This window comes from Metallibacterium scheffleri (assembly GCF_002077135.1).
GTDB classification, from domain to species: Bacteria; Pseudomonadota; Gammaproteobacteria; order Xanthomonadales; family Rhodanobacteraceae; genus Metallibacterium; species Metallibacterium scheffleri.
In genome coordinates this window covers 790001-902540 of sequence record NZ_LDOS01000001.1, presented here as the reverse complement: position 1 = coordinate 902540, position 112540 = coordinate 790001, and the positions used below count along the sequence as shown (strand labels likewise).

The following is a 112540-nucleotide window of genomic DNA, read 5'->3' as shown; positions in this document are numbered from 1 at the left end:
CGGCTACATGGCCAACCTTGGCGTGCTCGATGCGCTGCTGCAATCCGGCGATGTGTGCGTGCAGGACAAACTCAACCACGCCAGCCTGCTCGATGGCGCGCGCCTGTGCGGCGCCGAGCTGCGCCGCTATCCGCATGGCGATGTCGATGCCGCCGCGCGCCAGCTCGCGGCGTGCCCGCACGCCGCCGCGCTGCTGGCCAGCGACGGTGTATTCAGCATGGACGGCGACGTGGCGCCGCTGGCGCGACTCGCGGCGCTGGCGCAGCAGCAAAACGCCACGCTGCTGATCGACGACGCGCACGGTCTGGGCGTGCGCGGCGCACAGGGTGCCGGCAGCGTGGCGCAGGCCGGGCTGGATGCACGCCAGGTACCGATTCTGATGGCGACCCTGGGCAAGGCGCTGGGCACGCAGGGCGCCTTCGTCGCCGGCGACGCTGTGCTGATCGATGCGCTGACGCAATTCGCGCGCGCGCATGTGTATTCCACCGCGCCACCGCCGGCACTGGCCGCGGCGACGCTGGCCGCGTTGCGCCTGGCGCAACAGGGCGAGCACCTGCGCGCGCGGTTGCAGGCGCGGATCGCGCAACTGCGCAGCGGCGCGGCCGCGCTGGGTCTGCATCTGCTGCCATCGGACACGCCGATCCAGCCGCTGTGGCTGGGCAGCGCCGTGACCGCGCAGGACTGGTCGAGCGCGCTCGAAGCGCGGGGATTCCACGTGCCGGCGATCCGCCCGCCGACCGTGGCGCAAGGTCAGGCGCGGCTGCGCATCGCGTTGTCGGCGGCGCACGGCGAAAGCGATGTCGAACGTCTGCTGGATGCACTCGGCGCGTTGCGGCAGCATCATGCGCAACCCGCGCCGGATGCCGGCGCATGAGCCGTACTTTCCCGCATGAGTGATATGTCCATCGCCACCAGCGGCCGGGGTCCGACACCGCTGGTGCTGATCCACGGCTGGGCCATGCACGGCGGCATCTTCGCGCCGCTGCTCGATGCACTGGCCGACGACTTCACCGCGTACGCGGTGGACCTGCCCGGCCACGGCCACGCGCGCGACAGCACGCTGCCACTGCAGCCGGATGCGGTGTGCACCGCGCTGCGCACGCGCGTGCCGACCGGTGCGGTCTGGCTGGGCTGGTCGCTGGGCGGCCTGTTCGCGCTGGCCGCGGCGCGCGATGCCGTGCTGGCCCCGCGCGCGCTGGCGCTGCTGTCGTCCACGCCGCGTTTCGTGCAGGCGCCGGACTGGCCGCAGGCCATGCCGCTGGCCGAATTCGACGCCTTCGCGCTGGCGCTGGTCGCCGACTACCGCGCCACGGTCAACCGCTTCCTGACATTGGAAGTGCTGGGCGATGTCGGCGCGCAAGCCGATCTGCGCAGCCTGCGCCAAAGCGTGTTCGCGCGCGGCGAACCCGACCCCGCGCACTTGCGCGCAGGGCTGGATCTGCTGGCGCGCAGCGACCTGCGCGGCGCGCTGCCCGCGCTGGCGCAGCCGGCGCTGTGGCTGGCCGGGCGCCGTGATCGGCTGGTGCCGCCGGGCGCGCAGCGCGCGGCGGCGGCATTGATGCCGCACGCCACGTTCGTGGAACTGGCGCACGCCGCGCACGCCGGCTTCATCGGCCACGCGGGTGAAGTCGCGGCGGCGCTGCGCGCGCTGGCGGAGCGCGCCGCATGAGCGAACGCTTCGATCTGGATGCGCGCCAGGTACGCCGCGCGTTCGCGCGCGCGGCTTCGATCTACGAGCAGCACGACGCGCTGCAGCGCGAAGTGGGTGCGCGACTGCGCGAACAATTGGGCCTTCTCGATGCGTCGCCACGGCGCATCCTCGATCTCGGCGCCGGCACGGGTCTCGGTGCCGCGGCGCTGGCGCGGCATTATCCCGGCGCGCACGTCGTCGCGCTGGACCTGGCCCTGCCCATGCTGCGCGCCGCGCGCCGTCATGCCGGGTTGCGCGGCCGTCGCTATGCGCGCGTGGCCGGTGATGCGCTGCAGCTTCCATTCGCCGATGGCGTGTTCGACTTGCTGTACTCGAACCTGTGCATCCAGTGGCTCGCCGATCCGCGTCCGCTGTTCCTCGAGCTGCTGCGCGTGCTGCGCCCCGGCGGATTGCTGCTGCTGTCCAGCTTCGGTCCGGACACGCTGCGTGAGCTGCGCGCCGCCTGGGCCGCGGCCGATGGCACGCACCCGCACGTCTCGCGCTTTCTGGACATGCACGACCTGGGCGACGCCGCGCTGGCCGCCGGCCTGCGCGATCCGGTGCTGGGCTGCGAACACCTGACGCTGACCTACGCCGATGTCGGCAGCCTGCTGCGCGAACTGAAAGGCCTCGGCGCCACCAACGCCGACGCCGGACGTGCGCGCGGCCTCACCGGCAAATCGCGCCTGGCGCGCATGCAGGCGGCCTATCCGCGGCAAGCGGACGGCCGCATCGCCTCGAGCTGGGAGATCGTGTACCTGCACGGCCACGCGCCGCGCGAAGGCGAACCGCGGCGCACGCCGCAAGGTCAGGAAGCCACGTTTTCGCTGGCCGCGCTACGCACGCTGCGCCAGGACAACACTGGCGGCATGCACCCTGCGGCCAGCCGGCATGAAGTGGCGCGCGACGCTGCTGCGTGGCGGCGCGATTTGCCGCCGCGCGCGCCCGCCAGATAGGCTTGCTGCACTGTGGCAGGGGCCACAAGGGGAAAGCTATGGACGATCGCAGCGCACTGGTTCGCGACCTCAGCCTGCCGCTGGCCAGCGGCAAGGGCTGGGTCAAGTTCGTGGGCATCATCAACATCATCGTCGGGGCGTTTTACGCACTCAGCATCATTGGCCTGATCTTTGCCTGGATTCCGATCTGGATGGGCGTGCTGCTGGTGCAATCCGGCAGCGCCATCGAGCGCGCGCAGATGGCCGGCGATGAGTCCGCGCTGCGCATGGCGCTGGACAAGCTGCGCGTGTATTTCATCATCCAGGGCGTGCTGTTCATCATCAGCCTGGCATTGATGGTGCTCGGCTTCGTGATGTTTTTCGGCGTGCTGATGGCGGCGATTGCCAACCACAACATCTACGGCATGTAGCATGCACTGCATGCCCCGGTGCCCCGCGCAACAGCTTGGAGCGGCGGGGCATGGTGCATCACACCATGCGCTTGAGCGTATCGTCACCGCGAAAGCTGTGGTGCCACAGCGCCGCGGCGATGTGCAGGCCGATCACCCAGTAGAAAATGTCGCCGAGATCCTCATGGATCTCCTTGATGCTGTGCCCCAGCGCCAGATGATCGGGCGCGATGAACAACGGAATCGCCAGGCCAAACGGCAGGTTGATCGCGTGACCACCCAGTTCGACAGCGGCGATGCCCAGCAGCGGCTGCACGATCAGGAACGCATACAGCAGCACGTGCGTGAGCTGCCCGGGCACATGCAGGTGACGCGGCAGCGCCGGCGTGATCGCGGGCGTGCCGCGGCGCACGCGCAGCATCAGCCGCGGCCAGATCAGCAGCAGTACCGCGAGACCCGCCGCGAAATGCGCTTGCAGCATCTGCGCACGCGCGGCATCGCCACGCGGCAGCCAGCCCTTGATGTTGATGAATGCGTAGGCCAGCGCCACGCAAGCGAACACCAGCCAGTGCAGTGTGCGCTGGGCACGCGAATAGCGCGCACGCGCTGCTTGTTCCGGCACAGGCTGTCCCGCCACGGGGTCCATCGATGCCATGCGCAAATGCTCCAGGTCGAAAGCGCGCCAGCGTAACAGCGCGCGCGCGCCGTCCGCACAGCCGCACGACTACCCGCGCCTTACCGTTTGGTAAGGCACCGGATCACGTCATTGCTGCGCGTAACGTTGCCATGCCGGCAGGCGCGCGGCGGCATCGCTGCTGCGCAGCGGATTGATGTCCAGCCCGCCGCGACGGGTGAAGCGCGCGAAGACCGTCAAGGCCACGCAAGCACCATGCTGCATCAGGTCCAGCCAGATGCGTTCGACGCACTGCTCGTGGAATGCCGCGTGCTCGCGGTAGCTGACCAGATACGCCAGCAGCGCCGCGTGATCGAGCGCGGGCCCGGCGTAGTCGACCACCACGGTGGCCCAATCCGGTTGCCCGGTGACCGGGCAATTGGAGCGGAACAGCGCGCTGTGCAGGGTTTCATGCACGCGCCCCGCCGACGCGCGGCGCAGCAGTTGCGGCTGCGGCGGACCATAACTCGCCGGCGCGATCTGCAACTCATCCAGCGCCTCGCCGGGCGCGGCATGCAGGCGCAACCGCCCCCACACCGCGGACTCCAGCAGCGCCACCTGGACCGTGTCGCCGGCCGCGACTGCGAGATCCTGCGCGATGCGCGCGCGCACCGCATCCGCGTCGGCCATGCGTTCGCCGGCATAACCGTTGAGGTACAGCTTCAGCGATTTCGATTCGATCAATCGCGCCGACGCCGCGGACACGCGCAACTCGGCCAGTGCCTGTACCGGCTTGCCGTGCACATCCAGCCACGACAATTCGTAGCAGCCCCACAAATCCTCGCCGTGAAACGGCAACGGCGCATGCGGCGCGAGGCCAAGGTCGGCGCGCATCGCGGCGCGCGGGATCGGCGCCAGCACGGCGGCATCGACACGGCGTGGCCAGGCGGCAACCGGCTTGCCCAGCGCGGTGGGTTCGTAGGGATTCATGACCAGCGACAGGTGCGGCGCCCGATTGCGCCCGCGCATTGTAGGTGACGCGCCGGCACGACGCGGAGCTCAGTCGTCGGCTTGCGCATCCGCGAACGGCACCGGGCGCGCGAAGTGATACCCCTGCATCTGCTCGCAACCGCGCGCGGCCAGCCAGCGCCACTGCGCCTCGGTTTCGACACCCTCGGCAACCACGCTCAGGCCAAGATTGTGGGCGAGCTGGATGATCGATGCGCAGATCAGCGCATCGTCGCGGTCAGTGAGCACGTCGCTGACGAATGAGCGGTCGATCTTGAGCTTGTCCACCGGAAACCGGTGCAGATAGCCGAGACTGGAATAGCCGGTGCCGAAGTCGTCGATGACGATGCCCAGGCCCAATTGCTTGAGTTGCTGCAGGGTCGCCTCGGCCTTGCCCGGATCGGCCATCAGCGCGCTCTCGGTGATTTCGAGTTCCAGCAATGCCGGTTCGGCGCCGCTGACCGCCAGCGCGTCGCGCACCTCGCCCACTAAATCGCCCAGCATCAATTGCTGCGTGGAGACATTCAGCGCCACCTTGCAGCCATGCGCCGCCATGCCCTGCAACTGATGCTGACGCCTGCAGGCCTCGTTCAATACCCAGCGCCCCACCGGCAGGATCAGACCAGACTCCTCCAGCAACGGCACCAGCACATCCGGGCTGCGCAGGCCATCGGGTCCGCGCGGCCAGCGCAGCAGCAGCTCGACGCCGACGATGGCGCCGCTGACGCCGTCGTGGATGGTCTGATAGTGCAGCGCCAGCTCGCGCCCGGGATCGCTGCCGCGCAAGCGCGAGATCACCGCCAGACGCTGCCGTGCCACGTCGTGCAAGTCCGCGCTGTAGGTCACGCTGCGGTTGCGACCCAGGCGTTTGGCCTCGTGCATGGCCGCGTCCGCCGAGCGCATCAGTGCTTCGCTGTTGTCGCCGTGCTCGGGCGCCAGCGCCACGCCGATGCTGCAATTGAGTTGCTGCAGCGTGCCCTGCACTTCGATGGGCTGGCGCACGCCATCGCTGATGCGCTCCAGCACATCCTGCAGTTGCGTGCTGGCCCGTGGCACCAGCGCCACGAACTCGTCGCCGCCCATGCGCGCCAGCAATATCGCATCGGGCAGCGCGCCGCGCAGGCGCGCGCCCAGCTTGCGCAGCAGCTCGTCGCCGCTGGCGTGACCCAGCGCGTCGTTGATCAACTTGAATTGATCCAGGCCCAGGTGCACCAGCGCCAGCGGCTCGCGCAGCAGCATTGCGTTGGCACCGAGCAGCAGCGCGCGGCGATTGGGCAAGCCGGTGAGCTCATCGCTCAGCGCCTGCTGCTGCAGGCGCTCCTCGGCGCGGCGCTCCTCGCTGATGTCCTGCTGAATGCCCACCCAGTGGCTGAGACCGTGCGCGTCGCGAACCGGCGCGATGCGCAGGCGATTCCAGAACAGGCTGCCGTCCTTGCGGTAATTGCGCACCACGACGCTGGCCGGATTGCCGTCGGCCAGTGCCTGATCCAGCTCGCGCAGCCCGGGCTGATCGGTGTCATCCCGATACAGGAAGCGCGCGTTGCGGCCGATGACGGTTTCCGCAGGATAACCGGTGATGCGCGTGAACGCGGGGTTGACGTAAACCAGCGGCAGGTCGGAACCGCGCGCATCGCTGATGACCACGCCATTCTCCGCGGCCTCGACCGCGCGCTGCAGCAACCGCGCCTCGGCTTCGGCGCGCACCTGGCGACTGATATCGCGCGCGACCATGTACCAGGTGTCGCTGCGCGCGCGCACGAACGCCAGCTCCAGCCAGATTTCCGGCATGCGCCCACGCAAGCGGCAATCGAACGCCTCGCTCGCGGCGCCCTGTGGCAGGTCCAGTACCGCCGCACGCATGCGCGTGCAGTGCGCATCCTCGATGTAGTCAGCCAGCGGCACGGTGGCGCTCTCCTCGGCAAGACCCAGCTGGCGGCGCAGCGCGGCATTGGCCTGGATGATGCTCATCCGCTCATCGAGGATGCCGAAGCCATCGGCGGACAGTCGGAAGAACGCCACGCGCTCCTGCTCGGCCGCGACCCGACGGCGCTCGGCACCCAGATCGCGCATCAGCACCTGCACGCCGCCGACCTCGCTGCCACGAAAATCGGCGATCTGCAGCTGCCCGTCGAATGTGCTGCCATCCAGGCGACGCACCCTGCATTCGAGTGTCTGGGTCGGCGTGACCGCAGGTGCCCGGCAAGCGGCTGCAGCGGCGGGCTCGAACAAGTCCTCCACGGTCATCGCGCCCAGGCTGTCGAGCGTATTGCCCTTCAACAGCAGTACTGCCGCGGTGTTGGCCATGCGCACGTGTCCATCCTGCAGCACCAGCAGCGGCACCGGCATCTGTTCGACCAGCACGCGATAGTTTTCCACGCGCTGTTGCAGCTCTCGCTGCGCGTTCGCCTCGCGGCTGCGGTCGTGCATGCCACCGACCATGCGCACGGCGTGGCCTGCCGCATCGCGCAGGATATAGCCGCGGTCGCGCACGTCGAGGAAACGGCCATCCATGTGCCGATAGCGATAATCCTCCTGCCACTGCTCCTGCTCGCCGCGCAGCGCCGCCGCGAAGCTGGACTCGACGCGGGCGCGGTCGTCGGCATGGATGCGCGCGGTCCAATCCGCGAGGTGCGGCGTGCCCATTGCGGCGTCGTAGCCGAACAAGGCGGTGTAGCCCTCGTTCCACCACAGCGTGCCGGCGACGATATCGAAGTCCCAGATGGCATCGTGCGATGCGCGCGCGACCAGGCGCAGGCGCGCTTCGCTGTACTCAAGCGCCGCGCGTGCCAGCTCGGCCGCGGTCACATCCAGCAGCATGACCATGCGCGCACTGTGGCCATCGAACAGGATGTCCTGGCCGAACACGCGACAGCGCAACGGCGCGGCGTCCTTGCGCTGCATGGCATACACGCCAACATCGGCGTGATCCGGACTGCTGCTGGCGATATGCCGCGCGAAGCGCGCGCGCTCTTCCATGGCCAGCATGTCGGAGGCGCGCAACGCCAGCATCTCGGTGCGCGTGTAGCCGGCCATTTCGATCGCCGCGTCATTGACCGCCAGGATGCTCAGCGTGTCGCGCGCATAAACCGCCATCGGCATCGGATTGCGATCGAACAGATAGCGGTATTGCGCCATCTGCTGCTGCTCGCGCCGACCCGCCTCGACCAGCGCGCTGACATCGCGCACGGTGCCGCGCATCACGCGCCGGCCATCGCTGCGCGTGTGCAGCTCGCCGTGCTCATCCAGGGTGCGTATGCCGCCATCGCCGCGCGCGATGCGATAGCGCACATCCAGCGCCGCTCCGGTGTGCAGGCTGTGCTCGCGCAGCGCGACCAGGCGCGGCTGGTCTTCGGGATGCACGCGGCGGATGAAATCGGCAAGGCTGCCGTCAAACGCGTCGCGATCGATGCCGAACAGCGCCAGGGTGGCGTCCGACCACACCAGATAGCCCAGCGCGATGTCGTATTCCCAGTAGCCGATGCCGGCCATCTTCTGCGCATCGACCAGGCGTTGCAGTTCGTGCGTCTGCGCGCGCAATCGCGCGCGTGCACGCAGCCACAGGCGCGACAGCCACAGGATCGCGAACGCGGCGAGCAGCAGTGCGCCGACGCTGGCAACGATGTCAGGCTTGGCCAGGTTCATGCGCGATGGCGTTGCCACGCGCCGCGCAGGTTCACGCCAATCGTCATGTGCAGGCCATGCGCGGACCGCAGCAAACGCACCGGCAGGCCATGATCGTGCATGCCATCTCCAGATCGCAGCGGCGGCGCATGCCGTCCCGATGGAATTTATACTCAATCAGTAGAAAACTGAACCCCTCGCCGCGACATGCGTTATTGCATCAACGCGCTGACAAGCACGATGTCGGCGAATGCAATGCCCATGCACGGCTACCCGCGCACCCAGCACGCAGGGCTTGCTGCATCGCATGCGGCGCGGCGATCACCGGCGCTGGCCGCAACGCTCCGCCAGGTCATCCATGACATTCATGTAGTTGATGTGGGCGTCGTAGGGTGATGCATAAGGGCTGAAGTATTGGTGCACATCGCCATCGCTGCGATGCTTGGTGGCCATGTAGTAGAAATGATCGCTGGTTTGCAGGCGCCGCCAGTCTTCCCGCAGCGTCGCCGCAACCGCGCCAGGCGCCTGTTGCAGCGCGCCGGCCATGGCATAGCAGCGCGCCAGCGCCACGCGCTGGATGGCATTGCCATTCCATGCGGAGGTATCGCGCTCCTGGTCGGCCCAGGACAACGGCTGTGGTACATCCAGACGTTCGGCATCCGCCGGCACGGCACACGCGGCCTGCGCTGGCGTGACGAAGCGAAAGCAGCCGCGCCGCAACAGCTCACCCGGCAGCGCATGCATGAAGTCGAAAATGCCGGTCGCGGCCCACTGGTGCTCACCGAAGGTTTCGTAATCCATGTACAGACCGAGGCAGCCGCCCGCCGCGACGTGCGCGTCGGCCTCGCCCTGCAGCCAGTCGGCATAACGCGCGGCGGTCAGTGGCCACGCGTTCCAGTGCCGGTCGGAAAACCGGAACGCGATGTCGTCGCTGAGCCGGTAGTGGCGCGGCAACGCCACCAGCCTGGGCGCGGTGGAAAATCGATACGCGCGCGTGGCGGCGCGTCCGTGCAGCACGCGCTCGGCACCTTCGATGCAGACGCTCTCGAAACCCATGCCCGCCACCTGCTCGAGCATGGCGTTGCAGGTGATCAGCTCGGTATTGCGAAAACCGCCGCCGCACGCGCCCAGCCAGCGCGCGCAGCTCGCCCGGTGCAGGCGCACCTGCGCGGCGAATTCATCGGCGTCATGCAGCGCGGCCAGACTGTGATGCGAGGTTTCGCCGAGCAGCTCGACCGCGCCGGTCGCCAGCAGCTCGCGAAACGACAGCAGCACGTGCGGCGCCCACAACGCCATCTGCTGCAGTGCCGTGGTGGTGATGGAAAAGCTCACGCGGAAATGCGGCGCATGCGTGCGGATCGCGTCCAGCAGCAGCGCGTTCATCGGCAGATAGCAGTGCTCGGCCACGCGGCGCAGGATGGCGGCATTGGCCGTATCGTCGAAGTAATCGTGCGCGCGGCCGATGTCCTTGTAGGTATAGCGGCGCAGGCGCCACGGCTGGTGCACCTGGAAGTAGATGCAGATGTCGAGGCTCATGGCCGCACGCCCGGCTGCGCCGCGAGGATCTCGGCGTAGGCCCTGCGGATGTTCCGCGCCGAGCGCGCCCACGACAGGCCCGCGAGCTGCGCGCGGCCATCATCGACCAGTTGCTGCGCCAGCTCGGGCCAGCGCAGCACGGCCAGCATCTGGTCGGCGAGCTTCTCGTGATCCCAGAAATCAGCCTGCAGACTGGGGCTGAGCACCTCGCGCACGCCCGATTGCCGCGACAGGATCACCGAGGTGCCGGCGCCCAGCGCCTCCAGCGCCACCAGTCCGAACGGCTCCGACACGCTGGGCATCACCAGCAGGCGCGCCTGGCCCAGCACGCGCGTGACTTCGCGGGCGCCCAGAAAGCCGCGAAATTCGACGTGTTCGCGCAGACCAAGATCCAGCGCCAGTTGCTGCAACTGCGCGCGCATGCCGCCATCACCGCACACCAGGAAGCGCGCATGCGGCGCATGCCGCGCCACTTCGGCAGCCGCGCGCAGGAAATGATCGGGGCCTTTCTGGAACGCCAGGCGCCCCAGAAACACCACCCACGGCGGCCGCTGCGCCATGGCCAGCGGCGCCCGCGCGAGCGGCGCGGGCACAGGCGCATCCGGCGCGTTGTAGATCACCTCGATCTTGTCGGCAGCGATGCCGTAGCGCTCGATCAGCACATCGCGCGTGTACTCGCTGACCGCGAACACGCGCGCGGCGCGCGTGCAGGCTTCACGCTCGATCGCCACGATGCGCGCATCGGCGCCAGCGCCGCTGCGATCGTATTCGGTGGAATGCAGGTGCACGCACAGCGGCCAGCCGCGCGCCGCGGCCAGCGCCAGCGCGGCGGGGAAACTCATCCAGTCGTGGGCATGGATCAGGTCCGCCTCGACAGCCATGCCCAGCGCGCGCACCCGCCGCGCATAGCGCTGCACCTCGCTGGCGAGGTCGCCGCCATACAGCGCTGCGTCGGCATCCACGCGATCGGCCGCCGCGGGCATGCGCGTGTGCGGCGCCGGCGCCAGCGCCGCATAGGGCCGCAGGCGCGCATCCACCGCCAGACGCTGCATGCGTGCCGGTGGCGGCATGGCCGCTGCACCTGGCGCGCGCGCGTGCCGCAACCATGCCGCGATACCCGCCACGCGCAAGCCCGGCGCCTGCACGGCACGGTCGTAGCGCGGCAGCACGAACAGCACCTGCACGCCGGCCTGCGCCAGACCACGCGCGATGCCCTGGCTGGCCTTGCCCAGACCCCCGGCGATGCGCGGCGGGTATTCCCAGCCGAGCATCAGTACCCGCAGCGGCGGGGCATGCAGCATCCTGTTCTCCATCCTCGTTGCGCCGCGGCGCCGGACGCCGTGGCACGGCCACGACCTGCGCGCTCAGCGCACCAGCGCGAGTTGCCAGTCGCGACCTTCCCAATCGCGCGCATCCAGGAAACGACGCGTGAATTCGATCGAGTCGTGCCCGCCCAGCGCCGCGCAATCCAGCAGCGCGCCGTGCATGCCAAGACCGCTGGGCGTGCTGGCGATATCGCGCACGTCCTGCCAGCCGTCGTGGCCGATGTGCAGCACGAACGACGCGTCACCTTCGATCAGGATCGGTCGCGCGGCGGCACATTGCGTGGCCGGCGCCTGCGGCCGCCACAGCTGCAGCTCGGGTTCGCGTGCGCGTGCGTAGCGCGCGACCACCGCGGCCAGCTGTTCGACGGGCGCGTGGTGCTGGATCGCCATGACCAGCTTGATCAGCTCGCCGTGCGCCCATACCAGCGGCATGGCGCTGCCCGTCGGGCGGCCTGGAAACAGCCCGCGCGCGGGAATGGCGTCGCTGTCCCAGACCTGCTCGGGCAGCATGCCGCCCAGGCTGGCCGAGGCGAGCATGGCATCGAGGTAGGGGCGCGCATCCGCGCCGGCCTGCGCGGCGAGCACGCCGCGCTCGCCGGCCAGCAACGGCCAGGCGCGGCCGACGCCGCTGCCGTCGAACGCGCGGCCATCGTGATGCTCGCCGTAACCGTCCTCGTTGTAGCGCCGGTAAAACGCGCCCGTGGGTGTTTGCACGCGCAGCAGCGCATCGACCAGGCGCGTGGTGTCGGCGATGCGCGGATCGTTGGCGGCGCGCAGGCCCAGGCGCACCAGGTACACGTATTCGAGGCCAAGCAGGTCGCGCGCAGCGACCACCACGCGGCCGCGATTCTTAAGTGCCACCTCGCTATGCTGCGCGTCCTGCCCGGGCGGCGCGATACGCACGTAGTGGCCGCGCGTGCCGTGTGCGCGGTCCAGCCCGGTGTCCTGCACGTAGACCCACGATTCCAGGCGCGTGTTCCAGTCGTCGGCCAGTTGCAGCGCGTAGCGCGCATCGCGCGCGTCGAGGAAACCGTGCGCGGCGCCGGCCACCAGCGCGGCGATGGCCGCGGCCAGGGTGAACGGATTGATGCCGGGATTTTCCTCCCAGCGGTCCTGCGGGCTGAACGGGCCGATGCGCGCGACGAAGCGCAGCGCGCGTCGCGCCATCGCCGTGGCCGCGGCGCGCTGGCCATCGAGCAATCCCAGCTCATCGAGCTTGGCCGCCAGCAGCACCGGCAGCGCAGCCTCGTCGAGCTGCACGCCGGTCCAGTACGCACGGCCATCGGTGTAGAAGTTCTGCGCCCAGTGGCCGTCGTCCTGCTGCGTGGCGATCAGGTAGGACAGCAGCGCGCGGGTTTCCTCGTGGTGCGCGCAGGCGAGCATGGCGAAACCGGCTTCGACCGCATCGCGCGCCCACACCAGGTGGTAGCCGCCCGGGTCATCGCGCGTATTGCCCCAGGGAATGCTGAGGCTGGCGATCAGCGCGCCAGGATGGTGACGGTCGTCGTGCACCTTGAGCACCATCGCCGCGCGGCGCACGGCAGCGCGCGCGGTCGCGTCCTTGATGTCGCATCGCAGGCCGCGTGACCACTGCTTCCAGCCTTCGATGAAACCATGCCGCGCCGACTCGTAGCCGTGCGCCAGCGACGCGCGCGCCAGCGTCTGCGCGCCTTCCAGCGTATTGGCGAAAGCCAGCGCCAATACGCCATGGCTGGCGTTCAACTCGCCCAGCAGCGCCACGTTGCCGTTGCTGGCGCTGGCATGTGTCCAGGTCATCGCAGCGTGCTGCTGGAAATCCTGCCAGCCGTCGGACACGCCCACGTAACCGGCACTGCCGCGCGCGAAGCCGGCGTCGGCCATCAGCATCAGCGCCTCGTTCTGCTTGAGCGCGGCCAGGCCCTGCGCCTGCACCAGCGCGGTGTTGTCGTGGCCGGAGCCACCCAGATGCGGCGCCAGCAGCGCGTACAGCCTGAGCCCCTCGCCGTGCAGGCGGTAGCGGATCAGCACCACGTCGCGCAGCGGATCGGCCAGCACCTCGAACTCGAGCTTGTAGCGCGCGTGCTCGTGTACCACTTTGGGCAACGGTACTTCCGGCTCCGGCGTGCTCAGCGTGTAGTGCTGCTCGCGCTTGACCTCGCTCCAGAAATCCGCGCCGGCAACGATGAAGCCGAGGTCGCGGATCTGCGGCTGGCTGCATGAAGGCCAGTACACCTCATCGAGGATGCCGTAGCCGAGCGTGAACCATACCCGCCCTGCGCCCAGCGCGGTGCCGACGATGTCCTTGGCGCTGCTGCTCCACGCCGGCGGCATACCCGGCCAGCCGGGCGCGTTCATGGCGTACCCGCGACGTCCGCCGTGGTCGCGGCGATGCTGCGCCAGCGCAGACCGGCGTCGAGCAGGCGCGCCTGCGTGGCCGGGCCTTCGCCTCCGGCGGGGTAGAAATCCGGGCTGCCGTGCTGCCAGGCACGCAGCACCGGATCGACGATGCGCCATGCCCATTCCACCTCGTCGAAGCGCAGGAAGTGCGCGCGTTCGCCGGCCAGCGCGTCGATCAGCAATTGCTCGTAGGCCGAAAAACCCGCATCGCCGGCATCCGCATACGGCGCGCTCAGCGTGACGCTGCGCCCTTCGAGCTTCAGCCCCGGGCGCTTGGCGGTCAGTTCCAGGTCCATGCGCTGCTCGGGCTTGATGCGCAGCACCAGCCAGTTCGAGTCGCCGGCCTGCACCAGCCCTGGCAACGGGCCGGCCGCGCGGCGGAATTGCACCGCGATCTCCGAGGTCTCGCCGGCCAGGCGCTTGCCGCTGCGCAGATAAAACGGCACGCCCTGCCAGCGCCAGTTGTCGATCTCGAGACGCAGCGCGGCGAAGGTTTCGGTGTTGGAAGCACGCGGGATGCCGGGCTCGCTGCGGTAGCCGGCCAGCTTGCTGCGCCCGCTGCGGCCGGCGCGGTACTGGCCGCGCACCGCGTGCGCGGCGAGATTGCGCGCGTCGATCGGCTTGACCGCGCGCAGCACCTCGACCTTGTGATCGCGCAGCACCTCGCCATCCCATGCCGACAACGGCTCCATCGCCGCCAGCGAGAACAACTGCATGAGGTGGTTCTGCAACATGTCACGCAGCGCGCCGGCCTTGTCGTAGTAGGCGGCACGGTGCTCGACGCCGAGGGTCTCGGCGTAGGTGATCTGCACCTGGGCGATGTGCTGCGCGTTCCACACCGGCTCCAGCAGGCGGTTGGCGAAACGCATCACCATGAGATTCTGCGTGGCCTCCTTGCCAAGGAAGTGGTCGATGCGCAGCACCTGCGCCTCGTCCCAGTGCGCGTGCATCTGCTTGCGCAGTTGCTCGGCGCTGGCCAGATCGGTGCCGAAGGGTTTCTCCACCACCAGCCGGCGCCAGCCGTTGCGCGGCGCCTGCGCGAAACCGGCCGCGCCCAGCGCCTGCGCGGCGGTGCCGAACAGCGGTGGTGGCAGCGCCAGGTAAAACAGCGTGCCGGGGCTGAGGTGTCCGGCGATGCGCGCCAGGTCCTCGGGCGTGAGCTGGCCGCTGATGTAGTCGAGCTGCCTGACGAACGCGGCGGCGCTGCGCGCGTCGTAGTCCTCGGAAAAATTGCGCAGGGCCTTGCCGATGTGGCTCTGGAAGCGCGCGCGCGACCACGGCTCCATGGCGTAACCGAGGATACGCAGATCCGCGGTCAGGTTCTCGCGGCGCAAGCGGTACAGCGCCGGCATCAGCAGGCGTTGGGTGAGATCGCCGGTGGCACCCAGAATCACCAGTGTCTGCGCGGCCATGGTCATTTGCCTCCGGCCGGTTTCTCCGCGTGACCGCCGAAGGCATGGCGCATCGCCGACATCACCTGGTTGGCGTACAGCGCGTTGCCGCGCGAGGAGAAGCGCGCGAACAGCGCCGCCGCCAGTTGCGTCGCCGGCACGCCCTCGTCGATGGCCGCCTGCAGCGTCCAGCGGCCCTCGCCGGAATCCGACACGCGCCCGGCGTAGGCTTTCAGCTCATCGTCCTGCAGCATTTCCTCGGCGGTGAGGTCGAGCAGCCACGAGCCGATCACCGTGCCACGGCGCCACAGCTCGGAGATTTCGCCAACCGGCAGGTCGTAACGGTAGTGCTCGGGATATTCCAGCGGCGTGGTTTCGGCATCGGATTCCTGCGCGGCGCGGCCGGCATTGGCGTGCTTGAGCACGTTGAAACCCTCGGCGTAGGCCGCCATGACCGCGTACTCGATGCCGTTGTGCACCATCTTCACGAAGTGCCCGGCGCCGTTGGGCCCGCAGTGCAGATAGCCCTGCTCGGCCATGTCCGGTTTGCCCTTGCGCCCGGCGGTGCGCGGCGCGGCGGCCACGCCTGGCGCCAGCGTGGCGAATACGGGTTCGAGCCGCTTGAAGGCGGGTTTGGGCCCGCCGATCATCAGGCAATAGCCGCGCTCGCGACCCCACACGCCGCCGCTGACGCCGACATCCATGGCATCGACGCCACGCTTGCGCAGGCGCTCGGCACGGCGCAGGTCCTCGGTGTAGTGCGAGTTGCCGCCGTCGATCACGCAATCACCCCTGGCCAGCAGCGGCAGCAACTCGTCGAGCACGCTGTCGACCACGCCGGCCGGCACCATCAGCCACACCGCGCGCGGCGTCGGCAGCGCGGTCACCAGTTCGCGCAGCGAAGCCGCGGCCGTGGCGCCCAGCTTGCGCAGCGCCGCGCGCGCCTTGGGGTTGGCGTCGTAGCCGACGCAGGAAATGCCGCCGTGATGCAGGCGCGCGGCCATGTTCAGGCCCATGCGGCCGAGGCCCACGAATCCCAGATGCAGCTTGCTGGTCCGTGCCGAAGTCTTGCTCATGCCAGATCCTCCCAGAGTCGGAAACCGCCGCTGAAGGCGTTGGCGTTGTCGCCGCGACGCACACCATCGGGCAGCTCATCCAGATGCTTGACGTTGCCGCCGCCGAGCACGATGTATTCGGGCCGCAGCCCCTTGCGCAGCAGCGCGATGATCTCGAACACGTTGTCGCGCCACTTCTTCCTGTGCTGCTCGCGGTACGCGTCGCTGACGTAGTACTCGTAGCTGCGCTTGCGATACGGCAGGTGCGCCAGCTCCATGGCCTCGACACGGCCATCGACGATCATCGCCGAACCGAGGCCGGTGCCCAGCCCGAGAAACAGCATGCGCCCGCCGGCGTAGCTGCCCAGCGCCTGCATGGCGGCGTCATTGAGCACGCGCACCGGGCAGGCAAAGGCCTGCTCGAAATCGAAATTCACCCAGCCCGTGCCGAGGTTGGCCGGCTCGTGCAGGATGCGCCCGTGCACCACCGGCGCCGGGAAGCCGACGCTGACGCGATCGAACGCCGCGCCGCGCAGCGCCTTGTGCAGATCCTTGAGCATCTGCTGCGGGGTCAGCGTGGGGCCGGAGACGATCTTGATCTCGCTGCGGTGCCCCTGGATCATGGCCTTGACGTGGCTGCCGCCGACATCCAGCACCAGGGTGTGATGGCCGTTGCGGCGCGGCGCAGCGTGACCGCGCGCCTGCCGGTACCACTGGATCGCCGCATTGGTGGAGGCATCGTGCTGCAGCCGCTTGCGCGGCGCTTCGATTTCGCCGGCCACGCGCAGCGCCAGCTGCTTGCCGAGTTCCACGCCCCACTGGTCGAATGGGTTGATGTCCCACACGCAGGCCTGGGTGAATACGCTGTGCTCGTACAACGCCACCAGGCTGCCCAGCGCAGCGGGGGTGAGCTTGTCGGCCAGCAACAGGCTGGAAGGACGATTGCCCTCGAACACCTTGTGCGGCACCAGCGCCGCCGGTGCGCCTTCGGCACGCACCTGCGCCGCGCTCTTGCCGAAAGCCAGCGCTTCGGCCTGTGCGATGACGTTGGCCAGCAGCAGATCCTGATGCCGGCCCAGCGGCTCCAGCGCGTGCGCGAATGCGATGAAGTCGCAGGGGATCAGGCGCGTGCCCTGGTGGATCAACTGGTAGAACGAATGCTGGCCATTGGTGCCGGGCTCGCCCCAGAACACGGCGCCGGTGGTGTAGTCCACGCGCTTGCCGTCGCGCCGCACCGACTTGCCGTTGGACTCCATGGTCAACTGCTGCAGGTAGGCCGGAAAGCGCTTGAGATATTGCGCGTAGGGCAGCACGGCCACGGTCTCGCTGCCGAAAAAATTGCCGTACCAGACGTTCAGCAGACCCATAATCACCGGCAGATTCTGCTCAAGCGGCGCCTGGCGGAAGTGTTCGTCCATGGCGTGGAAGCCGGCCAGCATGTCCATGAACGCCGGCGCGCCAATGGCGATCATCGTGGACAGGCCGATCGCGGAGTCCATCGAGTAGCGACCGCCCACCCAGTCCCAGAAGGCAAAGGCGTTCGCACGCGCGATGCCGAAGGCCTCGACCGCGTCGAGATTGGTGGACAGCGCCACGAAATGCCGCGCCACCGCGCGCTTGTCGCCACCGCATGAAGCCAGCAGCCAGTCGCGCGCGCTGTGCGCGTTGGTCATGGTCTCCAGCGTGGTGAAGGTCTTGGAAGCGACGATGAACAGCGTCTCGTCGGGGCGCAGGCCGCGCACGGCTTCCTGGAAATCGGTGCCGTCGATGTTGGACACGAAGCGCAGCGCTAGCCGACGATCGCCATACCAGCGCAGCGCCTCATGGGCCATCACCGGGCCCAGATCGGAGCCGCCGATGCCGATGTTGACGATGTTGCGGATCGGCCGGCCGCTGTGCCCGCGCCAGGCACCGCTGCGCACCGCGTCACTGAACGCGCGCATCTGCGCAAGCACGGCGTGCACCTCGGGCACCACGTTGACGCCATCGACCAGGATCACCGCGTCGGCCGGCGCGCGCAGCGCGGTGTGCAGCGCGGCGCGGTGTTCGGTGAAGTTGACCTTTTCGCCGCTGAACATGGCATCGCGGCGCGCTTCGAGCTGCACCGCGCGGGCCAGTTCAAACAAGGCGTCGAGGCTGGCCGCATCGATACGGTGCTTGGAGTAGTCCAGGCGCCAGCCGGCGGCTTCGCGCGTGTAGCGCTGCACGCGCCGCGGGTCCTGCTCGAACAGCGTGCGCAGATGCAGTTTGTCGAGGCGCGCGTGGTGTTTTTGCAGGGCTTGCCAGGGGTCGATGCGACGTGCGGTACTCATGCCGCCTTCCCCTTGCGCTGCGTGATGCTGTCCAGCAGCGAATGCCACGAGGCCACGAATGCGGCCGCACCCTCTTTTTGCAGGGTGTTCGCTACTGCTTCGACCTCGAAGCCCAGTTCGGCGAAGCGCGCCAGCAGCGGTGCGTACGCATCGCCGTGGGTGGCCATCGGGGTGTCGAGGCGACCGTGGTCGAGGGCGGCCCGCAGGGTTTTCTCCGGCATGGTGTTGATCGTCAGCGGGGCAACCAGGTTGTCCACGTACAGCGTGTCGCTGGCCTTGGGGTCCTTGCTGCCGGTGCTGGCCCACAGCAGCCGCTGCGGGCGCGCGCCGCGATTCATCAGGCGCTGCATGCGCGCCGAGGCCAGCACGTCCTGATAGTCGCGGTAGATCTGCGCGGCGACCGCCAGACCCAACTTGTTGCGCATCTCGGCAGGCACCTTGTCGGCCACCTTCACGTCCCAGCGGCTGATGAACACCGAGGCCACCGAGGCCACGTCCAGCGACAGGCCCGCGTCCATGCGGTGCTCGAGGCCGCGCAGGTAGGCAGCGGCGGCGGCGCGGTATTGGCGCGCGTCGAACAGCAGGGTGACGTTGACCGGCACGCCACGATGGATCAGCGTTTCGATGGCCTCGACACCGGCGTGCGTACCCGGAACCTTGATGAACAGATTGGGCCGCGCCGCGCGTTCGTGCAGTTGCACCGCTTGGGCGACGGTGGTGGCGGCATCGTCGGCGAGCAGCGGGGAAACCTCCAGCGACACCCAGCCGTCCGCGCCACTCGTGCGCGCATACACCGGCGCGAACACGTCGGCGGCGGCACGCAGGTCGTCGAGCGCCAGGTCGAAGAACACCGCTTCGGCGTTGCTGTCGCCAGCGGCGCGGATCGCCGCGTCGTAGTCGCTGCTGTTGCGGATGGCGTGCTCGAAGATGGTCGGATTGGAGGTGAGTCCGCTGATGCCGGCGTCCCTGAGATAGGCGGCGAGGCCACCCTGGCGCAGCAGCGCGCGGGTGATGTTGTCCAGCCAGAAACTCTGCCCGGCCTGGGCCAGTGCGGTACTGATCTCGTTCACGGCAATCTCTCCTGGATGATCGAATCGAATGGACCGCGTGGCGTTCAGCGACCGAGCAGGGCCAGCGCGCGCTGGCACACGTGGTCGACGGTGAAGCCGTATTCCTGCAGCAGCCGCGCCGCCGGCGCCGAGGCGCCGTAGCGATCCACCGCGAGCACCGCGCCGGCGTCGCCGACGTAGCGCGACCAGCCCTGCGCGACGCCCATTTCCACGGCCAGCCGCGCGCGCACGCCAGGCGGCAGCACCGCCGCGCGCACGGCTTGCGGCTGCGCCTCGAACAACTCCCAGCTGGGCATGGACACGCAGCGCGTGGCGATGCCTTGTGCTTCGAGGCGCTCGGCGGCGGCGACGATCAGGTGCACCTCGGAGCCGCTGGCGATGAGGATCAACTGCGGCGCGCCGGCGGTGGCCTCGCGCAGCACGTAGGCGCCCTGGCGCAGGCCGGCTGCACTCGCGTAGCGCGTGCGATCGAGCACCGGCAGATCCTGGCGTGTGAACACCAGCGCCACCGGCTGATCGCGCAGCGCCACGGCGGTGCGCCAGGCCTCGGCGCTTTCGTTGGCATCGCCGGGGCGGATCACGACCAGGCCCGGCACCGCGCGCAGGTTGGCCAGTTGTTCCACCGGCTCGTGCGTGGGCCCGTCCTCACCCACCGCGAGGCTGTCATGGGTGAACACGAACAGCGCGTGCAAGCGCATCAACGCGGCCAGGCGCAGCGGCGGACGCATGTAATCGGAGAAGATCAGGAAGGTCGCGGTGAACGGCAGCATCGCGCCATGCGCGGCCATGCCGTTGGCGATGGCGCCCATGGCATGCTCGCGCACGCCAAAGTGCAGATTGCGCCCGGCGTGGCTCCAGCCGGCCTTGTCCGAGCCTTGCAGGTCGGTGCCGGGATCGGCGGGCGGGTTGAAATCGCCCATGCCCAGCAGCGCGGTCTTGGTCGATGGATCCAGATCGGCGGAACCACCGAACAACTCGGGCAATTTCGCCGCCAGCGCGTTGAGCACCTTGCCCGAGGCGACACGCGTGGCGATGCCGCGCGCGTCCGCCGCGAACTGCGGCAGCGCGTCATCCCAGCCCGCCGGCAGCGTGCCGGCGATGCGGCGCTGGAGCTCGGCGCCCAGCTGCGGCTGCGCGGCGAGGTAAGCCGCGAAATCACGGTCCCACGCCACCTGTGACTCGCGACCGCGGGTCAGCGCCTGGCGCCAGGTCTGCAGCGCGACATCGGGAATCTCGAACGTCGGCTGCAGCGGCCAGCCCAGCGCCTGCTTGGTGCGGCGCACATCGTCCTCGCTCAGCGGCGCGCCATGCGCCTTGAAGCTGTCCTGCTCGGGCGAGCCGTAGCCAATATGCGTGCGCACCGCGATCAGCGAGGGCCGCGCGGTATCCGCATGCGCCGCCTGCAGCGCGGCGTCGATGGCGGCGAGGTCGTTGCCGTCCGCGACCTGCTGCACATGCCAGCCATAGGCCGCGAAGCGCGCCAGGCGATCCTCGCTGAAGCTGATGGCGGTGCCCGCTGCAAGCGTCACGTGGTTGTCGTCGTACAGGCAGATGAGCTTGCCCAGGCGCAGGTGTCCGGCCAGCGACGCGGCCTCGGCGGAGACGCCTTCCATCAGGTCGCCGTCACCGACGAGGGCATAGGTGTGGTGATCGATCGGCGTGTGTCCGTCGCGGTTGTAGCAGGCCGCCAGATGCGCCTCGGCGATGGCCATGCCGACAGCGTTGGCGATGCCCTGGCCGAGCGGTCCGGTGGTTACCTCGACACCGGGCGTGTGGCCGCGTTCGGGATGGCCTGGCGTCCTGCTGCCCCATTGCCGGAACTGCTTGAGATCCTCGAGACCGAGTGCGTAGCCGCTCAGATGCAGCAGGCCGTACAGCAGCGCCGAGCCATGGCCTGCCGAGAGCACGAAGCGGTCACGGTCGAACCAGTGCGGATCGGCAGGGTTGTGCTTGAGCCAGCGTGTCCACAGCACGTAAGCCATCGGTGCGGCGCCCAGCGGCATGCCGGGATGGCCGCTGTCGGCCTTTTGCACGGCATCGAGTGCCAGGAAACGCAGGGTGTTGATGCACAGTTGATCGATGACATCGGACATGGCGTACTCCATCACGCGCGACCGGATGCTGCGCTCGGAACGAGGCAATCAGGATCAATCGCAGGATCAATCGACAGTCGCAGAATTATTTTTGACACTCTGCGCACGCGATAGTTGCAAGCGCGTGACCGGCTCGTTCAGGCTCGCGTGTTGCGGGCGTGTCCATCACCCGCGCTCGATCCGAGGCTCTGTCCGACACACGGCGGCAATGCCGCGGCGTTGTCCATCCACGCTAACGCGTGGCCGCCGAACCGCGTGCCGGGGACGTTGGCGAGATGCGCCAAACCATCCCGGCGCGGGTCGCCTCAGAAGGCGGCATCGAAGACCACTTCGCCACTGACGCCGACCTGATACGAGGATACGCGGCGCTCGAAGAAATTGGTCAGCTCCTGCACGTCCTGCAGGTCCATGAAGGCGAACGGATTGGCGGTGCCGTATTGCGCCGCATAGCCCAGCTGGCGCAGGCGCTGGTCGGCCACATACTGCAGGTACTCGCGCATCTGCGCCGGCGCCAGACCCGCCACGCCGCCGGACAGCACATCGGCGGCGAACTGCGCTTCGCAGTCGATGGCCTCGGCCAGCATGGTGCGCACATCCGCTTCGAGTGTGGCATCGAACAGCTCGGGCTGCTCGCCGCGCACCGTGGCGATCACCTCGAAGGCGAAGGCCATGTGGCAGGACTCGTCGCGGAACACCCAGTTGGTGCCGCCGGCCAGGCCATGCAGCAGGCCGCGCGCGCGCAGGAAGTACACGTAGGCGAAAGCGGCGAAAAAAAACAGGCCCTCGATGCAGGTGGCGAAGCAGATCACGTTGAGCAGGAACTGGCGCCGCTGGGCCTGCGTATCCAGGCGCCGCAGGCCCTGCACCGAATCCATCCAGCGAAAGCAGAACGCGGCCTTGTGCGCGATCGAGGGAATGTTCTCGACCGCGGCAAAGGCGGCCTGGCGCGCCGGCGCATCGGGCAGATAGGTGTCCAGCAGGGTCAGGTAGAACTGCACGTGCAGCGCTTCCTCGTAGAGCTGGCGCGAGAGGTACATGCGCGCCTCGGGGGCGTTGATGTGCGTGTACAGATTCAGCACGAGGTTGTTGGAAACGATCGAGTCGCCGGTGGCGAAGAACGCCACCAGACGCTCGACCAGGTGGCGCTCGGCCGGGCTCATGCGCTGGCGCAGGTCGGTCACGTCGCTGGAAAAATCGACTTCCTCGACGCTCCAGGTGTTGCGGATCGCGGCGCGGTACATCTCGTAGAACGCCGGATAGCGCAGCGGCCGCAGGGTCAGCGCGAAGCCGGGATCGAGCAGGCGCGGCGCGGCGGCGGTGGCCGGCACGGACGTGATCGGCGACGTTGTCATCGGGACGGACTCATTGGCAGGCATCGCAGTGCTCCGGGTTTTCCAGCGAACAGGCCACGGCCTGGCTCGGCGCGTTGCTGCTCACCGTGGTCTGCGCGATGCGCGTGGCCGGGCGCGAACGCAGGTAGTAGGTGGTTTTGAGGCCGCGTTTCCACGCGTACATGTACATCGACGACATCTGCCCGAGGTTGGGCGTGGCCATGAACAGGTTGAGCGACTGGCTTTGGTCGACGTAAGCGCCACGCGCGGCGGCCAGCTCGATCAGCGCCTTCTGCGGCAGCTCCCACACCGTGCGGTAGACCTGCCGCAGCGGCTCGGGGATCTCGCCGATGGCCTGGATCGAACCCTCGGCGCGCTTGATCGCTTCGCGCATCGCCGGCGTCCACTGGCCAAGCTGCTTGAGCTCATCCACCAGGTAGCGGTTGATAACCAGGAAATCGCCGGACAGCGTCTCGCGCTTGAACAGGTTGCTCACCTGCGGCTCGATGCATTCGTAGCAGCCGGCGATCGAGGCGATGGTGGCGGTGGGTGCGATGGCGACGAGCAGGCTGTTGCGCAGACCGTGCGCGCGGATACGCGCGCGCAACGCGTCCCAGCGCGCGGGGTCGTGCGGCTGCGCCTCGGGCCAGTAGTCGAACTGCAGCTCGCCGCGTGCGGCCCGGGTGTCGGCGAAGGCCGCGTGCGCGCCAAGCTGCGCAGCCAGGTCGCACGACGTGTCCAGCGCATGGAAATAGATCTCCGCGCTGATGCGCATGGACAGCGCCAGCGCCGCGGCACTGTCGAACGGCAGGCGCAGCCTGAAAAAAACGTCCTGCAGACCCATCACGCCCAGGCCCACCGGACGCCAGCGCGCATTGCTGCGCTGGGTGCCGGGGATCGGGTAGTAGTTGAGATCGATCACGCGGTCGAGCTGACGCACCGCCAAACGCACGGTCACGGCCAACTTGTCGAAATCGAAACCATCCTCGCCCAGATGCCGGGCGAGGTTGATCGAGGCCAGGTTGCACACCGCGGTTTCGGCCTCGGTATTCACTTCGAGGATTTCGGTGCACAGGTTGGACAGATGCACCACGTTGCCGCTCACGGCGGTCTGGTTGCAGGTGGCGTTGCTGCGGTCCTTGAAGGTGAACCAGCCGTTGCCGGTCTCGGCCAAGGTCTTCAGCATGCGCGCGTACAGCGCGCGCGCCGGCAGGGTGCGCTTGGCCAGGCCACGCGCCTCGGCTTCCTCGTAGGCGCGGGTGAACGCCTCGCCCCACAGATCCACCAGTTGCGGTACCTGCTGCGGATCGAACAGCGACCACGCGGCGTCCTGTTCGACGCGCTGCATGAACAAGTCCGGGATCCAGTTGGCGAGGTTGAGGTTGTGCGTGCGCCGCGCCTCGTCGCCGGTGTTGTCGCGCAGCTCGAGGAAGTCCTCGATGTCGGCGTGCCACGGCTCCAGGTACACGCAGCACGCGCCCTTGCGGCGCCCGCCCTGATTGACCGCGGCCACCGAGGCATCCAGCGTCTTCAGCCACGGCACGATGCCGTTGGACTTGCCGTTGGTGCCGCGGATCAAGGATCCCTGCGCGCGCACGCGGCTGTAGCCGAGGCCGATGCCGCCGGCGAACTTGCTCAGCCGGGCGACGTCGCTGTAACGCGCGTAGATGCCTTCCAGCGAATCCTCGGGCGAGTCCAGCAGGTAGCACGAGGACATCTGCTCGTGCGTGGTGCCGGCGTTGAACAGGGTGGGCGAGCTGGGCAGGTAATCGAGATCAGCCAGCGCGCGATACAACTGCAGCGACTCGGCCATGTCGCCGCCACCCAGAGCGCAGGCGATGCGCATGAAAAAGTACTGCGGCGTCTCCAGCACCTGGCGCGTTTCCGGATGACGCAGCAGGTAACGGTCGTACAGCGTGCGCAGGCCGAAATACTCGAAGCGCGCGCTGGCGGCCACGTCGATGGCGTCGTCCAGCTTGCGCGCGTTGGCTGTGCTGAAGCCGCTCAACCGCGTGTTGATCAGGCCCAACTGCGCGCCGCGCGTGATGGCCTGCGAGAACGACTGGATGTCCTGCCCGCGCACCTCTTTCTCGATTACCTGCGCCAGCAGGCGTGCGGCAAGCTGGCCGTATTCAGGCTCCTCGGCGGTGAGCGCGGCGGCCGTGCGGATCGACAGTTCGTCCAGCTCGCGCGTGGTCGCGCCGTCGTACAAGCCGCCGATGGTCTTCAGCGCCACCTGCAGCGGCTCGACCGCGTGCAGGCCCTGCGCCGCGCGGGTTACCGCGCGCACGATCTTGCCGAGGTCTACAGCCTCGTGGGTGCCGTTGCGCTTGGTCACGCGCATGCCCGCCGGCGCGTGCGGCGGCGTGAGTGAAAATGTCTGAGCGGCCGTCTGCATGGCGGCGGTTTGCGTGTCCTGCAATTGCATGGGATTCCCCGACGGCAAAATGGGCATGACCTGCGCCCGCGCGCAGGGCCGTGGGTGGAACAACGGAGCACGATCGCAGCGGACGCTTGCGCGCCGCGTCTGCGACCGTCCTCCCCGCGGAGGCGGCCACCCGCACCGGCACCGCGAGCATCCCCGGTGGGCATCGCATAGCCTGCGACACGCACCGGGCCCGTGGCCCGATGTGTCGGCAGGTCTTCGGGCTCGCGGACGTGACGGCAGCGCCGTCGCCTACTGCCCGCCGCTTCCCGGGATGCGCATCCCAGTGCCTGGTGGCGGGGTTCGTTTCCGCTGACCGCTGCGGGGCAGCTCCGGAGTCGCACCGGATTCCCTTTTGAGCTGCGCTCCTGACGAGAGCGCAGACACCGACAACCGCAAGATAGTGTGCTTGAGTGACGCGGTCAACCCAACATCTTGGGTTTCTTGCCCGCGGCACTGCCAAGATTCCGCCAGTCCCGTCGCGGCGGCCAGCACCACCACAGCAGCGCTACGTACACGAACACCAGCACATACACCATAGTGAAAAACGCCATGGGCAGCGGCCAGTAGATCAGCGAGTCGACCCACTTCTGGATCAGTGGTGTATGCGCCGCGGCGTGTTGCAGATCGTCCTGCCACACCGTCAGGAAACACGCGCGCCCAAGCACCGCCTGCAGCGCCACAACGGCCAGCGCCAGCAGGTGCAAGCTGCGCCACAGCGGTTCGCGCACCCAGCGCCAGCCGCGCCAGATGCCCAGCGGCACCATAACCAGACCGGCGATGTTGAACGCAATGATCAGGATGTGCAGCCCGAGCACCCCCGCGGCGAGGCCAGCATCGAGCCGCGGGGGGATGCTGGTGATCAATGCCGACGCAAGGTGCAAGAAGGCCATGCACGCAAGCCTACGCGCCCCGGCACGGCACCGCGCAGCCGCGCGGATACCGGTTCAGGCGCGCTCGGCGCGGCGCCGTTTCAGGGGTTGTGCTCGCGCGCCAGGTAGTCCTCGCTCTGCATCTCGATCAGGCGGCTCTCGGTGCGCGCGAATTCGGCGCGCAGGCGCTCGCCTTCGTACAGCTCGATGATCGGCACGGCGGCACTGCACACCAGCTTGACCTGACGATCGTAGAACTCGTCGACCAACTGCACGAAGCGCAAGGCCGGATCCTCGTGATCGACATTGAATTGCGGCACCGCCGAGACCAGCACCGCATCATGTGCGCGGCCGATCTCGATGTAATCGGCCACCGCGCGTTGCTCGCCGCACAGCGCCTCGAAATCGAACCAGATCACCTGCGCGGCGCGGCGCTTGCATTCGATTTTGCGCCCCTGCACCTCGATCCAGCCGCCGCACTCGGCTTGCGCACCGTGCGCCAGGCGCTGGAAGACCTGCTCGAGATGCTGCTCGCTGCGCGCGTTCAGCGGCGTCAACCAGGCCGGCGCCTGCTTGAGCGCGCGCAAACGCCAGTCCTGTGCGCTGGCCAGTTCCACGACCACGCAATGCTGCTGCAGAAGTTCAATCGCCGGCACGAAGCGCGCGCGCTGCAAACCCTCGCGATACAACGCGGCGGGCGGCGCGTTGGACGTGGTCACCAGGGTCACGCCCGCGGCAAAGAGGCCGCGCAGCAGTTCAGCCAGAATCATGGCGTCACCGATGTCGCTGACCTGAAACTCGTCCAGGCACAGCACGCGGATGCGCAAACCGATGCGCGCGCCGATGTGCAGCAGTGGATCGGGCATGCCCTGCAGACGCGTCAATTCGTCGTGCACCATGCCCATGAAGCGGTGGAAATGCCAGCGCTCGGCCTTGCCCGCGGGCAAACCTTCGTAGAACAGATCCATCAGAAAGGTCTTGCCGCGCCCGACGCGCCCCCACAAATACAGACCGCGCAGCGGCGCCGGCGCCGACCCGACGCGCCAATGCTGGCCCAGGCGCTGCAGCAAACCCGGCGGCGTCGCGAACTGCAGGCTCAACTCCGCATGCAGGCGATCGAAAGCCAGCAGCACGGCGCGCTGCGCGGAGTCATCCTGCCAGTGCCCAGTGGCGACGCCCGCGGCGTAACCCGCGCTGGGCAGCACGAGATTCGGCGCTGCGCTCACGCCACCTCGCGCAACGGCGGCAGCCAGCCGCGAATCGCGTGGCGCACCGCACCGCGCAAGTCCATCAGGCGACGGTGAAAGAAATGTCCGGTTTCCGGCATGCGGATCAGCACTGGTTTGCTTTCCAGCTGCTCGACAAAATCGAATACGGCTTGCGGCTCGACCACCTCGTCATCCTCGCCCTGCACCACCAGCCACGGGCAGCCCGGCAGCGCCAGCGCATCGAAAGGCCAGTGTCCGACCGGCGGCGCCACGCTGATCAACGCTGCGGCATCGAGCTGGCGGGCGTGCGCGATGCTGATGTAGCTGCCGAACGAGAAGCCCGCCAGCCACAATGCATCGCCCGGTTGCGCCTGGCGCACCCAGTCGGCCACGGCGACCAGATCGGCGCCTTCTCCCTGGCCTTCGTCGTAACCGCCTTCCGATTCACCGACGCCGCGAAAGTTGAAACGCACCGTGGCCAAGCCGGATTCGCGCAGCGTGCGCGCCAGCATGGTCACCACCTTGTTGCTCATGCTGCCGCCCTGCAGCGGGTGCGGATGACAGATGATCGCCGTGCCGCGCCGCGCCAGTTCGGCTTCAGGCCGATCCACGGCCACCTCGATTCTGCCGGCCGGTCCGGCCAGCGCATGGCGGCCTGCGACATCAGGGAAATGCGCCGGCAGTGCTGCGAGAGGAGGTGCGTTCATGAGGCATGTCTCGACGGCGGGACGACTTGGCACGTGATGGGTCGTGCATGCGCCGCGGCGTGGTACGGCATGCAGCGTCGGGTGCGGCAGATGGCTTATTTGACCTGCGCCACCATCCACTTCACCGTGGCTTCGATCTGGGCATCGGTCAATGCAGGATTGCCGCCCTTGGGCGGCATGAAATTGCCATCCGGGCCGTGGTAACCGTGAATCGCGTGCTGCACCAGGACGTGGATGCCCTGCGCGATGCGCGGACCCCACATCGCCTTGTTGCCGATGACCGGCGCACCCGCTACGCCGGCGGTATGACAGGTCGTGCACAGATGGTTGAAGATGACATGGCCGTCGAGCGTGCCGCCATAAGCCACCTGGGACGCCGCAGCCTTGTTCGCCGCGGCCTGCGCCGCCTGCATCGCCGCCGCCCCGGCGGCGCCGGCATACACGGCGCCGACCGGCGCGATGCGCGCATCCACCTGTTGCTGCAACGCCGGATCGGTAGGCTGCGGCATGCGATCGTAGATGTATGCAGCCAGCGCAATCAGGCCGAGCGCTACCAGCAGGAGAATGGTGAGGACGGTCGAAAACTGCCGCAGAAAACGCTTGTCGGATGGGCTGATCGGTCCGCTCACGGGTATACCTCTGCTCAATCCTGAAGGGAGCCTGCCTGCCGGGGCAGCCAATCGGTGAAGTATAGCCAAGCTCCGTGCTCGCTCAAGCCAGTGGCGGTTTTCACCCACCGGCGCCATACGTGCGGCTCCCGGACCACGCGTCCGCACCCGATGTACACGGCATGCAACGGCACGCCACGACCTGCGCGATCCATGTCAAAATCCGCACTCGCGCGCCCGTAGCTCAGCTGGATAGAGTACTGCCCTCCGAAGGCAGTGGTCGGGGGTTCGAATCCCTCCGGGCGCGCCACATGACATTGGTCAAAGCGGGCTTCGGCCGGTCAGCCGGCCTGCTTTGACTTTAAAGGGGCTGAGATCTAGACCCCGCAACAATCGAGAGTCCTGCCGCCTGCCGCCTGCCGCTGTTGCTCTTTTGTTTGGACTTCTTTCAGGCCCGGTTGACCTATGGCCATGTGACAGATTTTCAGGCCAAGGGGTGGGCTGGGACACTTTTGGGACAGCGCTGGGACAGTCGATGGTTGCCCGACGCAAATTTGAGTAATGGTCACTGTGACACGGCACATCGATGGCCAGAGCTTGCTCATAGGCTTCCACTTTCCTGCGCACACCTAGAATCTGACCCGAGTTCTGGGATGCGAATACCCAGCGCAACCAGGAGCGCGATGCTGCTTCGATGCCGGGACTGATCCTCGCTTGTTGGCGGGTGACCCTCGAATGTGGGTGCGCTCCGCGAACGGATCCCGTCAGGGTCGGCGAAAGTGCTGCGGGTGGAGCAAGGCGGGTCAGGACATCGAGGTCACGGCGCGATTGTTTCAAACGCGCGGCAACAGTCACCTCAGTCGCTTGCTCGGCGACTTGGCGCCGGCGCCGATCAGCAGCATCTCCATCTGCGCTTCGAGGCGAATGACGCGCTCGGTGAGGGTCTCGATCCTGGCTTGTTGCGCGGTCAGTAACTGCGCCTGCTGCGTCACCCGCCCCTCCATCTGGATGATCGTGGTGAGCGCACTCCAGATCGTCTGTGCGCCGCCCATTACGGCGTGTGACTGCGACGGGATGCCGGTGCCTTGGCGGCCGCTTCCATCGCCTCGATGCGCGCGTTGCTCGCAGCAATGCGCGCAAATGCCTCATCCATCGCGGCCATGGAGCGCCGGGCGGAAGCCTGAGCCGCCCCGGCCAGGGCGACGAGGTCGGCGTCGGCCGGCAGGTACGCATGCGCACCGCTGCGCATCAGCTCCGAGACGGTCATGTCGAGCTTCTTGGCCTTGGCGACTATGGCGCGTTTTTCTTGTGTGGTGGCCTGCACCACGATGCGTTCGATGGCGGCGTTCACGGTCAACCTCATTTGGCTTGGCATGTCCATGGTATGTACATCCTGGCCATGGCACAAATCGAACGCCACGGCCGTCTACCCACAGGTGGCGTTTGCTCCCATTCACCCCCCGATCCGTCGGGTTCGGACCGACCGATTCCTGAGCCAGCGGCGCCTTCTTCATCGCGCCATCCACGCGCTGGCATCGCCACGCGATACCCTGCATCTCGTCGTATTCGGCCCGATCTGCTTCCCACAGCGCCTCGAAGAACCCTGCTTGCTCCCATTCCAGGTAGCGCTTGCGCACGACGTTGGCGCTTCCAAATCGCTCCTTGGGCAGGGCTTTCCACTGACAACCCGCGCGTAGCGCGTACACGGTGGCTTCGAACATCTGAGCGGCGGCTTCAGTGGCCGCCCAGCGCCAAGTCTGCGCTGATACACCTTGTCCGGCGACATCACCCGCTGCGGAACCAGCGGCTCAACCTGCTGCCAGAACGCATCCGTTACGACCCGGGGCCCAACTCGCCAGTTGCTCCGGTGCCGCGCAGCCTGCGGCTCGGAACAGGAGTTCACCTATTTACGGATACGTTCTAAGTCTTCGTCTTCGATGACGCCTGCCGCTTCCCGGCGCGGCGCGCGCCATGCTCGGATTCGGCAATGATCTGGCGCAGATATTCGATTCCATCTTCCTGCGGAAAGAAGGCGATGACGTCCGCGACCGACAGGTTGTAGCGCTTGCGCAGCAGTAGGAACTCCGACTTCGCACGTGACATTTCAGCCTCCTGGGAATTGGGGGCTGGATGCTGCTGGGCTGCGCGATCAAGCGCCGCGAGCTCCTCCTGAAAGCGGCGGAATGCATCAGTGTTGGCGGCCATGGCAAATCACGTTTCAAGCAAGATTCTGCGCGATTGTCGCACGGGACTCCGACCTGCATGGGCAGGTGTTGGTCATGGCTGCAAGGCAACAGCAACAGCTGCCGCGGTGGGCATCAAGTCGCCCGCTGACGAGTACATGCTGGCGAATGACCTGATCCCATCGGGTAGGGAGCCGGAATCCTCCGGTCCCCTCCCACACCACCGTACGTGCGGTTCCGCATACGGCGGTTCATGAGTGACGCTGAAGATACCGGCTGGTTTCGATCATTGAGACCAACTTCAGCCGGTCGAAGAAGGCTTTCGGAAACGCCTGATTCATGTGACTGGCACCACTGTTCCACCATGGGCCGTGCCCGTTGTGTCCCGAGTGCCAAGCCCGCGCCTCCGGCAGCCCTCGTTTGCGCAGCAGCGCGGTACGCCGCGGACGCGTCTTGGCTTGCCGCCATAGCAGGCAGCGCAGCCGACGCCGCAGCCATCCGTCGAGGTCCTTCCACACCGTCTTGCTCTCGCTGAGCTGGAAATAGCCGATCCATCCACGAAGCACCGGGTTCAGTGTCTCGATGGTGTGGGTCAGGCTACGTCCGCGCCCCTGACGCAGCAGTTCACGCACGCGGTCGGTCAGGCGGGCCACGCTGTGCGGCGCGACCTTGAGCCTGATATGACCACCGGCGTTCGTCAGGGTGTAGCCCAGAAACTTGCGTTTCCATGGCGTGGCGCATGCGCTCTTGGCTTCATTGACCTGCAACTTCAGGCGTTCGTCCAGGAACACCTTCATGGCGGCCATCACGCGCTGCCCTGCCGCTTCGCTTCGGACATAGATGTTGCAATCATCCGCATAACGACAGAACGCGTGTCCGCGCTTTCCCAGTTCGCAATCCCAATCCGTGAGCAGGATGTTGGACAGCAACGGCGACAACGGCCCGCCTTGCGGCGTGCCTTGGTCACGTGCTGTTTCCACCCCGTCACGCATCAAGCCCGCTTCCAGATAACGGCGGATCAGCTTGAGCACCCGCTCGTCGTCGACGTGCCGGGCGACCCGCGACATCAGGATGTCGTGGTTCACCCGGTCGAAGAACTTCTCCAAGTCCATATCCACCACCCACGCACGGCCCTCCTGCACATAGTGCTTGGCCGCACGCAGAGCTTGATGGGCACTGCGCCCCGGCCTGAAACCGTAGCTCGATGCGGAGAACGTCGGCTCGACGATCGGTTGAAGGACTTGCAGCAGCGCCTGCTGGATCAGCCGATCCAGCACCGTCGGGATGCCCAGTGTCCGCACCCCGCCCGAGGGCTTGGGAATGTCCACCGCGCGCACCTCCGACGGCAGGTAACTGCCGTCCAGCAAGGCTGCTCTCACGCAGGGCCAGTGTCTCTTCAGCCAGTCCTTGAACGATCCCACCGTCAGGCCATCGACCCCCGGTGCGCCACCGTTACGAACCACCTTCTGATACGCCGACCACACGTTGCTGCGTTCGATCACGGCCTCCATCAGCCGTGACACCTCCGCTTTCGTTTGCCCGGCTGCCGCCGTGATCGACTCGGCACCACACGGCCTACCCACGGGATACTGTCCCGCCTCTTGGCCCTTGGCCCCGGCTTCCCGGGCTTCTGCTTCGTCGTCGATCATCGAGGTTCAGTCGTCCTAATCGCGGTCTCTCATGTTCGGCCCTTCGGTCATAACGCACCTACTACGCCCCGCAGGAAGTCCCCTTGGGGGATGGCCTCTGCTGACTTCTCGCTCCGCCTTCCAGCGTCGCCCTTTCAGGCATGAGGCGAGATCTCCCCGGGTATGACGCACCTGCCTTCCCGCTTATGCCTGTCGGATATACGCCACGTCGTCTGTGCAAGTACCGGGCTTTGACCCCTTTTGCTGCCTCACCCCAACGTGTCGCCTCGTATCCGCTTCCTGTTCGTCAGGCCAGCGCTTTGCCTCGGGCTTCCTTCAGACGACCAGTCACCCGATTCGCCCTTGCCTCTGGCTAACTCTTCCCCTTGCCGGGTGAGTAGAGGACTTTCACCTCCAAGCAGGTGCGCCCTGCCGGGCGCACAAAAGAGAAGCCCCGCGGAGGCGGGGCCTTGAAGTCTGGCTGGGAGACTAGGATTCGAACCTAGATAAACGGAGTCAGAGTCCGTTGTCCTACCGTTGGACGATCTCCCAAAAGCGGGAAATCAGCGCTTGGAGAACTGCGTGGCGCGACGCGCCTTGTGCAGACCAACCTTCTTGCGCTCGACTTCGCGCGCGTCACGGGTCATGAACCCGGCCTTGCGCAGCGGCGTCTTCAGGGTTTCGTCGTACTCGACCAGTGCACGCGAAATGCCCAGGCGAATCGCACCTGCCTGACCGGTGATGCCACCGCCCTCTACCGTGACCATGATGTCGAATTTCTCGGTCATCTGGGTCAGTTCCAGCGGCTGACGCACGATCATGCGCGAGGTCTCGCGCCCGAAGAACGTATCCAGCGACTTGCCATTGACGGTGATTGCGCCGCTGCCCTTGCGCAGGAACACGCGGGCTGCTGAGCTCTTGCGACGGCCGGTGCCGTAGTTCTGTTGCAGGGTGGCCATGGGTGTCCTCAGAAGTTCAGCGGTTGCGGCTGCTGGGCGGCATGCGGGTGCTCGGCGCCGCTGTATACCTTGAGCTTGCGATACATCGCGCGGCCCAGCGGATTCTTGGGCAGCATGCCCTTGACGCCGATCTCGATCACGCGCTCGGGATGCTTGGCCAGCAAGTCCTTGAGCGGCGTGGTCTTGAGATTGCCGACATAGCCGGTAAAGCGGTGATAGTTCTTGTCCTCGAGCTTGTTGCCGGTGACGGCAATCTTCTCGGCGTTGACCACCACGATGTAATCGCCGGTGTCGACGTGCGGCGTGAAAACAGGTTTGTGCTTGCCACGCAGACGCGAGGCAATTTCGGAACAGAGGCGGCCGAGGGTCTTGTTGGTGGCGTCAACCACAAACCAGTCGCGCTGCACGCTCTCGGCTTTGGCGCTGAAAGTCTTCATGAAAAACCATCCCGTGAGGCACAGGTATCGACGAAATAAGAAGCGGAAGTCTAGCTGCGCGCACGGCTTCGGCGCAAGCCGAAGCCAACGGCTGGCTCCAACCGCCTAAGGTAGCACAGTCAAGCAGGGCGGCTCTTGCCGACGCAGGCCTGGATGATGCGCATGGGCTTATCATGCCGGGTTGAGGCGGCTTTGTTGCCCGAACTCAACCGAGACTTCAAGACCCACGCCATGCTCGAACCGCACTACACCTCGCTGGATCGCGCGCTGATCGTATTGAACAACGCGCTGGATACCCTGGGCGCCAGCGCTGCTGCACGACGCTCCAGCCCGGCCGCCGGGCTGGAGCCGGCCCCCATGAGCGAACCCGAGCGCCGCGATGTCGCCGGGCTGATGCGCATCAATCACACCGGCGAGGTATGCGCACAAGCGCTATATCTGGGCCAGGCCGCGCTGGCGCGCAACGCGACAACGCGCGCGCACCTGCTGCACGCAGCCGATGAAGAAGCCGATCACCTCGCCTGGTGCGGCGCACGTTTGCGCGAATTGCACAGCCGGCCGAGCCTGTTCAACCCGCTGTGGTACGCCGGCAGTTATGTGCTGGGCGCGCTGGCCGCGTGCGCAGGCGATGGTCCCAGCCTGGGTTTTGTCGCCGAAACCGAGCGTCAGGTCGAGGCGCATCTGCAGTCTCACCTGGAACGTCTGCCGGCCACGGACGACGCTTCGCGCGCCATCCTCGAGCAGATGAAACAGGATGAAGCGCGTCACGCCCGGCAGGCCAGTGCCGGCGGCGGCACACCCCTGCCGTGGCCAGTACCCCGTGTTATGCGCCTCAGCGCGACTTTGATGAAGGCCGTGGCTTACCGCATCTGAGCCGCGCTGCCTGCGCTGCTCACATCAGATTGCGGCCGTGGAACAGCTCCTCGATCTCGCGCTTGAGCAGCACTTCGATGCGCTGCCGGTCCTTGAAGGAAAGATCCGATGCGTTGGCCTCGAACAGATAGGTATCGAGATCGAAGTCCTTGATGTGCATCTTGGTGTGAAAAATATTTTCCTGGTACACGTTGACATCGAACATCTCGTACTTCTGCTGAATGTGCTTGGCGAGATAGTCCTGGATCGAGTTGATCTTGTGGTCGATGAAGTGCTTCTTGCCCCTCACGTCGCGGGTGAAACCACGCACGCGATAGTCCGTGGTGACAATATCCGACTCGAAGCTGTCGATCAGGAAATTGAGCGCCTTCAGCGGCGAGATCACACCACAGGTGGAAACATCGATATCCGCGCGAAAGGTCGCGATACCATTGTGCGGATGCGTTTCCGGATAGGTGTGCACGGTGATGTGGCTCTTGTCCATGTGCGCGACCACGGCGCCGGAGATCACGTCGCGACCCAGCTTCTCGACCACCGGATACTCGGAGATCAGCATGGTCACCGAGGCACCCTGCGGGTCGTAATCCTGGCGCGCGACATTGAGGATGTTGGCGCCAATGATCTCGGCAACGTCGCTGAGAATCTGGGTCAGGCGGTCGGCGTCGTACTGCTCATCGATGTACTCGATGTAGCGCTGGCGCTGTTCCTCGGACACCGCGTAGCAGATGTCGTAGATGTTGAAGCTCAGCGACTTGGTCAGATTGTTGAAACCTTGCAGGCGCAGACGCGGCAGCGGTATGACCACGGCGATTTCCTCGATGAAATGTTCTGCATGTGCCGCGCAACGCAGCAGCGAGCATGCCGCGCCACATCGGCCGCAGCGCTCGGTCAGCCTTATAGTATCGCCTTGGCTGGCAGGACTTGAATAGATGCCGGTTGCATTTCTTTGCTGTCAGAATGCGGTTCTGTGATGCGCAGCCGTGCGCCCAGTCAGGGAGGTCGCGTGAGCCTTAAATACCTGTTGCAGGAAAATTTTCGCCGCAGTCAGGCGCCGGCCGCGCTGGCACCCGATCCTGAATCGATGGAACGTTTCCTGGCGCAGTGCCATCTGCGGCGCTATCCGCCAAAGACCGCGATCATCCGCCCGGGCGATGCCCCTACCACACTGTTTTACGTGGTTGAGGGTTCGGTCACCGTGCTTACCGAAGACGATGAAGGACGCGAGTTGATCGTGGCTTACATCAATCGCGGCGAGTTCATCGGCGAGACCGGTTTGTTTTTCCAGCCCACCCAGCGCGAAACCACCGTGCGTACCCGCGCCAATTGCGAATTGGCAGAGATCAGCTACGAGCGCCTGTTCCAGCTGTTCGCCACCAGTCTGCACGAGGAATGCCCGAAGCTGCTGTTCCTGATCGGCACGCAACTCAGCTCACGCCTGCTGCGCGCGTCGCGTCAGGCCAGTCGCCTGGCTTTCATGGATGTATCCCACCGCATCAGTCGCACGCTGCTGGACCTGTGCCTGGAACCGGACGCGCTGACCCATCCCGATGGCACCCAGATCCGCATCTCGCGACAGGAACTGTCGCGCATCGTCGGCTGCTCGCGGGAGATGGCCGGGCGCGTGCTCAAGCAACTCGAAGAGCGCGGCATGATCCACGTCTCCGGCAAGACCGTGGTGGTGCTGGGTACGCGCTGAGCGCTGGCATCAACCCCAGTCGACTTCGGCATAACGATCACCCAGGCGCGCCTGCATGCGCATGCGCAGCGCTGCGTCGGGATTCACCAGCACGGCGGCCTCGGCCGCGGCAAGTATCGGCAGATCGACACCCGCATCGCTATACGCGCAGGCCCACGGCGGCGCGATGCCGTGGCGGGCGAGTTGCCGAACCTTCTCGGCGCCGACGTTGTGCACGTCGGATCTCATGCCAAGCACGCCCGGACGCAATTGCGAGGCGACCAGTTCAATGTCATCCAGCCCGACCGCATCGAGCAGCGCGCGCGCCAGATGCTCCTCGCAGCCGGTGACGATGACCACGCGATCACCACGCAGCAGGTGTCGGCGCAAACTGCTGACCGCGTCGCGCAGAAACGCACCGCGCCGCAATGCCTGCACGCGCGCGTGTGATTCAACGACCACGCGGTACTGCGCCTGATCCAGTCCCAGCAACGCGACACGCACCAGCCAGCGCACCAACCACCAGCGCCCGTGCCGGTTGAGCGCCACGGGCGCCAGCGGCAGCGTCGGCAGCAACAGCAGTGCGCGCCAGGGCTGAAGCCGAAAGCGCTTCCACAGGAAATGGCTGAAGCTGTCACCGCGCACCAGCACGCCGTCGAAATCAAACAGCACGGTGCACGGCGCGGATGCGGCCACGCCGGTCTCAGCCGGAATACTCATGCGCGCTCGACCGCGAACAGGCGCGCCAGTTCAGCGCCCGGATCGACGGCGCGCATGCAGGTCTCGCCGACCAGAAACGCCTGCACGCCGGCGGCGCGCAGCAAAGCCACGTCCGCACCCGTGCGAATGCCGCTCTCGCTGACCAGCAGGCGCTCGGCAGGCACGCGCGTGCGCAGCTGCAGAGTGGTGTCCAAATGCGTTTCGAAGCTACGCAGATCGCGGTTGTTGACGCCGATCAGACGCACCGGCAAATCCAGCGCGCACTCCAGTTCGGCGCCGTCATGCACCTCGACCAGCACATCCAGATCCAGCTCGCTGGCCAACAGGCTCAGCTCCAGCAGTGCGCCGTCACCCAGTGCGGCCACGATCAGCAGGATGCAATCGGCGCCCAGTGCGCGCGCCTCGTACACCTGCCACGGATCGATGACGAAATCCTTGCGCAACACCGGCAACGCACAGGCCGCGCATGCCTGCTGCAGATACGCATCGCTACCCTGGAAAAAATCAACATCGGTCAGCACCGACAGGCACGTGGCACCACCTGCCGCATAGCTGCGCGCGATCGCGGCAACATCGAAGTCGGCGCGGATCACGCCTGCGCTGGGGCTGGCTTTCTTGATCTCGGCGATGACCGCGGGCAAGCCCGCAGCCGCACGCGCGATCAGCGCATCGGCGAACGCGCGCGGCGCGGGCGCGGCGCGGGCGCGCGCTGCCAGCTCAGCCAGTGGCAGCGCGGCGCGGCGCGCATTTACCTCCTCGACCTTGCGCGCGAGGATGCGCCGCAGAACATCGTTCATGCCGCCACGCCTTTGAGCCGTTGTGTGGCGGCCACGAAATCATCCACGCGCGCACGTGCGTCACCGTTGTCGATGGCGGCGCGCGCGCGCGCGATGCCAGCACCAAGGTCCGCGGCAAGTCCGGCGACATACAGCGCGGCGCCGGCATTCAACAGCACCACGTCACGCGCGATGGCGTGGCGGTTTTCCAGCGCCGCCAGCAGCAGCCCGCGCGAGGCCTGCGCATCGTCCACGCGCAGGTTGCGGCTGGAGGCCATGCTGAAGCCGAAATCTTCCGGCTCCAGTTCGTACTCGTGCACCGCGCCCTCGCGCAGTTCACCCACCAAGGTGGCGCCACCGAGGGAAATCTCGTCCAGCCCATCCTTGCCGTACACCACCATGGCGCGCTGCACGCCAAGCTGCTGCAGCACGCGCACCTGGATGCCAACCAGGTCGGGATGGAACACGCCCATCAGGATGTTCGGCGCAGCCGCCGGATTGGTCAGCGGGCCGAGGATGTTGAAGATGGTGCGCACGCCCAGCTCGCGCCGCACCGGCGCGACCGCTTTCATCGCCGGATGATGGTTGGGCGCGAACATGAAACCGATACCGGTTTCGGCCAGGCATTGCGCGACCTGCTGCGGCGCCAGGTCGATGCGCGCACCCAGTGCCTCGAGCACATCGGCGCTGCCCGACTTCGAGGACACGCCGCGGTTGCCGTGCTTGGCCACGCGTGCACCCGCGGCCGCGGCCACGAACATGCTGGCGGTGGAGATGTTGAAGCTGTGCGCGCCATCGCCGCCGGTACCCACGATGTCGATGAAATGCGCATACGCCGGGGTCGGCACGCGTACCGCCAGCTCGCGCATCACGCGCGCCGCGCCGGTGATCTCGCCCACGGTTTCCTTCTTCACGCGCAAGCCGACGACGATGGCTGCGGTCAGCGCCGGCGGCACCTCGCCGCGCATGATCTGGCGCATCAGGTCGATCATCTCGTCGTGAAAGATCTCGCGGTGCTCGATCGTGCGTTGCAGCGCCTCGTGCGGCGTGATGGTGACGGATTTCATGGCCTTCAGGTATCCAGGAAATTGCGCAGCAGCGCGTGGCCGTGCTGCGTGGCGATGGATTCAGGGTGAAACTGCACGCCCTGGATCGGCAGCGTCTTGTGGCGCAGGCCCATGATCGCCTCGCGCGTGCCGTCGGGATATTCGCTCCACGCGCTGATCTGCAGACAGTCGGGCAGCGATTCCGGCGCCACCACCAGCGAGTGGTAGCGCGTCGCGGTAAACCCATCCGGCAAGCCGGCGAACACGCCCGTGCCGGCATGGCGGATACGCGAGGTCTTGCCGTGCATGATCTGCGGCGCGCGCACCACCGCAGCGCCAAACGCCTGGCCGATCGCCTGGTGCCCCAGGCATACGCCGAGGATCGGCACGCTGCCGCCGAGCTGGCGCAACAGCTGCAGCGACACACCCGCTTCGCCGGGTGTACCCGGCCCCGGCGAAATCACGATGTACCCGGGCCGCAACGCGCGCATGCCGGCAACGTCGATGGCGTCATTGCGCACCACCTTCACCTCCACGCCCAGCTCGCCGAAATACTGCGCCAGGTTCCAGGTGAAGCTGTCGTAATTGTCGATCAGCAGCAGCACGTCACAGCCCCTGCGCGGCTTGCGCCACGGCGCGGAACAGGGCACGGCCCTTGTTCATGGTTTCTTCCCACTCGGCGGCCGGGTCGGAGTCGTACACCACGCCACCGCCGGCCTGCACGTGCAACTGGCCGTCCTGGATCACCGCGGTACGGATGGCGATGGCCGTATCGCCATCGCCCCACCAGCCGATCCAGCCGACCGCGCCGGCGTACACATTGCGCCGGTGCGGCTCCAGCTCCTGGATGATCTCCAGCGCGCGGATCTTGGGCGCGCCCGAGACGGTGCCCGCCGGGAAGCTGGCCTTGAGCGCATCCATGTAACCCAGCCCCGGCGCCAGCGTGCCCTCGACCTGCGAAACGATGTGCATGACATGCGAATAGCGCTCGATGACGAAGGACTCGGTCACATGCACGCTGCCGGTGACGCTGACGCGACCCACATCGTTGCGGCCCAGATCGATCAGCATCAGATGCTCGGCACGCTCCTTGGGATCGGCCAACAGCTCTTCGGCCAACATCTGGTCTTCATCCGCCGTGGCGCCACGACGGCGCGTGCCGGCAATCGGGCGCAGCACCACCTTGCCGTCTTGCACACGCACCAGGATCTCGGGCGAGGAACCGACAATCTGGGTAGCACCAAGATCGATGAAATACATGTACGGCGAGGGATTGAGTGCGCGTAATGCCCGGTACACATCCACCGGGCGCCCATCGAACGGCACGCTGAGACGCTGCGAGGGCACCACCTGGAAAATATCGCCGGCACGGATGTACTCCCTGGCGCGCTCGACCAGCGCCTCGTAACCGGCGCGGCTGAAACCGGATTTGAAATCGGCCTCGGCCAGCGGCTTGGCACGCTGCGTTTCCGGATAGGCAGATCCCGCGTGGCGCAGACGAAACGCCAGCTCATCCAGGCGCCGCACGGCGCGGCGCCAGGCCTGCGGCAACGCCGGGTCGGCGTGCACGATCAGGAACAGGCGCCCGCGCAGATTGTCGAACACGGCCACTTCCTCGGCCAGCATCAACAGCGCGTCGGGCGTACCCAGCAAGTCGGGCATGTCGGTGCGCAGCAGGCGCGGCTCGATGTAGCCGATGCACTCGAAGCCGAAATACCCGACCAGTCCACCGGTGAACGCCGGCAGGCCCGGCAGGCGTGGCACCTTGAAGCCAGCGCGCAACTGCTCGATGGCGGCCAGCGGGTCGGCCGGCGTGTCGCGCGCGACTACCTCGCCCAGCTCGCTGGTTTCCAGCACACCCGCGCGCAGCGTGTACACGCGCCGCGCCGGCAGACCAATGATCGAATAGCGCCCCCAGGACTCGCCACCCTCGACCGACTCGAAGAGGAACGTGTGCGGCCCGTCGGCCAGCTTCAGATACACCGACAGCGGCGTATCCAGATCGGAAAACACCTCGCGCACCACGGGAATGCGGGTATGGCCCTGCGCGGCGAGGGCGTCGAACTCGGCTGAGGTGATCACGGCGTGCGATGGACCCGAAGCGAACGCAGCACGATAGCAGCGCCGTCGCGTGGCGTCAGCAGCAGCGCTTGGGCGATGACTCGCCCGCGGCACGCGCGAGCTGCACCGGCAGGCACGGCACCGAACCGTACGAGCAGAACACGCAGCAGTCGCCCGCCCTGGGGCGCAACAGGGCGTGGCAGTGCGGACACTCGAAGAAGAACTGGCAACGGTCGGTCGGCATGACCTGTGCGCTCTGTCCGGCGCACTGCGGGCAGGTGAGGACACTTTCCAGGGTGGGCGCGTTGTTCATGTGCGCTGCGTGACCGCCGCCGCGGCGCGCGCGCGCAAATCCCCGATGACGGCGCGGTAATCAGGCTTGCCGAACACGGCGCTGCCGGCGACGAAGGTGTCGGCGCCGGCGCCAGCGGCGGCGCCGATGGTGTCGTGGTTGATGCCGCCGTCCACCTCCAGCCGCACGTCGCGGCCACTGCTGTCGATGCGCGCGCGCACCACGCGCAGCTTGTCCAGCGTGGCGGGGATGAACGCCTGCCCGCCGAAGCCAGGGTTGACCGACATGAGCAGCACCAGGTCGAGTTGATGCAACGTCCAGTCCAGCCACTGCAGCGGCGTGGCCGGATTGAGCACCAGACCGGTCATGCAGCCATGACTGCGGATCAACTGCAGGGTGCGATCGACGTGCGCGCTGGCCTCGGGGTGAAAGCTGATGCGCGTGGCGCCGGCAGCGGCGAAATCGGGCACGATGCGATCCACCGGAGTCACCATCAGGTGCACGTCGATCGGCGCGCTGATGCCGTAGTCACGCAGCGCCTTGCACACCTGCGGACCGATGCTGAGGTTGGGCACGTAGTGGTTGTCCATGACATCGAAGTGCAACCAGTCGGCGCCGGCATCCAGCGCTTTCTGCGCATCTGCGCCGAGACGCGCGAAATCGGCGGACAGAATCGATGGTGCGATGACGATGGGCTGGCGCATGGCAGAACTCCACGAAAGTCGCATTGTCGGCCACACGCCGCGCGCGACCAAGCGTGCGCCGTCAGTCAGCGTGTTGCTGGTTGCCGGACCCGTCCGCGAGGGGCGCAAAGGAATTTGATCCCTAGGCCCTGGCGACCCTGGTTTCTGCGCGCACCCGCGCAGGGTTCACACAATCCCGCGCTCGCCCTTGATCGCTTCCCACGCGGTGTTGATTTCGCTCGCGCGGCGCTCGGCACGGCGGCGCAATTCTTCCGGCAGGTCGCCGAGGCGATCCGGGTGATATTGCGAGATCAGTTTGCGGTAAGCGCGCTTGATGCTGGCGTCATCGTTGCCGCGCTCCACGCCGAGCACGGCATACGGGTCGGGGCCGCTGCTGCGCGACGCCGGCGCCTGTCGCGAGCCGCGCTGGTAGGCCTGCTGGTAACCCTGCTGCTGCCACGCGCCCGCCGCGCCCTGCGGCATGGCGTAACCGCGCATCATCAACAGCGCCAGCAGTTGCATGTCGCCGAAGCCCAGCGCGTGCGCGGTCTGTTGCAGCAATTGAAACCCGGCCTGGCTGGCCGCGCCTTCGGCATAGGCGACCTCGGCCAGCACATCGAGCACGGCCCAGGCCAGTTGCGGCTGCGGCGCGCAGATCCGGCGCAGTTCGGCCAGCGCGGGCGCGAGTTGAAACCCGGCTTGCTTGCCGGCGTTGAAGCGCGCGATGGCCCCGGCGCGCTGCGTGGCATCGAGATTGAAACGCTGCATCATGCGCTCGGCGACACTGATTTCGGCTTGGCTGACGCGGCCGTCGGCCTTGGCCAGCGCACCCAGTACCGCAAACAGCGGCGCCACGAACTGGCGCTGCGCGCGCAGGCGCCGGCGCTGATGGCGCATGGTGTCCACCACCCAGCCGATCAGCGCGCCCAGGATCAGCGCACCGAGGCTGTGGCCAAAAGTCAGCCCGAAAGCCGCTCCCACCCAGGTCCACAGGAAACTCACGGGCGGCGCACCTGCGGCAGGCACACGGGTTGCGCGGCATACCAGTCGGCCAGCGCACGCATCTGCGCGGGGTCGATCGCGCCCAGTGCACCGCGCATCAGTGGCACGTTGCGCACACCGGAGGCGTAATCACGCATCGCCTTGTCAAGGTAATCCGCTTTCTGGCCGGCAAGGTCGGGAATATCCGGCTGCCGCGCATGGCCGTTGGCACCATGGCAGGCGGCGCACAGTCCCAACTGCGCAGGCGGTTGCATGCCGGCTGGCGCGAGCGTGGCGCGACCACTGCCGCGTGGCATGCGCTCACTGCACGCACCCAACAGCAGCATGAACAGGCCGGGCACGGCACACAGCAGGAAAAGACGCAGCAAGGACATGGCGCGATTCGCGGCAAAGCGCACAGTTTAACCGCGCCGCGCGCGGCTGCTGCGATGGCACGATTAGAATGCGCGATTCGCCCCACCCGCGAGTATGCCGTGAGCCTGCTGATCCAATCCGATTTGCCCGGTCTGCACCTGCTGCATCGGGGCAAGGTGCGCGATGTCTATGCTCTGGATGCCGAGCGTTTGCTGATCGTGGCCAGCGATCGCCTGTCAGCGTTCGACGTGGTGCTGCCCGATCCGATCCCCGGCAAGGGCGAGCTGCTCACGCAACTGTCCAATTTCTGGTTCGCGCGCACCGCATTCCTGATGCCCAATCACCTGACCGGCTTCAGCGTGGCCAGCGTGCTGCCCGCAGGCGTGGACGCCACGCTGTACGCGCAGCGCAGCGTGGTGGCCAGGCGTCTCAAGCCGGTGCCGATCGAAGCGGTGGCGCGCGGCTACCTGGCCGGCTCCGGCTGGAAGGATTACCAGGCCAGCGGCCGCATCAGCGGCATCGCGCTGCCGGCCGGATTGCAGCAGGCCGAACAACTGCCGCAACCGATCTTCACGCCCTCCACCAAGGCCGCCGCCGGCAGCCACGACGAAACGATCGATTTCGACCGGGTCGTGGCGACGCTCGGCGCCGATCTTGCCGAGCAGGTGCGCGCGGCGACGCTGGCGTTGTACCGCCACGCCGCCGCCTATGCCGCGCAGCGCGGAATTCTGATCGCCGACACCAAGTTCGAGTTCGGCCTCGATGCCGCCGGCAAGCTCTACGTGATGGACGAAATGCTGACGCCGGACTCCTCGCGCTTCTGGCCGGCCGCTGGGTATCGCATCGGCACCAGCCCGCCAAGCTACGACAAGCAGTTCGTGCGCGACTATTTGGAAACGCAGCACTGGAACAAGCAGGCACCCGGTCCGCACATTCCGCCCGAGGTCATCGCGAAAACACGCGCCAAATATGCGGAGGCCTTGCACAAGCTCACGGCCTAGCATGGCTTCGACGTGGACGGCAGCCTGCCCCTTCCCGTCGGCAACCGGCCACCGTGGTCGGCGGCTCGCAAGCTCGGCAACGTGTCTGCCCATCGCTTCTCGTATGATCTGGCGCCGTACCGGCTGTTCCGGGCGGCGTCGATCTCGTGGAGGGTGATGCCATGCGCGATGTGCAGCAGTGGTTCGAGAACTACGGCAACGATCATCGCGATGCGCGCAACTGCGCCATCCACTGGGTCTGCGTGCCGTTGATCCTGTGGTGCGTGATCGCCGCGCTGTGGGTGATCCCGGTACCCCGCGCCTTTGCGCAACCCGGCCTGTGGGCGGGCGTGGCGATGTTCCTGGCGTGGACGTTCTACTGGCGGCTGTCGCGCGTGATCGGCCTGGGCATGCTGGCCGTGTTCGTGGTGTTCGGCTTCATCGCGCACCTCGCTTATGCCGCGCTCGGCGCCATGCATCTGCTGGTGCTCGCCGGCGTGCTGTTCGTGATCGCATGGATCGGGCAATTTATCGGCCACACACTCGAAGGCCGTCGCCCTTCGTTTCTGACCGATCTGGCTTATCTGCTGATCGGCCCGGCCTGGCTGCTCGGCAAGCTGCTCGCGCGCGCGCGCATCGCCTACTGACACTGCGCGTCAGGGGCGCGGCACCGGCAGACCCAGCGCCAACCCCAGCGCCGAGATCGCCACGATCAGCAGCACCCAGAACAGCAGCACCACGCCAAGCATGCCCGGGACGCCGGGTGCGCGCGCCGAGGGCAGCACCAGCCAGTGGCTGAGTACCCACAACTGCGCCAGCAGCGCCAGCGCCAGCAACAGCACACTCAGCCCGACATGCCAATGCAGCGGATCGACGCTGCCCATCAGCGCCGTGCCCAGATTCCAGGCCAGCAGCAGCAGCGCGGTCAACCCCAGCGCCAGCAACACGATCAATGCACTGCGTCCCGGCGCTGCCCAGAACCCCAGCACCACGCGCACCGCCAGCATCAGCAACAGCGTGGCCAGCAGCCAGGCCAGCGCCGCGGCCAGCACGGCGCCGGCGGGACCCAGGCTCGCCCATGCACCCAGCCATGGCAGCAGCAGTGATTGCAACCTGATTCCAGTGTTCGTGGTGGCCGGACGGCGCGCCAGGCGCCGCCCGGCCACTGGCTGCAGCGTCAGTGCATCATTCCATGCATGAATGAGAAACCGATCACCATGCCGATGACCCACATCACAACGGCAATGGCCAGCCAGATCAACCAGTCGACCACCACCACGAGACACGCCTGACCGTAACTGATTTCACCACTCATGGGCGATTTCATCAGCTTCTGGATCAGCCAGGCAGTCACCAGGAAATCGGCGATGAAAATGATCAGGCCCGCCAGCATGCCAAGCCAGAACAGCACCAAGCCAAGAACGATGTGAATCACGATCGCGGCGCCGACCACGGCCAGCATCGTGATCACGGCCTGGCCATAACCCGGACTGGATTTCACCACCAGTTTGTAGGCGAACATGAGGATCAGCGCGCCAAGCAAGACCGTGATCACCAGCCCGACCAGCCCGCCGATCAGCGCGACCCCAAAACCCATGCCCGTCAGGGCACCGAAATCATTCATGTGCATCCCCTTGTCATTGGACGCCATGCCCCACGCATGGCCGGCACAGCATGCCCTCCGCCATGGACCCGGGCAAGCTGCATGGCGTCTTGGCCGCTGCGACTGCAGTAGGCTGTACTACCCGCCCCACGCGGAGGCCGCCGATGACGCTGCGCAGCCTGTTCGTCGATTTCAACAGCTACTTCGCCTCGGTCGAGCAGGAGGTGCGGCCGGAGTTGCGCGATCGCCCGGTGGCCGTGGTCCCGGTGCTGGCCGATTCGACCTGCTGCATCGCCGCCAGCTACAGCGCCAAGGCCTGTGGCATCCGCACCGGCACGCGCGTCAGCGATGCGCGCGCGTTGTGTCCCGGGCTGGTGCTGTGCCTGGCACGGCCGGCGCTCTATGTGGAATGGCATCACCGCCTGCTGGAAATCATCGGACGCGTGCTGCCGATCAGCCATATCGGCTCGATCGACGAGGTGGATTGCGAGCTGATCGGCAGCGAGCGGCGGCGTGACAAGGCCGAGGCAATGGCGCGCGCGATCAAGCGCGAAATCGCGGGCGCAGCCGAATTCATCCGCTGCTCGATCGGCATCGCGCCCAACGCCTTCCTGGCCAAGACCGCGGCCGACATGCGCAAGCCCGACGGCCTCACCGTGCTCGAGGCCGGCGACCTGCCGCAGGCGCTGCATGCGCTGGCGCTGCGCGATCTGTGCGGCATCGGCCCGGCGCTGGAGCGGCGTCTGCTGCGTCACGGCATCCGCAGCGTGGCGCAACTGACCGCCGCCGATGCCGCCGCGTTGCGCCGCGTCTGGGGCGGCGTCGAGGGTGAGCGCTTCCACGCGCTGCTGCACGGCGCCTGGCTGGGTGAGCGACCGAGCGTGCGCAGCTCGGTGGGCCATTCGCACGTGCTTGGCCCTGAGTTGCGCAACGCGCAAGGCGCACGCGCGGTGCTGCAAAAACTGCTGAGCAAGGCGGCGCTGCGCTTGCGCCGCCTGGGCCTGCACGCCGGCGCGCTGGCGGTGCGCGTGCGTTACACCGGCGCACGCCCGCGCTGGGAGCGCGATGCGCGCTTCGCGGACACGGCCTCCACGGCAACGCTGCTGCGCGAATTGCGTACGCTGCTCGATGATCCGGCGCAGCCCGCACTGCCCGGCCCGCGCGGCGCGCGACCGCTGGCACTGAGTGTGACCTTGCACCATCTCAGCGATCCGGCGGACGCCGCACCGGATCTCTTCGCGGCGCCGGCGAAGACCAATGCACTGGACACGACCATTGATCGCATCAACGCGCGCTTCGGCCACAACGCGGTGTACTTCGGCGGCCTCAGCGCGGCGATCCGCCACGACGCCGCACCGATGCGCATTCCGTTCAATCGCATCCCCGACAGCGCCAGCGAGGCCGCGCAGCACGAGCTGTGGCTGCAATCGCTCAATCGCTTCAAGGTCGCTGGCCAATTGGCGCACGCGGCAGCGGCACGCGAGCGGCCTGCTAAGCTGCGCACGTCGGCCGCAGGCGGGCCGGTTGCAACAGGGGACGAGACATGATCGCGCGCGTCTGGAGGGGCATCACGCACAAGGACACGGCCGATGCTTATCTCACATTCCTCAACAACGTGGCGCTGCCTGGCCTGGCCGGCAAGGCGGGCCAGCGTGGCGGCTGGGTGTTGCGCCGCTATCAGGGCGAGCATGCCGAGTTCGTGGTGCTGACCCTGTGGGAATCCATGGATGCCATCCGCGCCTGGGTGGGCGGCGATCCGCAGCAGGCCGTGTATACCGCCGAGGAAGCGCAATACCTGCTCGACCAAGAGGGCTTGGTGCGCCACTACGAAACCGTGGGCGCGGTGGCGCCACCCGCCGGCCAGGGCACCTGAGCGTCACCCGCCACGCCATCGCCATGACATGAGAAAAGCGACGCCCGCAGCGACGTCGCTTTCGTGTCGCCTTGATCGCGATACCGGCGCTCAGATCGCGCTGCTCAATTTTTCTTGGCCGCGCGCTCGGCGGCCAGCGTGGCCTTCACTGCAGGACGCGCCTCGACGCGTTTCATGAACGCCTGCAGGGCCGGGTACGGCGCCAGATCGACCCCGACGATCCCGGCCCAGGTCAGCACCGTGTACAGGTAGGCGTCGGCCACGGTGAACTGGTCGCCCAGCAGATACGGCGCGGCGCCCATGGCGGCGACGATCTCGCGGAAACGCTCGGCCAGACGCTCCTGCTGCGCCTGCTTCACGGCATCGGTCGAAGCTGGATTGAACAATGGGCTGAACTGCTTGTGCAGCTCGGTGGAGATGAAATTCAGCCATTCCTGCAGGCGATAGCGCGCGAAGGTGCCATTGGCGGGCGCGAGTCCGGCCGTGGGCTTCTGGTCGGCCAGATACTGCACGATCGCCGGACCCTCGGTGAGAATGGCGCCGTCGTCGAGCTGCAGCGTCGGCACGTAACCCTTGGGATTGATCTTCCAGAAGTCCGCGCCGTCCTTCAGTCGCTTGGACTTCAGATCGACCTGCACGGCCTCGAACGGCAGACCCAGCTCGTGCAACACGATATGCGGCGACAGCGAACAGGCGCCGGGGGAAAAGTAAAGTTTCATGGGATTTCCTTGTGCGGGAAGAGAGACAATCAAAAAGACTCAATGCGTATCGGACGCCTTGCCGGATGTGCGGGCAGCGCGTGCCGGCACCAGCGCCGGCGCGCAGACACACTGTTGCCGCAACCGCGCATTCAGCGCTTCCTGGACGGGATCAGATCGGTGATGCTGCCATCCATGATCTCGGCGGCCATGGCCACGGTTTCACTGAGCGTCGGGTGCGGATGGATGGTGTGGCCGATGTCGGCGGCCTCGGCGCCCATCTCGATCGCCAGCGCCACCTCGGCGATCAGATCGCCGGCATGCACGCCGACGATGCCGCCGCCGACCACGCGCCTGGTTTGCGCATCGAAGATCAGCTTGCTGAAGCCCTCGCTGCGATCCATGCCCAGCGCGCGCCCGGATGCCGCCCAGGGGAAGCGCGCCACTTCGATGGCCAAGCCCTTCTCCTTCGCCTCGCGCTCGCTCACGCCGACCCAGGCGATTTCCGGGTCGGTATAGGCCACCGAGGGGATCACCCGCGCCAGCCACTCGCGCTTCTCGCCGGCGGCGACCTCGGCGGCCAGCTTGGCTTCGTGCGTGGCCTTGTGCGCCAGCATCGGATTGCCGACGATGTCGCCGATGGCGAAGATGTGCGGCACGTTGCTGCGCATCTGCGCATCCACGGCGATATAGCCGCGCGCATCGACGGCGATGCCCGCCGCTTCGGCGCCGATGCGTTTGCCGTTGGGCACGCGACCCACCGCCACGAGCACGCGGTCGAACACGTCACGCGCCGGCTTCGATGCACCCTCGAACACGACGTGGATGCCATCCTTCTGCGCGGTGGCGCGCGCGACCTTGGTCTGCAGATGAATGCCGGCCAGACGCTTGCCCAGACGCTGCTGCAGCGGCTTGACCAGATCAGCATCGCAGCCCGGCATCAACTGCTCGGCCAGCTCGACCACGGTCACCGCGCTGCCCAGGGCGGCATACACGCAGGCCATTTCCAGGCCGATGATGCCGCCGCCGACCACCAGCAGCGATTTGGGCATATCGGCCAGCGCCAGCGCGTCGGTGGAGTCCATCACACGCGCATCGTCCCAGGGGAACCCCGGCAACTTCAGCGCCTGCGAACCCGCCGCAATGATGGCCTGGGCGAAGCGCACGCGCTTGACACCAGCGTCGGTTTGCACGTCCAGCTCGTGCGGCGCGACGAACATGCCGACGCCCTGCAACACACGCACCTTGCGCTGTTTGGCCATGCCGGCAAGCCCACCGGTGAGCTTGCCGACCACACCGTCCTTGAACGCGCGCAACTTGTCCAGATCGAGCCTGGGCGTGCCAAAACTGACGCCGTGCGCAGCCATGGCCTCGGCCTCGGCGATCACCTCGGCGGTGTGCAGCAGCGCCTTGGATGGAATGCAGCCCACGTTGAGGCACACGCCGCCCAGGCTCGCGTAGCGTTCGACCAGCACCACGTCCAAGCCCAGGTCGGCGGCACGGAACGCCGCGGTGTAGCCCCCCGGGCCAGCGCCCAGCACCAGCAGTGCGCACTCCATATCGGGCGTGCGGCCATCGACTGCGCCTGGCGCAGGCGCGATGGTGGCCGGTGCTGCAACCGCTGCGGGCCGGGTTGCAGGAGTACTGCCCGCCGCCTTGGGTGGCTCGGGCGGCGCAGCCACAGCGGCCACGCTGGCGGCGGCCTCGATCAGCGCGACCAACGTGCCTTCGGACACCGCATCGCCCAGCTTGACCTTCAGCTCCTTCACCACGCCCGCGGCCGGCGCCGGAACCTCCATCGTCGCCTTGTCGGACTCCAGTGTGACCAGGCCCTGATCCCGGGTCACCGTATCGCCGGGCTTGACCAGCAATTCGATCACCGGCACGTCGTGATAATTGCCGATGTCGGGAACTTTGATTTCGATCGTGCTGGCCATCGTGCGGCGTCCTCGGGTGCGGCCGCGCTCAGCGCGCGGCGTCGGAATGGTGATCGGGCGCGATGGCCGGCGGCGGCGCGGCGACGACCCGTGGTGTGGACTCGCGCAGCGCCTGCAGCGCCTCGGCGCCGGTCAGTCCAAACCAGCTGCGCAAGTGCAGGTCGCGCTGCGGGAACGGCAGCTCGATGCCGCGCCTGGCGAGCGCGCTGTGCAGCGCCCAGTTGTAGGCGGCGCTGACACCACCCGGATGCCGCGTGGCGTCGGCGTTGACCCACACCACCAGCTCGAAATCGAGTGAAGACGCGCCGAAGCCGCTCAGCCAGACCTGCGGCGCATGCGGGCCATCCTGCGCCAGCGTGTGCGGCACCTCGCGCGCCGCCTCGAGTCCGGCCTCGCGCACCTGCTCCTTGTCACTGCCGTAGGCGACGCCGAACGGTACCTTGATGCGCCGCGTGCCCGCCGTCAGGGTCCAGTTGACCAGGCGCCCGCTGACGAACTCGGAGTTCGGCACCAGGATGTCGACATCGTCGTTGGTGTTGATGCGGGTCGCGCGGATGTTGATGTCGCGCACCTCGCCGTGCACGCCCGAGGCCAGCTCGACGAAGTCGCCCACCTTGAGGCTGCGCTCGAACAGCAGGATCAGGCCGGAGATGAAATTGTTGAAGATCGCCTGCAAACCGAAACCGAGACCGACGCCGAGGGCGGCGAAGAACACCGCGAAACGGCTGACCGGAATCCCGGTCGCCGACAGAGCGAACATCACGCCCAGCAACAGCAGGGTGTAATGGCCCAGACGTGCCAGCGTGTACAGCGCCGAGCGATTGATGTTGTCCGGATAGCGGGTGGCGTAGTGCGTCAGCATGCGCCGCAGCAGATACGACAGCAGGATCGCGCCACCCAGGATCAGCAGCGCGGCCAGCAGCGCACCCACGCTCAGTCGCACCGTGCCAAAGTGGATCAGGCGCAGATCGAGCAGGTTGTCGATCTGCGCGAAGACTGCCTGCGCGCGCGCCGGCAGCCCCGTGGAGGCCGCGTGCAATCCGCTCGCGAGATGCGCGGCCATGCGCGGCTCAGAGCAGCAGCCGGCGCAGATCGCCCAGCGCGCGCGCCATGAATGCGGTGAAGCGCGCCGCGGCGGCGCCATCGATGACGCGATGGTCATAGCTCAGCGACAGCGGCAGCATCAGGCGTGGTTCAAACGCCGTACCGTTCCACACTGGCTGCAGGCTGCTCTTGCTGACGCCGAGGATGGCGACTTCGGGCGCGTTGATGATCGGCGTGAACGCGGTGCCGCCGATGCCGCCGAGCGAGGAGATCGAGAAGCAACCGCCGGACATGTCGGCCGGCGTCAGCTTCTTGTCGCGCGCCTTGGCCGAGATCGCGCCCAGTTCGCGCGCCAGATCCAGCAGGCCTTTCTGATCGCAGTCGCGCAGCACCGGCACCACCAGACCATCGGGCGTGTCCACGGCGATGCCGATATGGAAATATTTTTTCAGCGTCAGCGTATCGCCGCTCGCATTGAGCGAGGCGTTGAACGTGGGGAATGCCTGCAGCGCCGCCACCGCGGCCTTGATCAGGAACACCAGCGGGGTGATCTTCAGATCCTTCTGCTCGGCGCCGAGCTGCTTGCGGAAAGCTTCCATCGCGGTGATGTCGGCCAGATCGTGCTGGGTGACGTGTGGAATCAGCGCCCAGTTGCGCGCCAGATTGGCGCCGGTGGCGCGCTTGATCTTGCCCAGTGGCTGCGCCTCGATCGGCCCGAACTTGGCGAAATCGATCTCCGGCCAGGGCAGCAGGTTGAGTCCGTTGCCAGCCGCGCCGCTGCGTGCGCCACCGCCATCCAGGGCCTGCTTGACGAAAGCCTGCACATCTTCGCGCAGGATGCGCCCACCCTTGCCACTGCCCTTGACCTTCTTCAGGTCCACACCCAGCTCGCGCGCGAACAGACGCAGTGCCGGGCTGGCATACGGCACTTGATCCGGCATCACCGCGCTGCTGTCGAAGCGCACGGGCGACGGCGCAGCGACTGTCGCGACAGGACGCGGCGGCGGTGCGGCGGTGGCTGGCGTTGATGCTGGTGCTGGTGCCGACGCAGCGACGCTGGGCAGCGATGCAGCGATGGCTGGCTTGGGTGGCGCAGCCACAGCGACCGCGCTGGCGGCGGCCTCGATCAGCGCGACCAGCGTGCCTTCGGACACCGCATCGCCCAGCTTGACCTTCAGCTCCTTCACCACGCCCGCGGCCGGCGCCGGAACCTCCATCGTCGCCTTGTCCGATTCCAGCGTCACCAGGCCCTGATCCCGGGTCACCGTATCGCCGGGCTTGACCAGCAATTCGATCACCGGCACGTCGTGATAATTGCCGATGTCCGGCACCTGGGCTTCGATCAGCGAGGACATGCATGCTCCTGCATTCGGCAATATGCGAGCGCTGATTGTCGCGCAATGCGCCACGCGCGTCATGCTTCATGCGCTGGCTACGCAAGCATGTGGCGCCGGCGCCGGCAGCTGCGGTACCGGCCGATTCCGGCCAGACCCGAACGCAGGCGCTCGATGACAGCGTTGCGCGACATGGCGTTGCGCGACATCCAGCCGGATGCCTGCGATCGCCGCGGGCGACGGCAATCCACCGTGCGATCACGACACTGCGGACCGGCAGCCTGACCCTGACTGCGCGCGACAAGCTGACGCGCCGCGAATCCGTTCCCGGGAAATTGACTGTGCGCGACCGCACCGACAGCCCTCGCGCCGTTGCGGTAAAAGTCACATACTGATCGCGGTGGTTGTGCGCTTTGCAAAGCCACATAGGCAGCGGAGCAGGATGCATCGACGCCAAAGTGCCGCCGCGATGAGCACGCAAGTGCTCGTCCCGACACAAGCGACGCGGCTCCTCCGCGCCCGTTTGCTTGCACAGCGCGGCAGGCTGCCAGGTTTTGCAAACTGATCCATCGTTGCTTGGCTCGTTCCCCTAGGAGGACTCGTGATGAAACGTCTGTTCAAACTTGCCTTGCTCGCCGCCGCGGCATTGGCGCCACTCTCGGCCTTGGCCGCCGATGGTTACGTCAACGGTTACGTGAATCTGCGCGCCGGCCCGGATGTGCGCTATCCGCGCGTCACCACGTTGCCACCGGGTACGCCGATTGCCGTTTTTGGCTGCACCAGTGGCTGGAGCTGGTGTGATGTTCGGGGCGATGGTGCGCGCGGCTGGATCTCCGCGAATTTCGTCAGTTATCCCTATGACAACCAGCGCGTCATACTCTCGGCTTACGGCGGACGCATCGGCATTCCGATCCTCAATTTCGTGCTTGATGCGTACTGGGGCAGCCATTATCGCAACCGCTCCTGGTATCCGCAGCGCACCCAATGGGCGCGGCCTGATTACCGGCAGCAGCCATCGCGTTACCGCCCGCAACAGGGCCATTATCAGCAACAGGGCCGCTATCAGCCGCAGCGTCGTCCGCAGCCACAAGGCCATTACCAGCCACAAGGCCGCCCACAGCAGCCGCATCCGGGCCAGCGCCCAGGCGGCCCGTGGCATGGTCCTGGTGGTCCCGGGCATGGCGGCAAACCACCGCAAGGCCCGGCGCACGGCAAAGACCATGGCGGCCACAGGCCACCGCATGACGGTGGCGGTGGCGGTGGCGGTGGCGGCGGCGGCGGCGGTGGCGGTGGCGGTGGCGGCGGCTGAATCGCGCGATCAGCACCAAGACAGTTTGACGCCCGGTCGCGCCACGCATCGGCGCGACCGAGTGCTCATGATTCGATCAGCGCGCGGACCGATCCGCGCGCGCCGCCACGGGCATGCGCCTGATCAGCAGCTCGCGTTGCGGGAATGGAATCGAGATGCCAGCCGCGTCCAGGGTTTCCTTCACCCGACGCGGCAAGTCCTGTTGCAACGGCCACCAGTCGGCACGCTGCGCCCATGCCCACAAGGTGAGATTGACCGCGCTGTCGCCCAATGCGGCGACATAGACCGATGGCGCCGGATCGCTGAGCACGCGCGCATCCGCGACCAACATGTCATGCAGCACCTGCAGCGCACGCGCTAGATCTTCGCCATACCCGATCCCCACTTGCACCTGCGCACGACGTGTGCCACGGCGGTTGTAGTTGACGATGGCATCACCGCCAACCTTGGCGTTGGGGATCACCACCACGCGGTTATCTGCCAGCACCAATGTGGTGTGCATCAGGCTGATCGCCTCGACACTGCCGCTGTAGCCGCCGGCGTCCACCCAGTCGCCGGTGTGGAATGGCCGGAACAGAATCAGCAATACCCCCCAGGCAAGATTCGACAGCGAGCCCTGCAGGGCCAGGCCGATGGCCAGCCCCGCCGCGCCCACCGCCGCCACCAGCGAGGCCGTGGGCACGCCGAGGAAACCCAGCACCGATACCGCGACCAGCACGATCAGCGCGCCATACAGACTGTTGCGCAGAAATGGAATCAGCGTCGGCTCCACGCGAGCCCGCCTCAGCGCACGCCGCATCAGGTTGGCGACGCGCGCTGCCAGCCACAACCCCAGTGCGAACAGCACGATGCCCAGCAGTAGGCGCAAGCCCATGCGCACGCTGGCGTGCGAGAGATCGAGCAAGTCCAGTCGACGCATCCATACCTGCATCACGATCAGCCCCGGCAAAGGTCGAAAGCCTATCAGCAGCACACCGGCTGTCGCGATGTTGCGCGCACGGTCGGGCAGCTGCGCATGACCGGAACAATAGCGCTGCGCGCCCACCCCGACCGATGCCACGACGATGCCATCACCGATGCCATCACCGATGCCATCGCCTGCGCCCATGCGGTGCGAGTGTGTGCACGCGCACGCATGCAGCGTGCGCGCCATCACCCTGTTTCACCAATCTTTGCAAACCCGCGGCGGAAAGACCTTGCAGCGCACAGTTATCAATCTTGTGCGAGCGCAGCATGAATTCATGGAAACGATCGTTCACCACCGCGCAGGATTTTTCCGCCCTGTCATCATGGTCATGGTCCTGTTGCTGACCTTGGCTGCGGCGCCGGCGCCGCACGCCGCGGAAACGCAACTGAGCATCCGCATCACGCCACGCGCAGCGGCGCTGATCGCGGCCCTGCGGCGCGGTGTGGAGCCATCCGTCGCACTGTCCAGCCTGCCCGGGCGCGGCTCCGGCAAAGCCTTCGTGCAGTCCTGCAATGCGGCTGGCGGCGCCGCCAGCATCGCGCGCACGGCCGATTCGATGCAACGCGTCTGCACGTAAGCATCGCGTCGCGCGCACGGCACTGGTTAGGCGAATTGCGCTGCAGCGCAATAAACTGTGCGCTTCCCCGTTACCCGAGTACTGCCCATGGGCCTGGATCTGGTTCCCGCCGGTCGCGACGTGCCGCACGAAATCAACGTCATCATCGAAATTCCCAAGGACGCCGAGCCGGTGAAATACGAAGTGGACAAGGCCTCGGGCGCGATCTTCGTTGATCGCATCCTGTCCACGCCGATGCGCTATCCGTGCAATTACGGCTATGTGCCACATACGCTGTACGACGATGGCGACCCGGTCGATGCACTGGTCATCCTGCCGCTGCCACTGATACCGGGCTCAGTGGTGCGTTGCCGCCCGGTCGGCGTGTTGCGCATGACCGATGAAGCCGGCAAGGACTACAAGATCCTCGCGGTGCCGACGGCCAAGGTGTTCGCCGGCTACGCGCAAGTCGAGGACATCGCGCAGGTGTCCGCGCACTGGAAGGAGCGCATTGGCCATTTTTTCGAGCACTACAAGGATCTCGAAAAAGGCAAATGGGTGAAGCTCGACGGTTGGGACGGTGCCGAGGCCGCGCGTCACGAGGTGTTGAACTCGAAGCAACGCTACGACGCCCTGCACGCCAAGGGCTGAGATTGCGCGCGGACCGCTGCCGGCCCGCCCGCACTGGCGCCATTCACGCGGGACGATAGACCTCGCCACCCTGCTCGCGGAATTCGGCGGATTTCTCCTGCATGCCGGCATCCAGCGCCGCGGCGCTATCCATGCCATGTTCCCGGGCGTAATCGCGCACGTCCTGGGTGATCTTCATGGAGCAGAACTTGGGCCCGCACATGGAGCAGAAATGCGCGCTCTTGTGCGCGTCCTTGGGCAGGGTCTCGTCATGGAATTCCTTGGCCTTCTCGGGGTCGAGGCCGAGGTTGAACTGGTCGTCCCAGCGGAATTCGAAGCGCGCCTTGCTCAAGGCGTTGTCGCGCGCCTGCGCGCCGGGATGGCCCTTGGCCAAGTCAGCCGCATGCGCGGCGATCTTGTAGGTGACGATGCCGTCGCGCACGTCTTTCTTGTCGGGCAGGCCGAGGTGTTCCTTGGGCGTGACGTAGCAGAGCATCGCCGTGCCGTACCAGCCGATCATCGCCGCGCCGATGGCGCTGGTGATGTGGTCGTAGCCGGGTGCGATGTCAGTGGTCAGCGGCCCGAGGGTATAGAACGGCGCCTCGCCGCACTTCTCCAGCTGGCGGTCCATGTTCTCCTTGATCAAGTGCATGGGCACGTGGCCGGGGCCTTCGATCATCACCTGCACGTCGTGCTTCCAGGCAACCTGCGTGAGTTCGCCCAGGGTGTCGAGCTCGGCGAACTGGGCTTCGTCGTTGGCGTCGGCAATGCTGCCGGGGCGCAGGCCGTCGCCCAGCGAGAAGGCCACGTCGTAGGCCTTCATGATGTCGCAGATGTCCTCGAAGTGGGTGTAGAGGAAGCTCTCCCTGTGGTGCGCCAGGCACCATTTGGCCATGATCGATCCGCCGCGCGAGACGATGCCGGTGACGCGCTTTGCGCTCAGGGGAATGAAGGGCAGGCGCACGCCCGCGTGGATGGTGAAGTAGTCCACGCCCTGCTCGGCCTGCTCGATGAGGGTGTCGCGAAATAGCTCCCAGGTGAGGTCCTCGGCCACGCCGCCGACTTTCTCCAGTGCCTGGTAGATCGGCACGGTGCCGATGGGCACCGGCGAATTGCGCAGGATCCACTCGCGCGTCTCGTGGATGTGCTTGCCGGTGGAAAGATCCATCACCGTGTCCGCGCCCCAGCGGATCGCCCAGACCATCTTCTCCACTTCCTCCGCAATGGAGCTGGTGACCGCCGAGTTGCCGATGTTGGCGTTGATCTTCACCAGGAAGTTGCGGCCGATGATCATCGGCTCGCTCTCCGGGTGGTTGATGTTGCTGGGGATGATGGCGCGGCCGCGCGCCACCTCATCGCGCACGAATTCGGGGGTGATGCGCGACTGGATGCTGGCGCCGAAACCCTGGCCCGGGTGCTGCCGGAGCAGCCCCTGGTCGGCCAAGGATTCCAAGCGCTGGTTTTCACGAATCGCGATGAACTCCATTTCCGGCGTGATGAGGCCCTTGCGCGCATAGTGCATCTGGCTGACGTTGGCACCCGCCCTGGCGCGGCGCGGCAGCGGCAGCTTGGGAAAGCGCACCGCGGCAAGTTCGACGGCCTGGGCGTGGCGGCGTGCGAAATCGGAACTGCGCGTATCCAGCGATTCGCTGTCGCCGCGCGCGGCAATCCACACCGCCCGCAACGTCGGCAGGCCAGCGTTCAAATCAATGCGCGCGGCGGGGTCGGTATACGGTCCCGAGGTGTCATACAGCGCCAGCGGCGCATTGACCTCGGCGCCGAACAGCGCCGGTGTATCGGCCAGTTGCACTTCACGCATCGGCACGCGCAGATCGGCACGACTGCCTTGCACATGGATCTTGCGCGAGCCGGGGATCGGCGCGGTGACGGCGGTGGAGAGCGCGGCGCTGGCACTCAACAATTCTGAAACTTGCGCATTCATGGTTCGTCCTCGTGGGCTGGGACGAAGCGGCGGCACCGGCGTGGCCGGTGAAGCTCCCTACGCCGGTATGAGCCGGGTCAGGTTCGAAGGGTCTCTCTCAGCCGTGCGCTTCTGCGCGCGCGGCACCCCCGCTTCAACGATGTATTCAAGCACGAAGCGCCGTTCACTGCGCGCTTTCAGCGTGGCGTATAGGCCCGCAGAAACATTTCCACGGCGGCTTCGGCATTGCGGCGAATGTCGGCTTCCTCGCACACGTTGGCGCAGATGAACAGACGCCGCAACGGCAGGTCACCACGCAACAGTGCCAGGAACTGGCCGGCGGCCATGGGAATATCCTTGATCTCCAGCTTGCCGACCGCCACAGCCTGGGACAGGAAATGTTCGATCTTCTGCTGCGCGCGGCCCGGGCCCACCTCCCACACCAAGCGCCCCAGACGCGGGTCGCCATCGGCGCCGCAGTCACCGAGCACCGCGCGGAACAGCGCGGAAAGCTCGGCATTGGCGAGCACGCGCGAATGCGCCAGCGCGATCGCGCTCAACGCCACGCGCACGTCGCTGCCGGGCTGGAAATCGAACACCTGCTCGGGCATCAATTCGCCGCAGCAGGTCTGCGCGGCCTCGCGGAACAGACTGTCCTTGTCGCCGAAGTGGCTGTACACGGTGAGCTTGGAAACCCCAGCCGCCTGCGCGATGGCGTCCATGCTGGTGCCTTCGAATCCGGAACGCGTGAATAATTTCTGCGCCGCAGCCAGGATCGCACCCCGCTTCTCCATGTCCTTGGGCCGACCGGGACCCTGCGCCCGCGCATGCGGATGCCCCGTCGCGACGGCTGGTGCGGATGGCTTCACATCGTGGCTCATACGCTTTAATATACTCCAAGGTTTAGTATTAGGCCACCCGCCATGCCCATCGACAGCACCGCCCCATGGACCCACGCCTACCTGCGCGCGCAACGCGCGCTCAGCGCATGGATCGAGGCCGACGGCCGCGCCGCGCGGCGCCTGGCATTCGCGGCACGCAGCGCGGTGATGGCGCTGGCGGCGCGCGAGCGCGCGCAGCTGGCGCGTTGGGTCGCTTGGCTGTTGCGCAGTCGCGCGCTCGTGGCGCGCGGTCTCGAGCAGCGTCTGCTGCGCCTGGATACGCGCCTGGCGCGTGCGGTTGCCAACGCCGCCGCGCATCTGCCCGCGCTCCCCGCTGCCCCGACCGCACGCGGCGCGCGCCCGACACTTGTCAGCCACCTTGGATGACCTCCGGCACTGCCGGCCTGTGTCAGGCTGCCGCAGGCTCGCGATTGTCCCGCATCGACGCAATGCCTATGCTTGCGTGCTTGACCCTTGACCCTTCCCCGAGCCCGCCCTGATGACGCTGGATTTTGAATTGGCCCGCCAGAACATGGTCAGCAACCAGGTACGCACCTGGGAAGTGCTGGATGCGCGCGTGCTCGATGTGCTGACCGCGCTGCGTCGCGAAGACTTCGTACCCGCGGCGTATCGCGACGTGGCCTTTGCCGACCTCGAGCTGCCGCTGGGCCATGGCGAGATGATGATGAAACCCGTGGTCGAGGGCCGCATGCTGCAGGCACTCGAATTGACCGCCGACGACAGCGTGCTGGAAATCGGCACCGGCAGCGGCTTCATCAGCGCGTGCCTGTCGCGCCTGGCCGGGCACGTGACCAGCCTCGATATCCACGCTGATTTCACCGCCCGTGCCGGTTCCGCCTTGCGTGCAGCCCAATGCGACAACGTCGAGCTGGTCACCGCCGAGGCGGTGCGCGAGTTTGCGCCGGCGCAGCGCTACGACGCCATCGTAGCCACAGGCGCCGTGGCAACACTGCCGCAGCGCTGGCTGGGCTGGCTGAAGCCCGGTGGACGCCTGTTCGTGGTGCAGGGGCGCGCGCCGGCCATGCAGGCCACGCTGCTGCGGGTCGATGCCGGCACCAGCGAAATCCTGTTCGAGACCGATCTGGCTTACCTGCAACACGCCGCACCGATTGCCAGGTTCGTGCTTTGAGCACCGGCCAGCCGATGCCCGAAACTCCGTTCCGACGTTCTCCAGCCGCCCCAGGAATCCACCCATGAATCGCAACCCTTCGCTCACGCTGCTCGGCTGCGCCATCGTGCTGGCACTGATGCCCGCCTTCGCGCACGCCGAGGATTTGCTGCAGGCCTACCAGCAGGCCCGCGCCAGCGACCCCGTGCTGGCCCAGGCCGAGGCCACCAAGCTGGCCACGCGCGAAGGCATCGTGCAGGCCCGTGCGTTGCTGCTGCCCTCGCTCTCGGCCAGCTACAGCTACTCGCGCTCGCACGGCACCAGCAGCAGCTCACAGCCATTCAGCACCAGCAATGGCTTTCAGGTGCTCAACTTCACCAGTTCCAACTACAGCTACGGCACCACCCTGCAGGGCACGCTGTCGCAGACGCTGTTCAATTTCTCCGACTGGGCCAACCTGAAGGCCGCGCATGCCAACGCGCGCAGCCAGGACGCCACCTATGCATCGGCCGAGCAGGATCTGTACCTGCGCGTGGCCACGGCCTACTTCGGCGTGCTCGCCGCGCAGGATCAACTGACCTATTCCGAAGCCAACGCCAAGGCCCTGAAAAGCCAGTTCGATCAGGCCAAGCAGCGCTTCGAGGTGGGTCTGGCCGCGATCACCGACGTGAACACCGCGAAAGCGCAGTACGACACCGCCGTGGCCACGGTGATCTCGGCGCGCAACGCGCTGGACGATGCGCGCGAGGCGCTGACCCAGATCACCGGCAAGCCGGCGCGCGACCTCAAGCCACTGCGCGAACATATCCCCATGAATGCACCCGCGCCGGACAACCTCGAAGCCTGGGTGGACATGGCGCTGAGCAACAACCCCGCGCTGCTGGCCTCCGAGCAACAGGTCAAATCGGCCAGCGACAGCGTCAAGGCCGCCTATGGCGCGCACCTGCCCACGCTGTCCGCGCAGCTCAGCTACACACGCAACCCGGGCTGGGCCGACCAGAACTCGCGCCTGGGCGGCATCGGCGCGTATCACACCGACAGCCTCAGCCGCGATACCGCGATCGGCGTGGTGCTGAGCATCCCCATCTTCAATGGCTTCGCCACGCAGTCGCGCGTGCATCAGGCCATCTACAACCGCGAAAGCGCGCAGGACGTGCTCGAGCAGAACCGCCGCGCGCTGGTGCGCAGCACGCGCAACGCGTTCCGTTCGGTGCTGTCCGGTATCGCCAGCGTCGAGGCCAACAAAGCCGCGGTGGTGTCATCCAAGAGTTCGCTGGAAGCCACCCAGGCCGGCTACGAGGTCGGCACACAGACCATCGTCGACGTGCTGCTCGCGCAACAGACCCTGTTCCAGTCGCAGAGTGCCTATTCGCAGGCGCGCTACACGCTGCTGCTGAATCGCCTGTCGCTGGCCTATGACGGCGGCAAGCTGGGGTATACGCAACTGCAGGAAATCAACGCGCTGCTGCAGTAAGCGGCGTCGCGCGAGCGGGCGCGTCCAGCTCGCGTTCGATCGCGGTTTCGATTTCGGCCAGCGCACCACGCCCGCGCTCGATCATGCCCAATGCCGCCGCACCCATGCGCGCGCGCCGCGGCGCATCCTGCAACAGCTCGATCACCGCGGCTTCCAGCGCCACGGCGTGCGCGATGCGCAAGGCGGCACCGGACGCCAGCAGTGTCTCGGTGATGTCCTGGAAATTGAACGTGTGCGGCCCGACCAGCACCGGCACGCCCAGTGCCGCCGGCTCCAGCACGTTGTGGCCGCCAATCGGTGCCAGACTGCCGCCGACGAAGGCCAGATCGGCCGCGGCGTAATACGTCATCAGCTCGCCCAGGCTGTCCAGCACGAAACACTGCGCACGCGGCGTCGGCGCGCCATCAGCGCTGCGCGTGGACACACTGAAGCCCGCGCTGCGCGCCGCCTGCGCCAGCGCGCGGAAGCGCTCGGGATGACGCGGCGCGATCAACAGCAGCGCTTCGGGCAATGCGCGCAGCACCGCGGCGTGCGCATGCAACACGGCCTGTTCCTCGGCCTCGTGCGTGCTGGCGGCGATCCATACCGGACGCAAAGTGCCCAGCGCGGCACGCACCTGCGCGCCTGCGCCACGCACGCTGTCGGCCACGGCCATGTCGAACTTGAGGTTGCCGACCACGCGCACGCGCTCGGGACGCGCGCCCAGACGTCGATAGCGCCTGGCATCCACCTCGCTTTGCGCCAGCACCAGCACCACGGCATCCAGTGCCGCGCGGATCAGGCGCACGCCGGGCAGGATGGCAAAGCCGCGCATCGAGCGCTCCGACAAGCGCGCATTGACGATCAGCAAAGGCACCCGCTGGCGCCCCGCCGTGGTGTACAGATTCGGCCAGATCTCGGTTTCCGCGATCACCCCGAGGCGCGGCCGTGTGCGTGCAAAAAAACGCCGCACCGCGTCGGGCAGGTCATAGGGCAAGTAGGTGTGGTGCACGCGCGCGCCAAACAACTGGCGCACGCGCGCCGAACCAGTCGGCGTGCCCGTGGTCAGCACCAGCGGGACTTCAGGATGTCGCGCCAGCAGCCCTTCGACCAGGCGCGCCAGCGCATTGACCTCACCCACCGACACCGCGTGCAGCCAGAGCGGACGCGCCCCGGTCAGCCGCGGCACATAGCCGAAACGCTCGCGCCAGCGCCGCAGATAATCGCGATTGCGCAACCCGCGCAACGCCACGCGCACCAGCATCAACGGCGCCAGCAGGTAGAGCAGCAGCGTGTAAAGCAGACGCGCCAAACCATGGGCCTTCGACGATGGCGCGGCAGTATAGCCAGCACGGCGCCGGCATGATGCGGGGGGCTCGCGGCGCGGGTGCTACCATGCGCGCCGCATGCCGCACGCCCGCGACAGAATCCCGCGCCGCCTGCTCGCACCGCGCCACTGGCCGGCGTGGGTGGGGGTCGGCGCGATCTGGCTGGCCGCGCGTCTGCCCTATCGCATGTTGATGGCCTGCGGTCGTGGCGCAGGTGTGCTGGCCGCGTACCTGGTGCCGGCCCGCCGCCGCGTGGCCGCACGCAACTTGCAGTTGTGCTTTCCCGAACTCGATGCCGTAGCGCAGCGGCGCCTGCTGCGCGCCAATCTGCGCAACCTGGGCCTGATGCTGGCCGAATTCGCGCTGGGATGGATGGGCAGCCCGCGCGCGCTGGCGCGCGTGCCGGTGCGCTTCGAGGGCTTGCAGCACCTGCATGAAGCACAGGCCGATGGCCACGGCGTACTCCTGGTCGGCGCGCATTTCACCCACCTTGAGTTGTGCGCGCGCCTGCTGTCCATGCGCGTGCCGCTGGCCGGCATGTACCGGATCATGGACAGTGCGGTATTCGAGCACGTGGTGCTGCGCGCGCGCCTCGGCTACGCCGCCGCCATGTTCACCAAGGACGACCTGCTCGGCACGGTGCGCCACCTGCGCCGCGGTGGCGTGCTGTGGTACGCCCCCGATCAGGACATGCGCGGCAAGGACAACGTGTTCGCACCGTTCTTCGGCGTGCCCGCAGCCACCATCACCGCCACGCATCATCTGGCACGCATGTCCGGCGCGCGGGTACTGCTGTTTGCGCACCGTCGCGTGCGCGGTGGTGGCTACGAGATCCACATCGAGCCCGCGCTGCGCAATTTCCCGAGCGACGATGTACTGGCCGACACCATGCGCATCAACGCCGCCATCGAGGCCATGGTGCGCGCCGCGCCGGCGCAGTATCTGTGGGTGCACAAGCGCTTCAAGGGCCGTCCGCCGGGCCTGCCGCCGGTGTATTAGCGCGAAACCCGGCGCCATCGCGACACCCACCCGCGCTCTTGCCAGGATGCAACGCATGAGGGTACGGGATGCCTGTTCGTCCAGGCAGCGTCGTCCCGGTTCTCAGTGTTCCGCCGCCGGCACGCTGCGCGCGAAGTCGCCGTTGGGTCCGGGGAACACCACCGGGCTGGCGTAGCCGTCGGCGGAAACGCTGCTGACACCGAAGAACCAGTCGTCGATGTTGACCTTGTCCAGCGTGATGGACAGCGCGCCGTCCCTGCCGCGCGCGGCGGTATCGGCGGGCACCCAGCGGCTGTGCTGCCATGCGGGCGCGGTGGTGTCGCGCCACCACACGCGATAGCCGACGGCACCGGGCACCGGCTGCCTGCGCACCGTGGTGTCGACGGTGACCGCGCCGCTGATGACCACGCCCGCGGGCGGCGCTGGCGCGCGCGCCAGCGCGGCCATGGCCACGGCGTTGAGCGCGGTGACCTTGGCCAAGTACGGAAAGTCCACGCCAGCGAGCACGTCGCCGTACTGCTGGCCGTTCACCTTGCGCACGTCCTGGTGCTCGTGGGTGTAGTTCTCGCTGCGCTCGGTGAAGCGCACCGCAGGGTAGCCGGCGTCGAGAAACTCGACCTGGTCGCCACCGCGCTGGTAGCGGTCGGTGCGGTAGACCAGGCGCACATGCAGGTTGTCCACATAGCGCGGCGCCAGCGTGCCGATGAAGCGCGCCAGATTGCGCGAGGGCGAATCGACCTCGCCACCGGTGTAGTTGAGCGTGCGCACCTGCTGCGGCGTCAGCGTGCTCTTCAGGCCCTGCGCGAACAGGCGGACGGTGGTGTTGTCGATCACGCCGTCCTCGCCGCTGATGCCGCCGATGATGTCGTTGTTGAGATCGGCCTCGACCTGCCAGCCGTGCGCCACGGCATACCCGGCCAGCACCTTGCCGCCATACAGGCCCTGTTCCTCGCCGGAGTCGACGGCGAACACCAGGGTGGCCGGAAAGCGGTACTTGCTGAGCACGCGCACGGCCTCGATCACCGCGGCGACGCCGGAGCCATCGTCGTCGGCACCGGGCGCGTCGGATGTCGAGTTCATGATGTCGGTGACGCGCGAATCCAGGTGCCCGGTGATCACGATCACGCGCTGCGGATCGGATGTGCCACGCAGGATCGCGACCACGTCCTGTACCTCGGTGGGCCTGGGGATGCGTGGCCCGGTGAAGGTTTGCGCGGGCGTGATGATCTGCAGACAGCCGCCGCAGTCGGTGCTGATGGTCGCGAAGCGCGATTTCACCCAGCGCCGCGCGGCGCCGATGCCGCGCGTGTTCGAGGCGGTCTCGCTGAGCGTGTGGCGCGTGCCGAAACCGACCAGCGTGCGCACCGTGTCCTGCAGCGCGGCAGGGCTGACGGCCTGTGCGATGTGGCGCAGCCCGGGGTGGAAATCCGCCGCTGGCGGCGTGGCCGGCGCGGCCCAGGCCGCCAGCGGCAGGGCGATGAGTGCGGTCAGCAGCGCTGCGGCGCGCATGGGAATCTCCTGTGACTGGCAGGGAAGCCGGACGTGATCATCCTCTTGTGAAGTCCGCCCCGCTTGAGCGGGAAGCGCGACGCGCGCGCCGCGGACGCCGGGTCACGCGTCAGCCATGATCGCTGTCGTCGTGCCCGACCAAAGGCGCCGCAGCGTCAACCGGCAGCGCCTGCGCAATGGGCCAGTCGGCCAGCCGCTGCGCGGCCACGGCATGACCCAGAGCGATCATTTCCTCGGCGCGGTAAAACTCGTACACGGCGCAGCAGTCGCGCGGCAATTCGATGAGCAGGTCGGGCCGGTACGCGGCCAGGCGCAGGCGCGCGAGGTTGCCCTGCATCATGTCCATCGTCTGGCCCATCAGGCTGATCCAGTTGGGTTCCTGCGCGGGCTTGGGCGCGGGCTCGGCCGGGGTGTGGCCGGTGAGATGCTGCACGAAACTGGCAAAGCGCTGCCGATACGGACCCTGCGGCACGGGTTCGGTGGCCGGTTTGGCGTGGCCGCGACGCGGGCCGTCCAGACTCACGGCGATCAGATGGTCATAGCGCTCGCGCAGCAGCGGCGTCACCGGCACCGGGTTGAGCAGGCCGCCATCGACGAGGCGATGGCCGTCGACCACGTGCGGGTGAAACACGCTGGGAATGGCGATGGAGGCGCGAATGGCATCGAACAGCGGCCCACGCGAGATCCACACCTCGCGTTGGCGCTCCAGGTCGGTGGCCACGGCGGTGAAGCTGATCGGCAGGGTTTCGATGTCGGCCTCGCCAACCAGATCGCGCACCGCGGCGATGATGCGCTCGCCCTTGATCAGGCCGGCGCCGGTGAGCGTCCAGTCGACCAGGCGCAGCACGTCGAGCTTGTCCAGCGAGCACACCCAGTCGCGGTACACATCGAGCTTGCCGAGCGCGTAGATGCCGCCGACCAGCGCGCCGATCGAGCTGCCGGAGATGGCGCCGACTTCGAAGCCGGCCTCCTCAAGCGCCGCGATCACGCCGATGTGCGCCAGCCCCTTGGCGCCACCCGAACCCAGCGCCAGCGCCACGCGCGGCTTGACCGGCGGCAGCGACGCGCTCATCCGCGCGGCCCGCGCTGGTAGGTCTGCTGGGCCAGCGCCAGCAGTGATTTCATTTCCTCGCGCAGCGGCAGTGGCGCGACCACCTCGGCATCGGGCCCGTACTTGAGCACGTCCATCAGCAATTCGCGCGAGTTGGCGTAGGGCACCTTCAGCTCGTAGCGGCCATCCGCCATGAAGTGTCCCTCCTGCTGCGAGTGCCAGTGCGTGTCGGCCACCCAGCGCGCGGCGTGCGCGGAGAAGCGCAGCACCGCGATGGCGCGCGGCGTGCCGGAAAAAATACCGTAGCCCGCGGCCAGCACCGCGTCGAGCTCGGCGTCGGGCACGTCGCGCGCGCGCGCGCCGGGGGTTTCGACCTGACGCATGCGATCCACGGCGAAGCTGCGCAGCGCGTCCTTGTCCTCGTCCCAGGCGTCCAGGTACCAGTTGTCGCGGTAGTGCACCATGCGCTGCGGCGACACCACGCGCCGCGTTTCATTGCCGGTGGAGCGCGCCCGGTAAAGGAAGCGCAGTTGCTGCCGCGCCAGCACGCCGGCAGCGACGCTGCGGAACACGTGCTCGTCGAGCCGGCGCACGCCCTGTGCCAGCACGCGGATGCGTTCCAGTGGCGGCGCCTGACCACCGGCGTGCTCGGTCAGCAGGCGCTCGATGCGCGCGCGGAACGGCGCCAGCGCGCTGGACAGCACGCCCGGATCGGCGCGCGCCACCACGGCATGCAGCGCCAGCAGCGCCGCCAGTTCTTCGCTGTTGAACCAGAACCCGGGCAGCTCGAAGGTGGCGGCCGCGGTCTCGGCGTAGCGGAAGCTGGCGGCCTCGCCGTCACCGGTTTCAATCGGCGCGCCCAGCGCGTCGCGCAGGTAGGCGACGTCGCGATACACGGTGGCGCGCGAACAGCCCAGCTCGTCGATCAGCCGCGCCAGTGGCACGGGCCGGCGCGCAGCGCGCAACAGGCGATGCAACAGCACGATGCGCTCGTAGCGATCCATACAGTGTCTTGCGGGTGACCTCGCGCTAGCATGCGTGCGCGGCGCGGCCGCGGCAAGTTCCGGAACTTTCCATGCGCGCGCGCGGTCGCTTGATGGACCTCGGGCACGGCGCCGCAAGCATCGCCGTCGCCACACCACCCCTCCACCCCACGAGTTTTCAATGACCCCCCGAATCACCCTTCGCATCCTCTGCGCCGCGCTGTTGCTGGCGCTCAGCCTGCCCGCCCTGGCCGCTGACGGCGCATCGGGCAGCCCGACGAAAAGCAGCGATCCGCAAGGCTGGTCCGGCAGCGGTCAACTGGGCCTGGCCGCCACCACCGGCAACACGCGCTCGCAAAACCTCAACGCCGGGCTCGATCTCAAATTCACCGGCGACAACTGGATCTATCACTTCGATGCCAGCGCGCTGCGCAGCCGCGGCGTGATCAGCGTGAGCTTGCCCGGACCGGGCGGCACGCCGGTCGACGTCAACCAGTATCGCGTCACCGCCAATCGCTACACCTTCGGCGGCAGTGCGGCGCTGGTACTCGATGCGGACAATCGTCTGGTCAGCACCATGCGCTACGACCATGACAATTTTTCGTCTTATCGCTATCAGGCCGCGGTCGCGGTGAGCTGGGGCCATGTGCTGCTCAAGAGTGCCGCGACGGATCTGGACTTCGAGATCGGCCCGGGCATCAAGCGCTATCGCGTGGAAGGCGACCTTGCCAATCACTCGGCCGGCATTGTGCGCGGCGCGCTCAACTACCAGCAGAAGCTCACCGACAACACGCGCATCGAAAACCACCTGCTGGTCGAAGCAGCCAGCTTCGACACCTTCGCCGAGAACACCACCAATCTCGTCGTGCAGATGAACAAGCGCCTGGCGCTGAAGGTGGGCTTCCAGATCCGCCACAACACCAAGCTCAACAACACGCTGCTGCTGAACTCGACCGGCGGCACCTCGAAGACCGACACGCTGCTCACGACCAACCTGGTCTACAACTTCTGACAACGGCGGTGCCCGAAGGCCGGAAGTCGCGGGCGGGGGGCTGCATGCGGCATGCTTGCGGCATGGATACCCGCCAAGCCCCCGAACTCCTGCCCGCGGTCGAAATCGCCAGCGGCCCTTCACCCCGGCACAGCATCATCTGGCTGCACGGCCTCGGCGCCGATGGCCACGATTTCGCGCCGATCGTGCCCGAGCTCACGCGCGGCCTGGCGCCGCTGCGTTTCGTGTTTCCGCATGCGCCGCAACGCGCGGTGACCATCAACGGCGGCCTGCGCATGCGCGCGTGGTACGACATCCGCAGCTTCGATCTGGGCCATCGCGCCGACGAGGCTGGGCTGCGCGAGTCGATGGCGCAGGTCGAGGCGCTCATCGAGCACGAACGCAACGCGCACGGCATTGCAGCGGACAAGGTATTCCTGGCCGGCTTTTCGCAGGGCGGCGCGGTGGCGCTGTGCGCAGCACTACGTCATGCGCAGCCACTGGCCGGGGTGATCGCGCTGTCCACCTACATGCCGCTGGCCGATCAGCTCGCCAGCGAGCGCAGCGCCGCCAACGCACATCTGCCGGTGTTCATGGGCCATGGCAGCCTCGATCCGGTGGTGCCGCAGGTGTTGGGCGCGGCGGCGCGCGATGCGCTCGGCGCACTCGGCCACACGGTCGATTGGCACAGCTACACGATGGCGCATGCCGTGCTGCCGCAGGAGATCGCCGACCTGCGCGCGTGGCTGGCGCGCCGGATGGGCGACTGAGCATGCGCGTGCCGCGCCACGCGCTGCCCGACTTCTGCCACGGCGGCGAGCTGCTGGCGCTGGCCGTGGTGGCGCTGCTGGTGGCGGTGGTGATGCAACTGGCGCCCAGCGCCGATGCGCATCTGCGCGTGTGGTCGCTGAGCCTGCTGTTCGCGGCGTGGCTGGCGCTGCTGCTGGGCGTCACCTTGTGCAAAACGCGACCACTGTTGCAGCGTCTGCCGGGCGCCTGGCCATGGGCCGGCGCGTGGCTGCTCAGCGTGCTGCTGGTGCTGGTCGCCGCCAGCGTGGTGTGGTGGCTCGATCACGCGCTGGGCACCGGGCTGGCCGCGCGCAACGGCGCGCGCTTCGTGCTCGGCAGCAGCGCGGCCACCGCGCTGGTCGGCGCCGCGCTGCTGCGCTATCTGTGGGTGCTGGATGACTGGCGCGAGCGCCGCGATGCGCTGGCGCGCGCGCAACTGGAGGCGCTGCAGGCGCGCATTCGCCCGCACTTCCTGTTCAACAGCCTCAATACCGCGCTGGCGCTGGTATCGATCGATCCGCAGGCCGCCGAGCGCACGCTGGAGAATCTGTCCGACCTGTTCCGTGCCGCGCTGGACGACCCGCGCGCGGGCACGCTGGGCGAGGAGCTCGACCTGATCGAGCGCTATCTCGCCATCGAGCAGTTGCGCCTGGGCGCGCGCCTGCGCGTCACCCGCGACTGGGACGATCTGCCGCGCGACCTGCCGCTACCGCGCCTGCTGCTGCAGCCGCTGGTCGAGAACGCCATCCATCACGGTATCGCCGCGTGTAGCGCTGGCGGCACGCTGGAGCTGCACGGCGAGCGCATGGACGGCACGCTGCTGATCCGCATCCGCAATCCGCTGCCGGAGTCACCGGCGCGCGCCGGTACCGGGCATGGGCTGGCCAACGTGCGTGCGCGCATCGGCTACCATTTCGGCGCGCGCGCGGTGCTCGAGGCTGGCGCCGTGGATGCGCACTGGCAAGTAACCCTGCGGCTGCCCGATGCGCGTACTGATCGCCGATGACGAACCGCTGGCGCGCACGCGCCTGGAGATGCTGCTGCGCGATTGCCCAGGCGCCGAGCTGGTCGGCAGCGTGGCCAGCGCCAGCGCGGCGCTGGCCGCGCTGCCCGAACTCAAGCCCACCGTGCTGCTGCTGGATATCGGAATGCCCGGCGTCGATGGTCTGGCGCTGGCCGAGCGCATCGCGCGCATGGCGCCGCCGCCACAGGTGGTGTTTTGCACCGCGTACGCGCAGCACGCGCTGCGCGCTTACGAACTGAAAGCCGCCGACTATCTGCTCAAGCCGGTGCGCATCGAACGCCTGCGCGAGGCGCTGGAACGTGCGCGCAAGCTGCACATCGAGAGCGCCGCGGCGCGTCCGCATCTCAGCGGCATGGTGCGCGGCGCGCGTCTGCGCGTGCCGCTGGATGAGGTGATCGCCCTGCTCGCGGACGAAAAATACGTGACCGTGCACCATCAGGGCGGCACGCTGCTGATCGAGGATTCGTTGCGCACGCTCGAGCAGGCGCACCCTGAGCGCTGGCTGCGCCTGCATCGCAGTTGCCTGATTCCGCGCGAGCGCCTGCTCGGCCTCAACACCCAGACGGACGGGCGCATCGTCGCGCAGCTCGCTGGCAGTACCCTGCAACCCGAAGTCAGCCGTCGCAACCTGCCCACGGTGCGCGCGTGGCTGCGCCACCCGTGAGGTATCGATGAGCTCATTACCGCTGCGTATCGCCACCCGGCAAAGCGCGCTGGCCCTGTGGCAGGCCGAGCACGTCGCGCAGCGCCTGCGCGCCGCGCATCCGGGCCTCGCCGTGGAACTGGTGCCGATGACCACGCGCGGCGACCAGGTGCTGGATCGGCCGTTGGCCGAAATCGGCGGCAAGGGGCTGTTCCTCAAGGAGCTGGAAGTCGCGCTGCTGCAGCAGCGCGCCGACATCGCCGTGCATTCACTCAAGGACGTGCCCGCCGCACTCGAGCCGGGCTTCGCGCTGATCGCGATCCTGGCGCGCGCCGATGCCGCCGATGCGTTCGTCAGCAACACGCATGCCGCGCTGCTGGACCTGCCGCGGCGCGCGCGCGTGGGCACCTCGTCGCTGCGCCGCCAGGCGCAATTGCGCGCGCTGCGCCCGGACCTGGAACTGCTGGATCTGCGCGGCAACGTCAACACGCGCCTGGCCAGGCTCGATGGCGGCCACTACGACGCCATCGTGCTGGCCGCGGCCGGGCTGGAGCGCCTGGGACTCGCGGCGCGCATCCGCAGCCGCCTCGCCGCACCCGACTGGCTGCCGGCGCCAGGACAGGCCGCGATCGCCGTGGAAGCGCGCGCCGGCGACACGCGCATCAGCGCCCTGCTGGCACCATTGCACGATGCCGAAACCGATGTGGTGGTGCGCGCCGAGCGTGCCTTCAATGCCGCCCTCGGCGGCAGTTGCACCCTGCCGGTAGGCGCCTGGGCCGTGCTCGGCGAACACGAGTTGCATCTGTACGGATTGGTCGGCGACGCCGTGCGCGGCACCTTGCTGCGCGCCGATCTGGCCGGCACCGCGCAGGCACCCGAGGCGCTGGGCCAGCTCCTCGGCGCGATGCTGCTGCGCGAGGGCGCGGCGGCGTTGCTGGGACAGTAACGGGAACGGTTGCCGGATCCGGCAACCGACAGCCCGGATTGACGGCACGATTGCTCGCGCAGTGGGACCGTGACCCGCGCGAAGCCGACGCCATGCGCGCGATCATCCGCGCGGCGGGCTGGTCGACGACGCCCGTGCCGGGTTGACAACCGAAGCCGCCGCTGCGGGGCTGAGCACGGACGCGCCCCGCGCGGTCGCGGCATCATGCGCAGCGTCGACGCGGCGCAGCCACAGCACCAGCCCCAGTTCGATACGATCAGCGACGGTGAAGCGGTGGCCGCGCATGCCGAAGTCACTGCGCCGGATGTTGCCGCGCGCCAGCACGCGGCAACTGTCGCGCGGGACGGCGGCAGCGGCAGCGTCGGCAGCCATGCTGGTCGCCACGGCGGGCACGGCGATGCTGTCGGGCACAGCGGGCGCGACTGCCATGGTCGCGTTGGCTGCAAACGCGGACGTGGCCGCCGCCGCGCCGCTAGCGCTGGTCGCGGCGCGCATGCTGCTGCCGGAGTCAGCGGGCGCATCGGCGTCCTGCAATGCCGCGAGCGCCGCGCAGGGCTGCGGCAACACCGTAAACACCACGTTACGGGTGATGCCGCGCAGCGTCACCGCGCCATCCACCGTGCCGCCGCTGACGAGGGTGGCCAGCGCGAACGGCGCCGAGCGGAAGTCGATGCGCGGGTACTGCGCGCTGTCGAAAAATTCGGGGCCGCTGGCGAAACGCTGGTAATCGCGGCTTTGCATGCGCAGCGCGCGCGTGTCCACGCGCAGGTCCACCTGCACACGGCCCGCACCCAGCGCGTGGACACGGCCGCTGAGTTTGTCCAGCACGCCGATGACCTTGCCGAACCACAGCACATGCACGCCGAACTCGACATGCGAGCGCGCCGCGTCGACTTGCAGCAGCGTGGCGGCGCTGCTTGTCTGCAGTGCAACGCCGCAGCACAACACCAGCAGCAGCCAGCCACGCAGAGGCTTCATCTCACGGCTGCCAGGACTCGATGAGACTGGCTTTGCCAGCGGCCTCCAGACGCAGGCGCAGCAACCCGCAGGTGGGCAGCGCGCGCGGCGCCAGCCAGCCGCACAGCGCGCCGGCGAACTGCTCCATGCCCGGATTGTGGCCGAGCAACAGCACGCGTCCACGTGGCGGAATCTGCTCGAGCAGCGTCTGCAAGACCTCCCTGTCAGCGAGATACAACTGCGGCAGCAGATGCGCGTCGAGCACGTGATCGGGCAGCGCACTGGCCAGCGTGCTGCGCGTGCGCACCGAGGGTGATGCGTAGACCTGATCGAAACGCAGGTTCTGCTGCTTGAGCCAGACGCCGAGGCGCCCGGCATCGGCCTGGCCGCGCGCGCTGAGCACGCGATCGAAATCATCCTGTTTGCCATGCGGCGCACGCGCCTCGGCATGGCGCAGCAGCACCAGCTCATGCATGTCGGAATTCACGCGCAAACTCGGCAATGATCACGGACCGCAATGCTCAACAATTGCGCTTGATCCAGCGCAGCAGCGGCAACCAGTCTTCCTGATGCCCGCGCACCTGCTCGGAATTGAAATCGAACAGGCCCTTGCCGAGACCGGCCAGCAGCACGTAGGCCTGACTGTCGCGCAGCTCGGCCACCAGCGGCACGCCGAAGCCGCGCAGGGTTTCCAGCGCCTGCTGGCTGGCGTTGGTCCATGGCTTGAGGCGATTGGCCACCAGGCCCACCGCCAGCTTGCCGCGCTTGATGCGCGGCACGGCGGCCAGTTCGTGCAGCAGCGGCAACGTGGCTTCCAGATCGATCACCGAAGGCAACACCGGCACCAGCAGCGCATCCACTTCATCCAGCCACGGCGCGAGCTGCGCGGCACTGGCTCCGGCCGGGCTGTCGATCAGCAGGCGTTCGCTGTCGTGCGGCACCTGCGCCAACGCGTTGCGCCGCGTGCCGTCGATGCCCAGCACGCCGGGCAGCGCAGCGGGCCGCCGCGCGCACCAGCGCAGGCTGGAGCCCTGCGGATCGGCGTCGATCAGCACCGTGCGCTTGCCGCCCTGCGCATACGCCGCGGCCAGATTGGTCACCAGCGTGGTCTTGCCCACGCCACCCTTGCGATTGACCACCAGCAGCTTGCGCATGAGGCCTCCGGTCCGCGGCGCAGGAACGCCGCGCCGCGCAAGACTAGCAAGCCCGCGTGAAGGCGGCATGGTGCCGCGCGGCATGGGCCAAAATTTCAAGGTGTCGGAAGCTTCAGGTTCAATCTCTGCATATCAACGTTCCTTCACGCTGCTCTCCTTGAATGCCGAGCCCCCTTTTCTGGACGCGTTCCAAGGCGGCAAGTGGTGGTATCGCTCCTGGTAGCCAATCATCAGATCGAGCTCGTCCAGAGCATCCACGCCATCGCCGTTGATGAGGTCGAGGACGCAGTGCTTATCGATCCTAAAGCCTGTCGACAACAATGCAGTCGTCAACATGCCAGCGACAGGGTGGCCCCAGCCACCAGACTTGTCGTTCCACGCATATCCGTTTTCCTGGTAGTGCTGCTGCGCAGCTCGCGCGGCCTTCAACATCGCATTGAATCGGCCCTTGGGTCCACCGCTTGGCTCATGACCACCGATGTAGAGGATTCGCAGCACATCGTCCGATGGCGTAATTGAAGACACCGCAGGATCGAGTCCATCGACTTGATCGAGCCGAAGCACGTAGACGCACCGCGACGATTTGCATTTTTCGACCACTTCATCGGGTTCCAGAGTAGAAAGGCGTACGGACTCCACACGTCCATGCCGGTCAAGCTCCCCCTTTTGGTAACAACGAAAGGCTTTCACAGCCATTGCTCGATGGTTTTCGTTCTTCATGCCTGACTTCCTCAGCTTGATGATCAGGGTGTGCTTCGATCCTGGATGATGAGCTCGCGGAGCCGGAGTGGTGCCAGAACTTCCACCTGCCCGCCAAACCCCAATATCCACCAGCGCAACTGCGAAGTCAGGTTGACCGTGGCGCGAATGCGCACGTGGTCCGGCCCGTCGTCGTCGATGCGCTGGTCGGTGCTCAGCGGGGTCTCGTAGAGGTGTTGCGCAGCCGGGCGCTGCATACGCAGCACCAGCTCGATCGGACCTTCATCGAGAAACCCGAACGCACCCGAGCGCGCATAGGCGCGCAGGTCGAAGTCAGCGGGATGCGTGGCGGTTTCATCGAGCGACTCGGCGGCGCGGATGCGGTGCAGCGCGAGCTGGCGCGGGTCGTCATACGGGACGATGGTCGCCACCAGATAGCCCACTGCGCCGCGGTAGACCAGACCCAGCGGGTTCACGGTGTAGCACAGCGTTTTCTGCTGACTGCGGCTGTCGTAGGTCAGGTGCAGGCGTTGACCGCGATCAAGCGCGACGTGCACGGTCTCCAGCACGGCGCCATCGATGTCCGGCGGCAACAGCGGTGGCGTGGGCTCGACCACGGCCACATGCCGATCCCAGTCGAAGCGGTGGCCATCGCGGCCCACGCCGGCAAGCACTTGCTCGGCCTGGCGGAAATACGGCTGCAAAGCTTCATCGAGATGCGCCGGCAGCAATCGGCCGAGATGACTGCGCGCCAGCCGCAGCACGATCGCCTGCAACGGCGACATGCCCGGCAACGAGAAGCCGGGCGCAGCGTGATCAAAGCTCCAGCCATAGGGCTTGGCGCGCTCGTCGGCTTGCAGCGGAAAGATCGCGGACAGCGCGATCAGGTCGCGCTCGACGGTGCGCTTGGTGGCGTCCTGTCCTTCGGCGCGCAGACGCTGGACGATCTCGCGCGCGCTGACTTTGCGCGGCGCGCGCGGAATCATCTGCAGCACCAGCCACTGCCGATACAGCGTCTGCGTGTGTCCGGCCATGCGACGACCCTGGGCAGCAAGCGCCCGATGCTGCAGCAGCAGCAGCGTCCAGACAAGCATCAGACCACGAAGCCGATGCGCCGCGCGGGCGGGGCCTTGTAGCGACACTCCATCGCCAGCGCCGCGAGCAGATCGGCCAGCGTCGGCGCCGCGGTGGTGAGCTGCAGATGCCGCAACGCCGCGGTCAGGTCGCCGGGCGTGAGGCCGGATAGCTGCGATTGCGCGCGCTGCGCGGCGGCCTCGGCCTGCGCGCTCCAGGGGATGCCGAGCGTCACGGCCGCCTGCCGGATCAGGTGCAGGCGCTGCACGGGCATGAGGGCGGCAAAGCCCACCTTCAGATCGAAGCGGCGCAGCACGGCGGGATCGAGATATTCCAGCCGGTTGGTGGTGCAGATGAACAAGCCATCGAAGGCCTCCATCTGCGTCAGCAGCTCGTTGGTCTGCGTCGTCTCCCAGCGCGCATGCTGGCCATTGCGTTCGCCCAGAAAGCTGTCGGCCTCGTCCAGCAACAGCACATCGCCGTCGCGCCCGGCGTCACGGAACATGGCGGCCAGATTCGCTTCGGTCTGGCCGACATAGGGCGCGAGCAGGTCCGAAGCACGCTTGACCAGAAGCTCCCTGCCGATCTGCTCGGCCAGATGATGCGCCAGCGCCGTCTTGCCGGTGCCGGGCGGACCATGAAACAACAAGCGCCCGGCGGGCTTGGCGCGCAATCGCACCAACAGTTGTTCGACGGGCGCATCGCACTGCAGCGCTTCGGTCGCGAATGGCACCCGCGCGGAGGTGGGCGCGAGCGGGGGCAAGTCCTTGCCCTGTGCCGCGCGCACGTATTGCCGGCGCAACAGGTCGACGGACTGTTGCAGGTTTCCGGGGTCACCTGCATCGCTGTCGGCAAGGGTGCGTCCGATGCGCGCCAGCACGCCCGGGGCCAGTTCGCGCGGCGCCACCGCACGCGCCAGCCAGGCCGGATCGATGGTGGCGCTGGCCGGCAGGTGCTCACGCAGCACCTTCACTTTGTGGCGCCGGTCGGGCGGCGTGACCTCGAGGATCACATCGAAGCGGCGCAGGAAAGCGGTATCGATGCGATCGACGCGATTGGTCAACCACAGCGCCGGCACCGGGTTTTGCTCCAGCGTCTCGTTGAGCAGCGCCTTGCTGGGTTGATCGTCCCGCCTGTCCCAGGCCTGGGGGAACAAATCCTCGGTCTCATCCAGCAACAGCAACGCGGGGCCGGCCACGCGCAGGATGCCTTGCGCGAAGCGGTATTCGAGGAGACGGCTCTCCGGACTCAGCGGATTCTCGTGGCGATGATCGCGTGCCTGGATGGCAAACAGCGGCACGGCCAGCGTCTGCGCGAGCAACCCCGCCAGTTCGGTCTTGCCCGTCCCCGGCACGCCGTGCAACAACACGTTGATCGATGCCGCACGCTTCTGCAGACCGCAGCGCAGGCGCATCAGGATCAGTTCAATCGGTTCCGCCAGATGCGAAAAATCGGCCAGGCGCAACAGGGTCGGCGGCGCGCGGAACACCAAGCGCTCCACGGCCGCGTGCGCCGATGGCATGGGCTGCAGCAGAGCGCCCAACAAGCCCTGCGGAATATGCAGCCGCGCTTCCAGCGGCCCGCCGATGCCAAACTGGCGCGTCAGCAGGCCCGAGCGCGCGAGCGCGCCATCGCGCGCCAGCAGTTGCTCGGCGCGGCCGTTGGGCAAGCCCAAGATGCCATCCAGCCGGGTATTGAAGATCGGATCGAGGCAATCCAGCAGCAACGGCGCGAGTGCTGGGGCCAACGCGGGTTCCAAACGGAACACGATGCGCAGCAACAGCAGGTGCAGCGCATCCCGCTCCAGCCCCAGAGGACGACCGAGTATCTGCAGATTGTCGAGCAGCACGCCGCCATGCGCCGGTCGCGCCGTGAGTTGCGTGGCAAGGTTTGCAGCCGCATCGAGCTGGGCATCGACATCATCTTCGATATCGATACCCAGAAAGCGCCGCAAATTCGATGGCATTTGCGGCCGTGCTGGCTCCTCGTCGCGTTTGTGTTGCGTGCGCGGCAGACCTTCCACGCCCAGCATCAGGCAGGCACGACAGGCCCACAGCTTCGGCAGCGTGCCCCACAGGGCCTCGCCCCACAGCGGTGGCAAGGCCGTGCGCGGGGTTGTGCAAGTCTCGGCGCTGTCGTGCAGGTCGATGCGGGTGGACGTGTCCACGGCGGGCTCCTGATCGGGTCGGAGCCCATAGCCTCCATGGCGTTGCGACAATCCGTGTCGCAGCCACGCGCAGGTGCCGGCGACAGCCCTGATCCGATGTCGCCACTCCGGGTCAAGGCGTCACGGCCGGTGGCCGGCGCGGCGGCTTGCTCAAATCACTTGCGCTGGCCTGCCGCCGCCGCCGAGGCCTTGCAGGTCTCGCCGCAGTCGCCGGCGATCTGCCGCCGGAAGAAATCGGCGATGAGATGAAACACGTGCTTGCGCTGCGCGGGTGTGCTGAGGCCGTGTTTGGCGCCGGGGTAGGTCATCAGGCGGAACTGCGTGCCCTGGTTCTGCAGCGCGCTCATCAGCTCGACCGAGTTCTGCAACAGCACGTTGTCGTCGGCCATGCCATGTACCAGGTACAGCTTGTGGCTGGGCAGACCCTTGAGCCAGGGGAACACGCTGCTCAGGCGGTAGCCTTCGGGGTTCTCCTTGGGTGTACCGAGATAACGCTCGGTGTAGACGGTGTCGTAGAGCCTCCAGTTGGTCACCGGCGCCACGGCCACGCCGCCGGCCAGTTGCGCGGAATCCTGCGCCAGCATCATCACCGTCAGGTAACCGCCGAAGCTCCAGCCGAACACGCCGATGCGCGCCGGGTCCACCCAGGGCTGGCGGCGCAGCCAGTCGATGCCGGTGGTCTGGTCCTGCACCTCGACCTTGCCGAAGCGGTGATACACGGCATCGGCGAAGGCGCGCCCGCGCCGCGCCATGCCGCGGTTGTCCAGGGTGAACACGACGAAGCCGTGCTGCGCCATGTATTCGTTGAACAGGTCCGGCCAGGTGTCGGTGACGCTCTGCGCGTGCGGGCCACCGTAGTAGGTGTCGAACACCGGATAGCGCTTGGCCGGATCGAAATGCAGCGGCTTGTAGATGCGGTAGTACAGCGTTTCGCCATCGGCGGCCTCGAGCGTGCCGAACTCGGGCTGGATGTGGTCTTTCAGGTACGGCCAGTACGGGTGCGCGGCGTCCAGCTGGTTCTGCTCGATCCAGGCCAGACGCTGGCCATCGCTGGCGTGCACGCTGACCTGCGGCGGCTGCTCGGGGCTGTTGAAGGTATCCACGTAGAAGCTGCCGTCCGGCGCGAAGCTGGCCAGGTGCGTGCCGGGGCGGTGGCTGATGCGCAGCGGCGCAGCGGCGGTGCTGCCGTCGAGCCTGAGCGCATAGATCTGCCGGTCGGGCACGAAATCGCGGTTGGAACTCACGTACACCAGCCCCTGCTTCTCGTCCACGCCGAGCACGTTGTCGATGTGCCAGGCGCCGGTGCTGATCGGATGCAGCAGGCGACCATCGTCGGCGTACAGGTACAGCATGTTCCAGCCGCTGCGCTGCGAGGCCCAGATGAACTCGGGTTTGTCCTTGAGAAAACGCAGGTCGCTGTTGACGTCCACCCAGGTTTTCGATGTCTCGGTGACGAGCGTCTGCTGCGCCAGCGTGGCGGCATCCACGCGTACCAGCTCGAGCTTCTTCTGGTCGCGCGCCAGCCACTGGTAGGTCAGCGCCTTGGCGCTGGGCAGCCAGTCCACGCGCGCCAGATACTCGGCTTGCGCGGGCACGTCGATGAAGCGCGGCGCGCCACCCTGCGGGCTGATCAGGCCGAGCTGCCAGATCACGTTGGGATCGCCCGCGTAGGGATAGCGCTGCTTGACCACCTCGGTATGGTCGGCATAGATCTCGAAGCGCTCGGCGACCGGCACCGGCGCATCGTTGTAGCGCTCGAAGGCGATGGCCGAATCGTCCGGCGCCCACCAGTAGCCGGTGTGACGGTCGAGTTCTTCCTGCGCGACGAACTCGGCTTCGCCATCGTGGATGGTGCCGTCGTCGTTGGTCAGCTCGCGCAGCTTGCCATCGCGCAGGTCGTACACCCAGAGGTTCTGGTCGCGGATGAACGACACGTAGCGGCCCTTGGGCGAGATTTTCGGATCCAGGGCGAAACCGGCGCCGATGGGCAGCTGCTCGATGGCCTTGCCGTCCGGCGCATCAAGCCGGTACAGGTACAGCTTGCCGTTGAGCGGAAACAGGATGGCCTTGCCGTCCGGCGCCCAGTGGTAATCGAGGATGCCGCTGTACATGGCGGTGCGCTCGCGCTCGCGGCGCGCGCGCTCGGCGGCATCGAGGTGCTCGCCGTGCGGCTCCAGCGTGGCCGCGGCCACCAGCAGCTTGAGCGCGCCGTCCTTGCGGTCGTACTCCCACAGGTCCATGCGGTACTGGTCCTGCGCGCTACCGCGCAGGAAGGTGACGCGCGAACCGTCCGGCGCGACTTTCAGCCCCATCACCGTGGGGCCGGACAGGGCCGGATTGTCGTAGATGCGGTCGATGCCGAGTTTTTCGGCCATGGCGGGGGCGCTGGCGCCCAGCACTGCGGCGAACAGGAGCGCGGTGGTCAGACGCATGCGGGCGGGTCGGCGAATGGGGATCAGCCTGCGATTAGACCCGCGTGCGCGCCGCGGCGCCAGCCTGGCACCGCCGCCAGCCCGCGTACGCTCATGCCGGGCGCACGCGGATGCTTGCCAGCACCGGCACCCGCTCCTACCCTGCCGCGATTGCGTCCCGGAATCCGTCCCATGCCGAAGTACCCGCTGCGCGCGTTGCTGCTGATCCTGGTGCTGCTCGCGCTGACCGCCTGTTCGCGCCACGCCGAGGAAACCCTGCCCGGCGGATCGACACCGCAGGCCGCCGTGGCCGATGGCTACAAGCTGCTGCGCGACAACGACATCGACGGCTTGTACCGCCACGCCCTGCCGCCGGCCGATTACGCGGCGATGCGCGCGCGCTGGGGCCAAGGCCGCGACCTGAGCCAGTTCTCGCCGGCCGACCGCGCGCAATTCGCCAAGATGATGACCCTGCTCAGCGCCCCCGGCGCGCAGCAATTGCTGTGGGTCGAGATCAAACCCAAGCTGCTGCAGGCGCGCCAGCACTATCAGGCACGCCTGCCGGCGATGCTGGGCATGCTGCGCACGATGGCCGATACCGGCGTGCAACGTTCGACCCAGCTGACGGCAGCGGAGAAAGTGCAGGCGCTCACGGCGCTGGGCGTGCTCAGCGCATGGGCCGAGAAGACCGACTGGCTGAACCCGGACAAGGTCTACCAGGTGCTGGGCGTGCTCACCGGCACGGCGCAGAAGATGAGTTTCCACACACTCAACGAAGCGCTGTCGATGCCCTACCCCGAGGCCATGCGCGACGTCGGCCACCTGTGGAGCGGCGTCAAGCAGGCGCTCGATGTGTACGGCCTGTCCATCAACACCATCCTGGATACCGCGCAGATCAAGGTACTGTCCGACGATGGCAACGTGGCCGTGGTGCGCACCACGTTCGACGTGCTGGGCACGCCGGTCACGCGCGACAACACGTTGATCAAGCAGGATGGCCGCTGGTACGACCGCGACACCCTGCTGCACTGGCGCGCGGTGCTGGCCAAGCCGGCCCCATCCGCCAGCGTGGCCAGGCCAGCCAGCGCCGTGGCTCCGGCCGGCGCCGCCAGCACGCACCGTGCCGCAACGCCCGCGGTGGCCGCCAGTGCTCGCGCGCGCAAGCCCTGATCGGCCCATGAACGCACGCCCCGTCCGCGAGCGTCGCCCACCGTGGGCGCTGAGCCTGCTCGGCGCGCTGCTGCGGCCGTGGCTGAAGATCAAGCGCGATCCGGCCGAGCCGGCGCAGTTGCTCGATCCCGAGCAGCCTGTGCTGTACGTGATCGAGCGTCGCGGCATCTCCGACACGCTGATCCTCGACCAGGCCTGCCAGGAAGCGGGCCTGCCCTCGCCGCTGCGTGCCGGGCGCCGCCTGCCCGCGCGGCGCCGGCGCGCCTTGCTGGCGCTGGACCCGCAGCACGGTCTGTTCGGACCGCGCCGGCGCCACGCCGCGCGCGATGGCCTGCTGGCGCAACTGCGCGCGCTGCAGTCACAGCCCGGGCGCGACGTGCAACTGGTGCCGGTATCGATCTACGTGGGCCGCGCGCCGAACCGCGAAAGCGGCTGGTTCCGCGTGCTGTTCAGCGAAAACTGGGCCGTGGTCGGGCGCTTCCGCCGCCTGCTGGCACTGCTGCTGAACGGCCGCGACAGCATCGTGCATTTCTCGCCGCCGGTGTCCCTGCGCAAACTGCTGATCGAAGCCGATGGCGAAACGCCGCCGCGGCTGGCGCTCAAGCTCAGCCGCGTGCTGCGCGCGCACTTCAGGCGCGTGCGCGCGGCGGTGATCGGCCCCGACCTCTCGCACCGGCGCACCCTGGTCGATGCGCTGCTGGCCAGCGAGCCGGTGCGCACCGCCATCACGCAGAACGCGCTCAAGGAAAAAACCAGCCGCGCCTCGGCGCAGCGGCGCGCGCGCGGCTACGCGATGGAAATCGCCGCGGACTATTCGCACCCGGTGGTGCGCTCGGCCTCGTTCGCGCTTTCGGGCTTCTGGAACAAGCTGTTCGACGGCATCTCCATGCACCACTTCGAGTCATTGCGCGCGATCGCGCCCGGCCACGAAGTGATCTACGTGCCCAGCCACCGCAGCCACGCCGACTATCTGTTGCTCAGCTATCAGCTATACAAGAACGGCCTGGTGCCGCCGCACATCGCCGCCGGCGTCAACCTCAACCTGCCCGTCGTGGGGCCGCTGCTGCGTCGCGGCGGCGCGTTTTTCCTGCGCCGCAGCTTCAAGGCCAACGCGCTGTATTCGAGCGTGTTCGCGGCCTACGTCGATCAGTTGCTGCAGCGCGGCGTGGCCATGGAGTACTTCGTCGAAGGCGGGCGCTCGCGCACCGGACGCCTGCTGCCGCCGCGCGCCGGCATGCTGGCGATCACGCTGCGCGCGTTCCTGCGCACGCCGCGCCGACCGGTGGTGTTCCAGCCGGTGTACATCGGCTACGAAAAGCTGATGGAGGGCGACAGCTACCTCGACGAGCTCAGTGGTCGCCCCAAGCAGAAGGAATCGCTGCTCGGCGTGCTGCGCGGCTTCGGCGTGCTGCGCAGGCGCTACGGCCGCGTCACGCTCAATTTCGGCGAACCGATCTTTCTCGAGCGCATCCTCGAGCAACACGCGCCCGACTGGCGCAGCACGCGCGGCAACGAGGATGAGCGTCCGGGCTGGTTTCCCAAGGCCGTCGACAGCCTCGCCGAGCGCATCAATATCGAGGTCAACCGCGCCGCGCACGTCAACCCGATCAACCTGCTGGCGGTATGCCTGCTGGCCACGCCCAAGCACGCGCTGGCCGAGCAGGATCTGCGCAACCAGCTCGCGCTGTACAAGACCCTGCTCACCGAATTGCCGTATTCGGCGCGCGTCACCATCACCCCGGCCGCGCCGGAGGAAATCGTCGCCTACGGCGAGCGCATGGGCTGGATCCGGCGCATCAAGCATCCGCTGGGCGATGTGCTGGTGACCGAAGGCGACCAGGCGGTGCTGCTCAGTTATTTCCGCAACAACGTGCTGCACCTGTTCGCGCCGGCCGCGTGGGTGGCGGCGTGTTTCCTCAACAACCGGCGCATGGCGCGCGCCTCGGTGCTGCGCATGGGGCGCATGGTGTATCCGTTCATTCGCAGCGAGCTGTTCCTGCCCTGGGATGACAACAGCTTCGGCGAGCGCCTCGGCGCAACCATCGAACTGTTCGTGCGTCACGGACTGCTGCAGACCGTGGGCGATGCGCGCCTGCTCGAACGCGGCGCCGGCCAGGATGACGAGGCCTACCAGCTGCGCGTGCTGGCGCACAGCCTGCTGCAGACCTTCGAGCGCTACTACATCGCCATCGCCACGCTGGTGAAAGCCGGCCCCGGCGCCTTCACCGCCGCCGAGCTGGAGCAAACCTGCGTGCTCACCGCGCAACGCCTGTCGCTGCTGCAACAGCTCACCGCGCCGGAGTTCTTCGACAAGGCCCTGTTCCGCGGCTTCATCCAGCAATTGCGCGAGCAGGGCGCGGTGCGCAGCAACAGCGCGAACAAGCTGGAGTTCGACGCCGAACTCGCCGCCGTGGTGCGCGATGCGCGCCTCATCCTCTCACGTGGCGTGCGCGAGACGGTGCTTAAAATCGTCCCCGGCAGCGAGCCTGCGGCAAGCACCGCAAGCGGCGACTGACACCGCGTCACCAGAGTCCCGGCACGAAGCGCCACGTGCGTGCGCGATACGCCGCGTACTCGGGCCAGCGCGCCAGCAGCAGACGCTCTTCCAAAGCGGCCTTGGCATTGAGCACCAGCAGCAGCGCCAGCACGATCAACACGCGCCACCAACCGCCGGCGCAATCCGCCCAGCCCGCCGCGCCCAGCAGCACCGTGATGTACATCGGGTGGCGCACCCGGCGATAGGGCCCGTCGGTCACCAGATGCCCACGCGCACGCGGCTGCGGCTGCACGTTGAAATTGCCGGGGCGGTTGTGCAGCAGCGTCCACGTGCCCAGCAGCGCCGCCAGCACCAGCAGCACGCTGCCGGCAAGCCGCCACTCCCACTGCCACGGCGGTACCACCAGCAATGCTGCGAGCAGGCCGAACTGGGCCAGCACGTAGAGCCAAGCGAGCGTGGCGGTGCGCAGCGCGGGGATTGTCATGCACGTGAGCGTAGCGCGCCGTGGCCGCATCCGCATGTCACGCTTGCACAACACCCTGCAACTTCACCTGCTGTGCATAGGTCAATAGATTTTGTCCGGCAATGCCATTCATGCCCATGCGGATCGCCCTGCTCGCCAATCGCGATATCGAAAGCGCGCTCGCACTCAACCTGTTGCTGCGCAAGATGCATGCGCAGGTCATGGCCATTTACCTGTCGGATCACGTTGGCGGCGCTCAGCCACGACCTGCCTCGATGCTCGATCCACTCACCTTCATCGAGCAGGACCTCTTCAACATGCTGGCATTTCCGTTGTTGGAGCATCAGGGTTCAAGTCCGCCGCGATGGCTTGGCTTCTCGGCGATCAGCCAGCACTACCGCATTCCCTTGCACCCGGTGCACCGGCTCAAGGATGCCGCCGTTCTCGACAGCCTGCGCGCGACGCACTCCGATATTTTCGTGTCGATCCGCTTCGGCAAGATCCTGCCGGATGAAGTCATCAACATGCCCGCGCACGGCGTGCTCAACCTGCATTCCGGCCTGCTGCCGCAGTATCGCGGCGTGCTCGCCACCCTGCGCGCGCTACTGCATGGCGACCGCGAAATCGGCTGCACCCTGCACCGTATCGACAGCCCCGGCATCGATGTCGGCGGCATCGTCGCCAGCGCGCGCCGCGCGGTGGATCCCACGCATTCGTTGCTGTGGCACATCCTCGCCCTGTACCCGCTTGGCGTCGAACTGATCACGCAAGCGCTCGACTCGCTTGCGCAGCGCCAGACGCTTGCCCTGACACCGCAAAATCCAGCGACCGGCGCGTATTACTCGTTCCCCGACGAGGCCGAACTGCAGCACTTCGCAAGCCTGGGCTGGCGCCTGTTCGATCACGAGGACATCCGGCAATTGCTGCTCGCGTTCGGCGTGGAGCCCTCCTCCAGCACCGCGCACGATCTCGAACACTACTTGCGCTGAAGCGCTGGTGATGGAGGCTGCTTTCAATCCGCGCCCGCTCTTTGCAGAGCGGGCGACGTTTGCATGGTTGGCTTCGAAGCCGCTGGCCTGGCGGATGTAGTGCTGGAAACGCGGACGGTACTTGCCGAGGTCGTGCCAGCGCCCGGCCAGCCGCGCCCAGTCGGTGCCGTAGTGCTGCGCAAAATGGCCGGCGAGCCGACCGACTTGCGCCAGATGCTCGGCCAGATCGTGCGGCGCGCGCCATGTGCCGTCTGGCGCCCGCGCTGCATGCGCAATGGCTCGGTTGATGCTCCCAGTCATACCCGCCCCCTCGGTTGGGCACCTTACGCCATCGGCGAGAATGAGAGCGTAGGTTCCTCGCCGCATGTCGCAAATCCTGCGACGAACGGTGCAGGTTTGCTCATCGTCGCGCGTGGCTTTGCATGTCGCTGCGCAACCAGAAACTGCTGTTCTTTATCCGACCGGACGTGGGCGATGAAGAAACGCTGGCTTTCGATTTTCGTCAGCGTTCCTCAGAATCATGCAGCCAGCACGTTGATGTGGCCCGCCTTGCCGTAGTCCAGAATCTTCTGGTCGCGGGTGACCAGGGTGTAGCCGCTGATGCGCGCTGTGGCGACCAGCAGGCGATCCGCCGGGTCGGCGTGCGGCATACCCGGAAGCACGGTACTTTCGAGCGCGCTTTGCCAGTCGAGAGGGGACAAGCGCAGACCGGGGATGGTGGCCGCATGCTGTACCCAGTCCTTCACCGGCGCAGACAGGGTGATGCGGTTCTTTGCGACCAGCAGACCGATCTCCCACACGCTGACCGCGCTGACGTGCAGACGATTCGTCAGCAGAGCGTCTTCGATCTGGTTGACGACGCTGGGCTTCAATCGCCTGGCAACGCCCTCTGCGTACCAGAGCCAAACGTGGGTATCGAGCAGCAGCGCGCTCATGGTTTCGCGGATGGACTGGTAAGGAGGGGGACGTACAAATCGTCCTCTTCGCCGGTTTCCGCGGCCCAGGGCTCGTGCGGTACATCGATGATGTCGCCGTGGATCGTGACGGTGCCTTTCATGTAGCCGAACAGGCCACGCGGTTGTTCGTCCTCGATGGGTACGACGCGCGCGACCGGTTTGCCGCGTTTGGTGATGACCAGCGGCTCGTGGGTGGCGGCGACTTCGTCGATGAGTTTCAGGCACTTGGCCTTGAATTCGGCGGCGTTGATGTTCATGGCGAACTCGATGTGACCAGTTGAAGTGGTCATGTTATGCCTCGCATCACAGGGCCACAACACGCCGCGAACGAGGCTCTACCAGTGAGGGCCTCGAATAAGCTGCATTTGCTCGTCATTCTCGCGAAGATGGGCATACAGTGACTCGGAGTTTCATCAACCATTACAGGCGCTGGATCCCCGCCTTCGCGGGGATGACCGTGTTTTTTCGAGGTTCTCCAGTCATGTGCGGACTGCGCAATCGGTGATGGCTCGGCGTGCAGATTCCCACTTGCCTGTCGCAAAATCCGCGACAGCACCGCCGTGCTGCGCACTTATCGCTGTGCGTCGTTCACGCCATCGTGGCGCAAGACTTGCCGCAGCAGCGGCCCGGCGAGGCCGCCTTCGACGCGCGCCTGGATGCGGCCGTCGCCGCCGATCAGCACTTGCGTGGGGGTGACGCGCGCACCGCCGAAGGCCGCGGCGACGCGGCCATCGCGGTCCCACACCAGCGGATAGCTGATGCCGGCGCGCGCGGCGATGGCGCGCAGGGCATCGGGATCGCTGTAGCTCATGGCCACGCCGATCAGGGTGAAGCGCCCTGCATCGGCGCGCGCGAGGCGTTCCAGCTCGGGCAGTTCGGCCACGCAAGGCGCGCAGTCAGGCGCCCAGAAATCGATCAGCACGGGGCGGCCGCGCAAGCGCGCGAGATCGATGTTGCCGCCGCCCAGCAGGGGCATCACCAGTGCCGGCGCCAGTGTGCCGGCACGGTGACGCCACGTTGGCGCCAGTGTCCACCACAACGCCACCCCGGCCACGAGGGCCAGGGCGAGCGCGAGAACCGCCTTGCGCCAAGCCATCAACGCGTCAGCGGCAGACTCCAGATATGCCCGTTCACCGACACCAGTTGCAGCGTGTACGGCCCATTGGGCAGGCTGAGGTCAGTCTGGGTCGGACGCAGCTCGACCATGGCCTGCGAGCCCACCGGACCGACCAGCCCGAACTTGCCGGCGTGGATTTTCTGGTAGGCGAAGTCGTTCTTGAACGCCTGCTTGGGCGTGCGCGCCAGCAGCATGCCGTCCCATTCCTCGACGATCTGCCCGCCGTTGCTGATCAGCGAGGCGCGCAATACGTTGGACGGTTCGGCGGGGGTGCCGGCATCGACATACGCGTGGAAGCGCACCGTGCCATTGGCCGCAAGCTGGCCCTGACTGAGCGTCCAGTGGTGCTTGGCCGGGCTGGTGGGGCCGCCGTGGAACGGCGTGACGATCGAGCCGCGGTAGTAGTTGTAGGTGAGCACGATGAAGGCCACCGCGATCCAGAACAACACCAGAGCCAGGCGCTTGAAGGCACGCTCGGACAGCGGCAGCAGGCTGGCGCCGCCGATCCAGTTGAACCAGCCGCTGCCGGCCAGCCTGGGCTTGCGCCTGGCCAGCCAGCTGTCCACCGAGTAGGCGCCACCGCCGGCGAGGAACAGGGTGATGCCAATGGCGAAGTTGGCCGCGGCCATGGTCCATTCGTCGATGCAGGTCGCACCCTGCCAGCCGAACAGCAGCATCAGCACGATCGACAGGCCAATCGTGGCGACCGCGGCGAGACGCGTGAACAGGCCGATGATGAGCATGGCGCCGGCGATCATCTCGACCGCGCTGAACACCACCACGCCGAGGTACAGCAAGGTGAAGTGTTGCAGCAGCCAGGCGACCAGGTGATCGGTGCCGAGCAGCGCGCCAGGCATCGCGGTCTGGAACTTGTAGGCCATCCAGTGGCCGGCGGTGTCCAGCTTGGACGGCGCGTAGATGAAGCGACGCGTGCCGCCGCCCCAGTAGATCCAGCCTTGCACGAAGCGCACGGCGAGCAGGGCGATCGCGGCCATGCGCCAGCCGCGCGTGGCGTCCGGGCTGGCGAGGGTTTGCGTGGTACTCATCGGGTGAACTCCTTCGGGGTTGCCATTGACTTGGGGAAACTTGCGCGCTGCGGTCAGTCGCGCAATCGCGGCGCCAGCGGGGCGCGCGGCGCGGACTCACGGGTGACGGTGCTGCCACCGACCACGCCAACGCCCGCGCCGAGCAGCCGGCCCTGCGCGATGCGGCCGTAGGTTTCATAAGGGCCGTCGTGGAATTTCGTGCGTGTGGCCTCGATCGAGCCCAGGTAACGCGGGTCCTGCGGACGTTCGTGGCCGTCGATGTAATACGCCACATCCCAGGCTTGTTGATCACTGAGGCTGTTGCCGTTGCCCAGCGGCATGTTGGCCTTGATGAAGCCGGCGGCCAGATCCAGGCGCGACATGCCGGCGCCCCAGTTGTACGACTGCGGGCCCCACAGCGGCGGAAACCAGGTTTTGCCGTCCACCAGCAGGCCCTGACCGTCGGCGGCATGGCACAGCGCGCAGTGCGACGCATAGACCTGCTTGCCGCGCGCATAATCCCAGCCCTGCGCCGGCTTGGGCAGCTTGGGATAACCCGCACCGACCAGCTTGGTGCCGGTGGGCGCGCCCTGCGCCATCCAGTAGGAGTACGCCTCGAGCGCCACCAGCTCGGGCGCACCCAGCGGCGGCGCCTTGCCGTTCATGCTGAACTTGAAGCAGCCCTGCAGGCGCTCCTCGAAGGTGTTGACGCGCTGGTTCTTGCTGCGATACGCGGGATAACTGACCCACGCCGCCCACATCGGCGCGCTGTCGGCGAGGCGTCCGGCATCGAGGTGGCAGTTCTGGCAGCTCAGGGTATTGCCCACGTACTGCGGCGCCGTGGTGGCGGTATGACGGAACAGCGCCTCGCCCTTGCGCACCTCGGCGCCGAAGGCGTCGTCCGGGATCGCGCGCAGCGGCGGCGGCGTGAACGCGACTGCGGCGGGCCTGCCCGGCTTGGCGGCGGGTACGGGCGCAGCGCTGCTTTGTGGTGGCGCGGAATGCTCGCACGCCGCCAGCGCGAACACGGCGGCCGCAGCGACGAGACCGCGGGCGTGGATCAGGCTGCGCGCGCTCATGGCTTGGCCTCCGTGGTGCTGGCCGCGACCAGCGTCGGTTGCGCAGCAAAATACAGGCTGACCGCGCCGATGTCCGCCGCGCTGAGGTGTTTGGCGATGGCGCCCATCAGGCCATCCGGCCCGGGCGGTCGCTGGCCCTGCTTCCAGGCCCTGAGCTGGCGCTCGATGTATGCCGCCGGCTGCCCGGCGATCGGCGGGAACGCGGCACTGAGTGCCCCCCCCAGCCCGCGCCCGCCGGGTCCGTGACAGGTGATGCACGCCGGCACCGCATCGCGTCCTTGCAGCGCCAGCTCGGTACCCAGCGGCGGCGGCGGCGTGGCTGGCGGCATGATCGGCGGCGGCACCTGCCGCGAAAAATACGTGGCCAGCGCGTCGATCTGGTCGGACGTCAGCTTGTGCGCGATCGCCTGCATGCTGGGATTGTCGCGTGCCAGCACGTCGAAGTGCTGCAACTGGCGCACGAGATAGGGCTTGGGCAAGCCCGCCAGATGCGGAAACGCGGCCTTGATCTGGCCTTGGCCCTCGACGCCGTGGCAGGTCGCGCACGCGTGCGCGCCCTGCGGACTGCCGTGCAGCACGATTTGCCGCGCCAGCGCCATTTGCGCGGCGACGCTGCCGACCGTGGTCGGTGAGACGACTGGCGCTGCGGATTGCGCCGTGGCCACCCCCACGGCCAACAGCAACAAGCAACTCGCTGATGCGATCGACTTGATGTTCATCCCCTCATGCTCCGGGAGCTGTCTGCCAGCCCCAAAGTTCGAAAATCGCGCGCCCCTGTGCGCTGCGCAAAAACCTCACGAATGCACGTGCCGTGGCGTTGGCCTTGCCGCGTATCGTCAAGCCCACGCCGCAGTCGCGATATAGGCGGTACTGCCGCTGCAGTGGCACGACCTGCGCCAAGCCAGGATGCGCCAGCGCCCAGATGTTGTAGCTCAGCCATGCCTGGATCGCAGCATCGTCCTGCCAGCGCTTCAGCGCCAGTGCGCTGTTGGGCGCGGCATACACGATGTTGCGCCGGAACGCGCGCAGGGTGGCAATGCGCCCATCGCGACCGGCGATGTCTTCCCACAGGCCCACCTGCCCGGCGCCGTTGACCACCATCACCTTCATGCCGGGCCGCAGCAGGCTGCGGAACCCGGTGATGTGATCGGGATTGCCAGGGCGCACCAGGATCACCGCAGGACGCAGGTACAGCGGCTCGATCGTGCCCGCATCGAGCACGCCGGCGAGGTCGCGCTGGAAGTCGGCCATCATCGCCTCGGAGCCGGAATAGATCACATCGCCCGTCGCGCGCGCTGCATCCAGCCACTGCGGCGTCGGCCCGGCCGTGACCTGCACGCGCATGCCCGGGTGCAGCTTTTCAAACTCCGCAGCCGCGGCTTTCATCGCCGGGGCCGGACCACCAGGACCGAACACATGCACGCCCGCGGCGGCCATGCTGCTGCCGCTGAGCAGGATCAGGCTCAGCAGCAGCAATGACCGCCACGGGCGCACGCGTTTACTCCTTGGTGGCGTTGGCTGGCGCCGCCTTGAAGCCGTAGCGCTCGAAAATCTTCAGCGCCGTCGGCGAACGCAGGAACTGCAGCCACAGCTTGCCGGCTTCGGGATGCGGTGCGCCCTTCACCAGCGCCGCGCCATACACCGCCGTGGTGTTGTACTTGGCCGGGATGTCGACATGGCTGATCGGATGCCCGGCCTGCTCCTGGAAGATCGCCTCGGACTTCCAGGTGATGCCGGCTTCGCCCAGGCCCTGCATCAGGAACAGCGGCGTCTGCCGATGGTGGATGTGGGTGAGGATGGTCTGGCCGTCCTGCACCTTGGTGTCATACACCATCTTTTCCAGCGCCGGGCCACCGGCCTTGCGCAGGCTGGCTTCGATCTGCCGCGCCACGCCTTCCCAGGCCGGGTTCGGCATCACCAGACGCACGCCGGGCTTGCCCAGATCAGCGAGGCCGGTGATGTGTCCAGGGTTGCCCTTGGGCACCATGATGGTCAGGTCGTTGGTGACGTAGGGCACCGCCGGGGCCACCAGCTTGCCGGCCGCGATCTGCTCGTTGACCTTCTTCAGACCGGCTGCGTACACATCCGGCGGCACGGTGAAGGTCATGTTGCCCGAGGTGAAGGTGTTGCCCTGCTCCATGGCCTTGATCAGCAGGCCCGGCGGGATGGTCACGTAGAAGATCCTGCCGCGCAGCTCGGGGTGCTCGGCCTCGAAGGCCTGCACCAGCGGCGCCATGGCGAAGAAATAATTGCCGCCGACGTAGATCACCAGCCTGGGATCGTTGACGCTGCCGTGGAAATCGGGCATCGAATCAATTTCGGGGATGGTGAAGTCCAACCCTTTGTGCAGGGCCGGGTTGTTCGCGCCATGCGACCACGGCGGGTACAGGGTTTCGTTGTATTTGGGCGGCGTCACCGGATGACCGGTAGCGGCGGCCTGGGCGGCGCCGAAGCTCAGCGCGCCCAGCACGCACAGCGCCGCTGCAAGCAGGGATTTGCGATGCAGACTCATGCAGGATTCCTCGTCAGGCAATCGAACGACTCGGCGCGTTGCGCGCATGCCGCAAACGCGACCGCGCGCGGGGCGCGGTCGCGCGGGTCGGACTTACATGCGCATCAGCGCGTAGCCCTGGTTCTGCTGGATGACCAGCGTGGTCAGCGCCGACAGCGCCACCTTGATGTCCGGGTTGACCTCGGCCGGGGTGAAGTCCATGTCGCCCAGCGCGTTGCCGCACACCATCACGTTGACGCCGGCCTTCCTCAGATCCGCGATCACCGCGAGATTGGGATTGGGGTGGCCGAACTTGGCCATGTAGGCCTTCTCGCCCAGCGCGATCGGCGTTACGCCGCCATGGATGATCACCACGAATTTGAGATGGTTGAGCGGCACGCCGGCGGCGGCGAAAGTATTGATGCCGCGCGCGATGTGATCGAGCCCAGCGTTCACCTTGTCGGAGGCCGGATCACCCTTGGTCACATCGAACAGCGCCTTGTAGGTGGCCTTGGGGTTGGGACGGTCGACGGCCTCGGGCCAGATGTGCACCGGACCGTAGGCAGGAATCGCGGGTTTGACCCAGAAACCAGCCGGGTGCGCGGCGAACGCCGAAGCGGACAGTGCCATGGCTGCGGCCAGGGCGATCAGACGGGTGTGCATTTTCATAACAGCCTCCGTGTGGACACAAGGTTGGGTTGGAGCGGAATAGCCCATGGACCTTACGCCCCGATTGCGATGGGGGCCAGTCGAATTTCGGCATGTCGAATATAAGCAACACTGATGAAACACCCGCGCATGTTGCGGCGCAAAAGATCATTGCGGAGGCTTGCTCACGTCCACGCGCGCGCACCATGCAGGTGCGGCCTCGGGCCTGGCATGCGTGGGCAACGTCACCGGCTGCGCCATGCTTGATGTGCTGCGCACGCGCAATCCTCTGCGCGGCAACATCGCGCAGCGCGAGACGTTCATCGCCCAGCTCGCCACCCTGCGGCAATGGATGTGGCTGCGCACACATGCGCCGTCCTTGCCGCGGGACTGTTCGACGGCCTACCGGGACCTTCCGCACGCACTGGCGGTGCCAGGGCCCGCGGTGCGCATCGAAGGTGGCGACCTGGTGCTGCGAACGCGGCAAGGACGACCCGCAGTGTGGCGCCTGCCGCTGCCGCGCGCGCGGGCCAGCAAGGGCATGGCGAAGCCCGACCCATGACCCATGTCGGCGGCGTCGGCTACCATGCGCGCATGAGCGAGACTGCGCACGAGCCCACCACCCACTTCGGCTTCCGCGACGTGCCGATCGCCGAGAAGCAGCATCTGGTCGGCCAGGTATTCACCTCGGTCGCGCGCAATTACGACCTGATGAACGACTTGATGTCGTTCGGCGTGCACCGCTTGTGGAAGCGCTTTTTCGTCGCCACCAGCGGCGTGCGCGCGGGTGATCGCGTGCTGGATCTGGCCGGCGGCACCGGCGATATCGCCGCGCTGCTGCTGCCGGTGGTCGGCGCCACGGGACAGATCGTGATCGGCGACATCAACGCCGCCATGCTGCGCGTCGGGCGCGATCGCCTGCTCGATCGCGGCCTGCTGCAAGGTCTCGCGTTCCAGCAGATGAACGCCGAGGCGCTGCCCTTCGCCGACGCCAGCTTCGATGCGGTCACCATCGCCTTCGGCCTGCGCAACGTCACCGACAAGGATGCCGCGCTGCGCGAGATGCGGCGCGTGCTCAAGCCCGGCGGCCGCGCGCTGGTGTTGGAGTTCTCGCGCGTCACCCAGGACTGGCTGCGGCCGCTGTACGACCTGCACTCGTTCAAGGTGCTGCCGCGGCTGGGGCGCCTGTTCGCGCACGATGCCGACAGCTACCAGTACCTCGCCGAGTCGATCCGCAAGCATCCCGACCAGGCCACGCTCAAAGCCATGATGGAAAACGCCGGCCTTGAGTCGGTGAGCGTGCACAACCTCAGCGCCGGCATCGTCGCCATCCACCGCGGCTACAAGCTTTGATCGATGCAGTGGGTCGCCCGCGCGACCCGGTGTGTTTCCGCGCCGCGGATCGAATCAGATGGCCTGCGACGGCGCCGGTTGGACGCGCCGCGCACCCAGCGCCATGAACGCCAGCGCACCCGCCAGGGATGGCAGCAGCAGCGTGCCGATGCGCCACAGCAACACCGCGCTGGCCGCACTGCTGGCCGGCATCAGCGTGCTCAACACCAGACCCAGGGCCAGTTCGGCGCCACCGGCGCCAGCCGGCGCGCCGGTCCACTGCGCGGCGTGCAGGGCGACGCCTTGCAGCAGCAGCAGCAATGCGAATGGCAGCGCATGCCCGAGACTGATCAGGATCAGCGCCAGCACGCCGTAGCGTGCGCACCACTGCACGGTCGCCAACAGCAACTGCGGCAGCCACAAACGCACGCCGCCGCGGGCCAGCTCGCGCAAGCTCTTGCGCAAGTCGCGCCATGCGCGCCGCCAGCGCGGCCGGCGCCGGCTCAACACGCACAGCCAGCGCAACAGGCGTTGACGCAACAGCCAGACCAGCCCCAGTGCCAGCAGCAGCAGGCCACTGGCCAGCCAGGCGCCATCACGCAGCGCCGGAACCCGGGTCTCGAAGGTCAGCGCCAGCGCCGCCAGCGGCAAGGCGAGGGCGAAGAACAACGCATCGAACAGCGGATCGGCCGCGCTCACTGCCAGCGCGGCCGGCAGCGGCACGCCGGCGCGACGCAGCAGCCACACCGAAGCCGGCGGCCCACCGGCGCCACCCGGAGTCAGCGCATACGCGGTTTCGGTGGCCAGCGACGCGGCGAGGTTGACGCCAACGCCCGGCGCCGCGCCCAGATGGCGCAGCAGCAATTGCTGACGCGTCGCACGCGCCAGCGCCGCCAGACCCGCCAACAGCACCATGCCAGCCCACCCGGCGCGCGAAAAATCCAGACTGGCGCGCAGCGCCGCCATGCCCCCCCAAGCCAGCGGCAAGGCCACGGCCAGCACCAGCGCCAGCGCGCCAAGCCCGAAGGTGCCGAAGCGCCGCATCATGCCGCGTGCTCCGCGCTCGGCACCATGCGCGACATGCGCAGGGCCGCCGCCTTGGTGCTGCACGCGCGCTGCGCCAGCAACTCGCGCAGCACGTCGCGCCAGGCACGCAGCAGCGCCGGATGCGCCACGTCCGCCGGGTGCAGGCCCACGCGCAGCAGCGGCGCCGCGCGCGTGGCGTGCAGCATCGCCGTCAGCCAGACGCGGCTGGCACCGCGGCGCCACGCGCTGCGCGGGGAGGCGGTCAGCACCGGCGCAGCGTGGCGCGTCGCCTGCGCCAGGTCGTACAACGCGCGATGATCCGAGGTCCACGCATAACCCGCCGCACGCAGCGCTCGCCACGTACCGACACTGGCCAGCCACGCCGGCGCCACGAAACCCTCGACACGCAAGCCCGCCGCGCCGAGCAGTTCGCGGCCACGCGCCAGACGCGGCGCCGCGGCGCTTTCGTCGAGCGCGGCGAACTCGCCTTCGCCGGCGGTCAGCACGCGCCGGCGCAACCACGCCACTGGCGTGCGTGGCGCCGGTGCCTGATCCAGATGCACCAGGCCGTGCTGCGCCAACTCGTCGCCGCGCGTCGCACGCTGCTGCAGCACCCGCACCACGGCGGGCGCGTGCTCGAAGCCGCCGCGCGCGTGGAAATCGGGCACCAGCAACAGCGTCAGCGCATGCGCATTCAGTGCGTCGAGTTCATCCAGCCAGACGCGACACGCATCCCACGTCGCCGGCGCCACATCGTGCAGAGCGATGCACAGCACGCCGTTCACAAGGACACGTCCGCCGCCGCAGCGGTAGCGATGCGCGGCGACTGCCGCAGCGCGCGGTAAAGCGCCAGTTGCTGCGCGATCACGCGCGGCCAGGCGTAGTCGCGTTCGACGCGTGCGCGCGCCGCAGCACCCAGCGCACCGCGATCGCACGCATACAGTGCCGTGATCGCTTCGGCCAGCGCCTCGGCGGTGGCCGCGCGCGCCAGCACGCCGACCTCGGCATCGACCAGTTCGGGCAAGGCGCCAGCCGGGACCGCTACGACCGGACGCGCGCAGGCGAAGGCTTCCAGCACCACCATGCCGAAGGTCTCCTGCGTGCCGGCGTGCAGCAGCGCGTCGCAACTGGCGTACAGACGCGCCAGGCGCGCCGTGTCAGGCTCGTAGGGCAGCACCGTGGTATGCGCATCCAGGCGCCGCGCGGTCGCGCCACCGACCAGCAGCAGGTGATACGGCGCGCCCAGTCGGCCCACGGCAGCGCGCAGCATGGGAATGTTCTTCTCCGCCGCCAGACGCCCGGCGAACAGCAGCAGGCGCGCGCGCGCGGGCAGGCCCAGTTCGGCGCGCAGATCCGCGTCGGCGCGCGCGGGGTGAAATGCCTCGGCATCGACGCCCAGTGGTTGCACCTCGATATTCGCGATGCCGGCTGCGGCCAGCCGCGCAGCAATGACCCGGCTCGGCGCCAGCACCGCATCGAAGCGCGCATACAAGCGTCGCAGCCAGGCTTCGGCGCCACGCACACCGGATCGACCCAAGTATCGCCCGAGCAGGCGCGGCAGATCGGAATGCGCGAACGCTAGCGCGGGGATGCCCATGCGCGCGGCGGCCTCGATGCTGGCCACGGCAGGCAGATACGGGTCGCCCACCTCGATCACGTCCGGCGCCAGTGTCAGCAATGCATCGCGCCATGCCTTGCGGCGCAGAGGCCAGCGGTAGCCGGCGCGTCCGGGCAGCCGCGGACATGCCAACGTGGCGATGCCACCTGCGATCAGCGCATCGCGCGGGCCCGGTACCAGCAGCGTGTGGCTGATGCCATCCATCTGCGTCAAGCAGCGTCGCTTTTCATGCAGATAACGCTTCACTCCGCCACTGTGCGGCGCATAGAACAATGTCGTGTCGAGAATATGCATGGCGGATGGTGGCGGCGTTTACGCGATTATTCTCCAATTGCCCCTGTGCGCGCGGATGACAGATCCATATCAGCACCAAACGCTCACGGGCGGTTCTTACGACTGCTCTAAACTGGTGCAATGTTTACCGCCGACGTGCACACCCTGTGCGAACACATGGCCACCGGACTGGGCGTGTTCGATGCCGACTTGCGCCTGCGCTGGGCCAATCCGGCGCTGGACGAGCGCATCGGGCGCAGCCTCGCGCGCAGCCGTGGCGTCGCGCTGGCCGAACTGGCGCCCGGCCTGCTCGATGCCGCGCAGCGCTGTCTGCGCGAACGCCGGCGTCTGCATTTGCGCGAGATCATGCTCGGCAGCACGCCGTTGCTGCAGGCGCCGGCCGAAGCGCTGCTGCAACCACTGGCCGATGGCGCACTGCTGCTGGAATTGCCGCCCGCCGCGACTGCCGGCGGCGCGGACTACGGCCGCGGCCTGCGCACGCTCGCGCACGAATTGCTGAATCCGCTGGCCGGCATGCGCGGCGCGGCGCAATTGCTGGAACGCGATGCCGCGGCGCCCGCGCAGCGCGAGCTGGCCTGCCTGATCCGCGAGGAGGCTGACCGCCTCGCGGCGCTCGCCGCGCGCCTGCTGCGCCCGCCCAGCACGGCCAGCCAGTGCGCCTTTGACGTGCATGAGCCGCTGCAGCGCGTCGCCGCATTGCTGGCCGTGCAACCCGATGCGCCACGCGTGCTGCGCGATTACGACCCCAGCCTGCCACCGGCGCAAGGTGACGCGGAGCGCATCCTGCAATTGCTCTTGAATCTGGCGCGCAACGCGCAAGAAGCCGGCGCGCGCACGCTGATCCTGCGCACGCGCGCCGAAATCGGCACGCGCCTGCCCGGCGGCCACCGCGTGCTGCGCATCGAAGTGCATGACGACGGTAACGGCGTGGCACCCGAACTGCGCGCGTGCCTGTTCGAGCCGTGGGTATCCGGACACAGCGACGGCACCGGGCTGGGCCTGGCGCTGGCGCGCGCCATCGCGCGCGAGCACGGCGGTGAACTGGACTACGCGCCTGCCGATCCAGGCAGCCAGTTCGTGCTGCGTCTGCCGCAGGCCGGGGCCGCGTCGTGAGCGCGGCGCTGATCTGGATCGTCGAGGACGACCGCGCGCTGCGCACCGTGCTGGCACGCGCGCTCGAACAAGCGGGCTTCGCGGTGCGCACATTCGCTGATCTGGGCAGCGCACGTGCCGCGCTGGACGGCGCGCTGCCGGGCCTGATCCTCAGCGACCTGCGCCTGCCCGATGGTGACGGCTGCACGCTGCTCGACGCGCTCGCCGCGCGCGGCGCCAGCGTGCCAATGCTGGTCATGAGCGCCTACACCGACATCGCCAGCACCGCGGCGGCGTATCGCGCCGGGGCCATCGATTACCTGGCCAAGCCGTTTGATCTGGATGTGGCGATCGCCAGCATCCGTCGTGCGCTGGCACCCGCGTCGGGCGAGGCTGCACCCGAACCGGCGCCGGCGCATCCGCTGCTGGGTCAGAGCGCGGTCATGCGCGAGGTGTTTCGCCTGATCGGGCGCATCGCCGCCAGCGATCTGACCGTGCTGATCACCGGCGCCACCGGCACCGGCAAGGAGCTGGTTGCGCGCGCGCTGCACGAAGAAAGCGCTCGCCGCCTGCGTCCGTTCGTGGCGCTGAACACGGCCGCGATTCCGGCCGAGCTGCTGGAGAGCGAACTGTTCGGCCACGAGGCCGGGGCCTTCACCGGCGCGCTGCGGCGCAACGCCGGACGTTTCGAGCAGGCTGCCGGTGGCACGCTGTTCCTGGACGAGATCGGCGACATGCCGCTGGCGCTGCAGACGCGCCTGCTGCGCGTGCTGGCCGGAGGCGAGTACTACCGCGTCGGTGGCCGCGAGCTGCTGCGCAGCGATGTACGCGTGCTCACGGCCACGCACCAGGATCTCGCGGCCAAAGTCGCCGCCGGCAGTTTTCGCGCCGATTTGCTGCACCGGCTCGACGTGGTGCGCATCGAACTGCCGCCGCTGGCGCAGCGGCGCGAGGACATCGCGTTGCTGGCGCGGCATTTCCTCGGCAACGCGGCACTCGAGCTCAAACTGCCGCCCAAGCGCTTTTCCAGCGCCGCGCTGCGCACGCTGACGCAGATGGAGTTTCCCGGCAACGTGCGCCAGCTGGAAAACCTGTGCCGGCGCCTGGCGGTGATCGCACCGGGCCGGGAAATCCAGCCGCAGGATCTGGGCAGTGGCGGTGCGCCACCGGTACTGACCGGCGCGGACTGGACGCATGCGCTGGCCGCGTGGGCACGCACCGCGCTGACTTCCGGCGACGCGGCCCGTCTGCACGCGCAAGCACGCGCCGCGCTCGATCGCACCTTGCTGGAGGTGGCGCTGGAGCTGAACCAGGGCCATCGCCAGAATGCCGCCGCCGCGCTGGGCCTCGGCCGCAATACGCTGACCCGCAAACTCGGCGCTTCGCGACGGCGCCAACCCAAACCGGAACCAGGACCATGATGCACGACGCACAACTCCTCATCCGCGATGCAACGTCCGGTGACCACGCCTTTCTGGTCGATTGCGCCGCGGCGATGGCGCTGGAAACCGAGCACAAGCAGCTCGACCCGGCGCGTCTGGCGCACGGCGTGCGCACGCTGCTGGCGCAGCCGGCACGCGGGTTTTATCTGATCGCCGAACGCGCCGGCACGCGCGCCGGCACGCTGATGGTCACCTATGAATGGAGCGACTGGCGCGGCGGCGACTTCTGCTGGATCCAGAGTGTCTACGTATTGCCCGAAGCACGTCGCGGCGGTGTCTATCGCGCCTTGCACGCAGCCACACAAGCACGCGCACGCAACGCCGGCGCCGTGGGTTTGCGTCTTTATGTCGAGCAGGACAATACGCACGCGCAACGCACTTACGCCGCGCTGGGCATGCAGCGCACCACCTATGCGATGTTCGAGCAGGAATTCACGTCGCAATGAGCGCGCGCCGCAGCGCACTCGCGGCGCGGGGCGACTGCGGCTAGGCTGGGTGCCGTAATCATTTCGTGAGGCATGCGCCATGCGTCGTATCCCTGTCGCCAGTGCCCTGCTGCTGGGCTTGTTGCTGAGTTTTTCCGCGCCGGCAGCCGATGTCGCGGCCACTTTGGCTGCACGGCCGGAGCTGTCGCGCTTCGCTGCCGCACTCAAGGCAAGTGGGCTGGATGCACGTCTGCGGCAAGGCCATTGGACGCTGTTCGCGCCCGACGATGCCACCGTCGCATTGCCGCTGCCACCGTTTCGCGCAGCACAGCTGCCGGCGCTGCGCGACTGGCTGGCGCACCATCTGGTGCCGGGGCACGTGGCCCCCGGCACGGCGCGGATCGGGCAGGCGCCGCGCGCGCTGGCCGGCAACAGCGTGCAGTTGCAGGCGATCGGCGGACCATTGCTGGCTGGCGACGCGCCGGTGCGCGGCGCGGCCGTTCCAGCCGACAACGGCCTGATTTACGTGCTCACGCAGCCGTTGCTGCCGTTCACGCCCTGACCGTCACGCACGGGCTCCGTGTCGCAGGCGGCTGCCATGCTGGCATCCAGCCATTCGACTTCCGTCGTGCGCGCCTGTAACAGGTTGCGCAGCGCCAGGCCATTGGCCGCATCCAGACCGTGCCACCAGGCACGCGGCAACAGCGCCGGCAAGCCGGGCATCCGGTCAGCGTTGCGCAACGCCACGGCGCGCGCGGGTTGTTCGCGCCAGGCTGCGAGCATGCGATCCAGGGTGCCCGGATCGGTGGCGGCGCGATCGCACGGCACGAGCAGCACGCTTGCGCAGGCATGCGGCAAGACCGCCAGCGCTGCGCGCAAAGCCGCGCCCTGCGCCATGCCGCGGCGCACCGGCAGACAGCGCAGCGGCAGGCCGTGCAAGACGACTTCCAGCGCCGTGTGGTCATCGGCGGGCACGCTGACGATTAGCGCGGCCGGCTGGGTGGCCAGGGCGCGGCGCGCGATCTCGCGCAGCAGCGGTTCACCTTGCTGCGCGGCCAGGGCATCGGTCTGCAAGCCGCCACGCAGGGAAATGCCCGATGCGAGTAGTACCGCGCCGTGTGTGGATGCGTCGACGGTGGTCTTGGCGTGTTCGCGCGTGCCACGCAATCGCTGGATCAGTTGCCGCATACCGATGCACCCGTTCAATCGCGGCGCATGCTAACAGCAACGATCTGCGCGGCGCTGGTGCGCGCGCCTGGTCAGGCCGGCAGCGCGTAGGCCTTCAGGCGCGCGGCATACTGCTGCAACACCGAGATGCCGCTGGCTTCGGCCTCGCGCACCCACTGCTGCAGATTCTTCAGCGCCTGCTCGGGCACACGCTGATCAAGGGCTGCCAACAACCGCGCACGAAATTCAACGACGGTGCGCAAAGTCGGGCGACGCTCGATCAGCGTTTGCATGCGCGCGCGGCCTTCACCATCCAGCCAGCGTCCGCCGTCGGCCAGCGCGCGGCGCAGCTTGGCCGGCACGCCGCGCACACACTCGCTGGCCTGCGCTGCTTCGTCCCTGAGCGTCGGCATGATCACCTGCCGGTAGTAATCGGTGAGCGCATGGAAGCGATGCGTGAGCACGGCCCTGAGTGTTTCGGAATCAGGCAGATGCACGTTGGGGCGCACATCGAGCGAAGGCGCGACACGCAACACCTTGGCCAGGCGCAGCGCCTGCAGGCAGCGAATCACCACCCAGCCGATGTCGACCTCGAACTTGCGCAGCGCGAACTTGGCCGAGCTTGGAAACGCATGGTGGTTGTTGTGCAGCTCTTCGCCGCCGATCCACAGACCCCACGGCGAAAGATTGGTCGAGGTATCCGCCGACTCGAAGTTGCGGTAGCCCCAGTAATGACCGAGTCCATTGACGAAACCGGCCGCCCAGAATGGAATCCACAGCATCTGGATGGCCCAGATGGCCAACCCCCAGAAACCGAACAGCGCGACGCTGAGCAGCGCCAGCAAGGTCGGGCCGGCATCCGGGAAGCGCGCATACAGATGGCGTTCGATCCAGTCGTCCGGCGTGCCGCGTCCGTACTTTTCCTCGATCGCCTTGTCATTGGCAGCAACGCGATACAGCTCCACGCCCTGCCAGAACACGCGTTTGATGCCGAACACCATCGGGCTGTGCGGATCATCCGCGGTCTCGACGCGGGCGTGGTGCTTGCGGTGTACCGCCACCCATTGCTTGGTGACCATGGCCGTGGTCAACCAGGCCCAGAAACGGAAGAAGTGCGCGATGAGCGGGTGGAAATCCACGCCGCGGTGCGCCTGGCTGCGATGCAAGTACAGCGTGACCGAGAGAATGGTCAGTTGTGTCACCACCAACAGGTAGATCGCCATACTGCCGAGACCGGCATTGACAAGGCCGTGCGCGAAAAAGTTGAGCAAGCTGTCGAACATGGAAAAATCACGCAATCGCAAAGAGTGCAAAGTCTAGACCCCGCGCGCCTTACCTGCCAGCACGGTTGCAGTGCGCGGCGTCTGCCCGTGACAATCCGTCCCATGTCGTCGCTCCCACCCAGGCTCGCCCTGCATGCGGTCAGCCGCCGCCGCGCCGGCCGCATGGTGCTCAAGCCCACCACGCTGCATCTGGCCGCGGGCGAGGTACTGGGCCTGCTCGGGGTCAATGGCGCCGGCAAAACCACCACGCTGATGCTGATGGCCGGCATCCTCGCGCCGAGTAACGGACGCGTGGAACTGAATGGCGCCGATCTGGGTGAAGTTCCGCAATGCGCGCGCCGCCACATCGGCTATCTGCCCGAGCATGCGCCGCTCTGGCCGGAGCTCACGGTGCGCGAGCAACTGGATGCGCACGGCGCACTGCGCGGCCTGCGCGGCGCGGCGCTGAGCGCGCCGCGCGACACCCTGCTGCTGCGCCTGGATCTGGCGCCGCTGGCCAAGCGCCTGTGCGCGCAGTTGTCGCTGGGCCAGCGCCAGCGCGTCGGCCTGGCCTGCGCGTTGTTGCATCAGCCTGATGTCCTGATCCTCGACGAGCCCGGCACCGGCCTGGATCCGGTGCAAACCGAAAATCTGCGCGTGCTGCTGCGCGAACGCGCCGCCGCGGGCGCCGCGATCGTGTTGTCCACGCATCTGCTGGCCGAGGTCACCGCGCTGTGCACGCGCGTGGCGATCCTGCATCAAGGCGAACTGCGCCACGACGCGCCGCTGCATACCGGCGCAGCGGCCTGGCGCGTGACGCTCGGCGTGAATCAGGCCGAGCCGGCACGCGCCGCGCTGAACGCACTGGCCGCAGCAATCGAGATCGAGGACACGCAGCACGTGCGTGTGCAGTTGCATCGTGACGCGGATGCCGCGCTGCTGGTGCGCACCCTGGTCGGCGCCAATCTGGCCCTGCTCGGGCTGGAGCCGGCCACGCCGCCGCTGGCGCGTGTGTTCATGGATATCGCCGCCAGCGGCAGCGAGCACGCTGCATGAGCCTGCTGGCGGTACTGCGCCTGGAACTGCGCCGCCTGCTGCTGCGTCCGTGGCCATGGCTGCTGGCCGCGGCGGTTCTGGCCTGGCTGGGCTGGAACGAACTGCTCGCCGTGGGCGCAATCCTGGATGCGCAGGACCGCCTCGCGCTATTGCCGGCCGCGCCCGGCATCACCGATATCGTCGCGGTGCCGCTGCTGGCGCAATTCGCCGAGATCGCGTTGCTGCTGGTGCCGCTGCTGAGCATGCAGGCCCTGGCGGGCGAACGCCGCGCCGGCACGCTGGCGCTGCTGCTGGCGCAAGGCCTGCCGGCGCGCAGCATCGTGCTGGGCAAGTATCTGGCGCAGCTATTGTGGCTGTGGGCGCTGCTGGCGCTGGTCGTGCTGCTGCCCTTGCTGCTGGCGCCGGCGACGCATCTGGATTGGGGCAAGCTGGCCGCAGCCACGCTGGGCATCGCACTGCTGCTGGCCGGGCTGCTCGCGGTGGGCGTGGCCTGCTCCAGCTACACACGGCAACCGCCACTGGCGGCGGCGCTGGCACTGGCACTGACGCTGGCGCTGTGGGCCGGCGTGGCGCAAGGACGCGCGCCGCAACTGGCCGGACCTGTGCTGGGCTGGATCAGCCTGCCCACGCATTTGCAGCCGCTGCTGCGCGGCTGGGTCAGCACCGACGACCTCGCGTATTTCGGCATTCTGATTGCGCTGGCGCTGAGCATCGCCACGCACCGCCTCGGCCGCGAACGGGAGCTCGGCTGATGCGCGCACGTCTCGACGGCCTGCTGTTCTACACACTGCTGCTGCTCGCGGCGGCGGCACTGGGCTATCTGAGCACGTGCTACGCCACGAGCTGGGACTGGACATACGCTGCGCGTGCCAGCATCGCGCCGCAGAGCATCGCAGTGCTGCACGAACTCAAACAGCCGCTGCAGGTCACCAGCTATGTCGACCCGGGCAGCGCTTTGCGCGCGACCATCAGCGGCTTCATCGCGCGTTACCAGCGCTACAAGCCGGATCTGACGTTGCGCTTCATCGATCCGGCCACTGATCCCGCCGCGATTCGCGCCGCCGGCATCAGCGTCGATGGCGAACTGGTGTTGCGCTATGGCGATCGCAGCCTGCACCTGACGCAATTGTCCGATCAGAGCTTTACTGACGCGCTGGCGGATCTGGCGCGTGGCGGCACGCGCCTGGTCGCGTTCGTCACCGGTGACGGCGAGCGCAGCGCCGATGGCCGCGCCAACGCGGACCTCGGCAGTTTCATGGCGCAGATGGCGGCGCAAGGCGTGCGTGCGCTGCCGCTGAATTTCGCGCAGGTGGCCAGCGTGCCGCAGAACGCCAATCTGGTGGTGCTGGCCAGTCCACTGGCGCAACTGGCGCCGGGCGCGACACAGGCGCTGGTGCATTGGTTGCATGACGGCGGCAATCTGTTGTGGCTGACGGATCCGGGCAGCGAACATCTCGGCCTGGCACCACTGGCGAAAGAGCTCGGCATCCGCGCGCTGCCTGGCGAGATCATCGACCCCAGCGGCGCTGCAGCCGGCGTGCGCGATCCGCGCGTGCTCGTGGTCAGTCACTATCCGCCCGATCCGATCACGCGCGACTTCGCGTTGGACACCGCTTTCCCCGGCGTCGTCGCATTGGCTCGCACGCAAGGCAACTGGAAGTACACGCCACTGCTGGTGTCCTCGCCACAGAGCTACACCGCCGCGGCTGGCGTTGGCGCAGCGCCGGCTTATGCGGCCAGCGCCGGCGACCTGCGCGGTCCGCTGGATTTCGGTTTCACGCTGACGCGGCTGTCGGCCAATCCGCTGCACACGGAGCAGCGCGTGGTGGTGATCGGCGACGGCGATTTCCTCTCCAATACCTTTCTCGGCAATGGCGGCAATGCGGCGCTGGGCGCGCGCATTTTCGACTGGCTGCTGGGCGACGATACGCTGGTGCACTTGCCACCGCGCACCGCTCCCGACCGTCACCTGAACATCGGCCAGCGCGGCCTGAACGCACTGACCCTGACGCTGATCGCGCTGCCGCTGTTGCTGCTGGCGCTGGCCAGTGCGCTGTGGCTGCGCAGGCGGCGCCGTTGATGCAACGACGCCTGCGCGCGCGCGTCCTGCTGTTGGTTGTCGTTGCGGCACTGTTGGCCGCGGCTGGCTGGTCGTGGCGTCAGCAACAGGCACAGCACGATGCGCAACGTCTCCTGGCGCTGGCACCGCGAGCGATCAAGCGCATCGCGCTGCAATTGCCCGGCATGGCCATGCAGCGCTTCGTCAAGCTCGACGGCACCTGGTGGCTGCAAGGCACACCACCACGGCGTGCGGCTTCCGCACCACTCGCTGCGCTGACGCAAATCGCCGCCGCACCGGTGTCGCGCTGGCTGCCGGCGCAGGTCGTGCATGCGCATCGCCTCGGGCTGGCCCCGCCGTTGGCGGTACTGTGGCTGGACGACACGCGCCTGGCCTTCGGCGGCCTGACGCCACTGGCGCCGCTGCGCTATGTGCAGATACCCGATGGCCGCGTGGCATTGATCTCGGCACGCTACAGTCCCTACCTCGGTGCTGACAACACGCAATCACCCGCGCATGCCGGAACTCCCTGAAGTCGAAACCACACGCCGCGGCCTGCAGCCCCACGTCGAGGGCAGGCGCGTGCTGAACGTGGTCCTGCGCCGCGCGGATTTGCGCTGGCCGATCCCGGCAGCCATCGAGCGTGTCCTGCCGGGACAGCGGATCGGCGCCATCGAGCGCCGTGCCAAATATCTGCTGCTGCACACGCAGGCAGGCAGCGCGCTGATTCATCTGGGCATGTCAGGCGCGCTGCGCGTCCTGGCGCCGGGCGTGCCCGTCGGTTCACACGATCACTACGACCTGCTCCTGGATACCGGGCGCGTGCTGCGCTACACCGATCCGCGCCGCTTCGGCTGTCTGCTGTGGCAAGCGCCTGGCACGCTGCATCCGCTGCTGGCAGAACTCGGCCCGGAGCCACTTGCGGCGGATTTCGATGGCGACTATTTGTGGCGCCGCGCGCATGACCGCAGCGCACCGATCAAAACATTTTTGATGGATCAACGCATCGTGGTGGGTGTGGGCAACATCTACGCGGCCGAGGCCCTGTTCACGGCCGGCATCCATCCGCTGCGTGCTGCCGGGCGCGTGAGCCGGGCACGATGTGCGGCACTGGCGGATGCGGTCAAGCGCATCCTCGAGCATGCGATTGCCCGCGGCGGCACCACGCTGCGCGATTTCATCTCGCCCGACGGATTGCCCGGCTACTTCGAGCAGGAACTCACGGTGTACGGCCGCGCCGGTCTGCCGTGCAAGCGCTGTGGCCACACGGTCAACATGATCACCTTGGGCCAGCGCAGCAGTTTCTATTGCCCGCACTGCCAGCGCTGAAGCGCACGTCGCGGCGCGACAACAAACGACCGGGGGCCTGGCAACGGCCGCCTGCTCATCGCGCCGCGCATGGTTCAGAAGCGGTAGCCGAGGCTCATCCCGTAAACCAGCGGATCGATCTTCACCGTGCCGACCTTGGCACCATTGACCTTGACGTCTGGCTGGATGTCGATCCAGTACAGGTCAGCCGTGGCCAGCCAGCGTTCGCCGAGTCGGAAATCCACACCGGCATGCGCAGCCAATCCGTAGCTGTTGTCGACCTTCAGGCTGGCACCGGCCAATGGGCCGTAAGTACGCGTGCTGAAGAAATGAGTCATGTTCAGACCAGCGCCCAGAAACGGCGAGATCGCACTGTCGGGCATGAAGTGCCAGTTCAATGTGATCGTCGGTGGCAATTGCTTGGTGGTGCCGGCCTTGACGCCGTTGAGCTTGATTTCGTGTTCGAACGGCCATGCCGCCTGCACCCACAAGCCCAGGTTCTTGTTGAACATGTATTCAACGCTGAAGGTTGGTTTGGTATCGCTGCTGACGCGGGCCGCCAAGGTGCCACCGACCAGACTGCCATTGTTGGATTTCGGGTCCACCGTGTGGGCGCCAAAGCGCACGACCCACGGAGTGGCAACTTGTGCGAAGCCCGCACCCGACAGGCTCAAGCCGGCCAGCAGGACGGTGGTAATCAGGGTCTTTTTCATGCGGTCTCCTGGATAGTTGTGGCTTGGTATCGAGGTCGCGGGCGCGATTGCACCCGCTGCAGCCAGTCTCGGCTGCGCACGCCTCCGGTGACTTGACCCGGATCAACTGCCCTGTGCGCGCGACAAGCCGCCGCAGGATGTCGAAAAAGTAATGCGTACGACGCGTCAGCGTAGGCAGTCCTACGGCATCGTGGTCGCAGTCTGCGCGGGGTTTTCATGGTTCATATTCTGGTCAGTTGGCTGCACTGGCTTGGCATGCTGCTCCATGCTCACGCCGCCGCGACCGCCGGCTGCGCGCCAAAAGCTGCCGATGCGCCCTCGATCGCGTTCATCGTGCAGCGCGCCGAAATGACCAGCGGCGGTTATGCGGTGGCGCTGAACAGCGCTTGCCGCCACGGCGCCCGCGTGCTCAGCGTGACCACGGTCGCACCCCGGCGTCTGGCTGTGGTGCTCATGGCGCGCAAGGATGGCACCCTGCTTGACCTGCGTTGGCAAAGTCACTGGCAGCGCTGGCTGCACGACGATGAGATGCAGGCGGTGCGCGGGGAACGCCCGTCGCTCGATCTTGTCCAAGCATTGCGTCGCGTCTCGCCCTACGGCATGGTCACGACTGCCCGCCTACGGTACGAGGGTTCCCGGCCACTCTGGTCCTTCACGGTCGATAATGCGGGCAGCAACCAGATCTGGAAGGTCGAGTCCGTGAAAGGCCGCGTGTTGATCGCCAGCAACAATTGACACGCCCAGCGCCAGTCGGCGCAACGTTCCGGCATTTCGAGGTGTTCCATGCGTATTCTGGTGGTTGAGGACGATGGCGAGACCCGCGACTGGATCGCGCGCGGGCTCGAAGAAGAGGGCTATCACGTCGAAACTGCCGACGATGGCCACGAAGGTTTGTTCATGGCGACCCAAGGTGCGTTTGATGCGCTGGTGGTGGATCGCATGTTGCCCAAACTGGATGGTCTTGGCCTGGTCAAGGCACTGCGCGCGGCCGACCTGCGTTCGCCAATCATCATGCTCACGGCGCTGATCGAGACTCCGCAACGTGTCGAGGGACTCAACGCCGGTGCCGATGACTACCTCGGCAAACCGTTCGCGTTCACCGAACTGGTCGCGCGCCTGCAGGCATTGGGTCGTCGCCCGCCACTGGCCGCAGTACAAACCACGTTCGAGGCCGGCCCATTGCGGCTGGATGTGGCCAGCCGCACCGTCACTCGCAACGGCGAGACAATGGATCTCACCCCGACCGAGTTCCGCCTGCTGGAAAGTCTCATGCGCCATGCCGGCAAAGTGGTGACACGCACCATGCTGCTGGAGCAGGTCTGGCATTTCCATTTCGATCCGCGCACCAGCGTCGTCGAAACCCATATGTCGCGACTGCGCGCCAAGATCGATCGTGGCTGGAATGGTAGTGAGCTGATCGAAACCGTCCGCGGCTACGGATATCGCGTGCGTGTCGACGGCGTCAGCGAATAAATCCAGCAGTTTCTTTCGCCTCAGCCTGCTGCTGGCGGGTCTGTTTGCGCTGGCCTCGCTGCTGATGGCGGGTGCGCTGTACGTGAGTGTGACCCGCAACGTGCGCGAGCGCCTGCATGAGGATATTCGCACGGATGCACTGGATCTGGCCTCGCTGGCCTCGCATTTCGGTGCATCTGCGCTGCGCAGCGAAATCGAGCAACGCGTGGACCTGCATACTCCGCTACCGCGCTGGTACGCCTTGTTCGCGCCCAATGGCCAGCGTCTGGCGGGCAATCTCGCCTGGCGGCCGCCGGGTCCGGGCTGGTGGCATCGCCCATTTCGCGCGCGCCCATCACCGACGGGGCATCTTGCCCCCGTGCATACGTTGACGCTGCTTGCCCTTGGCACTGCGCAGGGCGATTTGCTCGTGGTCGGCCGCGATCGCACCTACATCGACGAGCTTGAAGCGAGCTACGGGCGCGCCTTCGCCGGCGTCCTGCTGCTGACCGTCGGTATTGCACTGGCGCTGGGTGCGCTGATCGGCCGGCGCATGCTGCGTCGTGTCTCGGCCATGAGTGACACCGCTGCGGCCATCAGCGCCGGACAATTGTCCAGGCGCATGCCGGTACGCGGCAACGGCGACGAATTCGACCGTATCGCGCAAACCGTCAACGAGATGCTGAAGCGCATCGAGACGCTGCTGGGTGAAATGCGGCGTATCGGCGCAGATATCGCGCATGATTTGCGCACGCCACTGACGCATCTGCGCCGCAGATTGGAATCAGCGCGCGCGCACCCACCCGCAACGGGTATCGAACTTGACACTCTGCTCGAGGATGCCCTGCAGGAAATCGATGAGCTGCTGCTGATCTTTCAGGCCTTGCTGCGCATCGCACGTGTGGAATCAGGCGAAGCCCGTGCAGATTTTGTCGCTATTGATCTCGGCGCCTTGCTCACCGAATTGGCCGACGCTTATTCACCGGTGGCCGAAGCCGAGGGCCGCCATCTCGATCTCAGCCTGCAGCCCAACATCGTGGTGCTGGGTGATCGCGAACTGCTGGTGCAAGCTTTTGTCAATTTGATCGAGAACGCGATCCGGCATACGTCCGAGGGGGCACGCATTCAACTGAAAATTCATCGCGTGGCGCAAAGCGTCATCGCCAGTGTTGCTGATAACGGTCCAGGCATCCCGATTGCAGATCGCGACGATGTATTGCAGCCGTTTCGGCGCCTGGACCGCAGCCGGCATACACCGGGCAATGGCCTAGGTCTGGCGCTTGTGCGTGCCGTGGCTGAGCTCCACGATGCCGAACTCACGCTCACCGATAATACCCCGGGGCTTTGCGTGAACCTGCATTTTGCATTATTCGAAAGGAAAGCCTGACAAGGTGACACAGGCCAAGTGATCTTCCCCAAAGCCGACGGGCCGATCGACTGATCGGCCCGTTGGGGGTATGAAGACCTTGGCGGTGACCTACTCTTGCATGGCTAGAGCCACACTACCATCGGCGCAGGTGCGTTTCACTTCCGAGTTCGGGATGGGATCGGGTGGGACCACACCGCTGTAGCCGCCAAGGAGGGGGAGCGGGCGGCGCTCAGAGCGCCGGCCCGGCAGGGGGTGGGAAGTGACAAGTGTGACTCTGGGTCGGCGTGACGCCGAGGCGAAGCACTTTGGGGTTATATGATCAAGCCGCGCGGATCATTAGTACGCGTAAGCTGAACGCATTGCTGCGCTTACACATCGCGCCTATCAACCAGGTCGTCTACCTGGGTCCTTCAGGAGCCTTGAGGCTCGGGAGATCTCATCTTGGGGCGTGCTTCCCGCTTAGATGCTTTCAGCGGTTATCACTTCCGTTCATAGCTACCGGGCAATGCCTCTGGCGAGACAACCCGAACACCAGCGGAACGTCCACTCCGGTCCTCTCGTACTAGGAGCAGCCCCCCTCAAATCTCCAACGCCCACGACAGATAGGGACCGAACTGTCTCACGACGTTCTGAACCCAGCTCGCGTACCACTTTAAATGGCGAACAGCCATACCCTTGGGACCGACTACAGCCCCAGGATGTGATGAGCCGACATCGAGGTGCCAAACACCGCCGTCGATATGAACTCTTGGGCGGTATCAGCCTGTTATCCCCGGAGTACCTTTTATCCGTTGAGCGATGGCCCTTCCATACAGAACCACCGGATCACTAGGACCTACTTTCGTACCTGCTTGATCCGTCGATCTCGCAGTCAAGCGCGCTTATGCCCTTGCACACAGTGCACGATGTCCGACCGTGCTGAGCGCACCTTCGTGCTCCTCCGTTACTCTTTGGGAGGAGACCGCCCCAGTCAAACTACCCACCACACGCGGTCCCTGACCCGGATCACGGGTCGAGGTTAGAACGTCAAGCACATCAGGGTGGTATTTCAACGTTGGCTCCATGCGATCTGGCGACCACACTTCAAAGCCTCCCACCTATCCTACACAGACGAACTCAACGTTCAGCGTGAAGCTATAGTAAAGGTTCACGGGGTCTTTCCGTCTTGCCGCGGGAACGCTGCATCTTCACAGCGATTTCAATTTCACTGAGTCTCGGGTGGAGACAGCGCCGTTGTCGTTACGCCATTCGTGCAGGTCGGAACTTACCCGACAAGGAATTTCGCTACCTTAGGACCGTTATAGTTACGGCCGCCGTTTACCGGGGCTTCGATCAAGAGCTTCGCTTGCGCTGACCCCATCAATTAACCTTCCGGCACCGGGCAGGCGTCACACCCTATACGTCCACTTTCGTGTTTGCAGAGTGCTGTGTTTTTGATAAACAGTCGCAACGGCCAGTTCACTGCGACCCGCAGCTGCTCAGTGACGCACGTCACCACAGCCACGGGCGTACCTTCTCCCGAAGTTACGGTACCATTTTGCCTAGTTCCTTCACCCGAGTTCTCTCAAGCGCCTTGGGATTCTCACCCTGCCTACCTGTGTCGGTTTGCGGTACGGTCGTCGTCATCTGAAGCTTAGAGGTTTTTCCTGGAAGCGTGGCATCAGTGACTTCGTCCCATGCGGGACTCGTCTCGGTGCTCGGTGTATGAACCCCCGGATTTGCCTAAGGGTTCCACCTACCGCCTTTCCCCGGGACAACCAACGCCCGGTACACCTAGCCTTCTCCGTGACCCCATCGCAATGACGAGCGGTGCGGGAATATTAACCCGCTTCCCATCGACTACGCATTTCTGCCTCGCCTTAGGGGCCGACTCACCCTGCGCCGATGAACGTTGCGCAAGGAAACCTTGGGCTTTCGGCGTGCGGGCTTTTCACCCGCATGATCGTTACTCATGTCAGCATTCGCACTTCCGATACCTCCAGCATGCCTTACGACACACCTTCGCAGGCGTACGGAACGCTCCTCTACCGCGCACACGATGTGTGCACCCCGAGCTTCGGTACATCGCTTAGCCCCGTTAAATCTTCCGCGCAGGCCGACTCGACCAGTGAGCTATTACGCTTTCTTTAAAGGGTGGCTGCTTCTAAGCCAACCTCCTGGCTGTTTTTGCCTTCC

General features: G+C 67.3%; 109 protein-coding genes, 2 tRNA genes, 2 rRNA genes, 1 pseudogene and 2 riboswitches (2 of these 116 cut by a window edge). Of the genes and pseudogenes, 41 read left to right on the top strand and 73 right to left on the bottom strand.

Annotated features, from left to right (window positions below; translation table 11 throughout):
• The 4 genes in view from bioF to Mschef_RS03990 are tightly spaced (at most 38 nt apart) and all read left to right on the top strand, a layout consistent with a single transcriptional unit that may run on beyond the window.
• A protein-coding gene (gene bioF / locus Mschef_RS04005; protein ID WP_081126832.1) for an 8-amino-7-oxononanoate synthase crosses the window boundary here: on the top strand, window positions 1-874 show its 3' portion. 326 nt of this gene lie to the left of the window's left edge; the window shows 874 of its 1200 coding nt (coding positions 327-1200); its start codon lies off the left edge, out of view; its stop codon occupies window positions 872-874.
• A 24-nt stretch (window positions 875-898) separates the two neighbouring features.
• On the top strand, window positions 899-1669 hold the full coding sequence (bioH, locus tag Mschef_RS04000; RefSeq protein ID WP_081126511.1) for a pimeloyl-ACP methyl ester esterase BioH: 771 nt from the start codon (window positions 899-901) through the stop codon (window positions 1667-1669).
• Window positions 1666-2646: a malonyl-ACP O-methyltransferase BioC gene (bioC, locus tag Mschef_RS03995; protein WP_081126508.1), complete on the top strand. Its 981-nt coding sequence runs from the start codon at window positions 1666-1668 to the stop codon at window positions 2644-2646. The genes bioH and bioC overlap by 4 nt, the downstream gene beginning before the upstream one ends.
• Before the next feature lie 38 nt (window positions 2647-2684).
• Window positions 2685-3056 carry a DUF5362 domain-containing protein gene (locus tag Mschef_RS03990; RefSeq protein WP_081126506.1) on the top strand — a complete coding sequence of 124 codons (372 nt, stop codon included), beginning with the start codon at window positions 2685-2687 and terminating at the stop codon, window positions 3054-3056.
• A 58-nt stretch (window positions 3057-3114) separates the two neighbouring features.
• On the opposite strand, the gene Mschef_RS03985 is transcribed toward Mschef_RS03990, so the two are convergent.
• The 17 genes from Mschef_RS03985 to Mschef_RS03905 form a co-directional block, all read right to left on the bottom strand.
• A complete protein-coding gene (locus tag Mschef_RS03985; RefSeq protein ID WP_242426438.1) occupies window positions 3115-3690 on the bottom strand; it encodes a cytochrome b in 576 nt (191 codons plus the stop codon).
• A gap of 108 nt (window positions 3691-3798) precedes the next feature.
• The gene (queF, locus tag Mschef_RS03980) at window positions 3799-4638 is read right to left on the bottom strand and encodes an NADPH-dependent 7-cyano-7-deazaguanine reductase QueF (RefSeq protein ID WP_081126503.1); all 840 of its coding nucleotides are present in this window, start codon (window positions 4636-4638) and stop codon (window positions 3799-3801) included.
• Window positions 4639-4707: 69 nt separating this feature from the next.
• Window positions 4708-8298, bottom strand: a complete 3591-nt coding sequence (locus tag Mschef_RS03975; protein ID WP_081126500.1) for a sensor domain-containing protein — start codon at window positions 8296-8298, stop codon at window positions 4708-4710.
• Window positions 8299-8598: 300 nt separating this feature from the next.
• The gene (locus tag Mschef_RS03970) at window positions 8599-9813 is read right to left on the bottom strand and encodes a glycoside hydrolase family 57 protein (protein ID WP_081126499.1); all 1215 of its coding nucleotides are present in this window, start codon (window positions 9811-9813) and stop codon (window positions 8599-8601) included.
• The gene (locus Mschef_RS03965; protein WP_168708869.1) at window positions 9810-11114 is read right to left on the bottom strand and encodes a glycosyltransferase family 4 protein; all 1305 of its coding nucleotides are present in this window, start codon (window positions 11112-11114) and stop codon (window positions 9810-9812) included. Before Mschef_RS03965 ends, Mschef_RS03970 begins: the two co-directional genes overlap by 4 nt.
• 63 nt (window positions 11115-11177) lie before the next feature.
• Window positions 11178-13472, bottom strand: a complete 2295-nt coding sequence (locus Mschef_RS03960; RefSeq protein ID WP_081126496.1) for a glycoside hydrolase family 15 protein — start codon at window positions 13470-13472, stop codon at window positions 11178-11180.
• A complete protein-coding gene (zwf, locus tag Mschef_RS03955) occupies window positions 13469-14926 on the bottom strand; it encodes a glucose-6-phosphate dehydrogenase (protein ID WP_081126830.1) in 1458 nt (485 codons plus the stop codon). Before zwf ends, Mschef_RS03960 begins: the two co-directional genes overlap by 4 nt.
• A 2-nt stretch (window positions 14927-14928) precedes the next feature.
• Window positions 14929-15951 (bottom strand): phosphogluconate dehydrogenase (NAD(+)-dependent, decarboxylating), encoded by a 1023-nt coding sequence (gene gnd, locus Mschef_RS03950; protein ID WP_176212408.1) that lies wholly within the window; start codon window positions 15949-15951, stop codon window positions 14929-14931.
• Between the two features lie 26 nt (window positions 15952-15977).
• Window positions 15978-18272, bottom strand: coding sequence for a glucose-6-phosphate isomerase (gene pgi, locus Mschef_RS03945; RefSeq protein ID WP_081126492.1), 2295 nt, complete (start codon window positions 18270-18272; stop codon window positions 15978-15980).
• A complete protein-coding gene (tal, locus tag Mschef_RS03940; protein ID WP_081126490.1) occupies window positions 18269-19342 on the bottom strand; it encodes a transaldolase in 1074 nt (357 codons plus the stop codon). Before tal ends, pgi begins: the two co-directional genes overlap by 4 nt.
• 44 nt (window positions 19343-19386) lie before the next feature.
• Window positions 19387-21435 (bottom strand): transketolase, encoded by a 2049-nt coding sequence (gene tkt / locus Mschef_RS03935; RefSeq protein ID WP_081126829.1) that lies wholly within the window; start codon window positions 21433-21435, stop codon window positions 19387-19389.
• 305 nt (window positions 21436-21740) lie between these two features.
• Window positions 21741-22787 carry a ribonucleotide-diphosphate reductase subunit beta gene (locus tag Mschef_RS03930; RefSeq protein WP_136256326.1) on the bottom strand — a complete coding sequence of 349 codons (1047 nt, stop codon included), beginning with the start codon at window positions 22785-22787 and terminating at the stop codon, window positions 21741-21743.
• 10 nt (window positions 22788-22797) lie between these two features.
• Complete coding sequence (locus Mschef_RS03925; protein ID WP_242426462.1) at window positions 22798-25164, bottom strand: ribonucleoside-diphosphate reductase subunit alpha; 2367 nt, start codon at window positions 25162-25164, stop codon at window positions 22798-22800.
• Window positions 25165-25384: 220 nt separating this feature from the next.
• Window positions 25385-25597: riboswitch (cobalamin riboswitch) on the bottom strand.
• 16 nt (window positions 25598-25613) lie between these two features.
• Window positions 25614-26084 carry a DUF2784 domain-containing protein gene (locus tag Mschef_RS03920; protein ID WP_081126486.1) on the bottom strand — a complete coding sequence of 157 codons (471 nt, stop codon included), beginning with the start codon at window positions 26082-26084 and terminating at the stop codon, window positions 25614-25616.
• 80 nt (window positions 26085-26164) lie between these two features.
• Window positions 26165-27289 carry a cell division protein ZapE gene (gene zapE, locus Mschef_RS03915; RefSeq protein ID WP_081126485.1) on the bottom strand — a complete coding sequence of 375 codons (1125 nt, stop codon included), beginning with the start codon at window positions 27287-27289 and terminating at the stop codon, window positions 26165-26167.
• The gene (locus tag Mschef_RS03910; protein ID WP_081126484.1) at window positions 27286-27978 is read right to left on the bottom strand and encodes an alpha/beta hydrolase; all 693 of its coding nucleotides are present in this window, start codon (window positions 27976-27978) and stop codon (window positions 27286-27288) included. The genes zapE and Mschef_RS03910 overlap by 4 nt, the downstream gene beginning before the upstream one ends.
• Window positions 27979-28073: 95 nt before the next feature.
• Complete coding sequence (locus Mschef_RS03905) at window positions 28074-28595, bottom strand: c-type cytochrome (RefSeq protein WP_081126827.1); 522 nt, start codon at window positions 28593-28595, stop codon at window positions 28074-28076.
• Between the two features lie 224 nt (window positions 28596-28819).
• Here Mschef_RS03905 and Mschef_RS03900 point away from each other — a divergent pair.
• Window positions 28820-28896 (top strand) — tRNA-Arg (locus tag Mschef_RS03900).
• A gap of 541 nt (window positions 28897-29437) precedes the next feature.
• On the opposite strand, the gene Mschef_RS03895 is transcribed toward Mschef_RS03900, so the two are convergent.
• The 8 genes and pseudogenes from Mschef_RS03895 to rplM form a co-directional block, all read right to left on the bottom strand.
• A complete protein-coding gene (locus tag Mschef_RS03895) occupies window positions 29438-29638 on the bottom strand; it encodes a hypothetical protein (RefSeq protein WP_081126483.1) in 201 nt (66 codons plus the stop codon).
• Window positions 29638-29937: a hypothetical protein gene (locus tag Mschef_RS03890; RefSeq protein WP_081126826.1), complete on the bottom strand. Its 300-nt coding sequence runs from the start codon at window positions 29935-29937 to the stop codon at window positions 29638-29640. The genes Mschef_RS03895 and Mschef_RS03890 overlap by 1 nt, the downstream gene beginning before the upstream one ends.
• Window positions 29938-29998: 61 nt before the next feature.
• A pseudogene (locus Mschef_RS03885) lies at window positions 29999-30390 on the bottom strand (transposase); the annotation flags it as partial.
• 116 nt (window positions 30391-30506) lie between these two features.
• Entirely contained in the window at window positions 30507-30791 is a 285-nt protein-coding gene (locus tag Mschef_RS03880; RefSeq protein WP_081126481.1) for a hypothetical protein, read from the bottom strand.
• Between the two features lie 229 nt (window positions 30792-31020).
• On the bottom strand, window positions 31021-32418 hold the full coding sequence (gene ltrA / locus Mschef_RS03875) for a group II intron reverse transcriptase/maturase (RefSeq protein ID WP_081126478.1): 1398 nt from the start codon (window positions 32416-32418) through the stop codon (window positions 31021-31023).
• Between the two features lie 457 nt (window positions 32419-32875).
• Window positions 32876-32949 (bottom strand) — tRNA-Gln (locus Mschef_RS03870).
• An 11-nt stretch (window positions 32950-32960) separates the two neighbouring features.
• The gene (gene rpsI / locus Mschef_RS03865; RefSeq protein ID WP_081126477.1) at window positions 32961-33356 is read right to left on the bottom strand and encodes a 30S ribosomal protein S9; all 396 of its coding nucleotides are present in this window, start codon (window positions 33354-33356) and stop codon (window positions 32961-32963) included.
• Between the two features lie 8 nt (window positions 33357-33364).
• On the bottom strand, window positions 33365-33793 hold the full coding sequence (gene rplM, locus Mschef_RS03860; RefSeq protein ID WP_081126474.1) for a 50S ribosomal protein L13: 429 nt from the start codon (window positions 33791-33793) through the stop codon (window positions 33365-33367).
• Window positions 33794-34024: 231 nt separating this feature from the next.
• Between rplM and coq7 the strand changes: the two genes are divergently transcribed.
• Window positions 34025-34666: a 2-polyprenyl-3-methyl-6-methoxy-1,4-benzoquinone monooxygenase gene (coq7, locus tag Mschef_RS03855; protein WP_081126825.1), complete on the top strand. Its 642-nt coding sequence runs from the start codon at window positions 34025-34027 to the stop codon at window positions 34664-34666.
• A 19-nt stretch (window positions 34667-34685) separates the two neighbouring features.
• Here coq7 and speD read toward each other — a convergent pair whose 3' ends face one another.
• On the bottom strand, window positions 34686-35471 hold the full coding sequence (gene speD, locus Mschef_RS03850; protein ID WP_081126473.1) for an adenosylmethionine decarboxylase: 786 nt from the start codon (window positions 35469-35471) through the stop codon (window positions 34686-34688).
• Window positions 35472-35747: 276 nt separating this feature from the next.
• Between speD and crp the strand changes: the two genes are divergently transcribed.
• Window positions 35748-36362 (top strand): cAMP-activated global transcriptional regulator CRP, encoded by a 615-nt coding sequence (gene crp, locus Mschef_RS03845; protein WP_081126824.1) that lies wholly within the window; start codon window positions 35748-35750, stop codon window positions 36360-36362.
• A gap of 9 nt (window positions 36363-36371) precedes the next feature.
• Here crp and Mschef_RS03840 read toward each other — a convergent pair whose 3' ends face one another.
• The 9 genes from Mschef_RS03840 to Mschef_RS03800 form a co-directional block, all read right to left on the bottom strand.
• Window positions 36372-37061 (bottom strand): haloacid dehalogenase-like hydrolase, encoded by a 690-nt coding sequence (locus Mschef_RS03840; protein ID WP_081126472.1) that lies wholly within the window; start codon window positions 37059-37061, stop codon window positions 36372-36374.
• On the bottom strand, window positions 37058-37858 hold the full coding sequence (trpC, locus tag Mschef_RS03835; protein WP_081126471.1) for an indole-3-glycerol phosphate synthase TrpC: 801 nt from the start codon (window positions 37856-37858) through the stop codon (window positions 37058-37060). The genes Mschef_RS03840 and trpC overlap by 4 nt, the downstream gene beginning before the upstream one ends.
• Window positions 37855-38904 carry an anthranilate phosphoribosyltransferase gene (trpD, locus tag Mschef_RS03830; protein ID WP_081126470.1) on the bottom strand — a complete coding sequence of 350 codons (1050 nt, stop codon included), beginning with the start codon at window positions 38902-38904 and terminating at the stop codon, window positions 37855-37857. Before trpD ends, trpC begins: the two co-directional genes overlap by 4 nt.
• Window positions 38905-38909: 5 nt before the next feature.
• Window positions 38910-39488, bottom strand: a complete 579-nt coding sequence (locus Mschef_RS03825) for an anthranilate synthase component II (RefSeq protein WP_081126469.1) — start codon at window positions 39486-39488, stop codon at window positions 38910-38912.
• 1 nt (window position 39489) lies between these two features.
• Entirely contained in the window at window positions 39490-40965 is a 1476-nt protein-coding gene (gene trpE / locus Mschef_RS03820) for an anthranilate synthase component I (RefSeq protein ID WP_081126468.1), read from the bottom strand.
• Window positions 40966-41020: 55 nt separating this feature from the next.
• Complete coding sequence (locus Mschef_RS03815; protein WP_081126467.1) at window positions 41021-41257, bottom strand: GDCCVxC domain-containing (seleno)protein; 237 nt, start codon at window positions 41255-41257, stop codon at window positions 41021-41023.
• On the bottom strand, window positions 41254-41964 hold the full coding sequence (gene rpe / locus Mschef_RS03810; RefSeq protein WP_136256571.1) for a ribulose-phosphate 3-epimerase: 711 nt from the start codon (window positions 41962-41964) through the stop codon (window positions 41254-41256). The genes Mschef_RS03815 and rpe overlap by 4 nt, the downstream gene beginning before the upstream one ends.
• A gap of 141 nt (window positions 41965-42105) precedes the next feature.
• Window positions 42106-42921: a co-chaperone DjlA gene (gene djlA, locus Mschef_RS03805; RefSeq protein WP_081126823.1), complete on the bottom strand. Its 816-nt coding sequence runs from the start codon at window positions 42919-42921 to the stop codon at window positions 42106-42108.
• Window positions 42918-43295 carry a c-type cytochrome gene (locus Mschef_RS03800; protein WP_242426437.1) on the bottom strand — a complete coding sequence of 126 codons (378 nt, stop codon included), beginning with the start codon at window positions 43293-43295 and terminating at the stop codon, window positions 42918-42920. The genes djlA and Mschef_RS03800 overlap by 4 nt, the downstream gene beginning before the upstream one ends.
• A gap of 99 nt (window positions 43296-43394) precedes the next feature.
• On the opposite strand from Mschef_RS03800, the gene Mschef_RS03795 reads away from it, so the two are divergent.
• A complete protein-coding gene (locus tag Mschef_RS03795; protein WP_425480129.1) occupies window positions 43395-44276 on the top strand; it encodes a phosphoribosylaminoimidazolesuccinocarboxamide synthase in 882 nt (293 codons plus the stop codon).
• Window positions 44277-44437: 161 nt separating this feature from the next.
• Window positions 44438-44902 carry an Mpo1 family 2-hydroxy fatty acid dioxygenase gene (locus Mschef_RS03790; protein ID WP_081126464.1) on the top strand — a complete coding sequence of 155 codons (465 nt, stop codon included), beginning with the start codon at window positions 44438-44440 and terminating at the stop codon, window positions 44900-44902.
• Between the two features lie 9 nt (window positions 44903-44911).
• Here Mschef_RS03790 and Mschef_RS03785 read toward each other — a convergent pair whose 3' ends face one another.
• On the bottom strand, window positions 44912-45367 hold the full coding sequence (locus tag Mschef_RS03785; protein ID WP_136256572.1) for a hypothetical protein: 456 nt from the start codon (window positions 45365-45367) through the stop codon (window positions 44912-44914).
• A gap of 65 nt (window positions 45368-45432) precedes the next feature.
• On the bottom strand, window positions 45433-45906 hold the full coding sequence (locus tag Mschef_RS03780) for a hypothetical protein (protein WP_081126462.1): 474 nt from the start codon (window positions 45904-45906) through the stop codon (window positions 45433-45435).
• A gap of 116 nt (window positions 45907-46022) precedes the next feature.
• On the opposite strand from Mschef_RS03780, the gene Mschef_RS03775 reads away from it, so the two are divergent.
• Window positions 46023-47405, top strand: coding sequence for a DNA polymerase Y family protein (locus Mschef_RS03775; protein ID WP_081126461.1), 1383 nt, complete (start codon window positions 46023-46025; stop codon window positions 47403-47405).
• Window positions 47402-47731: an antibiotic biosynthesis monooxygenase family protein gene (locus Mschef_RS03770; RefSeq protein WP_081126460.1), complete on the top strand. Its 330-nt coding sequence runs from the start codon at window positions 47402-47404 to the stop codon at window positions 47729-47731. The genes Mschef_RS03775 and Mschef_RS03770 overlap by 4 nt, the downstream gene beginning before the upstream one ends.
• Before the next feature lie 104 nt (window positions 47732-47835).
• Here the strand turns inward: Mschef_RS03770 and gstA are convergent, their stop codons facing one another.
• From gstA to aceF, 4 genes are all read right to left on the bottom strand, one after another.
• The gene (gene gstA, locus Mschef_RS03765; protein ID WP_081126459.1) at window positions 47836-48450 is read right to left on the bottom strand and encodes a glutathione transferase GstA; all 615 of its coding nucleotides are present in this window, start codon (window positions 48448-48450) and stop codon (window positions 47836-47838) included.
• 131 nt (window positions 48451-48581) lie between these two features.
• On the bottom strand, window positions 48582-50366 hold the full coding sequence (gene lpdA, locus Mschef_RS03760; RefSeq protein WP_081126458.1) for a dihydrolipoyl dehydrogenase: 1785 nt from the start codon (window positions 50364-50366) through the stop codon (window positions 48582-48584).
• A gap of 28 nt (window positions 50367-50394) precedes the next feature.
• Entirely contained in the window at window positions 50395-51429 is a 1035-nt protein-coding gene (locus Mschef_RS03755; protein ID WP_081126821.1) for a mechanosensitive ion channel family protein, read from the bottom strand.
• Window positions 51430-51436: 7 nt separating this feature from the next.
• Window positions 51437-52765: a dihydrolipoyllysine-residue acetyltransferase gene (aceF, locus tag Mschef_RS03750; RefSeq protein ID WP_242426436.1), complete on the bottom strand. Its 1329-nt coding sequence runs from the start codon at window positions 52763-52765 to the stop codon at window positions 51437-51439.
• A gap of 583 nt (window positions 52766-53348) precedes the next feature.
• Between aceF and Mschef_RS03745 the strand changes: the two genes are divergently transcribed.
• Complete coding sequence (locus Mschef_RS03745) at window positions 53349-54053, top strand: SH3 domain-containing protein (RefSeq protein WP_081126456.1); 705 nt, start codon at window positions 53349-53351, stop codon at window positions 54051-54053.
• A gap of 76 nt (window positions 54054-54129) precedes the next feature.
• Here the strand turns inward: Mschef_RS03745 and Mschef_RS03740 are convergent, their stop codons facing one another.
• Window positions 54130-55161: a mechanosensitive ion channel family protein gene (locus Mschef_RS03740; RefSeq protein ID WP_242426435.1), complete on the bottom strand. Its 1032-nt coding sequence runs from the start codon at window positions 55159-55161 to the stop codon at window positions 54130-54132.
• A gap of 133 nt (window positions 55162-55294) precedes the next feature.
• Here Mschef_RS03740 and Mschef_RS03735 point away from each other — a divergent pair, with 133 nt between their 5' ends.
• Both Mschef_RS03735 and ppa read left to right on the top strand, forming a co-directional pair.
• On the top strand, window positions 55295-55597 hold the full coding sequence (locus tag Mschef_RS03735) for a hypothetical protein (RefSeq protein WP_139789385.1): 303 nt from the start codon (window positions 55295-55297) through the stop codon (window positions 55595-55597).
• Window positions 55598-55684: 87 nt separating this feature from the next.
• Window positions 55685-56227, top strand: a complete 543-nt coding sequence (gene ppa / locus Mschef_RS03730; RefSeq protein WP_081126454.1) for an inorganic diphosphatase — start codon at window positions 55685-55687, stop codon at window positions 56225-56227.
• 43 nt (window positions 56228-56270) lie between these two features.
• Here ppa and thiC read toward each other — a convergent pair whose 3' ends face one another.
• Both thiC and Mschef_RS03720 read right to left on the bottom strand, forming a co-directional pair.
• Window positions 56271-58148 (bottom strand): phosphomethylpyrimidine synthase ThiC, encoded by a 1878-nt coding sequence (gene thiC / locus Mschef_RS03725; RefSeq protein ID WP_081126453.1) that lies wholly within the window; start codon window positions 58146-58148, stop codon window positions 56271-56273.
• A gap of 37 nt (window positions 58149-58185) precedes the next feature.
• Window positions 58186-58288, bottom strand: a riboswitch (TPP riboswitch).
• Between the two features lie 36 nt (window positions 58289-58324).
• Window positions 58325-58996: a TetR/AcrR family transcriptional regulator gene (locus Mschef_RS03720; RefSeq protein ID WP_242426434.1), complete on the bottom strand. Its 672-nt coding sequence runs from the start codon at window positions 58994-58996 to the stop codon at window positions 58325-58327.
• 54 nt (window positions 58997-59050) lie between these two features.
• Here Mschef_RS03720 and Mschef_RS03715 point away from each other — a divergent pair, with 54 nt between their 5' ends.
• The 3 genes from Mschef_RS03715 (at window position 59051) to Mschef_RS03705 (ending at window position 61611) form a co-directional block, all read left to right on the top strand.
• Window positions 59051-59395 carry a hypothetical protein gene (locus Mschef_RS03715; protein ID WP_081126451.1) on the top strand — a complete coding sequence of 115 codons (345 nt, stop codon included), beginning with the start codon at window positions 59051-59053 and terminating at the stop codon, window positions 59393-59395.
• A gap of 112 nt (window positions 59396-59507) precedes the next feature.
• Window positions 59508-60158: a protein-L-isoaspartate O-methyltransferase family protein gene (locus tag Mschef_RS03710; RefSeq protein ID WP_081126450.1), complete on the top strand. Its 651-nt coding sequence runs from the start codon at window positions 59508-59510 to the stop codon at window positions 60156-60158.
• Between the two features lie 64 nt (window positions 60159-60222).
• Complete coding sequence (locus Mschef_RS03705) at window positions 60223-61611, top strand: TolC family outer membrane protein (RefSeq protein WP_081126449.1); 1389 nt, start codon at window positions 60223-60225, stop codon at window positions 61609-61611.
• On the opposite strand, the gene waaA is transcribed toward Mschef_RS03705, so the two are convergent.
• Window positions 61592-62902, bottom strand: coding sequence for a lipid IV(A) 3-deoxy-D-manno-octulosonic acid transferase (gene waaA / locus Mschef_RS03700; RefSeq protein WP_081126448.1), 1311 nt, complete (start codon window positions 62900-62902; stop codon window positions 61592-61594). The genes Mschef_RS03705 and waaA overlap by 20 nt on opposite strands.
• 94 nt (window positions 62903-62996) lie before the next feature.
• Here waaA and lpxL point away from each other — a divergent pair, with 94 nt between their 5' ends.
• Entirely contained in the window at window positions 62997-63917 is a 921-nt protein-coding gene (gene lpxL / locus Mschef_RS03695) for an LpxL/LpxP family Kdo(2)-lipid IV(A) lauroyl/palmitoleoyl acyltransferase (RefSeq protein WP_081126447.1), read from the top strand.
• A 102-nt stretch (window positions 63918-64019) separates the two neighbouring features.
• Here lpxL and Mschef_RS03690 read toward each other — a convergent pair whose 3' ends face one another.
• From Mschef_RS03690 to Mschef_RS03680, 3 genes are all read right to left on the bottom strand, one after another.
• Entirely contained in the window at window positions 64020-65426 is a 1407-nt protein-coding gene (locus Mschef_RS03690) for a M20/M25/M40 family metallo-hydrolase (RefSeq protein WP_081126446.1), read from the bottom strand.
• A 109-nt stretch (window positions 65427-65535) separates the two neighbouring features.
• Entirely contained in the window at window positions 65536-66498 is a 963-nt protein-coding gene (locus Mschef_RS03685) for a patatin-like phospholipase family protein (protein WP_081126445.1), read from the bottom strand.
• The gene (locus Mschef_RS03680; protein ID WP_081126444.1) at window positions 66495-67481 is read right to left on the bottom strand and encodes a helix-turn-helix transcriptional regulator; all 987 of its coding nucleotides are present in this window, start codon (window positions 67479-67481) and stop codon (window positions 66495-66497) included. The genes Mschef_RS03685 and Mschef_RS03680 overlap by 4 nt, the downstream gene beginning before the upstream one ends.
• A gap of 160 nt (window positions 67482-67641) precedes the next feature.
• On the opposite strand from Mschef_RS03680, the gene Mschef_RS03675 reads away from it, so the two are divergent.
• From Mschef_RS03675 to hemC, 5 genes are all read left to right on the top strand, one after another.
• The gene (locus Mschef_RS03675; protein ID WP_081126443.1) at window positions 67642-68472 is read left to right on the top strand and encodes a DUF481 domain-containing protein; all 831 of its coding nucleotides are present in this window, start codon (window positions 67642-67644) and stop codon (window positions 68470-68472) included.
• Between the two features lie 62 nt (window positions 68473-68534).
• Window positions 68535-69221: an alpha/beta hydrolase gene (locus Mschef_RS03670; RefSeq protein WP_081126442.1), complete on the top strand. Its 687-nt coding sequence runs from the start codon at window positions 68535-68537 to the stop codon at window positions 69219-69221.
• 2 nt (window positions 69222-69223) lie between these two features.
• Window positions 69224-70246, top strand: a complete 1023-nt coding sequence (locus Mschef_RS03665; protein WP_081126819.1) for a sensor histidine kinase — start codon at window positions 69224-69226, stop codon at window positions 70244-70246.
• Window positions 70224-70928 (top strand): LytR/AlgR family response regulator transcription factor, encoded by a 705-nt coding sequence (locus Mschef_RS03660; RefSeq protein WP_081126441.1) that lies wholly within the window; start codon window positions 70224-70226, stop codon window positions 70926-70928. Before Mschef_RS03665 ends, Mschef_RS03660 begins: the two co-directional genes overlap by 23 nt.
• Window positions 70929-70935: 7 nt before the next feature.
• Window positions 70936-71853 (top strand): hydroxymethylbilane synthase, encoded by a 918-nt coding sequence (hemC, locus tag Mschef_RS03655; RefSeq protein ID WP_081126440.1) that lies wholly within the window; start codon window positions 70936-70938, stop codon window positions 71851-71853.
• Window positions 71854-71955: 102 nt separating this feature from the next.
• Here hemC and Mschef_RS03650 read toward each other — a convergent pair whose 3' ends face one another.
• The 7 genes from Mschef_RS03650 to Mschef_RS03620 all read right to left on the bottom strand — a co-directional run bounded on the left by Mschef_RS03650 (window position 71956) and on the right by Mschef_RS03620 (window position 80330).
• Window positions 71956-72831, bottom strand: a complete 876-nt coding sequence (locus Mschef_RS03650; protein ID WP_081126439.1) for a YceI family protein — start codon at window positions 72829-72831, stop codon at window positions 71956-71958.
• Window position 72832: 1 nt separating this feature from the next.
• Entirely contained in the window at window positions 72833-73297 is a 465-nt protein-coding gene (locus Mschef_RS03645) for a SixA phosphatase family protein (RefSeq protein ID WP_081126438.1), read from the bottom strand.
• Window positions 73298-73331: 34 nt separating this feature from the next.
• The gene (locus Mschef_RS03640; RefSeq protein WP_081126437.1) at window positions 73332-73964 is read right to left on the bottom strand and encodes a ParA family protein; all 633 of its coding nucleotides are present in this window, start codon (window positions 73962-73964) and stop codon (window positions 73332-73334) included.
• 132 nt (window positions 73965-74096) lie between these two features.
• Complete coding sequence (locus Mschef_RS17075; RefSeq protein WP_136256267.1) at window positions 74097-74684, bottom strand: hypothetical protein; 588 nt, start codon at window positions 74682-74684, stop codon at window positions 74097-74099.
• Window positions 74685-74707: 23 nt separating this feature from the next.
• Window positions 74708-75757 carry a helix-turn-helix transcriptional regulator gene (locus Mschef_RS03630; protein WP_081126435.1) on the bottom strand — a complete coding sequence of 350 codons (1050 nt, stop codon included), beginning with the start codon at window positions 75755-75757 and terminating at the stop codon, window positions 74708-74710.
• On the bottom strand, window positions 75757-77904 hold the full coding sequence (locus tag Mschef_RS03625) for an AAA family ATPase (RefSeq protein WP_081126434.1): 2148 nt from the start codon (window positions 77902-77904) through the stop codon (window positions 75757-75759). Before Mschef_RS03625 ends, Mschef_RS03630 begins: the two co-directional genes overlap by 1 nt.
• A gap of 155 nt (window positions 77905-78059) precedes the next feature.
• Window positions 78060-80330: a S9 family peptidase gene (locus Mschef_RS03620; protein ID WP_168708836.1), complete on the bottom strand. Its 2271-nt coding sequence runs from the start codon at window positions 80328-80330 to the stop codon at window positions 78060-78062.
• A gap of 177 nt (window positions 80331-80507) precedes the next feature.
• Here Mschef_RS03620 and Mschef_RS18025 point away from each other — a divergent pair, with 177 nt between their 5' ends.
• Window positions 80508-81485 carry a hypothetical protein gene (locus tag Mschef_RS18025; RefSeq protein WP_242426433.1) on the top strand — a complete coding sequence of 326 codons (978 nt, stop codon included), beginning with the start codon at window positions 80508-80510 and terminating at the stop codon, window positions 81483-81485.
• 7 nt (window positions 81486-81492) lie between these two features.
• Window positions 81493-84000 carry a glycerol-3-phosphate 1-O-acyltransferase PlsB gene (plsB, locus tag Mschef_RS03615; protein WP_242426432.1) on the top strand — a complete coding sequence of 836 codons (2508 nt, stop codon included), beginning with the start codon at window positions 81493-81495 and terminating at the stop codon, window positions 83998-84000.
• Between the two features lie 7 nt (window positions 84001-84007).
• Here plsB and Mschef_RS03610 read toward each other — a convergent pair whose 3' ends face one another.
• Window positions 84008-84466, bottom strand: coding sequence for a methyltransferase family protein (locus Mschef_RS03610; RefSeq protein WP_197686713.1), 459 nt, complete (start codon window positions 84464-84466; stop codon window positions 84008-84010).
• Window positions 84467-84576: 110 nt separating this feature from the next.
• Here Mschef_RS03610 and Mschef_RS03605 point away from each other — a divergent pair, with 110 nt between their 5' ends.
• Both Mschef_RS03605 and Mschef_RS17070 read left to right on the top strand, forming a co-directional pair.
• Window positions 84577-85434, top strand: coding sequence for a formyltransferase family protein (locus tag Mschef_RS03605; protein WP_197686712.1), 858 nt, complete (start codon window positions 84577-84579; stop codon window positions 85432-85434).
• 63 nt (window positions 85435-85497) lie between these two features.
• A complete protein-coding gene (locus Mschef_RS17070) occupies window positions 85498-85992 on the top strand; it encodes a hypothetical protein (protein WP_136256266.1) in 495 nt (164 codons plus the stop codon).
• Here Mschef_RS17070 and Mschef_RS03600 read toward each other — a convergent pair.
• The 9 genes from Mschef_RS03600 to Mschef_RS03560 all read right to left on the bottom strand — a co-directional run bounded on the left by Mschef_RS03600 (window position 85953) and on the right by Mschef_RS03560 (window position 92771).
• Entirely contained in the window at window positions 85953-86369 is a 417-nt protein-coding gene (locus Mschef_RS03600; protein ID WP_081126430.1) for a type II toxin-antitoxin system VapC family toxin, read from the bottom strand. The two genes, Mschef_RS17070 and Mschef_RS03600, sit on opposite strands and share 40 nt — an antisense overlap.
• A complete protein-coding gene (locus tag Mschef_RS03595) occupies window positions 86366-86647 on the bottom strand; it encodes a type II toxin-antitoxin system Phd/YefM family antitoxin (protein ID WP_081126817.1) in 282 nt (93 codons plus the stop codon). Before Mschef_RS03595 ends, Mschef_RS03600 begins: the two co-directional genes overlap by 4 nt.
• Before the next feature lie 314 nt (window positions 86648-86961).
• Window positions 86962-87486 carry a TlpA family protein disulfide reductase gene (locus tag Mschef_RS03590; protein WP_081126429.1) on the bottom strand — a complete coding sequence of 175 codons (525 nt, stop codon included), beginning with the start codon at window positions 87484-87486 and terminating at the stop codon, window positions 86962-86964.
• Window positions 87486-88553, bottom strand: coding sequence for a TQO small subunit DoxD (locus tag Mschef_RS03585; RefSeq protein ID WP_081126428.1), 1068 nt, complete (start codon window positions 88551-88553; stop codon window positions 87486-87488). The genes Mschef_RS03590 and Mschef_RS03585 overlap by 1 nt, the downstream gene beginning before the upstream one ends.
• 53 nt (window positions 88554-88606) lie before the next feature.
• Window positions 88607-89611 (bottom strand): c-type cytochrome, encoded by a 1005-nt coding sequence (locus tag Mschef_RS03580; RefSeq protein WP_081126427.1) that lies wholly within the window; start codon window positions 89609-89611, stop codon window positions 88607-88609.
• A complete protein-coding gene (locus tag Mschef_RS03575) occupies window positions 89608-90330 on the bottom strand; it encodes a c-type cytochrome (RefSeq protein WP_081126426.1) in 723 nt (240 codons plus the stop codon). Before Mschef_RS03575 ends, Mschef_RS03580 begins: the two co-directional genes overlap by 4 nt.
• A gap of 4 nt (window positions 90331-90334) precedes the next feature.
• Window positions 90335-91105, bottom strand: coding sequence for a substrate-binding domain-containing protein (locus tag Mschef_RS03570; RefSeq protein ID WP_197686711.1), 771 nt, complete (start codon window positions 91103-91105; stop codon window positions 90335-90337).
• Window positions 91106-91109: 4 nt separating this feature from the next.
• Entirely contained in the window at window positions 91110-92123 is a 1014-nt protein-coding gene (locus Mschef_RS03565) for a substrate-binding domain-containing protein (protein ID WP_081126425.1), read from the bottom strand.
• Between the two features lie 93 nt (window positions 92124-92216).
• Window positions 92217-92771: a DsrE family protein gene (locus Mschef_RS03560; protein ID WP_168708834.1), complete on the bottom strand. Its 555-nt coding sequence runs from the start codon at window positions 92769-92771 to the stop codon at window positions 92217-92219.
• Between the two features lie 160 nt (window positions 92772-92931).
• Here Mschef_RS03560 and Mschef_RS03555 point away from each other — a divergent pair, with 160 nt between their 5' ends.
• Window positions 92932-93312 (top strand): hypothetical protein, encoded by a 381-nt coding sequence (locus Mschef_RS03555; protein WP_081126423.1) that lies wholly within the window; start codon window positions 92932-92934, stop codon window positions 93310-93312.
• Window positions 93313-93344: 32 nt separating this feature from the next.
• Window positions 93345-94103: a bifunctional demethylmenaquinone methyltransferase/2-methoxy-6-polyprenyl-1,4-benzoquinol methylase UbiE gene (gene ubiE / locus Mschef_RS03550; protein WP_081126815.1), complete on the top strand. Its 759-nt coding sequence runs from the start codon at window positions 93345-93347 to the stop codon at window positions 94101-94103.
• A 54-nt stretch (window positions 94104-94157) separates the two neighbouring features.
• Here ubiE and Mschef_RS03545 read toward each other — a convergent pair whose 3' ends face one another.
• The 3 genes from Mschef_RS03545 to Mschef_RS03535 are packed head-to-tail and all read right to left on the bottom strand — an operon-like array spanning window position 94158 to window position 97020.
• The gene (locus Mschef_RS03545; protein WP_136256264.1) at window positions 94158-95129 is read right to left on the bottom strand and encodes a flippase-like domain-containing protein; all 972 of its coding nucleotides are present in this window, start codon (window positions 95127-95129) and stop codon (window positions 94158-94160) included.
• Window positions 95126-95893, bottom strand: a complete 768-nt coding sequence (locus Mschef_RS03540; RefSeq protein ID WP_081126421.1) for a DUF2334 domain-containing protein — start codon at window positions 95891-95893, stop codon at window positions 95126-95128. Before Mschef_RS03540 ends, Mschef_RS03545 begins: the two co-directional genes overlap by 4 nt.
• Window positions 95890-97020 (bottom strand): glycosyltransferase, encoded by a 1131-nt coding sequence (locus tag Mschef_RS03535; RefSeq protein WP_081126420.1) that lies wholly within the window; start codon window positions 97018-97020, stop codon window positions 95890-95892. The genes Mschef_RS03540 and Mschef_RS03535 overlap by 4 nt, the downstream gene beginning before the upstream one ends.
• Before the next feature lie 156 nt (window positions 97021-97176).
• On the opposite strand from Mschef_RS03535, the gene Mschef_RS03530 reads away from it, so the two are divergent.
• From Mschef_RS03530 to Mschef_RS03515, 4 genes are all read left to right on the top strand, one after another.
• On the top strand, window positions 97177-98133 hold the full coding sequence (locus Mschef_RS03530) for a two-component system sensor histidine kinase NtrB (protein WP_081126814.1): 957 nt from the start codon (window positions 97177-97179) through the stop codon (window positions 98131-98133).
• The gene (gene ntrC / locus Mschef_RS03525; RefSeq protein ID WP_081126419.1) at window positions 98130-99533 is read left to right on the top strand and encodes a nitrogen regulation protein NR(I); all 1404 of its coding nucleotides are present in this window, start codon (window positions 98130-98132) and stop codon (window positions 99531-99533) included. Before Mschef_RS03530 ends, ntrC begins: the two co-directional genes overlap by 4 nt.
• Window positions 99530-100000: a GNAT family N-acetyltransferase gene (locus Mschef_RS03520; protein WP_338093170.1), complete on the top strand. Its 471-nt coding sequence runs from the start codon at window positions 99530-99532 to the stop codon at window positions 99998-100000. The genes ntrC and Mschef_RS03520 overlap by 4 nt, the downstream gene beginning before the upstream one ends.
• A 79-nt stretch (window positions 100001-100079) precedes the next feature.
• The gene (locus Mschef_RS03515) at window positions 100080-100541 is read left to right on the top strand and encodes a fasciclin domain-containing protein (RefSeq protein ID WP_081126418.1); all 462 of its coding nucleotides are present in this window, start codon (window positions 100080-100082) and stop codon (window positions 100539-100541) included.
• Here the strand turns inward: Mschef_RS03515 and Mschef_RS03510 are convergent.
• Together Mschef_RS03510 and Mschef_RS03505 are read right to left on the bottom strand one after the other, a co-directional pair.
• A complete protein-coding gene (locus tag Mschef_RS03510) occupies window positions 100502-101167 on the bottom strand; it encodes an NTP transferase domain-containing protein (RefSeq protein WP_081126417.1) in 666 nt (221 codons plus the stop codon). The two genes, Mschef_RS03515 and Mschef_RS03510, sit on opposite strands and share 40 nt — an antisense overlap.
• Window positions 101168-101238: 71 nt before the next feature.
• Window positions 101239-102429, bottom strand: coding sequence for a DesA family fatty acid desaturase (locus tag Mschef_RS03505; RefSeq protein WP_081126416.1), 1191 nt, complete (start codon window positions 102427-102429; stop codon window positions 101239-101241).
• Window positions 102430-102531: 102 nt separating this feature from the next.
• On the opposite strand from Mschef_RS03505, the gene Mschef_RS03500 reads away from it, so the two are divergent.
• Genes Mschef_RS03500 through mutM form a run of 5 tightly spaced genes read left to right on the top strand, consistent with a single transcriptional unit; the run spans window position 102532 to window position 106852 of the window.
• Complete coding sequence (locus tag Mschef_RS03500) at window positions 102532-103464, top strand: ABC transporter ATP-binding protein (protein ID WP_136256262.1); 933 nt, start codon at window positions 102532-102534, stop codon at window positions 103462-103464.
• The gene (locus Mschef_RS03495; protein ID WP_081126415.1) at window positions 103461-104216 is read left to right on the top strand and encodes an ABC transporter permease subunit; all 756 of its coding nucleotides are present in this window, start codon (window positions 103461-103463) and stop codon (window positions 104214-104216) included. The genes Mschef_RS03500 and Mschef_RS03495 overlap by 4 nt, the downstream gene beginning before the upstream one ends.
• Complete coding sequence (locus Mschef_RS03490; protein WP_081126414.1) at window positions 104216-105544, top strand: GldG family protein; 1329 nt, start codon at window positions 104216-104218, stop codon at window positions 105542-105544. Before Mschef_RS03495 ends, Mschef_RS03490 begins: the two co-directional genes overlap by 1 nt.
• Window positions 105544-106056 carry a hypothetical protein gene (locus Mschef_RS03485; protein WP_136256261.1) on the top strand — a complete coding sequence of 171 codons (513 nt, stop codon included), beginning with the start codon at window positions 105544-105546 and terminating at the stop codon, window positions 106054-106056. The genes Mschef_RS03490 and Mschef_RS03485 overlap by 1 nt, the downstream gene beginning before the upstream one ends.
• Window positions 106040-106852 (top strand): bifunctional DNA-formamidopyrimidine glycosylase/DNA-(apurinic or apyrimidinic site) lyase, encoded by an 813-nt coding sequence (mutM, locus tag Mschef_RS03480; protein WP_081126412.1) that lies wholly within the window; start codon window positions 106040-106042, stop codon window positions 106850-106852. The genes Mschef_RS03485 and mutM overlap by 17 nt, the downstream gene beginning before the upstream one ends.
• Window positions 106853-106926: 74 nt before the next feature.
• Here mutM and Mschef_RS03475 read toward each other — a convergent pair whose 3' ends face one another.
• On the bottom strand, window positions 106927-107544 hold the full coding sequence (locus Mschef_RS03475; protein ID WP_081126411.1) for an OmpW/AlkL family protein: 618 nt from the start codon (window positions 107542-107544) through the stop codon (window positions 106927-106929).
• 333 nt (window positions 107545-107877) lie between these two features.
• On the opposite strand from Mschef_RS03475, the gene Mschef_RS03470 reads away from it, so the two are divergent.
• The 3 genes from Mschef_RS03470 to Mschef_RS03460 are packed head-to-tail and all read left to right on the top strand — an operon-like array spanning window position 107878 to window position 110383.
• On the top strand, window positions 107878-108279 hold the full coding sequence (locus Mschef_RS03470; protein ID WP_136256260.1) for a hypothetical protein: 402 nt from the start codon (window positions 107878-107880) through the stop codon (window positions 108277-108279).
• Between the two features lie 48 nt (window positions 108280-108327).
• Entirely contained in the window at window positions 108328-109017 is a 690-nt protein-coding gene (locus tag Mschef_RS03465; protein ID WP_081126409.1) for a response regulator transcription factor, read from the top strand.
• A complete protein-coding gene (locus Mschef_RS03460; protein ID WP_081126408.1) occupies window positions 108995-110383 on the top strand; it encodes a HAMP domain-containing sensor histidine kinase in 1389 nt (462 codons plus the stop codon). Before Mschef_RS03465 ends, Mschef_RS03460 begins: the two co-directional genes overlap by 23 nt.
• A gap of 77 nt (window positions 110384-110460) precedes the next feature.
• Here the strand turns inward: Mschef_RS03460 and rrf are convergent.
• Window positions 110461-110575, bottom strand: a 5S ribosomal RNA gene (gene rrf / locus Mschef_RS03455).
• Between the two features lie 105 nt (window positions 110576-110680).
• Window positions 110681-112540, bottom strand: a 23S ribosomal RNA gene (locus Mschef_RS03450); it runs 1015 nt beyond the window's last position.

Excerpts from the sequence above, each read along its gene's own strand:
- Mschef_RS03705 (WP_081126449.1), top strand. The coding sequence starts at position 60,223 with ATGAATCGCAACCCTTCGCTCACGCTGCTCGGCTGCGCCATCGTGCTG.
- Mschef_RS03685 (WP_081126445.1), bottom strand. The coding sequence starts at position 66,498 with ATGAGCGCGTCGCTGCCGCCGGTCAAGCCGCGCGTGGCGCTGGCGCTG.
- plsB (WP_242426432.1), top strand. The coding sequence starts at position 81,493 with ATGAACGCACGCCCCGTCCGCGAGCGTCGCCCACCGTGGGCGCTGAGC.
- Mschef_RS03610 (WP_197686713.1), bottom strand. The coding sequence starts at position 84,466 with ATGACAATCCCCGCGCTGCGCACCGCCACGCTCGCTTGGCTCTACGTG.
- bioH (WP_081126511.1), top strand. The coding sequence starts at position 899 with ATGTCCATCGCCACCAGCGGCCGGGGTCCGACACCGCTGGTGCTGATC.
- Mschef_RS03600 (WP_081126430.1), bottom strand. The coding sequence starts at position 86,369 with ATGAGCGCGCTGCTGCTCGATACCCACGTTTGGCTCTGGTACGCAGAG.
- tkt (WP_081126829.1), bottom strand. The coding sequence starts at position 21,435 with ATGTCCGATGTCATCGATCAACTGTGCATCAACACCCTGCGTTTCCTG.
- Mschef_RS03800 (WP_242426437.1), bottom strand. The coding sequence starts at position 43,295 with ATGTCCTTGCTGCGTCTTTTCCTGCTGTGTGCCGTGCCCGGCCTGTTC.
- pgi (WP_081126492.1), bottom strand. The coding sequence starts at position 18,272 with ATGAGTACCGCACGTCGCATCGACCCCTGGCAAGCCCTGCAAAAACAC.
- Mschef_RS03670 (WP_081126442.1), top strand. The coding sequence starts at position 68,535 with ATGGATACCCGCCAAGCCCCCGAACTCCTGCCCGCGGTCGAAATCGCC.
- trpD (WP_081126470.1), bottom strand. The coding sequence starts at position 38,904 with ATGAAATCCGTCACCATCACGCCGCACGAGGCGCTGCAACGCACGATC.
- Mschef_RS17075 (WP_136256267.1), bottom strand. The coding sequence starts at position 74,684 with ATGAAGAACGAAAACCATCGAGCAATGGCTGTGAAAGCCTTTCGTTGT.
- Mschef_RS03770 (WP_081126460.1), top strand. The coding sequence starts at position 47,402 with ATGATCGCGCGCGTCTGGAGGGGCATCACGCACAAGGACACGGCCGAT.
- Mschef_RS18025 (WP_242426433.1), top strand. The coding sequence starts at position 80,508 with ATGCCGAAGTACCCGCTGCGCGCGTTGCTGCTGATCCTGGTGCTGCTC.
- Mschef_RS03925 (WP_242426462.1), bottom strand. The coding sequence starts at position 25,164 with ATGCAGACGGCCGCTCAGACATTTTCACTCACGCCGCCGCACGCGCCG.
- Mschef_RS03545 (WP_136256264.1), bottom strand. The coding sequence starts at position 95,129 with ATGATGCGGCGCTTCGGCACCTTCGGGCTTGGCGCGCTGGCGCTGGTG.
- Mschef_RS03605 (WP_197686712.1), top strand. The coding sequence starts at position 84,577 with ATGCCCATGCGGATCGCCCTGCTCGCCAATCGCGATATCGAAAGCGCG.
- Mschef_RS03665 (WP_081126819.1), top strand. The coding sequence starts at position 69,224 with ATGCGCGTGCCGCGCCACGCGCTGCCCGACTTCTGCCACGGCGGCGAG.
- Mschef_RS03970 (WP_081126499.1), bottom strand. The coding sequence starts at position 9,813 with ATGAGCCTCGACATCTGCATCTACTTCCAGGTGCACCAGCCGTGGCGC.
- Mschef_RS03740 (WP_242426435.1), bottom strand. The coding sequence starts at position 55,161 with ATGGGCGCAGGCGATGGCATCGGTGATGGCATCGGTGATGGCATCGTC.
- Mschef_RS03840 (WP_081126472.1), bottom strand. The coding sequence starts at position 37,061 with ATGAGTATTCCGGCTGAGACCGGCGTGGCCGCATCCGCGCCGTGCACC.
- Mschef_RS03680 (WP_081126444.1), bottom strand. The coding sequence starts at position 67,481 with ATGGATCGCTACGAGCGCATCGTGCTGTTGCATCGCCTGTTGCGCGCT.
- queF (WP_081126503.1), bottom strand. The coding sequence starts at position 4,638 with ATGAATCCCTACGAACCCACCGCGCTGGGCAAGCCGGTTGCCGCCTGG.
- Mschef_RS03595 (WP_081126817.1), bottom strand. The coding sequence starts at position 86,647 with ATGAACATCAACGCCGCCGAATTCAAGGCCAAGTGCCTGAAACTCATC.
- zwf (WP_081126830.1), bottom strand. The coding sequence starts at position 14,926 with ATGGCCGCGCAGACACTGGTGATTCTGGGTGCCACCGGCGATCTCACC.
- Mschef_RS03650 (WP_081126439.1), bottom strand. The coding sequence starts at position 72,831 with ATGAAGCCTCTGCGTGGCTGGCTGCTGCTGGTGTTGTGCTGCGGCGTT.
- Mschef_RS03475 (WP_081126411.1), bottom strand. The coding sequence starts at position 107,544 with ATGAAAAAGACCCTGATTACCACCGTCCTGCTGGCCGGCTTGAGCCTG.
- trpC (WP_081126471.1), bottom strand. The coding sequence starts at position 37,858 with ATGAACGATGTTCTGCGGCGCATCCTCGCGCGCAAGGTCGAGGAGGTA.
- lpxL (WP_081126447.1), top strand. The coding sequence starts at position 62,997 with ATGCCGCACGCCCGCGACAGAATCCCGCGCCGCCTGCTCGCACCGCGC.
- Mschef_RS03520 (WP_338093170.1), top strand. The coding sequence starts at position 99,530 with ATGATGCACGACGCACAACTCCTCATCCGCGATGCAACGTCCGGTGAC.
- Mschef_RS03585 (WP_081126428.1), bottom strand. The coding sequence starts at position 88,553 with ATGAGTACCACGCAAACCCTCGCCAGCCCGGACGCCACGCGCGGCTGG.
- lpdA (WP_081126458.1), bottom strand. The coding sequence starts at position 50,366 with ATGGCCAGCACGATCGAAATCAAAGTTCCCGACATCGGCAATTATCAC.
- Mschef_RS03495 (WP_081126415.1), top strand. The coding sequence starts at position 103,461 with ATGAGCCTGCTGGCGGTACTGCGCCTGGAACTGCGCCGCCTGCTGCTG.
- hemC (WP_081126440.1), top strand. The coding sequence starts at position 70,936 with ATGAGCTCATTACCGCTGCGTATCGCCACCCGGCAAAGCGCGCTGGCC.
- Mschef_RS03930 (WP_136256326.1), bottom strand. The coding sequence starts at position 22,787 with ATGACAACGTCGCCGATCACGTCCGTGCCGGCCACCGCCGCCGCGCCG.
- Mschef_RS03775 (WP_081126461.1), top strand. The coding sequence starts at position 46,023 with ATGACGCTGCGCAGCCTGTTCGTCGATTTCAACAGCTACTTCGCCTCG.
- Mschef_RS03895 (WP_081126483.1), bottom strand. The coding sequence starts at position 29,638 with ATGGGCGGCGCACAGACGATCTGGAGTGCGCTCACCACGATCATCCAG.
- Mschef_RS03880 (WP_081126481.1), bottom strand. The coding sequence starts at position 30,791 with ATGGCCGCCAACACTGATGCATTCCGCCGCTTTCAGGAGGAGCTCGCG.
- Mschef_RS03675 (WP_081126443.1), top strand. The coding sequence starts at position 67,642 with ATGACCCCCCGAATCACCCTTCGCATCCTCTGCGCCGCGCTGTTGCTG.
- Mschef_RS03690 (WP_081126446.1), bottom strand. The coding sequence starts at position 65,426 with ATGCGCGCCGCAGCGCTGCTGACCGCACTCATCGCCCTGCCGCTGGCG.
- Mschef_RS03815 (WP_081126467.1), bottom strand. The coding sequence starts at position 41,257 with ATGAACAACGCGCCCACCCTGGAAAGTGTCCTCACCTGCCCGCAGTGC.
- Mschef_RS03975 (WP_081126500.1), bottom strand. The coding sequence starts at position 8,298 with ATGAACCTGGCCAAGCCTGACATCGTTGCCAGCGTCGGCGCACTGCTG.
- Mschef_RS03560 (WP_168708834.1), bottom strand. The coding sequence starts at position 92,771 with ATGAAAATGCACACCCGTCTGATCGCCCTGGCCGCAGCCATGGCACTG.
- Mschef_RS03640 (WP_081126437.1), bottom strand. The coding sequence starts at position 73,964 with ATGCGCAAGCTGCTGGTGGTCAATCGCAAGGGTGGCGTGGGCAAGACC.
- Mschef_RS03490 (WP_081126414.1), top strand. The coding sequence starts at position 104,216 with ATGCGCGCACGTCTCGACGGCCTGCTGTTCTACACACTGCTGCTGCTC.
- ltrA (WP_081126478.1), bottom strand. The coding sequence starts at position 32,418 with ATGATCGACGACGAAGCAGAAGCCCGGGAAGCCGGGGCCAAGGGCCAA.
- ppa (WP_081126454.1), top strand. The coding sequence starts at position 55,685 with ATGGGCCTGGATCTGGTTCCCGCCGGTCGCGACGTGCCGCACGAAATC.
- Mschef_RS03505 (WP_081126416.1), bottom strand. The coding sequence starts at position 102,429 with ATGTTCGACAGCTTGCTCAACTTTTTCGCGCACGGCCTTGTCAATGCC.
- Mschef_RS03745 (WP_081126456.1), top strand. The coding sequence starts at position 53,349 with ATGAAACGTCTGTTCAAACTTGCCTTGCTCGCCGCCGCGGCATTGGCG.
- gstA (WP_081126459.1), bottom strand. The coding sequence starts at position 48,450 with ATGAAACTTTACTTTTCCCCCGGCGCCTGTTCGCTGTCGCCGCATATC.
- Mschef_RS03565 (WP_081126425.1), bottom strand. The coding sequence starts at position 92,123 with ATGAGTCTGCATCGCAAATCCCTGCTTGCAGCGGCGCTGTGCGTGCTG.
- Mschef_RS03630 (WP_081126435.1), bottom strand. The coding sequence starts at position 75,757 with ATGCTTGTCTGGACGCTGCTGCTGCTGCAGCATCGGGCGCTTGCTGCC.
- coq7 (WP_081126825.1), top strand. The coding sequence starts at position 34,025 with ATGCTCGAACCGCACTACACCTCGCTGGATCGCGCGCTGATCGTATTG.
- Mschef_RS03575 (WP_081126426.1), bottom strand. The coding sequence starts at position 90,330 with ATGAACATCAAGTCGATCGCATCAGCGAGTTGCTTGTTGCTGTTGGCC.
- Mschef_RS03985 (WP_242426438.1), bottom strand. The coding sequence starts at position 3,690 with ATGGCATCGATGGACCCCGTGGCGGGACAGCCTGTGCCGGAACAAGCA.
- Mschef_RS03780 (WP_081126462.1), bottom strand. The coding sequence starts at position 45,906 with ATGGCGTCCAATGACAAGGGGATGCACATGAATGATTTCGGTGCCCTG.
- mutM (WP_081126412.1), top strand. The coding sequence starts at position 106,040 with ATGCCGGAACTCCCTGAAGTCGAAACCACACGCCGCGGCCTGCAGCCC.
- Mschef_RS03735 (WP_139789385.1), top strand. The coding sequence starts at position 55,295 with ATGGAAACGATCGTTCACCACCGCGCAGGATTTTTCCGCCCTGTCATC.
- Mschef_RS03990 (WP_081126506.1), top strand. The coding sequence starts at position 2,685 with ATGGACGATCGCAGCGCACTGGTTCGCGACCTCAGCCTGCCGCTGGCC.
- rpe (WP_136256571.1), bottom strand. The coding sequence starts at position 41,964 with ATGCGACTTTCGTGGAGTTCTGCCATGCGCCAGCCCATCGTCATCGCA.
- Mschef_RS03465 (WP_081126409.1), top strand. The coding sequence starts at position 108,328 with ATGCGTATTCTGGTGGTTGAGGACGATGGCGAGACCCGCGACTGGATC.
- rpsI (WP_081126477.1), bottom strand. The coding sequence starts at position 33,356 with ATGGCCACCCTGCAACAGAACTACGGCACCGGCCGTCGCAAGAGCTCA.
- crp (WP_081126824.1), top strand. The coding sequence starts at position 35,748 with ATGGAACGTTTCCTGGCGCAGTGCCATCTGCGGCGCTATCCGCCAAAG.
- Mschef_RS03755 (WP_081126821.1), bottom strand. The coding sequence starts at position 51,429 with ATGGCCGCGCATCTCGCGAGCGGATTGCACGCGGCCTCCACGGGGCTG.
- Mschef_RS03590 (WP_081126429.1), bottom strand. The coding sequence starts at position 87,486 with ATGGCTTGGCGCAAGGCGGTTCTCGCGCTCGCCCTGGCCCTCGTGGCC.
- Mschef_RS03960 (WP_081126496.1), bottom strand. The coding sequence starts at position 13,472 with ATGAACGCGCCCGGCTGGCCGGGTATGCCGCCGGCGTGGAGCAGCAGC.
- Mschef_RS03910 (WP_081126484.1), bottom strand. The coding sequence starts at position 27,978 with ATGAACGCACCTCCTCTCGCAGCACTGCCGGCGCATTTCCCTGATGTC.
- Mschef_RS03920 (WP_081126486.1), bottom strand. The coding sequence starts at position 26,084 with ATGGCCTTCTTGCACCTTGCGTCGGCATTGATCACCAGCATCCCCCCG.
- rplM (WP_081126474.1), bottom strand. The coding sequence starts at position 33,793 with ATGAAGACTTTCAGCGCCAAAGCCGAGAGCGTGCAGCGCGACTGGTTT.
- Mschef_RS03660 (WP_081126441.1), top strand. The coding sequence starts at position 70,224 with ATGCGCGTACTGATCGCCGATGACGAACCGCTGGCGCGCACGCGCCTG.
- Mschef_RS03715 (WP_081126451.1), top strand. The coding sequence starts at position 59,051 with ATGCCCATCGACAGCACCGCCCCATGGACCCACGCCTACCTGCGCGCG.
- Mschef_RS03965 (WP_168708869.1), bottom strand. The coding sequence starts at position 11,114 with ATGCTGCATGCCCCGCCGCTGCGGGTACTGATGCTCGGCTGGGAATAC.
- Mschef_RS03535 (WP_081126420.1), bottom strand. The coding sequence starts at position 97,020 with ATGCATATTCTCGACACGACATTGTTCTATGCGCCGCACAGTGGCGGA.
- Mschef_RS03510 (WP_081126417.1), bottom strand. The coding sequence starts at position 101,167 with ATGCGGCAACTGATCCAGCGATTGCGTGGCACGCGCGAACACGCCAAG.
- Mschef_RS03500 (WP_136256262.1), top strand. The coding sequence starts at position 102,532 with ATGTCGTCGCTCCCACCCAGGCTCGCCCTGCATGCGGTCAGCCGCCGC.
- Mschef_RS17070 (WP_136256266.1), top strand. The coding sequence starts at position 85,498 with ATGGTTGGCTTCGAAGCCGCTGGCCTGGCGGATGTAGTGCTGGAAACG.
- aceF (WP_242426436.1), bottom strand. The coding sequence starts at position 52,765 with ATGTCCTCGCTGATCGAAGCCCAGGTGCCGGACATCGGCAATTATCAC.
- Mschef_RS03710 (WP_081126450.1), top strand. The coding sequence starts at position 59,508 with ATGACGCTGGATTTTGAATTGGCCCGCCAGAACATGGTCAGCAACCAG.
- thiC (WP_081126453.1), bottom strand. The coding sequence starts at position 58,148 with ATGAATGCGCAAGTTTCAGAATTGTTGAGTGCCAGCGCCGCGCTCTCC.
- ubiE (WP_081126815.1), top strand. The coding sequence starts at position 93,345 with ATGAGCGAGACTGCGCACGAGCCCACCACCCACTTCGGCTTCCGCGAC.
- Mschef_RS03790 (WP_081126464.1), top strand. The coding sequence starts at position 44,438 with ATGCGCGATGTGCAGCAGTGGTTCGAGAACTACGGCAACGATCATCGC.
- Mschef_RS03485 (WP_136256261.1), top strand. The coding sequence starts at position 105,544 with ATGCAACGACGCCTGCGCGCGCGCGTCCTGCTGTTGGTTGTCGTTGCG.
- Mschef_RS03530 (WP_081126814.1), top strand. The coding sequence starts at position 97,177 with ATGGCCACCGGACTGGGCGTGTTCGATGCCGACTTGCGCCTGCGCTGG.
- Mschef_RS03515 (WP_081126418.1), top strand. The coding sequence starts at position 100,080 with ATGCGTCGTATCCCTGTCGCCAGTGCCCTGCTGCTGGGCTTGTTGCTG.
- Mschef_RS03580 (WP_081126427.1), bottom strand. The coding sequence starts at position 89,611 with ATGAGCGCGCGCAGCCTGATCCACGCCCGCGGTCTCGTCGCTGCGGCC.
- bioC (WP_081126508.1), top strand. The coding sequence starts at position 1,666 with ATGAGCGAACGCTTCGATCTGGATGCGCGCCAGGTACGCCGCGCGTTC.